This window comes from Rhodococcus sp. MEB032, from assembly GCF_030208925.1.
Lineage (GTDB): Bacteria > Actinomycetota > Actinomycetes > Mycobacteriales > Mycobacteriaceae > Rhodococcus_F > Rhodococcus_F qingshengii.
This window is the reverse complement of record NZ_JARVSY010000023.1, coordinates 1-113297: the sequence shown is the minus strand read 5'-3', so window position 1 is coordinate 113297 and position 113297 is coordinate 1. Positions and strand designations below refer to the sequence as shown.

The following is a 113297-nucleotide window of genomic DNA, read 5'->3' as shown; positions in this document are numbered from 1 at the left end:
AGTGCTCGGGCCAGCGCGTCACTCTGCTGATCCAGTTCGGCGTAACTGAGTTGACCGTCGAAGTACTTCACAGCCGTGGCGTCCGGATCAGAGCGGACCGCCGCTGCCAACATTTCGAGCATCGTGGGGTGTTCGACGTCGATGTCGGGGGGAACGTCGTTGCGGTACAACGCCAACCAAGGGCGATCTTCGTATGTCATTTGATGGCAACCGGATTCACGGGAGAGCCGCTGGCCTTGGCAACCTTGAGTGGTGCGGCGACGTACAGGAACGTGTACTGGCCGTCGGACGCGCAGTCCGCGGCCAGCTTCTCCAGATCGCAGATCTCGGTGAACACCACACCGAGGTTGCGCATCAATGCGTTGTGGAGAACCAGTGCCACACCGTTTTCGGGGTCGGTGGTGACCTCGTTAGCAATGGTGTCGGTGACGAGGTTCGGAATCTCCATGTCCTGGAACCACTGGACGAGTTCGGGGCTGTAGATCAAGCCGGGCTCGCAGAAGCCCTCGTAGAAGGCTTCGCCCTGGTCGAAGAACAGCTTGAGGAAGTTGGTGCGGATGACGAGAATGTCACGCTTCTCGATGGTGACGCCCTGCGCTTCGGCACAGGCCAAAAGATCATGGTGCGTGAAGGTTTCGGCCTTGTCGAGGTTCTCCTTGCCGCGGAACTTCGCCATGTCGAGAAGTACTGCGCGTCCGACGACGCCACGGTCGGCAATCGGTTCGACGCTGGCCTTCTCCAGGCCGCCGACAGTGGTATCAGCGGAGTATCCGTTCCACAGGGCGCCGTCGTACCAGACGTGGCCGAGTGCGTCGTACTGCGTCGAGCCCTGCAGGAACGCGTCGATCTTGTCGTCCGCGTAATGCAGGCCGCCGGGGAAGTTGGGGGCGTCGTCGCCGTCCCAGCTGCTCTCGTCGAAGATCTGTGTGCGCTCGGCAGGGCTGCGTCCCGGCCACACCGGATCACCCTTGGGGTCGCCGATGAGCCGTTGAAGCGTGAACACGGAACCCTGCTTGATGGTTCCGACGCCACGAAGCACCTGTCCGGCGTCGAGGTAGTTCAGTGAACCGACCTCGTCGGACTCTCCCCACTTGCCCCAGTTGCTGGGCGCGTCGCGCAGGAGTTCTCCAAGATATGGCGCCTCGGTCATGGTGATTCGATCCTCTCGCTACCGACACCGAACGATCGCTCGGGCGGACCTGGGTCTTTGTGATCCACATCATGTTCAGGCCGATAACTAGTAGTCAACACGTTCATAGATTTCCGTGGTCATCGCATTGTTGGAAATCCAATGTTCGGTAATACTGAACACTGTGACCGAATTTGAGAATGCTGTCCTGATCGGGGCGTCGATCCGGCAAGCGCGGCGTCACAGCGGGCTCTCGCTGCGTGAATTGGCCAGGCGTCTCGATGTCAGCCCGGCTACCCTCAGCGCTGTCGAGACCGGAAAGACCAGAGTCAGCGTCGACCGGTTGGCGGCAATCGGCGGGATTCTCGGAGTGCGTTTCGACGCTCTGCTCCCGGCTGCGATAGTGCGTCCGCCGGAACAGCCGCGATGGGGAGGCGACGACGCCGACCCGGACGCACATTTTCGCCCGAACGAGTGGCGAAGGTTCGGTCCGAGTTCGTTCGATCCGGTGTTGGCTGCAGCGCTCGCGGAGATGGTGAAGACCGGATATCACGGCGCTGCGATGCGTGAGATCGCCAAACGTGCGCAGATGAGTGTTCCGGGTCTGTATCACCACTATTCCAGCAAGCAACAGATGTTGGCCGAAATTCTCGACCTCACCATGGCTGAACTGAACACGAGATCGTTGGCGGCTATCGACGAGGGCGAAAGTCCCTCCGAAAGGCTGGCTTTCCTCGTCGAATGTGTGACCTTGTTCCATATCTATCGGCGTGATCAAGGATTCCTCGGCGCCAGCGAAATGCGCAGTCTCACAGCCGAGAACAGGTTGCGCATCACGGAATCACGCAACTACCAGCAATGGTTGATGACGAAGCAGGTGGACGACGGAATCGCCGCCGGTGTGTTCGAGACGGATCGGCCGAGACAGGCCGCGCGTGCGATTGTCGTGATGTGTGTCTCTGTCGCGCAATGGTATCGGCCGAGCGGACCACAAACGCCCGAGGAAATTGCACGCGACTACGCGCGTTTTGCACTGGATCTGGTGCGCCTTCAGCGACCGTGACGGACGTCATCCGGTTCGGGTGATGCGCCAGCGGGCAAAGGGGTCCATGCTTGGAAGGTATCCGTACCGCGACTCGAGTAAGGAACGAAACCCAATGTCTTCCAAGCTGTCTCACAAGGCCTACATGATCGGTGCCGGCATCGGAAACCTCTCGGTTGCCGTCTATTTGATTCGAGACGGTGAGTGGAGCGGTGAGGACATCACCATCATGGGGCTGGACATGCATGGAGCGAACGACGGCGAATCTGCCGCTACCTTCCAGCACCAGTACGGTCATCGCGAGCTGGGCAACGACGCGGGCTTCATCAATCGTGGCGGTCGCATGCTCAACGAGGAGACCTATGAGAACCTCTGGGACGTGCTGAGTGTGGTTCCGTCGCTGGACAACCCGGGAAAATCGGTGACGGATGACATTCTCGATTTCGACCACGCGCATCCAACGCACGACGTCGCACGATTGATCGATCGCGACGGTATTCGCAACAAGGGTGAAAACGACTACAAGCACATGCAATTCGACAACAAGGATCGGTACTTGTTGACGAAGCTGATGACGATGCCGGAGTCGGACGAGGCAAAACTCGACGACATCAGTATCGAGCAGTGGTTCGAGGACACTCCGCACTTCTTCACCACCAACTTCTGGTACATGTGGGAGACCACATTTGCTTTCAAGCGGGTGAGTTCGGCGATGGAGCTTCGCCGGTACATGAACCGAATGATTCTCGAGTTCAGTCGCATTCAAACTCTTGCCGGTGTCACCAGATCCCCGTACAACCAGTACGAGAGCATCATCTTGCCGATGCGGGCCTTCCTCGAAGGCAAGGGCGTGAAGTTCGTCAACGAACTGAAGATCACGGAGTTCGTGTTCAAGGACACCCCGCTACGAGACGAGATCATCGTGACGGGACTCGATTACGAAAACGTCCGCACCGGTGAGAAGGGCAGAATCGACGTGGCGGAGGGCGATTTCGTCTTCGACACCAACGGCAGCATCACCGACAGTTCTTCGATCGGCGATCTCGACACGCCGATCGTCGAAGACATGAGATACGCACCGAGTGCGCTGCTGTGGAAGCAGGCCACCGAGCATTTCTACGATCTCGGGAATCCCGACAAGTTCTTCGGGGACCGGGCGCAGAGTGAGTGGACCAGCTTCACCGTCACCACTTCGTCACACGAGCTCATCAACGAGATTTCCCGAATCACCAAGCAGCTCCCCGGAAATGCGCTCAACACATTCGTGGACTCGAACGTGCTTCTCTCGATCGTGGTCCACCATCAGCCGCACTACCACGCGCAGAAGGAGAACGAAGGAGTCTTCTGGGGTTACTGTCTGTTCCCGCGCAAGGACGGCGACTACGTGAAGAAGCCGTTCATCGAGATGACCGGGCGGGAAATGCTGGAAGAGACGCTCGGACACCTCGAGGCGCTCGACGAGAGCGGTGCGCTCGCCGCGCGTCGACAAGAGATTATGGACAGCGTCGTGAATTCGATTCCCAGCCATATGCCTTACGCCAGTGCGCTGTTCAATCGGCGCGCCGTCGGCGACCGGCCGCTGGTGGTGCCGAAGCACTCCAAGAACCTGGCGTTCATCAGTCAGTTCGCGGAGATGCCGTTCGACATGGTGTTCACCGAGCAGTACTCGGTGCGCTGCGCTCAGGTAGCCGTCTACAAGTTCCTGGGGATTCCAGAAGACAAGCTCACCAAGATGCATCACTACGAGAAGGATCCGAAGGTCCTCGCCAAGGCCGCAGTGACGATGTTCCGCTGAGGGGTGCTCAGCGACCGTGCCGCTTCTCGTAGTCCTCGCGAGTGCGATCGGCACGGCGCTGGGCCTTCTCGTCGAGCAGTTCGGGATCGAGTCCGTGGCTCAGCAGGCGGTGACGGCGGTAGATGGTCCCGAGCGCCACGACGAAGTACGCGAGCGGGATGAGCAACAAGGCCATCATGGCCAAGGGAATCCAGATCGGTCCCGGGATCAAGAGGAACAGCAGAAGGATCAGCGTCGCCGGCACGGTGAAGCGGATGATGTAGCGGGCCTGGGCGCCCGGGCCGACGAGATCGTTCCGTACCCAGTCCTGATACCGGTCGGGGAGCGTCTTCCCCAGGAGGTATCCGCAGTACTGAGGAAAGTTCGGGCGAGTCTGTTCGGCCATGGCATCCAGGATAGTGCCTGGTACTGCCGCTTACACCGGTGCCTTGAACGTGCGTCGGTAGGCGCTCGGTGAAACGCCGAGGGCCTCGTTCATGTGTTGACGCATGGATGTCGCAGTCCCGAAGCCGGTTCGAGCAGCAATCGCATCGATCGACAGATCGGATTCCTCCAGTAGTTCCCGCGCCCGATCGACGCGTCTGCTGGTCAACCAGCGGTTCGGTGTGGTTCCGACTTCGTCGCGGAATCGACGGCTGAACGTGCGGACGCTCATGTTGGCGCGCGTCGCCAGGTCCGCCAGGGTGATCGGGTCGTCGAGATGTTCGAGGGCCCAGTGCCGAGCGTCGGCAGTCGATTCCGAAGGCTTGTCGGCCAGGGGGCGTCGGATGTACTGAGCTTGGCCACCGTCGCGCCACGGCGGTACGACGCAACGCCTCGCGACGGTGTTCGCCACTTCCATGCCGTGGTCACGCCTGACGATATGCAGGCAGAGGTCGACTCCCGACGCCACCCCGGCCGAGGTCAGGATGTGGCCTTCGTCGACGAACAGCACGTCCGGATCCACGTTCACCTTGGGATAGACACGCTGGAAATGGTCGGTGTTGCGCCAGTGCGTCGTGGCGCGGAGTCCGTCGAGCAAACCCGCCGCGGCGAGGATGTACGACCCGGTGCAGATCGAGACCAGCCGAGTGCCCGGCCGGATGTGTTGGAAAGCTGCGGCCAACTCGGGGGAGAGGTAGCCGTCTTCGTAGGCCGGACCCAACTCGTACGACGCGGGGATGACGACGGTGTCGGCGGTGGCGAGCAACTCGCTCCCGTGGTCGACCGAGATGCTGAAGTCTGCGTCGGTCTGCACGGGATTGCCGTCGACGGTGCACGTCAGGATCTCGTACAGCGGCCGATCCTCGACGTCGAGGGCACGTCCGAAGATGCGCGCCGGGATGCCGAGTTCGAAGGGGATGACTCCATTCAGAGCCAGTACGACGACGCGATGCGGACCAGACATGGCTTGATTCTTTCATATATTGGCAATCTGGCCACTGTTCTCCATCGAATCCGAACTGCAGAATTCTCTCTGTGACTTCTGAGACCGCTCTCCCCGAATCAGGCCAACAGCAGGTGAGCCCGCCGCGCTTTCACCGCGCCTGGTCCGTCGCGATCGTGGCATTCCTGGCGTTGGTCGGTGCGGCGAGCTTCCGCGCTGCCCCATCGGTGCTGATCGATCCGCTGCACGAGGATTTCGGGTGGTCGCGCGCCAGCATCTCGGCGGCCGTCTCGGTCAACCTGATTCTGTACGGGTTGACCTCGCCGTTCGCTGCTGCCTTGATGGAAAGGTTCGGCATCCGGGCGGTTGTCACTTCGGCGTTGGCGCTCATCTCGCTCGGCAGTGGTCTCACCATCTTCATGACCTCGAGTTGGCAGCTCATTCTGCTGTGGGGTGTCTTCGTCGGTCTCGGTACCGGTTCGATGGCGCTGGCGTTTGTCGCCACCGTCGTCGATCGCTGGTTCGTCGAGAAGCGTGGTCTCGTGACCGGCATCCTGACGGCCGGTGGTGCTGCCGGTCAGCTGGTGTTCCTTCCGGTCCTGGCGAAGATCGCCGAAACGTACGACTGGAAGAGCGTCGCCTTCACAGTTTCGTTTGCCGCACTGGCCGTTGTGCCGTTCGTTCTGCTGTTCCTGCGTAACTATCCGTCAGACGTGGGTACGACGCCTTACGGCGCGCCCGCCGATTACGCCCCACCAGCCAAGCCTGTCTACCAGCGCGGCGGTGCCGGAGGCCGGGCGATCTCGGTGCTGGTGATGGCGTCGAAGACCAAGGTGTTCTGGCTTCTCGCCGGTACCTTCGCGATCTGCGGCGCGAGCACCAACGGCCTGATCGGCACGCACTTCGTCCCGGCGTCGCACGACCACGGAATGCCGATCACGACGGCCGCGTCCCTCTTGGCGTTGATCGGAATCCTCGACATGGTCGGCACCATTGCTTCGGGTTGGTTCACCGACCGGATGGACTCGCGAAAACTTCTCGGCATCTATTACCTGTTCCGCGGAATCTCGCTGCTCTTCCTGCCGCTGCTGCTCGCGAACACTGTGAATCCACCGATGATCGCGTTTGTCATCTTCTACGGGCTCGACTGGGTGGCGACGGTTCCGCCGACCGTCGCGCTGTGCCGTCAACACTTCGGCGCCGACGCCCCCATCGTGTTCGGTTGGGTGCTGGCATCGCACCAGATCGGTGCGGGTCTGGTGGCCTTCTTGGCCGGTCTCGTTCGTGATCAGATCGGCTCATACGACGCTGCCTTCTTGGTGGCCGGCGCGCTCTGCGCGATCGCCGCAGTCATGTCGTTGTTGATCGCAAAACGTCCGAAAGAGGCAGTATTGGTTGACTCTGTCTGATTCGGCACTGTGATCGGTACCACCGACGGGGTAAGTTGTGTGTAACTCCAAGAACTACTCACCAGTAGGGGTACTGAAATGCCTGCTCCGTCCGCTGCGACCTTCTCGCGGCTCGCCGAACTGATCGCCATCGACAATGTTGCCGATCGCCCGACGAAGTCCATCACCGAGGTGTTCACCGGCAAGGAGCTGGCGACCATCCCCGTCGGCACCGCCGACGACGCACTTGCGGCCATCGCCCGTGCCCGCGTCGCCCAGAAGGAATGGGCCAAGCGCTCCGTCCTCGATCGCGCCGCCGTCTTCCACCGCTACCGCGATCTCATCCTCGAGAACCGCGACGCCCTCATGGACATGGCTCAGGCCGAGACCGGAAAGTCGCGTACCGCAGCTCAGGAAGAAGTCCTCGACATCTCGATGACGTCGCGTCACTACGCACGTGTGGCGCCGAAGCTGCTGCGCCCGCGTCGCGTCTCCGGCATGCTCCCGGGTCTGACGAAGACCGTCGTCCGCTACCAGCCCAAGGGCGTAGTCGGCGTCATCTCGCCGTGGAACTACCCGATGACGCTGGCCGTGTCCGACGCCATCGCCGCGCTGCTCGCCGGTAACGCCGTTGTCCTCAAGCCGGACAGCCAGACGCCGTACTGCGCGCTCGCCTGCGTCGAACTGCTCTACAAGGCGGGTCTGCCTCGCGACCTCTTCGCCGTGGTTCCCGGGCCGGGCTCCGTCGTCGGCACCGCCCTGGTTGAGAACACCGACTACCTCATGTTCACCGGTTCCACCGCGACCGGTCAGCTCCTCGCCGAGCAGGCCGGCCGTCGACTGATCGGCTTCTCCGCCGAACTCGGTGGCAAGAACCCGATGATCGTCGCGGCCGGCGCAGACCTGCGCGAGGTCACCGACGCCGCTGTGCGTGCGTGCTTCTCCAACTCCGGTCAGCTGTGCATCTCCATCGAGCGCATCTACGTCGAAGAGTCCATCGCACCCGAGTTCATCCGCATGTTCGGTGACCGCGTCAAGAAGATGAACCTCGCCGCCGGATACGAATTCGGAATCGAGATGGGCAGCCTCGTCTCCGAGGCGCAGGTCAAGGCAATCTCCGCTCATGTCGACGACGCAGTGGTCAAGGGCGCCACCGTCATTGCCGGTGGAAAGGCCCGGCCGGACATCGGACCGCTGTTCTACGAGCCCACCCTGCTCACCGGGGTTCCCGAAGACGCCGAGTGCTACCGCGACGAGACCTTCGGGCCGCTCGTCTCGATTTACCCCGTCAAGGACGTCGAAGAGGCCATCGCTGCGGCCAACGACACCGAGTACGGCCTCAACGCCAGTGTGTGGGCTGGAAGCAAGGCTGCCGGCGAAGCCATCGCAGCGCGCATCCACGCCGGCACCGTCAACGTCGACGAGGGTTACGCACCCACCTGGGGCAGCACCGCAGCACCGATGGGCGGTATGGGTGTCTCGGGCGTCGGTCGTCGTCACGGCGCCGAGGGGCTGATCAAGTACACCGAACCGCAGACCGTTGCCACCACTCGCGTCATGAATCTCGGTGGACCGCGCGGACTTCCGGCCAAGGTGTGGGCAAAGCTCATGCCTCACGCCATCAAGATCATGTCCTGGGTTCCGGGCCGGTAACGGGTGGAAACCGCCAGCGCGTACATCGAGGCAACGCCGGTATCGGTGTGGAAGGTTGTCAGCGACATCGAAGGTATGGGTCGCTTCAGTCCTGAAAATACCGGTGGAACATGGACTTCCGGAACTCCGGGCACTGTGGGTGCAAAGTTCAAGGGCACCAACAAGCATGGTCTGATTCGGTGGAGCACGCACTGCACGGTGGTCGACGTGGTCGACTGCCGGAGGTTCTCCTTCGAATCGGACGAGCCGAAGGCCCGGTGGACATATGTGCTCGAGCCTTCGGGAACGGGCACCGTGCTTACCGAGACTCGTGAGATCTATGCGACGCCTGCGCTTTACGTGCGCATGATGTCGGGTAGCGGCCTACTCGGTCGGGGTCGAGATCAGCTGATGCAGACCGGAATGGAAACTACTCTGGCGCGCATCAAGGCGTTTCTGGAGAGCTAGAAACTTACACAAGTGGGGCTGCACTCGATTCGAGTGCGGCCCCACTTCTGTTGTTGGAGATCTAGTTTGCAGTGCTGATGAGCGCAGCGTCGATGAGCGCGGTGTAGACACGCTCCGGTTCTTCGGCGATGCGATTGAGTACGTACAGCCACCACTGTGTTCCGAAGATGACGTATTCGCGTGTGGTGAAGCCTGCTCCTCGGAGTGCGTCCAGTTGCTCGGTGCCTAGGCCGAGCAGCATCTCGAACTCGACGTGCTCGCCTCTGAGCTTCGAATCATGTTCGGCGCGTAGTGCTTCGAGGATGTCGCGGTCATGCGTCGCGATGGAGACCTGGTGACCCGATTCGACGATTCGGGCTGCGTAGTCGAGATACGCGCTGCGCAGTTCGGCACTACCGCGTGGGTAGGCGACGGACTCGGCTTCGAGGAAGGCGCCCTTCACGAGACGGATGCGACCGGGTCGGTCCAGCAGAGCGGCGAGATCCTTTGCCGTGCGGTGCAGTCGGGCCTGAACGGTGATCCCCACGTGAGTGAAGCGCTCGGCCAGCCGCGCGTGCATGTCGAGGACCAGGTCGGTGCGATCGGACGCTTCGGCGGAGATGATCAGCTCGGCACCTGCGCGTTCCGTGGCCTCGGCCAGGCGCACGACATTGCGAAAGCACTGCTCCGGATCGATCACCAAGCCGATGTGCGAGAGGTCGAACGACACGGTGCTCTCGACACCCGACGTGCCGATTCGTTCCGCGAGTTCCACGAAAACATCGGTTTCGGCGTTCGCGAGCTCGGGATCCCGGACGCTTTCCCCGGTGTATTCGATGCTCGCCTTGTGTCCTCGCGCGAAGATCGAGGGGAGGCGGTCGAAAGCGTCGTCGATGGTTTCGCCGCCGATGTAGCGAGCGGCGACTTTCCGTGCGAGTGCTGCAGTCGCAGCGTCCGCCATGGTGCGTTCTTTCAGGGATTCGTCGAGTGCGAGGCGGCGTAGGACGTCTGCGGCCTGGGCTTGTAGATCCGTGTTCACGGCTTCAGCGTATCCGGACGAGGGTGCGGGAATTATTCTCCAGACCCTTGCGTTCGATCTATTGTCGATATATCGTCGATACGTCAAACAAACACAGACAGTCCAGGAGGACAACATGTACGCCCCACACAACAACCCAGAAATGCAAGAACGTCGCGAGCATGGCCGCCGAGGCCCGCATCGTGGACACGGTTTCCGTCGAGGATTCGAGGGCGAGCGACCCGAGGGTCGCTTCGAAGACCGAGCAGAAGGACGCCCCGAAGGCCGGCGCGGTCGGCCCGACCAGCGCGGACACGGTCGGCCGGGTTTCGGTGAAGCCGGCGCAGCGCTCCGTCCCGCGATGGGCCTACTCCGAGGTGCCGCTGTCGCGGTAGCCGCAGGTGGGACCGCTGAGCAGGTAGCCAAGGCCGAGGCAATTCTCGCCGAGGCACGCCGAGCACTGTTCGAGATGCTGGCGGAAAAGCCGGCTGACGCGCAGCAGGCTCACACAGAATCTACCGACACGCTGCCGGCAGAGTGATCACGGCGCTCAGGCGCCGACGGTGACTTCCTCGCTGTTCATGCCGGAAACGTGGCCGTCGGCGCCCTCTCGCCAGTACCCGACAACATTGTGCTTGTCGCGAGCTATTCCTCGAACTTCCCTCAGATGCTTACGAATACGACGGCTGGTTGCGCTTTCGCACGCCACCCACGCGTAGACGTCGGCCGATTCGGATTCGGGAAACTCGACCTTCTCCACAGCCTCGAACAGTGCGCTCGGCGCCTTTCCGAGGCCACTCCCCACGAGCCACGTGTACGTGACGTCGCCGCGAGTGACAAATTCCTGTCGATCCTCTTCGGTTTCGACCTCGATGATCGCCTGTGCGACATCGCCTTCACGAAGTTCTTCGACAATCCTGCCCAGTCCGGGGAGACCCGTGGCGTCTGCGACCAGCAGCTGCCAGCGAGGACCCGCCGGTGCTTGGTAGTGGGACCGCGAACTGTCCGACCAGAAGACGCCTAGTAGGTGACCTGGTTCGGCCCGCAGGGCCCAATCCGCTGCAATACCGCCAGGGTGCACGACGAAGTCGATGTCCAGACGTCGGCCGCCGTCGTGCACCTTGCGCACGGTGTAGTGCCGCCACGGTGGCTCGGTTCCGAGATCGGCCTTGCCGTAGTCGGGATTGTTGAAGTAGTCGTATTCTGCTTCTGTTTCACCGGGTTTCGGGAACGCGATGTCGATGCGCTCGTCGCCTTGTCCGCCGGTCGGCCAGTGCCAGTCGCCTTCTGCCTCGATGCTGATTCGCCGCATGTGCGGGGTCAGGGACGTGACGGTGACAACGCGGGCGGGTTCGCAGAAAGACATGCCTCGACCCTATTGGTCCTGCGTGTCGAAGTGGAGACAGATGCTGTCGCAAGACGGACATCGAGCGCAGCTGAAAACGCCAGCGTATGCCCCGGGGCATGATTCTTCCCCGGTGCACACGCTGGCCTTTTCAGTTATGTCGGTTCACGCCGCTGTCGGTGGGCTGTTCCCGCCGATCGGCTGTTGATACGGATCAACCGACATCGGTGGATAGAACACCGATTTCCGATCCGGGCCGATCTCCACCCGCCACTCCGTGTGGTGCAGCGTCCGATGGTGATGACCGCACAACAAGATCAGATTGTCGAGATCTGTTGGGCCACCATCGTTCCAATGAACAATATGGTGGGCATCGCACCACCCCGACGGTGTCCCGCACCCCGGAAACGCACACCCGCCATCACGAACCGCCAACGCCCGCCGCTGCGGAACCGTCGCCGTTCGCACTTCCTTACCGCAGTCGAGCGGAACACCATTCTCATCCAACAAAATTCGCGTGACCGTGCAGTCGCAGGCCAACATCCGGGCGGTGTCGATGCTGATCGGGCCCACCCAATCCGCCCACGCAAATCCGAGTTCCTCCGTCGACGGCAGGAGGTCTTTCAACGCTTGCAGGTCCGTCATGTCTTTCGCGGACGCGGTGACCGTGATGTGTGGTTTCACCCCGCCTTCGATCGGACCCAACCCCGCCCGCTCGTACCGCCGCAGTAGTTCGCAGAACCCGTCCGCGCGCCGCAGCGCCGGCGTACGGATGTCCTTGACGCCGTCCTTCTCCGGTGTCGGCGCAGACAGGCTCGACAACAACGTGATCAGACGCGCCCCGTTCACCGCATCCAGATCACCCTTCACCGACACGCGCCCGTACAAACCTTTCGACGCGTAGAACTCGTTACGCTCCGAATCCTCACCCACCGGAACGCCGTCCTCACGCTTGCCGTACTGCTTCTCGATCCGCCGAATCGCCGCCCGCACCGCATCACAATCGGCAATGTTCTGCGACGCCAACCCCAACAGAATCCCGCGAGCCTTGTCCACATCCGCCGGCGTCATGTTCTTGGGTGGATGCTGACAAAACGACGCCACCTGCCGCGCCTTCAACGCATCCACGTCACCACGATGAAACGCATCCGCCACAACAGGCTCGAGCAGAAGCAACCGCGCCAACCCGACCAGCAGACTGCACTCACCGATCTCCAGATTCGTCGAACCATGCAACCACTGCGCGATCGCCCGAAAACCCTTCCCGCCGAGAACGTCCCGGGAAAACATCTCCACGATCAACAACACCATCCGCGACTGCAACTCGTGCCGGGCGCGCACCAGATCCAGAACCTCACTCTTGAGGTCCTCGCCACCCAGTTGCCACGCTTCTCGACTGTCCATGCTCAAAGTTTAATCGAACAAAGTTTCGAACACAAGAGAATCGCAGGCGAAAATTGCTGCTGTCCAGCTACTTTCGACAATTCGGGCAAATGTCAGATTGAACCCAACTCGCGCGCACGAGCTACCGCCGACGTCCGCGACTTCACTCCCAACTTGCCGAAGATGTGAACCAGGTGCGACTTGACCGTGGTCTCACTCAGGAACAGTTCTTTGCCGATCTCTCGGTTGGAGCGACCCGCCGCCACCAACTTCAGAACTTCGATTTCCCTTGGGCTGAGGCTGGTTTCGGGTTTGCGTACCCGAGTCATGAGCTTCGACGCGATGGCGGGGGAGAGAACGCTGTCCCCGCTCGCAGCGGCGCGGACGGCTGACAGCAACTCGATCGGTGGTGTGTCCTTGAGTAGGTACCCGCTGGCCCCGGCCTCGACAGCGCTCAAGATATCTGCATCCGTGTCGTAGTTGGTCACAACGAGTACGTGCGGCGGATTCGGAAGCGCGCACACCGCGCGGGTGGCGTCGACGCCCGTCTTCCCGGGGCCGAATCGCAGGTCCATGAGCACGAGGTCGACCGGTGTGGTGGCGCAGAAGGCTATGGCTTCCTCGGCGGTGCCCGCTTCGCCGACTACCTCGATGTCGGCTTCGCTTTCGAGCAGCGCTCGTAACCCGGCGCGCACGATCGCGTGATCGTCGGCGAGCAGCAGGCGGATCACGGTTCGCCGACTTCGAGAGGAAACGTCACTGCGACGGCCGTGTGTCCCGGCTCGGACTCGATGGAGAAAGTCCCGCCCTGCAGTTCGACGCGCCGGCGAATTGCATTGAGGCCGAAAGATTCCGCCGGGCCACGTTCGAGAACTGCCACGTCGAAACCGCGACCGTTGTCGACCACGTCGAGGCTGACGGTGTCATCGGAATAGGTCAGTGTCACAGCCATTCTGGTTGCATCGGCATGGCGGAGAACATTGGACACCGCGCCCTGAGCGATGCGTACCAATGTTGCTTCGAGGGGCATCGGCAGCCGCACTGCCTCGCCTTCGACCACGGAGCGCGCTTCCAGTTCAGGACTGCTCGCGCGTTCGCAGATTCGACGAAGCGCGTCGGCGAGCGACTGACCGTCCAAGGCCGCGGGCGTCAATTCGGCTATGAGTTGGCGGGTTTCGGCAAGACTGTCCGCGGCAGTTTCCCGTGCGAGGCTGATCTGACGGATGGCCGGGCTGTCCGGATCGGCGCGTTCGGCAGCGTGAAGGAGCATCTGGATGCTCGAAAGTCCCTGGGCCACGGTGTCGTGAATTTCGGCGGCGAGTCTTTCACGTTCCGCGAATTTTCCGGCATCGCGGGACGTCGACGCCAATTCTTCACGAGTATTCATCAACTCGTCGATGAGACGACCGCGCTCGGCTGCCTCGCGGTACAGCGCTTGATATCCGAGGCCGATTGCAACCGCTACGGCAGCGCCGATGATCGGGCCGACGGCGCCGGCAATCGTCCATCCACGATGCAGGCCGGTGCCGACCACGGCGACAGCCGTTGCCGCGGTGACGGCGAGAAGACTCCAGGGGCGTCGCAGAATATGGAGATAGAGGAAGAAGAGTCCGAACGCGAGGTAGGCGGCGTCGGCGGATACCGCCATCGTCGCGATCCAGACGAGGGTCAGCACGGCCAGCCACCAGCGGGCAGCGTTGCCGCGCAGCCTTTTGGCGACCCCGAAAAGATAGACGGCAATAAAGATCACGGCCAACGCGATGATTGTTGCGGTCAGGTCGGATTCGTCGATCAGCGCTCGAAGAAACACCACACCGGCCAGCGCCATGACAAGGACATGCAGGCCCAGTTGTAGGCCGGCGAAGACAGGCGTGAGCGGAGATCGGTGCATCTCGCCCAGCTTAGCGAGGTTCGGGCCTGGTTCATCCATCAAAAGTTGTAAACCGGGATGGTTCTTTCGAGCGCTGGAATGTCGATCCGAGGTGCGATGGAAAGAGTCTGCATCCGCGAGAGCGTAGAGGCAAGCACAGGAAAGGAATTCACAGTGTTTGTCGCAATGAGGGACTTACGGGCAGCGCGAGGTCGTTTCGCGCTGATCTCCGTCGTGGTTCTGTTGGTTGCACTTCTGGTCAGTTTTCTCAGCGGGTTGACTGCAGGACTTCGCCATCAGAACGTGTCAGCCATCGAGGCCATGAATGCCGACACGGTGGTGTTCGCCGACACCGGAGCCGGGGCGTCGTTCGACGAGTCGGCGCTCACGCAGGACCAGGTCAACGCTTGGACCTCCACGTCGAAGGACGTCGATCCCATCGGAATCGGTCGCGGGAAAGCGGGATTGGCCGACGGAAATCAGAAGTCGGTGGCCCTGTTCGGCGCTGATGGCGGTTTCGGTGACGTGACGCCGTCGGCGTCAGGCACGGTGGTGTTGAGCGAAGGTGCCGCCCGCGATCTGGGGGCGGGCGCCGGCGATCAGGTGAGTGTCGGTACGAAGCAGTTCACCGTCAGCGCCGTTCGCGGTGACGACTGGTACAGCCATTCGCCCGTCGTCTGGATGACGCTCGACGACTGGCAGGCGGCCAATCCACGCGGCGGAGTTGCGACAGTACTGGCTGTCACCGGAGCCTCTGACGCTTCCGCAACGGACAAGGCGGCTGCGACGACGTCGACGACGGTCAGCGGTTCGCTCGACGCGATCGGTTCGTACAAGTCGGAGAACGGGTCGTTGACGTTGATGACGCTCATGTTGTTCGCGATCTCAGCTCTGGTGATCGGTGCGTTCTTCACGGTGTGGACGATCCAGCGAACTCCGGACATCGCGACGCTGAAAGCGCTCGGTGCGACTACCGGTTCGCTGGTGCGCGACGCACTGGGTCAGGCGCTCATCGTTCTGATTGCCGGTGTCACCGTCGGAATCGGGCTGACGGCCGTGGCCGGATCGCTGATAGGTGACGCCATGCCGTTTGTCCTGGACGCATCCACCACCGTCGTACCTGCCGTGGCATTGATCGGGCTCGGTCTGCTCGGCGCGGCCTTTGCACTTCGATTCCTCTCGACCACCGATCCACTCACAGCATTGGGGAGCGCACGATGACCATGACAACCGGCACCACAGTTCTCGACATCCAGAACGTCGATCTGACGTTTCCCGATGGGCAATCGCGGGTGACGGCGCTGGACGACGTGTCTCTGCGACTGCACCGCGGCGAGATCGCCGCGATCACCGGGCCTTCGGGTTCGGGTAAGTCCAGCCTGTTGGCGGTGGCGTCGACGCTGATCCGTCCGGATTCCGGGCACGTCTATCTCCGGACGCCGGAAGGCAGCACCGACATCGCTGCGCTGAGTCGGCGGGCGGCGTCGGAGCTGCGACGCTCGTCGATCGGCATCGTCTTCCAACAGTCGAACCTCGTGTCTTCGCTGACTGCACTGGAGCAGCTCGAGGTGATGGCGCATCTGGGGCAGTCCGTGTTCACGTCACGGGCCCGTCGCAAGGCCGTGAAATCAAAAGCGATGGATTTGCTGGACGCTGTCGGGCTCGCGGATCAGAGCGGAAAACGGCCGTCCCAGCTGTCGGGAGGGCAGCGACAGCGCGTCAATCTCGCGCGAGCATTGATGAACGATCCGCAGCTTCTCGTGGTCGACGAGCCCACGAGTGCGCTCGATCAGGAGCGCGGTGCCGCTGTCATGGATCTGATCATCGGGGTGGTGCGGGAACGCGAGGCGGCAACCCTTCTCGTGACACACGACCGAAGTCACCTGTCTCGGATGGATACTGTCTATCGTGTTGTTGACGGTTCCTTGGCGGAGGATCAGGAGGCGCTCGCGGCGTGACTCAGGCGGGCACGATTCGGGCATTCGTCACTGCATCCGGGCGGGAAGTCAACCCGCGATTTGCTGGGCAGTTAGACTGTTGTCGACTCGGGCAACTTGAGAGGACGTGTTATGGAACGCCGCCGCAACGTTGCGCAGCCGCCACAATCGCCGATTGCGGATCTGGAGCAGATGCCTGCCCTGATTCTCCTCGACAGGCTTCCGGTGCCGGTCATGGCCGTTCACCGCGATGGCAGCATCGTTTTTGCCAACCCGTCTTTCGCTGACATGCTGGGATATCCCAAGAAGGCCGTCTCGGCGTTGCGTTTGCAGGACATCCTCTACGACAAGGATGCCGACGACGTCAGTGCAGAGCAGGCCCATCGTGAACTGAGTTCCGAGCCGGGCTCGGTCAAGGAGTTCGTGCACTCCGACTCCACGTTGGTGCGCGCGACGGTCAGCCAGTCTCTGCTCCGACGGGACGACGACACGATCACCCTTGCCGTCCTCCACGATCTGACGGAGCGCCTGTGGAACAACCCACGGCACATCGACGACAAGCCCACCAAGTAATCCCAGCTACTTCCGGGATTTGACGGTTCGGTCCAGGCCGAGGGTGGCGGCAAGGGTGTTGACCACCCATTCTTCGTACTGTTGGCCGGTCCAACCCGCGCCGACCACGAGGTCTGTGTAGGTCTCGGGACTGAGCAGCGTGAGTGCGACGTTCACGGCTGTTTCGAGGTCGACGGTTGGCGCTTTTTCGACGATGCCGACCATCAGATGTTCCTGCACCGTGCGTCTCTGAGTGCGGTTGATTTGCCACAGACGGGCGGCGTCCTCGTCGGCGGAAGCGGCGGCCCGCAGTGCCAGCAGGATGTCTGCGGTGCGTTCCAGAATGAGCCGTCCGTGGTGAACCTGAATCCGGAGTTGCCCGAGTGGATGTGGGGCGCCGAGTGCTGCCGCCACCCACGGACGGTCGAGAGTTGCCGTCTTTTCCTCGTCGCCCGCAACGGCCACGTCGAGCAGTGCTGACAGCACGCTCGGCTTGTTGCCGAACACGAAATAGACACTCTGCACCGACACGCCCGCCGCCGCGGCAAGCTGCTTGATCGTGGCGGCCGCGTAGCCGGGATCGACAAAAACCTCACGCGCTGCCTCGATGATCTTGCGCCGCGCCGACGTGTCTTCCCGAAGAACCTCAGTCATGATTAGAGTCTAACTCTAGAGTCGAACTCTAGCGACTCGGGAGGCGAAGTAATGACGAAGGTTCTTGTACTCGGTGGCTACGGTGCCGTCGGGATTCCCCTGATGAAACAACTCGCGAAGGTCCCCGAAATCTCCGCGTACTCCGCCGGCCGTGACCCTGCCCGCGCGGACGTCGTCGTTGATCTTAAAGAACCAGGCGCGTATTCGACTGTGGTTCGAGACTTCGATGTCGTGGTGAATGCGTCGGGTTTCGAGGATGTTCGCCTGGCCGACGAAGCGGTACGCGGTGGGGCGGCATTCGTCGACATCACGGCGACCTCGAGCTACTGCGAAGAATTGGAAGCGGTCGACGGACCCGTTCTCATGGGCGTCGGGTTGGCGCCGGGATTGACCAGTGTCCTTGCAACCGAGGCGCATCGACTCGGCGACGGACCCGTGGACATCCTGATCGGCCTCGGCGGTGGAGAACTACACGGGCCGGCCGCAACGGCGTGGACGTACGGGATGTTGGGCACGAGGTTTCCTGATCCCGACGGACGATCGGTCCGCAACTACACCGGGATGAAGACGTTTCGAATACCGGCCGATGCGACCGGCTACCGCACCGGTCCTGCTGTGCGGGCCGACTTTTCGGACCAGCATGCGTTGACGCGAGACCTCGGTGTTCCGGTCAGGACGTACCTGCGATTGGACACGTCCACCGCGACGCTCGGACTTGCGGCCATGACGTGGGCACCCGCTCTACAGAAGGTCGTGCCGAAGAAGCTGTGGGGCTCGGATCGTTGGGTAGCGATGGCCCGAGCGGATACCGGCCCGGCGCTGTGGGTTTCGGGGCGTAGCCAGTCGGTCGCGACGGCAGCTATCGCCGCGCGCGCCGTGCAGGTGATTCGGGATGCCGCGATCTCGAAGCCGACGTGGTTCCACGCGGTGGAAACCACCGAGTCGTTGCAAGCGGCGGTTCCCGAACTGTCAGTGCGGCAATGGGATGGTGCGAGCCGATCGTCCGGCAAGACTGTCCACTAGTCGGGGCGAGCCGAGAAACGGCAATCCGGCGGCCGCATTGGTGAGACAACCGGGTACGACGACGCGGACGACGTGCAGGCCGGCGTGGAGAACATCAGTTGTGGTGAGATCGACCCATGCCGGCCGGAAACCGGCTGCCGTCAGAGCGCTTTCGGTGCCGGCGGCTGATGTCAGAGAGTCGAGTCCCACCTCGCCGACGACGGCACCGACCAGCTCACTCTCGAATCGTGCTTGGATCTCCGGGTCCAGGTGAAGTTGCAAGTGGCATCCGTAGTCCATCACGTCGGCAAAATCCGATCGGTAGGCGCCTGCATAGCTTCGGTCAGCTCGCCAAGGCGCAAGCGGACTGGTCGGGGAGGCCGCGGCTCGACCGATGCCGCTCTGCGGGTTGTCGTAGTCGGCGGAAAGCAGCTGCAGCTGAAGCGCTTCGCCGAGTGACTTGAACGCAGCGGTCTGGGCGTCTTCGTGGCAAGCGGTACCCATGGTCGAGTATCCGGTCAGTCGGTCGCAAACCAGGGCGCCCAGGACGGGGATCTCAAAATCACTCTCGAATGAAATCCACCTGGTCGAGAGGCTGTCGTGATTGCCCAGTCGAAGAAGCGCCTCGGGCATGCCGGTGACGACCCGAACACCACGCCGCCCGGTCCAGGACAGCGTCATCGCGTCTCGTTCGACTATCTCGCGCAAGGCATTGTCGATTGCGAACTTCACCGAGGGTCCGGCGGCGAGACCCGCCTGAGCTACCGGAGAGATCGCCGGACCCGTCCGGGCGACGAAATGAGGATACGAACCCCAGACGAGTTCGGCCGGTACCCAGATATCCGAACCCGTGATCAGGTCGGCTCCGCGAGTCCAGTCCATCTCCAGATCGTCGGTTGGTTCGACGAACGGGAACTGTGGCCGCGCGTACTGGGCGGCGTCGAAACGCGCGAGTTGTGACAGGTCGATGCTTGCTCCGATCAAGGCATCGGCCGACCCGCGGACGATCGGTTTGGCGACGATGTTGCCGCAATATCGTTCCACCGCTTCGCCTATCGCAGCTGCGGTAGGCCGTGCACGGTTGCCCAGATCGAAGCAATATCCGGCGCCGGCCGAGTCACTGGACCAGGGTGAAAAGCGTGCTGAATCACTGACATACGAGTGAATCAGCTTGAACTCGGGCGGAAAGTGCTGGGGAACAACGGCGTCGACCAGCTCTCGAATGATCCCAGTTCGGCGGTCGACGAGCGAAGATGTCATGCGAGGGGGACCGGCAGATGCAGATGGGTGGTCGATGCGCTGGTCAATCTGCTACCTCCAAGAAGGGGAAAGGCTGCCGGGGCGTTGTTGTACAGGCCCGGAGTCAGGACGCGGACGACGTGCAACCCGGCAATCGAGATGTCGCCGGTGGTGAGATCGACGGAAATCGGCTGGTGTCCCCGTGACGTCAGAAACGCTACGAGAGAAGCCAGATCCAACGGCGCTTCGTCGGGAATCTTTGATACCGAAAGTGTTTCGGTGTAGTCGAAGAGATGTTCCTCTGCGGCCAGAGCCATCGTGGGATCAAGATAAAGTTGGGCGACGGTCGGCAGATCGACGACGTCTTTCCATTGCGGATCGAACTCGTCCCGGTAACGACGGTCGGCCCGAAAGGGTTTGTACAGGTGCGCCGGCAGCGTTCCGTCCGCCACGCTGCGCCAGGTCGGCCCGTCGGGGTCGGCGAGGTCGATCGTGATGGCAAGTACCGCGTACGCCTCGACCAGTGCCTTCGAGACTGCCGCCTCCACCGTCGGTCGACAAGCTGTGCCCAGCGCGACCAGTCCACGTCGGTCATCGCGGATCCACGCTGCGGCGACGGGAATGCCGAAGGGGGAGGGAAGCAGCAGCACTCGAACGCTCCGGGTCTGGCTCTCCAGATCCCCGAGTTGGCGGTGCGCAGGCAACCGCTCCCAGTCGGAAAGCTCGATCGCCGGCTGTGACCGGTCCCCGCACCACCACAGCGCGGTGGCATCGCGTTCGAGAAGTTCCAGCAGAGCTGACATCTCGGCCTCGTCGCGTGAGCGTCCCGCTGCGATTCCGGCGTACTGCAACGACGCGATCGGTGGCTCGCAGCGACGGGTGCCTGTGTAGTACCCGAGATAAGTCAGGGCCGCAGGCACGTAGGTGGGCGCTTTCTCGTCCATGGTGTGACCCAATGCCCAGCGAATGTTCAGATCAGAGGCGAAGGGAACAAAGGGGAATCCGGGAAGGCGGTACTGATCCTCGCTGTACAACGCAAATTTCGCCGGATCGACGACCCGTGAGCCGGCCAGTTCCAGCGCTGATGCACTGCTGCGGACCAGATCTTCGGGGACCACGTTGCCGCAATATCTTTCGACGGCCTCACCGGTTGCCGCCCCGCGGGCCGCTGCATCGTTGCGTATCGAAGCCCCGAATCCGTAAGGGTCCGCGCGAAACAGTGAACCGCTGCCGCCGAAGTTTCTGGTGTCGGCCACCCTCGCGGCCCAACCGACCCAGCCCGTCGGCATGTCCGAGCGAATGTGTGGTTCCAGTGAGGTCAGCACGCCGCTCCGGGCGTCGACCAGCAAGTCATCCACCGTCAGTTCCTCCGCGTATCGGCAGGGTCAACGACCCGGAAAATGATTGGTGCAGTGCGGTACTGCGTGTTCCTCGATAGCGATCACCGTCTCCGAGATTGCGTGCGAGTCGTGGGAAGTCCGAGCCGGCGATCCGCAGCGTCAAGACATCACCCGCGCGCACTGTGTGCAACACGGGATCCAGATCGATAGTCACCATCGTCGGCTGCACGTTGACGCCCGCGCCCCGTGCGATCGATCTGGTAACTCCAGCGGCATCGACGACGCTCAGCTCGACGATCCAATCGGCTTCGCCCTCGGGTGAATGCACTTTCAGCTCCACCGATGGTGTTCCGGAGAGTACGGAGTCGTGCTTGATATCGAAAGTCAAGACAACACAGTTGTTTCGGTCCCGTGAGGCGTCATACAGGAAGCTGTAGGCCGCATCCTTGCGATCTGGTTCGAGATGAACGCGATTCGCACCCGTGACAAACGGTTCGGTCGACCATTCGCCGACACCCCGGTCGAATACCCGATTGATGGTCAGGGGCCGCGCAGCGAATACCGATTCCATCCACTCGACCTGAAGGCGGCCGAAACTTGTCTCGCCGACCATTCCAGGGCGGAGGTCATGTGCCCAGGGACCCACGATCAAACTTTGTGGCCCGTGCCCCACGGATGCAAAGTGCCGAAGCGTCTCCCGGATCATCGCATCGTCCCAACCGCCGACGTGCAGTCCGGCGACATCGAGCTCGGACAGTTCGTCCGCGGAGACGAGATCGTCGCTGCCGTACGGTTCGCGTTCACGAGCCCGGCTGATCGGCGTCCTCCAACCTGGTGAATCGGAGGTCAGACCGACTTTCTCGATCATCGACTGCACCGGGAGATGTTCCAGCAAAGACGAATCCGAACGCATCAGTTCAGGGATGAAACCCTCACGAGAGGAAGACGAATCTCCGTGCTCGCCCCACCACGCCAGATGCTCGGCGAGGAGAAGTATCCCCGAGGGATCACGTTTGACGCGGTCGCTTCCGATGGTCGGCACCTTGGAGACGACGCCGTCTACACGAAATGACCGATCGGCGCTGTTGGTCTCGGCAGCAAATGCCCAGGCGGTTCCGGCCGCATACGAAGCCCCGCTTGCGATGACGCACTCCGGTGTCCACGGCTGATCCTGCAGCCACTCGGCAAGGGCGGCGCTGTCCTCGCGCTCGTGGACGTACGGTACCCAAGATCCGGTGGAATCGTGCCGTCCACGTACGTCCTGACAGATGAAGGCAATTCCTCGTGATCGCCATTCGAGCCCCTCCGCCAGATGCCATCCACGCCCGTACGGGGTGCGGATCACGATCAGTCCCCGCGGTGAAGAATCCGGTGGGAGAAGCACATCCGTAGCCAACGAAGAACCGTCTGCTGCCGGGATCTTCACGCCGAGTGAGATCACCGGAGCGTCGGCGCGGGTTCGAGAACGCCGCCGGGCAGTGGTAGCACGGGATGGCGAGTCATCATGAGGGTTCGCGGATTCATCCGGATCTGGTGGTGAAGGTGTGATGGCGGTGCGCCATGTACACCAGCCACGACGTCCGAACATGCAAGCGCACTGGCCATTGCGGCTGCGGTGGGTTCAAGTTCGAGCGGGCGAGGTTCGCTGCCGGCGAGGTGATTCCACAGTGCCTGCAGATGATCCGGGACGCGCGACGCGGCAAGCCGTCGACCGCAGACGTCCCGGTAGCTTGCGCTGCCGATACCGTCGAAGAAGGGTCCGATGCAGATCTCACCCAGCTCCGCGTGGACGCGTTGCCACGGTGTTTGGTTTCGGCGGCACCAGGTATCGAGTTCCGACCACTCGTCGTGAGGAGGAGCACCGGCAACCGACAGTACGAGGTCCGACGACGCAACGTCGTCTTCGATTGGCGCAGTGGTGGATACGACCTCGAGATGCGGAAGAGCCTTGGAGAGCAGGGCGATGCAAGCATCGGCAACGGGCCCGATCCCGTCCATCAGCACACGCTGTGGGCGCGGAATCTCTGGCACTTGACCTGGAACAGCCAGCACGCCGCGAGAGACGAGGGCGTCGGCGATCTCGATAGCTCCCGGGCCGAGCACCGAACCAGAGCGCCTGAGAAAGTTGTCGAGTTCCGCGAGGTCTTCGGCCGGCGCGCCGATCGTGACCGCGTTCTCGTCCGGTGTCAGGTAATGCCAAACACCGTCCGTGGTCGGATACAGCTGGTGTCCGTCGGCGAGGGCGTACACGGATCTCCTTGTCGGTGCCCGCACCCGACGAGTCGGATGCGGGCGGGGTCATCGGCAGATCAGACTGTCGAAACAGTCTGGATCAGGGGAGGTTTCAGCTCTGGAAGCTGAACGGGTTGTCGACGAGGGCGTTGGTGCCCACACCCTGCAGGGCGTGTGCGGACGTTGCCTCGGCAACCGGCTCGAAGGTGAACGGGTTGTCGACGAGAGCGTTGGTGCCGACGCCCTGGAGTGCATTGGCCGGAGCCGAGTTGGAGATGCTGTCGAACGAAATGTTGCTCATTGTCATCCCTTCCGTAATGGAAACCATTTCCATTACGATGCCACCGTACGAAAGATCGCCACGGAGAGCAACAGGTACAAGAGAGTGCATACATGAGCGAGACCCCGACGACGGGATCCGTCGAAGCGCAACCACATGTCTTTCGGGACAGATCGTTTCGATTATTCTTCACGGCTCGTACGATTGCCGTAGCCGGTGCGGCGGTCACCGGAGTGGCCATGCCGATCCTGGTGTTCGACATCAGCCGGTCTCCGTTTCTCACCTCGCTCGCGGCTGCGGGGACGGTTCTGCCGTATCTCGTGTTCGGCTTGTTCGCCGGCGCCGTGGCAGACCGAGTCAACCGGCGGACGGTCATCCTGTGTGCGCAGGCCGTAGCTGCACTTGCCTTGGCGAGTATTCCGGCAGCGCAGGCACTCGGCGTATTGACGGCGTGGCATGCCGTCGGCGTATCGATGTGCATCGGAACGTGTTTCGTGTGGTTCGACGCCGCTGCTTTCGGAGCGCTGCCTGCTCTGGTCGGTCGGCAGAGGATACCGGCGGCCAACAGCGCGCTGTGGACGTCCAGCACGCTGATCGATGTTGTCTTTCCGGCGATAGCCGGCGTGCTTGTGGCCTCGATCGGCCCGGCCTACGCATTGGGTGCTGATGCACTGGCTTACGTACTGGCCGGGCTGGCCATGGCCTCGATCGGAGCCTCGTTTTCGATGACTCCTGCGGCGCCGAAGAAGTCGGGAACCGGAATTGCGCGTGACATACGCGAAGGCCTCAACTTCCTCTGGCAGTCGCCGCTTCTGCGGGCCTTGACCGGCGTCGGCTTCGTCAATTCGCTGACGCAGGGTGCGGTTACGGCGCTCCTGGTGGTGTACGCATCCGAGAGGCTTGGGATTTCGACGTCGAGTCCGATGATCGGCGCCGTGTGGACGGCCGTCTCCGTGGGTGGAGTGGTCGGGGCGCTCGTGCTTCCACGCCTACCGGCGCAGTGGCCGGTCGGGGCGATCACTGTCGGGGCGCTGACCATCGCCCCGGTGGTGCTGTTCGTCGTTGCGACAACCGGCAACACCGGCGCCGCGATCACGGCGCTCGTCGTCTACTCCGGCTGTGCGACCGTCACCATCCTCAATGGCATCGGTGCACGTCAGCGCCTGACTCCGGATCGTCTGCAGGGGCGCGTGAACACCACGGCGAGGATGGTCGCCTGGGGTGGTTCGCCGGTCGGCGCCTTGATTGCCGGGGCAATCGCAGGACGCTGGGGCATCGGCACCGCCTACCTCGTTGCGTGCATCTTTGCGCTGGTCGGGGCGCTCTTCGCGTGGGCGAGCGCGCTGCGGACCGACCCTTATCCGCACAGATGAGCATGTGACTATTAATGAAAACGACTGTCGTTATGGTTAGATCCACCTGTTCATGACTGCAAACCCCACCGACTCAGGAGTGCGATGACGCTGACCAGCGAGGCAGCACCACGAGTGCCGTCGCGTCCACATCCCGTCGGCGAGCGCGGGTACGTCCCATTTCTGTTGGCCACGGCGGTTGTGCTTGTCGCGGTCTCCACCGTCGCGGTGTGGTCGGGTGCCGCGTCGGTGTCCTTTGCCGACGTGTTCGCGGTGTTGTACGCACACGTCGGCGGTCCGCCGGTCGACCCGCTGCTCGATCGGATCGTGTGGGGATTGCGGGTACCGCGCATTCTGATAGCGGCATTGGCGGGCGCCGGATTGTCGTTGGCCGGCGCCGTGCTGCAAGCGTTGGTGCGCAACCCGATTGCCGATCCGTACATTTTGGGCGTGGGTTCCGGAGCATCCTTCGGTGCAGTACTGATCATGACGACCGGCATCGGCACCGGCCTGTCGATCGGTGTCCCGGTGGCAGCCTTCCTGGGGGCCATGATCTCCCTGATCGCGGTTCTCGTACTGGGTCGGCGAGAGGGAATGCTCGTCCCGCTGCGCATGGTCCTGGCCGGAGTTGCCATCGGCTATCTGCTCTCGGCTGCAACAAGTTTTGTGCAGTTGCGCGCCGATCCGAGTCAGCTTTCGGGAGTGCTCTTCTGGTTGCTGGGCTCGGTGAGCGGGGCCAGTTGGTCGGATCTCGGTGTGCCCGCCGCGGTGATCACCGTCTGTGCGGCAATTCTGTTGACACAATCGCGCCAACTCAACGCGTTGGCCATGGGAGACGAGAGCGCGCAATCGGTCGGCGTGGACGTGCGCCGTACCAGGTTGCTACTACTGGTGATCGCGTCGTTGCTGACCGCGGTTGTTGTATCCGTCGCCGGGGGAATCGGTTTCGTGGGGCTGCTCGTGCCGCACGCCGTACGACTTCTGGTCGGTTCCGATCACGGCAAGCTGCTCCCCGCGACCGCGTTGGTTGGTGCCACCTTCCTGGTGATCGTCGATCTTGCGGCTCGGATGTTGGATGCGCCCAACGAATTACCACTCGGGATCATCACCGCCGGATTGGGTGCACCGTTCTTCCTCTGGTTGCTTCGACGGGACGGCGGTGCGCAGTCATGAGATTGTCGGCCAGCGGAATTCACGTCGTTCGGGGCGGACGCCTCGTGGTTTCGGGTGTAGACCTCGAAGCGCCCGAGGGAAGCGTGGTCGGACTCGTCGGACCGAACGGCAGTGGAAAGTCCTCCCTCCTTCGCGCGTTGTATCGCTCGATGAAGCCGCGAAGCGGAATCGTGAAGGTGGACGAGGTGAATGTTTGGGACGATCTCTCGCCCCGATCGGCAGCACGCATCATCGGTGTTGTGGGGCAGGAGCATTCATCCGATTTCTCGTTCAGCGTCCGCGAGGTGGTTGCAACGGGTCGGACGCCGCATCACAGCGCGTTCTCTCGACTCGGCGAGATCGACCGAGACATCGTCAGCGCAGCACTGGTGCGAACCGGCATGCAGGGCTTTGGATCACGTCTCTTCGCCGAACTGTCCGGCGGAGAAAAGCAGCGTGTGATGTTGGCCCGGGCGATCGCTCAACAACCGTCGGTGCTGGTCCTGGACGAGCCCACCAACCACCTCGACATCCGTGCTCAACTCGAATTGATGGAATTGGTCGCCGAACTCGGTACCACGACGATTGTCGCGATCCATGAACTCGCCTTGGCCGCAGCGTATTGCGACTACGTCTGTCTGCTCTCCGGCGGGGTAGTTGTCGCGACAGGACCAACGGCCGAGGTCCTCACCGAGGACCTGCTGTCCGAAGTATTCGGGGTTCAGGTGCATCTCGGCACTCATCCGTTGACCGGGCGCCCCCTGCTCTCGTTCGCCCCTCCGCTCCTACACACGAAAGAAGCAGTGTCTTGAAATCCTCGATACGTACTGCCGCGCTGTTGTGCTCGGCCGTTACCGCCACCGCAGTACTGGCCGCATGCGGAAACTCCACGGCGGATTCGGCGGCGTCGTCGTCCGAGAAGATCACCGTCACCAATTGTGATCGCGAGGTCACGGTGCCCAAGACGGCGGAGCGGATTGTCTCGCTGTATCCGTCGATGACGGAACTTCTCATTCAGCTCGGCGCCGCCGACCGCATTGTCGGACAATCGAATACCGACCTCTCTCCTCCCAGCCCCGAACTCGCTGATCAGTTCGCGGCCGTGCCGGTACTGAGCGCCGGAGTTCCCGCGAAAGAAGCATTGCTCGACGCCCGTCCGGATCTGATCGTCTCCGACGGGGAATACTGGTTCGACGGTGACCGATTGCAGACCATGGACGAATTGCGTGACCTCGGCATCCCGATCTTCGTGAACAGCGGCTACTGCCACAAGGCCGTCACCGAGGGGCGGATCGACGACGTCTGGTCCGACCTCGACGGTCTCGGCGCCTTGACCGGAACAAGTGACGCGGCAGCAACCCTCCTGGCCGACGGCAAGAAGTCCCTCGCAGCAACCGAGGCATCTGTCGCCGGGCAGGAGCCGGTTCCCACTGTGATGGTTCAGGTTTCGGAGGGACAGTCCTATGCTCTGGCCAGGGGCCTCTACAGCAGTGTGCTCGAGGCCGCCGGGGGAAGCAATCTTTTCGAGAACGACCTTCCCGACGGAAAGTACTTCGGCCAGGTAGCCACGGAATCGGTGCTCGCGAAGTCGCCGAAGGCTGTCCTCGTCGTCTACTCCACCGAGTCGGCTCGGGAATCCACCCTGGATGCTGCGCGGACGGCATTTGCCGGAACCCCCGCCGCGGCGTCGAATGCGATCTTTGCCGTTCCGGAGGCGTGGTTCGCCGGCGAGTTGGTCTCGATCGACGGGGCCGGCGAGGTGTCTCGCCTGCTGCACCCGGGTTCGTGACCGCACTCGAGCGAATCGAGGCCGTCGTATCGCTGCATGCAGTGTTGGACCGGACGGTGAGTCCGTCGGAGCTACCGTTCGACGAGCACGCACTGCCGCCGGTGACGTGTGAATCCGTGGAACTGCCGGCCGCGACGCCACTGCCGGCCTGCGGGTTCGCGGACGTCTTGCAGGCACGACGGAGCCGCTACGACCCCGCACAGACGGTACTCCGAGCAGGCGAGCTGTCAAACGTGTTGCACCACAGCCTTGTCAGCAGCCCGACGGCGGGCGGGATGCGCGAACTGACGCTGTCGTTTGTTCTCAGCCGACCCGGAGACGAGCTCGGAGTCGGGGTATACCGATATGCCCGAGGCCGTGCCGAAGCTGTCCGGCCAGGCGACGTGCGTGAGCACCTTCGAGCGAGCCTTCTCCAACCCGAGTTCGTCGACGTGTTCCCGGTTCTTTTGTTTGTGGTCGCCGACGTGGAAGCGCCGCTCGAGAAGTACGCGATGCGGCACTACCGCACGATGCACGTGGATGCCGGTGTGCTGGTTCAGAATCTGTACCTCGTGACCGAGGCGATGGGACTTGCGGGCTGCGCCATCGCAGGATTCACGGATGCGCGAGTGGCATCTCTGTTGAATCTCGCGACGACGCAGCTTCCCGTCATGGCTTTTGCCCTCGGGCGGCGCAGCTAGGTCAGGCGAGAATACGTGCCTTCTGGGTCTCGAACTCGGCCTTGGTCAATACTCCCGCATTCTTGAGTTCGCCCAGCTTGGTGAGCTGTTCGAGCTTCAAGTCCATCGATGCTGCCGGAGCTGCCGGAGCTGCCGATGCTGCCGGAGCTGCCTGCGGTGGCAGGGGTGGTAGATCGGGAATCGGTGGCACCGGCTGGGCCTGCGCTGCGCGAGCCTGATCTTCGGCGGCCCAACGGGTCCGCTGACGGCGCTGAACATTGCCGTGAATGGAGCTTGCGACGGCTACCCGGCCGGCTCGCCTCAAGAAACTCATGCGTCCTTCTCCGTATTGCCTGGTGCGGTGTTGTCCAGTGCAGCAGCCAGTTCGTCCAAGCTCAGGTGACCTTCGGTGACAATCTTTGCGCCGCTGCGGGTCCACGCGTCGATCACCGGCAGTATTGCCAGTTCCTCGTAGACGAGTACGGTGGCAACACTTCCGGCGGCCAACTCGTCACCAACGGCAGCGAGGTCGCCGGCGTCGAGCAGTCCGGAGGCTGCGCCGTCGAACTGCGCCAGATCGAAATCTGCGAGTTCGAAGGTGGACGCGGGTACGACGGATACCGTTCCGTCGGCGGCTTTGGTGACGAACTCGAGGTCGAGGATGCGGATCACGCCGGAGTCGACGAGAGTGAGCAGCTGCTCGAATCCTGCGGAGGTCGGTGCACCGCCGGGAAACTCGACGGCTACGTATTCGATCGGACCGAATTGGTCTTGGTTGGACATCGGTTACTTCTTGCCCTTCGTGGGTTGCGGTTCTTCCAGAGCAGGTACTTCGTCGGGCATGCGGCCGGCCGGAATGATGGCGAGCAGGGAGAGTCCGGCGAGGACGAGTAGCGAGGTTCGCAGGGCGCGCAAGCGCGCTTCGGTGTTGATCCGGATGGCTTCGTCGATCTGTGCTTGTGTCGCCGAGGTGTTTTCGAGCGTCACGACGAGTTGATCGTTGGGGACGAAGTTGACCTGGTCGAGATTGATCCCGGACTCGACCTTGAGTGATGCCGGGATGGTGGGGTTGTCGATCAGCTGCGAGCTGACGAGGGTACCGAGGATTCCGACGGCGAAGACGCTGGCCACCGCGATGCCGACGCTGCCGGACATGTTGTGTACCAGTCCCCGCCAGGCACCGACGTCGCCGGCCAGTTCCTTGGGGGCTGCGGTGAGGAGGGTGTTGAACACCAGCGCAACGATGGCGCCCTGCCCGAGGCCGAGGGTGATCAGTCCGATGACGACAAAGATCTGATGCCAGTCGCCACGAATGGTGAAGGCCAACAAGATGAGTCCAGCGGCAACGACGACGAACCCGGCTCGTGCGATCAGACGCGGGGAGTACGTCTTGTACAGACGCGCGACGACGGTGCTCGCGATGAAGATCGAAAGTGTGTACGGGATGATCGAGAACGACGTCTGCAAGCTGCTGCGGCCCTGGATGATCTGCATGTACAGCGGAATGAGGAAGTTGGCCGCGGTTCCCACGAACATCATCGTCGCCATGCAAATCGTGGTGGCGCGCTCGGCGCCGGTCTTGAGGACGTCGAGGTTGAAGAGCTGAGGCTTGTTCTGCGCCTTGCGGCTTCGCGTCCACTGGAAGAATCCCTGCGCGCAGATGGTGCCGAGGACGATCAGGATGGCCGCGGGTGAAACACCGATGACCGAGAACGGCGCAGCGTCGGTGGCCAGGATGACGCCCCACGAGTTCAGGCCGCTGAAACCGAAGCTGAGCAGGATGACGGCAACGGCAGCAATGGCGGCGCCGGCCCAGTCGATGGTGATGTCCTTCTGCGGGGGAACAGGTTTGACCCGGAAGCTCAGGATCAGGTTGACCACCGCGAGAGCCACGACGAGGGCGAACGAGTATCGCCACCCGATCGTCGTCGCGAAGGAACCGGCGATGAGCAGCGCCAGCACACCGGCCGCCGGGATTGCTGCTGCCAGGTAACCGATGGCCTTTGCCTGCTGATCGCCACTGAAGTTCGTGGCGATGAAGACCGTCAACGCAGGAGCGATGAGGGCGATCACGGCGCCGGATGCAGCTTGGGCCACGAACAGCATTGCCGGGCTCTGACTCAGGGCGACCGCGGCCATTGCGAGGCCGTGAATCGCGACGGCAATCTGGAAGACCAGACGCGTTCCGTAACGGGCGCCGATCTTGGCCCCCAACAGAATGAAGGCAGCCATGGCGAAGGTGCCCGCGGTGATCGCGGTGCCGACACTTGTTGCGGGCGTGTCGAGATCGGTGGTGATGCCGGCCATCGAGACGGTCAGGGCGTTGACGGCGAACGACGCCTGAATCTGGGTGAGGACCACCACGATGAGTGGTAGCCAGGAGGCGGTGCTCACGGCGGCCGTTGTGGCGGCCGCGCCAGGCTTTACGGACATGATGGGTCACGCCTTCCTCGACACTGCGTGTACTCGCGACGTGCCCGGATCAGCCACGCACGGCTACATTAGCCGGAATTGTGCTGAATGGTCGCCTGCAAGTGGTTGGTTTCTTCGCGGTAGACCACCATCTCCCGGTGCAAGGCGCGCCGGAAGCGCGGTTGCTCGGCCAGCAGTACCGCCAGCACGGTCAGCAACAGCCACGTCGCGGCCGCGCTCGCGAGGAGCAGCAGGACCGGAATCCACGGACCGCCCATCTGCTCGAGCAGCGTCGTCTTTGCCCAGACGCGCCAGTAGAGCATCAGATTGACGATCAGTCCGACACCGTACGAGATGACGAAGGACAGCAGGAACTGCTTCCACGTGCCGTCGTGGCGCCGCGCCGTCATCGGTTCTGCCCGCAGCGGCAAGCTCACCGACATCACGTTCGCGACCCCCAACCAGAGCAGGATCATGGTCAGCACCTGGCCGCACGCCTTCACCAGGTCGGCACTGCTTCCGGAGCGCCACGCGAGGACGGCGCTGAGCAGGAACCCGGCGCTGCCGACGAGGAGCAGCATCACCGCGTTTTTCGCGACGAGCACGTGCCAGAGCCTCGTTCCACCGGACAACGCAGCGCGCACGCGGCCGGCGTCGAAGCTGAGCGCATTGGTGCACACGACGCTTCCGACCACACCCGAGAGTGCGTACAGCGCAAGATAAGGCAGTCGATCTTCCTTGGCGTCCCACTGGAAGAGGCGAATGAATGCCAGGTACGCCAAGCCCATTCCGAGGCTCAGCCCCAGCCGAAATGCGATCGACCGAGGCTTACCACTCACCACGTGCCGTGCTTCCTCACGGATCCGGGAGCCGAGATCCTGCACGTGCCGGACGACGGGGTTGCCCGAGTTCAGCGGGACGTAACCGCGGATCGCGGCGGCGACGGTATCGGTGTCACCGGCATCGAGCGCGGCGACGCGTGCTTCGAGAACCGCAAGGTGGGCGGCGCGCAAGGCTATCCGTGCGGTGGTCACCGCGGCGACGGCGTCGGCCTCGGCCTGCGCGGCGGTGCCGATGCCGGCGTCGGCGGGCAGTGGCGGCTGCAACGTCGTGATCAGTTCGAGTTGACGCGCCATGTGCGGCGACGGTGACAACCCGCTGTACGACGGTCGGCTCAGCGCTGATCGTTCGTCGTCGAGCGAATCACGGACGGCCGCGGCAGCCTTGCGGACGGCTGCCGGGTTGTGCCAGCGCACCGACCGGGCGTCACGCTCGGCGGCGACGGCCCGGGAGGCAACCTCGGTCAGATCCTCGACCGCTGTCAATGTCTGCTCCACTCGGTTTAGGTTGGTTTCATGACCACCAACTCGGAAAAGGAAGATCTCCAGCGGTACCTGCAGGCAGCACGTGATGCGCTCGTCTGGAAGCTCGACGGGCTGTCGGAGTATGACATTCGGCGCCCGATGACCCGGACAGGGACCAACTTGTTGGGTCTGGTCAAACACATGATCGGCGTCGAGCTCGGGTATTTCGGTCCTACGTTCGGCCGTCGGGTTCCCGATCTCCCCGCGTGGTTGCGTTCGGAGGAACTCAACGTCGACATGTGGGCCCGCGCCGACGAGTCCACTGCCGACATCGTCGAAACCTATCGCCGCACCTGGGCTTTCGCCGACGCCACGATCGAGGAGCACGATCTGGACGCCCCCGGCTTCGTGAAGCACTGGCCGGAGGATCGTCGCGACGTCACACTGCACCGGATACTCGTTCACGTTGTCACCGAGATCCATCGGCACGCCGGCCACGCGGACATCGTGCGGGAGCTGATCGACGGCGCCGCTGGGATGAAGGCGGGCGACAACAATCTGGCTCCCGGCGATGAGGCGTGGTGGGCCGAGTACACCGACCGTCTGGAGACGGCGGCACGCGAGGCCCACCACGCCTGAACTACTCGAATACCGCTGCTGCGCCGATCACCACGACAACGATCACGAAGTTGATCAGTAGCAGTGGCCAGACGAAGCGCAGGAACTTGTCGTAGCCGACCTTCGCCATGGCCAACCCGCCGACAACGACGACGTTGGTCGGGGCAACCATCAGCATCAGGCCGTGGCCCATCTGGAAGGCGGTGATGACGAGTGCTCGGCTGACTCCGGCAAAGTCGCCCAGCGGTGCGAGCAGCGGCATCGCCAGGGTGGCGTGACCGGAACTGGACGGGATCAGGAACGCCAGCGGGATGTTGACGAGCATCACCAGGATCGCGAAGACCCCCGCCGAAGCGCCGCTGACCAATTGCTCCATCGCGTTGAGGATGGTGTCGAGGGTTTCGGTGTTGGTCATGATCACCGAGACGCCGCGAGCGAGCAGGATGACGATCGCCGGTCCGACCATGTCGCCGGCTCCACGCGTGATCAGGGAGACGATCTTCTTCTCACCCATCTTGGCGACTATGCCGACGAGAACGGCGGCGAGGATGAACAGCATCGCCAATTGCGGGAACCACCAGTTCAACTCGAACCAGTAGGGCTCGGTTGCCGTGACGTGGTACGCGTCGTACTCGGCCGGACCGGTGGTGGCGCCGAAGATGCTCGACCACGGGATGACGGAGAAGATCATCAGTCCGAAGGTGAGTCCGGTGATGAGCAGTACCAGCTTCTGAGTTCCGGTGAGCTTGCCGTCGATGTCGGCCGGCTCGGCCGGCTCTTCGTCTTCGTCGTCCGCGATGTCGAAGCCGACAAGCGACTTGGACGGATCCTTCTTCACCTTTGCGGCGTAGCGGAGAACGAATACCACTGCCACAGCGGTCAATACGATCCACAGGATCACGCGCAGCACGATGCCGTCACCGATGGAGACGCCTGCCTCACCGGAGGCGACGCCGATCGAGAACGGATTGACGGTCGACGCCATGTTTCCGACCAGAGCGCCGAGGATGATCATGGTGGCCGCGACCATGCGGTCGTAGCCCAGTGCCGTCATCAGCGGTATGAGCAGGGCGTAGAAGCCGAACGTCTCGACCGAGAAGCCCATTGTCGAACCGAGCAGCGAGAACAGCACCATGATGACGGTGATGAGCAACCAGCCCTTGTCGCTGAGCTTGGTAGCGAGTTGGGAGACAGCGGTTTCCAGGCTGCGGGTGGCAAAGCTGACCGAGATGAACGCACCGAGCGCCATGATGAAGAGGACTACGCCGACGGAACCGAAGAGCCGTCCGATGTTGTCGGTGTCGACGAACCCGGTGATCGAATCCTGGACGCCGTAGAGGCCGTTCACGGGGGAGAGGATCAGTTGCTGGATTCGTTCCCAGAACGAGAGCGGAGACGTGACGGTCTCGAAGCTGCCGGGAACGGGTGAGCCGTCCACGTCGACGCCGAAGCGTCCGGCCGGAATGAACAGTGCCGCAACCCAGACCAGAATGGTGACGATCGCGAGCATCGTGACCGCGCCGGGGAACTCGAACTTCTTCTTGGCCGGAGTAGGTGCGGACCCCGTGTCGGTTTCGGTGCTCATTTCTTCCCCTCGAAGGTGTCGGCGTACTCCTGGAAGAACAGTGCTTTGGCGACGACGGCCTTCTCGAGCTCGTCGAGCAGGACGCGTTCGTTGGGGCCGTGGATGTTCGCGTAACCGTCAGTGGCGCCGAACAACAGCTTCTCGGCGGTGGGCACTGCTGTATCCAAGGCCATCACGAGGGGGATCGAGCCGCCGCCTGCCATCAGCCCGGCCGGCTCACCCCACGACTGCGATAGTGCAGACAATGCCGCGTCGAAGGCCGGTCCACCTTCGGCTGCCGCAAACCCGTCGCCGGTTTCTCCCGCGGTGACGGTCAGTTGCAAACCGAAGGGGCGCAGGGCTTCCAGGTGCCGGACCAGAGCAGCCTGCGCCTCGGTGGCAGGTTGGCGCGGGTGTACGCGCAGATTGATCACGGCGCGGGCAGTGCTTGCGACGGCGTTGACCGCACCGTCCACAGGGGGAGCGTCGATGCCCGTCACGGTGATGGCCGGGCCCGACCAGATGCGTTCGCCGATGCCGCCGGTTCCGAGTAGCGGAAGCCCGTCTTGGATCTCGGCGAGGGTGCGGAACTCGTCCTCGGTGTATGAACTGCCGGTCCACGGTTCGCGCAGGAGGCCGTCGATCGCCACGTCACCGTTGTCGTCGTGCAGCGACGCCAGTGCGCGGATGAGCGCGAGGCGGGCGTCCGGTGCGGCGCCGCCGTAGAGGCCGTTGTGCTTGTCGGCTCCGAGAGTGGTGAGTTCGACGATCACCTGGGCCGATCCGCGCAGTGCGACGGTCAGGGTCGGTGATCCGGGTCGAACGCTCCCGACGTCGGCGATGACCATTGCGTCGGCCGCAAACAATTCGGGGGCTTCCGGCGGATAGTTGTCGAAGGGGCTGCCGAATTCTTCCTGGCCTTCGATGACGAGCTTGACCGTCACTGGCGGCTTTCCGTCGAAGACGCGAAGCGCGCCGATCATGCCGATGACGTTTGCCTTCGAATCTGCCGTACCGCGGCCGTAAATCGCGCCGTCACGCTTGCTCGGTTCGAAAGGCGGTGAATCCCAGAGTTCGACGTCGTCGGCGGGAACGACGTCGTAATGCGAATACATCAATACGGTCGGGGCTCCCTCTGGACCGGGAACTGTTGCAATGATGACCGGCGCAGTTTTACCTGTTATTTCGAGTTTCTCTATCTTCGTGACTCCGGACTTCTCCAATAGAGAAACGATCAGGTCGTGAGCCTCGAACAGGGGCTCGCTGGGGAAACCTTCTGTTGCTATCGACGGAATACGAACAAGTTCGACGAGTTCCGACTCCAGTGCCGGCATCAAAGCTGCAACTGTTTCCTTGATTGTGGAATAGGAGGGCGAGGCGGATTCTTCCGGCACGGAATTGACTCCTTCTGGGAAAGGCGAAAAACATTAGAGGCAGAGTCTTACACCCGATATGCGGGGTGTGAAAGGGTGACCCGAACAAAAAGCCGAAGTGGGGCGTCGGGCCCGCGATTCTTGACATTGACGTCAACGTCAACACACACTGTGACGGTGACCACCAGCGAAACGCAGGAGCGAGCGCGGACAGCCCGCAAACTCGGCGACGGTCCACGCCGTGCCGGACTGCTCGACACCGCTGCCCTCTGCTTCGGCGAACTCGGATACGACGCCGTGACGGTCGAGACGATCACGACCAGGGCTGATGTGTCCCGGGCGACCTTCTACGCGTACTTCTCGTCGAAGGACGAGGTCTTCCGCGCCGTCGCCGAAATGATGTGCCGACGCTTCCTCGACGCTCAGCACATGGAGGGCCCGGCGGCCGAGGATCTACGCGAAGTTCTCCGAACGACCACGTCGGCGTTCATCACGGCCGTGTACACCTACGGTGACCTGCTCGCGGTGATCGAGCATCGGGCGCGGGTGGATTCCGAGGTCGAGCGCAGTTGGTCGGCGGTTCGCGAAAAGCTCGTGAGCCGCTACATCCGCTTTGTCGAACGGATTCGACAGGTTCACGACGTAGATCCCTGTGTTTCGCCCCCGGTGCTCGTTCAGATGATCTCGGACGCACAGATGGCCGGTGGAGCACGACTGAGTAAGGCGAGTGTCGAAGAGCAGAACCAGTTCATTGCAGATATGACGACGATGTCCGAGCGGTTGATCGGGTTCGAAGAGTCGAAATAGATTTCTTTTACGAATGGAGCGATCGGTGGCAGAACAAGACGTGCTCGAAGCGGCTCTGGCGGAGATCTCTGCGCTGCAACAAGCGCATTGGCCCGCCGGCATTCCCCGCGCCGTCGAGTATCCGCTCGAAGGTGGGGGACTTGTCGATTACTTGCGGCATTGGGCGATCGAGCGGCCGGATACTCCTGCCATCGTCTTCTACGGCCGGGTCATCACGTATTCCGAATACGACGAGCTTTCGGATCGTTTTGCCGGATGGCTGCTGTCACTCGGAGTCGAACGCGGCGATCGCGTCGGCGTTCACCTGGTCAATTGCCCTCAGTTCCATATCGCGATGCTCGGCATTCTCAAGGTCGGTGCGGTTCACGTGCCGATCAATCCACTCTTCCGTGAACATGAATTGATTCACGAACTCAACGATGCCGGCGTCAAGGTCCTACTGACGCAGAACACCTTCTCGAAGTTGGTGAAGAAGGTTCGCTCACAGACTCCACTCGAACACGTCGCGAAGACTGCAGTGTCGGACATGCTGACGGCGATCCCGACCGTCGAACTGCCCTTCGAGGTCGACGATCCGCGCCTGAGCGACTGGCAGTCGATCATCACCAGTGAGCGGGCGACTCCTGTCGCCACCGAACTCGATTCCCTCGCCGCCCTGAACTACACGGGCGGAACGACGGGAATGCCCAAGGGCTGTGAGCACACTCAGCGCCACATGGTTTACACCGCGGCCACCGCGACGCTTGCGGGCGGTGACCAGGTGGGTGCCAATCCGCCGGTGTCCCTGGTGTTTCTGCCGATCTTCTGGATCGCAGGTGAGGACTTCGGCATCCTGGTTCCGCTCGTCAACGGCGGAACCGTGGTCCTGCTGAATCGTTGGGATGCGGAGACCACGCTCGACGCTGTCGAGGCTTACGGCGTGACCTCGCTGGTCGGAACTGTCGACAATTACGTCGAACTGATGGACACGCCAGGATTCGCGGAGCGAAATCTCTCGACACTCCAGAACGTCATGGCAGTTTCGTTCGTTCTCAAACTCGATCCGGCCACGCGCCAGCGGTGGCGCGAGGCTACAGGCGGCGTTCTGCGCGAAGCGAGCTACGGCATGACCGAAACCCACACCGCGGACACGATCACCCTCGGCTTCCAGGACGGCGACTACGACCTGAAAAGCGAGCCGGTGTTCTGCGGAATTCCGGTGCCCGGCACCGACGTTCTGATCGTCGATCACGACGGCAGGCCGGTGCCCGTCGGCGAGCACGGGCAGATCATCGTGCGCAGCCCATCCATCCTTTCCGCGTACTACCGCAACGAGGCGGCCACCGCCGACGCCATCCGTGACGGCTGGCTGCAGACCGGTGACGTCGGAAAGTTCAGTGAGCGTGGCGGTTTGCACTATTTGGCGCGGAACAAGGAAATGATCAAGACCAACGGCATGAGTGTCTTTCCCTCCGAGGTGGAAGCGCTGCTAATGCTGCACCCGGCGATCGAAAAGGCTGCGGTGGTGCCGAAACCGGACCCGGACAAGGGGCAGGTGGCTTTTGCGTTTGTCCAACTGGTCGAGGGTTCCGACACTGCGGCCGACGAGATCGTCTCGTGGGCGAAGGAGAACATGGCCACGTACAAGGTGCCCGAAGTGGAAGTGCTCGAGGCGCTTCCGATGACAGCGACAGGAAAGGTGCGCAAGGGCGATCTGTTCGAGCGCACTCAGGGGGACAAGTGAGACTGCTGATTGCGAACCGCGGCGAAATTGCGCTGCGGATCATTCGAACTGCCCGTGAACTCGGGATCGAGACGGTGTCGGTGTACGCCGAGGACGACGCGTCCAGTCCGCACGTCGCGGCGGCCACGGAGTCGGTGCCGCTCGGAGCGTCGGGCGCATCCGCGTACCTGGATCAGAGCGCACTGCTGAAGATCGCGGCCGAAACGGGCGCCACGCACGTGCACCCGGGTTACGGATTCCTCAGTGAGAATGCCGAATTCGCGCAGGCGTGCACAGAGGCGGGCATCGTCTTCGTCGGCCCGGACGCCCAGGTTCTCCGGACTTTCGGCGACAAGGCCAGTGCCCGCACCGCGGCGGTCGACTCAGGAGTGCCGGTCCTGCCGTCGACATCGGCGAACGCCGACCTCGACGAGGTGCGTGAATTCTTCGAGCGCAACTCCCGCGGCATCATGATCAAGGCGCTCAGCGGCGGCGGTGGCCGCGGCATGCGCGCGGTGCGCGACCCGAAAGCGCTCGACGACGCGTACCGTGTGTGTGCGGCCGAAGCCCAGTCGGGATTCGGCAGTTCGGCACTGTTCGCCGAGGTACTCAGTGAGCACGCTCGGCACATCGAAGTGCAGATCGTGGCGGCACCGGGGCAAGGTGGAACCCACGCGCTCGCTCTGGGTGACCGCGATTGCAGCGTCCAACGTCGCCATCAGAAGTTGATCGAGGTTGCGCCCGCGCAGGGGCTGTCGGGGGCCCTGCGCGAGCGTCTTCACGCTGCGGCGGCGAGGCTGTGCGCCGAGGTCGGCTATCGAGGCATCGCGACGGTCGAGTTCCTGGTCGAGGAACGCGGGTTCGTCTTCCTCGAAGTCAATCCCCGAATTCAGGTGGAGCACACGGTGACCGAAGAGGTCACCGGAATCGATCTCGTCGCCGTGCAGCTCGCGATCGCGGACGGAGTTCCGTTCGAGAACCTGGACCTGCCAACAGGGATCACCGCTGTCGAGAAGGCCTCGGAGACAGTCGGATCCGTGGCAAACGCTTCGGGGATTGCGATACAGGCCCGCGTCAATATGGAAACCATGACGCCGGACGGCAATGCGCTGCCGTCCTCCGGCACGCTCGACAACTTCACTCCTCCGGGCGGACCCGGCGTGCGAGTGGACACCTTCGGTACGGTCGGACTCTCGCCGAGTGCGCGTTACGATTCGCTCTTGGCAAAGGTGATCACCCACACGCGTCGATCGGATTTCCCTGCCGCGGTGCGCAAGTCGATTGCCGCTTTGAGTGAGTTCGCCATCGACGGCGTAGCGACCAACATCGAGTTCCTGCAGGCAATACTGTCGGACAAGGACTTCCGCGACGGCCTGGTCGACGTCGACTGGTTGGGTTCTCGATTGGCGGACCTCGTCCCCGACGTTGGCCCACAAACGCCCTCCTCGTCTGTGGACGTGGCACCGGACGAGGATGTGGTCCGTGCACAGATGGCGGGCATCGTCGTCGAACTCGCGGCAGTCGGTGACGGCGTCCATGCGGGTGGCCAGGTTGCCGTCCTCGAGGCGATGAAGATGCAGCATGTTCTCTCGGCGCCCGGTGATCTCGAAGTGGTCCGGGTCCTGTCGTCACCGGGGAGGTCGGTGGGTGCGGGCGAACCGTTGCTCGTCGTCCGTAGTGCAAGCGCGGGATCGAAGCTCGCCGAGGTCGACGAGGTGGACCTCGACGACGTGCGTCCCGATCTCGCGGAGATCATCGCTCGCCACGAGGTGACCCTGGACCCGGCCCGGCCCGCAGCCGTGGCGAAGCGTCACAAGCTGGGACGCCGGACTGCTCGCGAGAACGTCTACGACCTGGTCGACGACGACAGCCTGGTCGAGTACGGCGCTCTCGCGCTGGCGGCGCAGCGGAGTCGGCGAAGCGAGGAAGACCTGATCGCCAACACTCCTGCCGACGGGTTGATCGGCGGAGTGGCGACCATCAGCGGCGGCGAGAGCGTCGTGATCTCGTACGACTACTCGGTGCTCGCCGGTACCCAGGGCATGCGCAATCACGCCAAGACCGACCGCCTGCTCGAGATCGCCGATCGCAAGCGAGTTCCGGTGGTGCTGTTCGCGGAAGGTGGCGGCGGTCGCCCCGGTGACACCGACGCCGGCGCCGGGGCGGGCCTCGAGCTGGGAACCTTCCGCGCCATGGCGGCGCTGAGCGGGCGGGTGCCCATGGTCGCCGTCGTGTCCGGGCGCTGTTTCGCGGGCAACGCGGCCCTGGCCGGCGCGTGCGACGTCCTGATCGCGACACCGGACGCCAACATCGGGATGGGTGGTCCTGCCATGGTCGAGGGCGGCGGGCTCGGAAACTTTCGCCCCGAGGACATCGGCCCCATCGACGTGCAGCGCCGCAACGGCGTCGTACACCTGGTCGCTGACGACGACGCTCATGCGGTGGCGCTGGCCAAGCAGTACCTCGGCTACTTCCAGGGTGCGAGCGGAGAGTGGACCGCTCCGGATCCGCGGCTCTCGCGGCATGTGGTGCCGGAGAATCGCCTGCGCTCGTACGACGTTCGTGGAGCGATCGACGCAATCGCGGACGTCGACAGCGTCCTGGAACTGCGTCGAGACTACGGACGCGGTGTAGTAACCGCACTCGTTCGTGTCGAAGGAGTTCCGTACGGTGTGCTGGCGAACAGCAGCGAGCATCTCGGCGGCGCGATCGACGCGGAAGCCTCGGACAAGGCTTCGGATTTCCTGGAACTGCTCGAAGCGCACCGCATCCCTCTGGTGACGCTGTGCGACACACCGGGATTCATGGTGGGCCCGGATTCGGAGGAGGAGGCGACGGTTCGAAGGTTCGGCAGCTTCTTCGTTGCCGGTGCTCGCCTCACCGTGCCGTTCGGAACGATCATCCTGCGCAAGGGTTACGGGTTGGGCGCCATGGCAATGGCCGGTGGTTCCTTCCACGCCCCCGAGTTCACGGTCGCGTGGCCGACGGGCGAGATCGGGCCGATGGGTCTGGAAGGTGCTGTGCGTCTCGGTTTCCGCAAGGAACTCGAGTCCGTCGAAGATCCGGTGGCTCGGGAAACGCTGTTCGGTCAGTTCGTGGAACTGGCCTACGCACAGGGCAAGGCGCTGATGGCGGCGACCACGTTCGAACTGGACGACGTCATCGATCCGGCCGATACCCGCGGATGGATCAGACAACTCTGCAGAAACAGTTGAGATCCTGCTGATTCGAGCTGTTGCCGCACGTGGGCGGGGCAACTAGCCTTGCCCACGTGTCGGCTGCGCGAGATAACGTCCTGATCATTCATTGGCACGACCTGGGGCGGCACCTCGCGAGTTACGGTGTCGCCGGGGTCAACAGCCCCCATCTCGACCGGCTGGCGGCAGAAGGCATCCGGTTCACCGACGCACACGCGACGGCGCCGCTGTGCTCGCCTTCGCGCGGATCGCTCTTCTCGGGCAGGTATCCGCACAACAACGGTCTGATCGGGTTGGCGCACCACGGCTGGGAGTACCACGCTGAGGTGCAGACGCTCCCGCAGATCCTCTCCGACAACGGTTGGTACACCTCGCTCTTCGGCATGCAGCACGAGACTGCGTATCCGAAGCGACTGGGCTACCACGAGTACGACGTCACCAACTCGTTCTGCGACTACGTGGTTCCGCGTGCCCAGAACTGGCTACGACGCTTCCCGCCCGAGCCGTTCCTGCTCACCACGGGATTCTTCGAAACGCATCGCCCGTACCCCGCCGATCGCTATACCCCGGCGGACACCGCAGCCCTGGAGGTCCCCGGATACCTTCCGGACGTGCCACAGGTGCGCGAGGATCTGGCCGAATTCCACGGCAGCGTAGAGGTGGCCGACGCCGCGGTGGGGGAACTGCTCGCGACCCTCGAGGAAGAGGGGCTCGACGAGAACACCTGGGTCTTCTTCCTCACTGATCACGGCGCGGCGTTCCCGCGTGCCAAGTCGACGCTCTACGCCCCGGGTACCGGTATTGCCTTGATCGCTCGGCCTCCCGCGCGGTATCGCAGTGGCGGAAAGGAATACGAGACACTGTTCAGTGGTGTGGATCTTGTTCCGACCATTCTCGATCTGCTCGGAATCGACGTCCCCACCGAGGTGGAAGGGCGCTCGCACGCCGATGCCCTCGTCGACCGCGGAACTGAACCGTCCGAACCCGTTCGTACTTCCCTGTTCACGGAGAAGACCTTTCACGACAGCTTCGATCCCATTCGTGCGGTGCGAACCAAGGACTACAGCTACATCGAGAACTACGCCGTCCGCCCGGCTCTGGATCTACCGCTCGACATCGAGGACAGTCTTTCCGGAAAAGCGCTCGGCACCGAGCATCTTGCGGTACGCGCACCCCGGGAGCTGTACGACCTCCGTGCCGACCCGGACGAGAAGATCAATCTGATCGATCGACCGGAAGTCTCGGCAATACAGGCGGAATTGTCCTCGCAGCTTCACACGTGGCGCGCCGAAACGGATGATCGTCTCCCGGACGAGGCATTGGGAAGCGCGATGGCGGTGCACCGCATGGCGGCGTACCTCGAGAAGATCGGTGTCCGACCCAACGTGCGGTCCGCCTACAGTGCGGACCGCGGTTACCTCGAGTCGGACACCGAAAACCCCTAGGGCCTTGCGGCTTCGCGCTCTTCCAACAATGCGATGACCCGCTCGACCAGCTCGTTGATGTCAGCGCCGGTTGTGTCGAATGCCAGGTCCGGCTCCTCCGGCGTCTCGTAAGGCGCGTCGATTCCGGTGAGCCCCTTCAGTTCACCCGCCCGCGCACGAGCGTACAGGCCCTTGGGATCTCGACGTTCGCATTCTTCGACGGGAGTGGTGACGGCAATTTCGAGGAAGGTGAGCCCGGCAGCTTCGTTGAGCGCGCGCGCAATTGCTCGATCCGAACGCAGTGGCGAGACCATCGACGCGATCGCCACCACGCCGGCGTCGGCGAACAGTCGAGTGAGATGCCCGACGCGTCGGATGTTCTCGGCTCGGTCTCCCGGCGAGAACCCGAGATCGTCGGAGATACCGTGGCGGACGTTGTCACCGTCCAGCAGATACGCGGTGCGTCCCGCGTCGACGAGCGCACGTTCGACAGCGACTGCGACGGTGGATTTTCCGGATGCAGGTAGGCCGGTCAACCAGATCGTCGCGCCCCTCTGGGTGGTAGACGCCCATCGCCGTTGACGTTCGAGTGAGGACGGATGCCACTTGATGTCGTTGCGGGTCTGCTCGCCGGGAACGACGACGCGAGGTTCGAGAATGGTGCCGGCGCCGACGGTGTCGTTGCTCTGCTCGTCGATCAGGATGAAGGCGCCAGAGTCCCGATTGTGGTCGTAGGTGTCGGCGACCACCACGGAACTGGTTCGGAGCGTGACCGTTCCGATGTCGTTGAGTCCCAGTTCGACTGGGCTGTCCTGCTCGTCGAGCGTTTCAGGATCGAGACGGGTGTGCAGTTCTTGGACGGTCGCTCGCACGGTCCGGGACGTGTGTTTGAGCGCTATCCGATCGCCCGCGCGCAACGGTGTGTTGGACAACCAGCAGATGGTGGCTTCGAGTTCTCGGGCCAGAACCGGCAAATGAGCCTGCGCACCGCCACTGACCAGAACGTCGCCACGTCCGACGTCGATGTCGTCGGCCAGTTCCACCGAAACCGACAGTGGTGCAACGGCAGTACTGCGGTTGTCGTCGAGAGTGTCCAGACTGATCACGGTGCTCTTCGATCCGGACGGCAGGACCACTACCTCGTCTCCGACGCTCAGTGTGCCTGCCGAGATCCGGCCGGTGTACCGGCGACGATTCTGCGGATCGGGGCGCGAAACCCATTGCACGGGAAGCCGAAGCTCCTCGATGTGCGTCGCGGGCGCATGGAGTTCGACGCCTTCGAGGTACTCGAGGAGCGTCGGCCCCTCGTACCACGCGGTGTTCTCGGACCGCGTCACGACATTGTCGCCGGCTTTCGCGGAGACCGGTATGGCGAGTACGTCCTCGCGTCCGACTTGCCGTGCCAAGGCCCGCAATTCTTCCTGCACCTGAGCGAATCTCGCTTCGTCGAAGTCCACCAGATCGATCTTGTTCACCACGGCTACAAGGTTCGGAACACCGAGCAGTGCGGCGATTCTGGCGTGCCGGCGCGTCTGACGCAGCACGCCGGTCCTCGCGTCGACCAGCAGGACCGCTACGTGAGCGTTGGATGCTCCGGTGAACATGTTGCGCGTGTAGCGTTCGTGCCCCGGGGTGTCGGCGAGTACGTAACTTCTGGTCGGGGTGGAGAAGAATCGGTACGCGACGTCGATCGTGATGCCCTGTTCACGCTCGGCACGTAGTCCGTCGGAGAGTGCAGCCAGGTCGGCGACACCGTGCTCGTCGGTGACGGAATCGAGGTGATCGGTTGGCAGACTGTCGGTGTCATGCAACAGTCGGCCGATCAGCGTGCTCTTGCCGTCGTCGACGCTACCCGCCGTGGCCAGTCGCAGGAGTTGGCGAGTGATGGTGGTCGTCATCAGAAGTAGCCCTCACGCTTTCGGTCTTCCATCGCGGCGACCGACGTTCGGTCGTCTGCGCGAGTCTCGCCTCGTTCGGAAACCGTCGCGGCCGAGATTTCGGTGACGACGTCGTCGATGGTGGTGGCGTGCGATCGAACGGCGCCGGTGATGGTCAGATCGCCGACGGTTCGATATCGCACCCACTCGGTCGTTGCCGCGGCGTTCTCGGCGTCGGTGCTGAATTCGGAAGCAGCGAGGAGCATTCCGTCGCGCTCGAATACCCTCCGCTGGTGCGCGAAATAGATGGACGGCAGTTCCAGTTCCTCCTGGGCTATGTAGCGCCAGATGTCGAGCTCGGTCCAGTTGCTCAGCGGGAAGACACGAACGGACTCGCCGCGTCTGATCCGACCGTTGTAGAGCGACCACGGTTCGGCCCGTTGCGCTCGCGGGTCCCACTGGCCGAACTCGTCACGGAAGCTGAGGACTCTTTCCTTGGCGCGCGCACGTTCCTCGTCCCGGCGGGCGCCGCCGAACGCGGCGTCGAACCTTCCAGCTTCGAGAGCGTCGAGCAGGGTTCTGGTCTGCAGGCGGTTTCGCGATCCGCTGGTCTCGGTCGACTCCTGCACTCTGCCCTGGTCGATCGAATCCTGAACGGAAGCAACCAGAAGTGTGTGCCCGCCCTCCTTGATTCGGCGGTCGCGAAATTCGATGACCTCCTCGAAATTGTGACCGGTGTCGACGTGCAGGACCGCGAAAGGGAGTGGGGAGGGCCGAAACGCCTTCTCGGCCAGACGAAGCAGGACTATCGAGTCCTTGCCGGCCGAGAAGAGCAGTACCGGTCTCTCGAGTTCTGCCACCACCTCTCGAATGATGTGAACCGCTTCGGATTCGAGAACTCGGAGTTCGTCGACGACATCGGTGACGGTGCTCATGTGACGGGATATCCGTTCTGTTCGGCGTCGATGCGATAACGCTGCACCCATTCGCGGGATCGTCCGTCGCTCTGACGACGCAGCGGCGGTGGCGGGGCCAGTTGTCCGTCGAGGCCGAGGGAGATGAGGGTTTTTGCGACCACGGACTGCGGGTCTTCGGTGAGATCGCGGAACCCGACTTCGATGGGAGAGATGTCCTCTTCCTCGAACCAGCGCTTCCATTGGCGTTCCTGCTCGCCGAGAATCGTCACCAGGTGCGCGATTCCGACTGCGTTGTACTGCGCACCGTCCGAGAGATTCGGTGGAGTCGCGTCGTCGCGCCAAACCTGTGTCTGCACGGCGCGCCACATCGACACAGCTTGAGCGACGACATCTTCTCGATAGACGTGGATGAACTGCAGGTCGTGATCGAGGGTGTCGTGGAGTGCGGAACGTAGGTCCGTCCCACTGCGCCAGGGCAATCCGGCCGCGCGATCGAGTAGGAGCGGCGTCTGGTTCCACATCAGCTTGCCACCCCAGACTCCGTTGGGGGTTCGGCCGAGTTCGAGAAGTTGTGTGCGCCACTGTTCGGAGGTGCGAGTGTCCGGCGTGCCCGGGTGGAACGGGGCGAGCAGACCCAGGACGGACTCGTCCGTGACGTCTTCGAACCACTGCCTCGGTTGCGGCGATCGCGAGGTCTCGGGGAGGTACTGGAAGAACTCTTCCGGCTCACCCGCGACCCCGGTTGCTCGCAGGGATTCGACCAGCAAAGTACTGCCGCTGCGCTGCGAAGCGCAGACGAGAAACGAGCGTTGGGCCTCCGTCATGCGAGCAACGCTAAGGGGGGCCGGAAACCGCCGCAAGCTGGGAAAATAAACTCACGCAGAGGTTAAATCTCGACGTGAAACGTTAAATGTGCGGGTCACGAAATGTCGCGCTGAGGCACGTCTTACGCAGTTGTCGCAAGGGCCGCGGCAAGCCCGAATGCGATGGCCATGAAGACAACTTCACCGATGGCGCGACGCAGGGATCCGTCCGAACTCATGCGGTGTGCAGCGCTCGCGACCACCCATGTCCGGCGCCACCACCATCCCAGGGCGACGAGCAGTCCGATCGCCACGATCTTGGCGAGGATCACCCGACCGTATGCGGTGTCGTAGAAGGCGGAGAGTGAGTCGAGTCGCACGACGGCGTTGACGATACCGGTGACGACCAGCGCGAGGACGCATCGCCAGGCGAGAGCGGAGTACTTGGGCAACCAGATCGCCCAGGCACCGCGCGACGGTACGGCAAGCGCGAGTGCGGCGAGCACGCCGAACCACAAGGCCGCAGCGAGGACGTGAACGGCGTCGAGGATCGATCCGAAGCTCTGCTGCGCCATGTGCCCGGTGATCGGGCGGGCAGCGAGCGCCAACGCGGAGACGACCAATGCCGGTGCGACGGGCACCGTCTCGGGATTGGTGAATCCGTAGATGCCGTAACAGACGACGGCAAACGCGCACGCGATGATCGCGACGCCGACGCGGCCGACGTTGACCTCGGAGACGAATGCGCCGAAGTGCCCGATGGTCAGCGAGGTGACCGGGGCGCCGTCGGCCGCTGCGGCATTGAGCACGAGGAGCGTGATCTCGGCGACGAGCCACACTGCTGCCACCGCGGTGAGCTGAGTCCACATGACGGCGGGGGTTGTCGCCGGGCGGCGTTCACTGCGGCCCATCCAGGCGAGCGTCGCGATGCCGAGGGTCAACGAACCACATCCGATCGCGAGAACGCGGACCGTGCTCGACGATTCGGGTCCCGACGGGCTGGCGAGGCCCCAGGCGATCAGGACTCCCAGCAGAGCTGTGGGTACGGCAAACAGCAACCACCACCTGTTTGCCGTACCCGTCACGCGATCAGCTCGACTTCGGCTTACGGAGCACGAAGAACAGCGCACCGCCGAACACGACGACGCCGGCGACGATGAAGATCCACACCGGCATGCTGCCGGACTCCGACTCACCCGTACTCGACGCGGCGGCAGCGCCGGGAGTGCCCGACCCCGCCTCGGTGAGGGTGAACGTCAGGGTTCCGTTGACGGGGTGACCGTCAGCGGAGGTGACGCGGTACGCGATGGTGTAGACGCCGGTCGGCCCGAGATCGCCGAGGTCTGCACTGACAGTGGGTCCTTCGACGGACGGATCGCTTTTGGTCCAGAGGTTGCCGTCCGGGCCGGTGACCGTCAGCGCCGCGAACTGTGCCTGCAGAGCCTCGTTGAACGTGACCGAAACCGTGTCAGGCGCAACCTGAATGGACGCACCGTTTTCCGGGTTGGAGCCGACGACCGCGGAGTGTGCACTGGCCGTGCCCATTCCGAGCATCGTGGCCAGCATCGCGAGCATGCCGACGGCGATGACCTTGATCCGGGTACTCATCAGCGCTTGCTCCTGACCAGTGCGCCGAGGCCGAGTGCAGCGCCCAACGCGCCGAGCACCAGGCCGACGCCGCCGAGCCAGCGGGCGGTGTTGTCCGACGAAGAGTCAGCGGCTTCGGATGCGGCGGACGTCTCGGCAGTGTTATCGGCAGAGGGGGCTCCGTGGGCATCGCCGGTGGACGCGGCGAGAGTCAGCGTCGGGGCGGGCTTGTCCGGCTCGCTGCCGTCGGCAAGCTCTTCCTGATCCCAGTTGACGACGTTGCCGTCGCTGTACGTCTGGACAGCCTTGAACTCGACCTCGTCCTGCTCCGGCAGCGGGCCGGCAGAAAGGACGAACTGCTGGAACTGGCCGGGGGCGATTCCGACGCCGGGGTCGGCGGTCCACGTCACGGACTTGGCGACCAACGAGGTGGGGTCCTTCTCCACGACTGCGGTCCAGCCGGGCATCGGTTCGGTGCGTGCCGACTTGAGGTCGGGGAGTGCGACCGTCAGCTTGGTGGTCGAAGCGGTGTCGGATTCGGTGGGCACGCGGAACGTGAGAACGGAGTATCCGCCCTGCGCAGCTCCTGGTGCGACGACGCTGACGTGCGCTGAAGCAATTCCGGCGGCCAGCAGCACGGCGCTGCCGGTAGCGACGGTCGTGACAACCGCGCGCGAAATCAGGGTGTTCTTCATGTCGGGAAGTGTCCTCTTGGTCTGGTGAAGGGGTGGGGCGTTCTACGAATCTTCAGACCAGGGCAGGAGGACCGCGCCGCGAGATGCTGGCGCGAAGTAGAGCGTCGACAGGTCCGTGATGGATTCCGGTCGAGACGGTGTGGCCGCGGGAAGTGACAGCGGCGGGAGCCAGAGACGCCAGGACGATGTGGAGAGCGTGGGTGACAACTCGGTAGAGGCGCTCGGCGGCCAGGACCGCCACCGCACAAGCGACGGTGGCACTGGCGTGAGCACCGAGCATCACCAATCCCGGAGCGGGCGAATGAGCGTGCTCGGAGAGCGTCATGGTGGTGTGCGCGGCCAACTGACCCAGACCCAGAGCAACGATCAAGGCAGCGGGCCCCCGTGAGAGGGCGGGAAGGGTGGCCGTCACGGCGCCGACGGTTGCGCAGACGGCGAGCAACAGGGTCAGCGACGACGACTGTGGCAGCTCGCCTCCGCCGATCCCGTGCGCGGCGACAGCGAGAGCAGCCGAAGCGGAACCGACAGCTGTCCCCCGGAGGGTCGCGGTCTGCTCGGCTGCTCTCACTGGAGTTCTCAGGTCTAGCGCACGCCGAGACGTGCGAGCAGATCTGCTTCGACGCCGTCGAGTTCGGAAGAAATCGCCTGGTGAGCTGCTTTACGGCGAGCCTGCGGCATCTGCTCGGCAGCGCGAACTGCCGTGCTGAGGTCGCCGAGGCGCTCACGGATGGCGGCGGCGAAACGCTGCGTCTCCGCGTCGTCGGGCTTGCGGCTGAGGATCTCGGTGACCGAGCTCTCGGCGCCGGCGATACGAGCGCTCAACTTCGCGCCGTGACCGGTGTAGTCACCGAGCTGGTCGACGGCGATGCCCATCTTCTGTGCACGCGTGGTGTCGAGCTGGGCGCGCACCGCCGTGGCTGCGCGGTAACCGATCGGCAGGAGAACGGGGGCAAGCAGACGTGCCACTCCCAGGTACTTACGCACCTTGGCGACGGTCAGGCCCTGATTCGCAGCGGCCTTCTCCTGCGCCTTCAGGGTCGCGATCTGCGCCTTTTCGATCTTGTGCTGTGACTCGATCTCGGCTTTCTCCAGCTTCTTGAGCGACTTGGTCTCGACCTTGTCGCGCTTACGCTGGCTCTTGGCGTTGAGCTTCGCCTCGACCTCAGCCTTGTGCTTGAGAGCCTTTGCCTCCGCCTTGCGGGTGGCACGAGACTTTCGCTTCTTGAACAACCCCATCGAAAAGGACCCCGTTTCCAGGTGTTTGTGTGTTGCCAGGTACCTGCGCTTCGGCTTCAGCCTAGGGGAGCACATAATCTTCGTCATCGTGTGTTCCGTTAACAACCCCGCGCCCCAGCTCCCGATCATCGATTCGGGGGCGTTGACCCGATGCCGTCATCGGGTGCGTCTGGACGGGTTGTTTCCCGGGAAATCGGCTTCGGAACCCGTCGACACCGGCATCAAGCAGCGCCAGGATGCCGCGATCGCGAAGCGCGCGGAGATCGCCGAACTCGTGATCGGTGCTGCTCCCGAGCGTTGGGTGAAGATCAACCCCGACCAATCGGCGTCGGCTCAGGCTCGCGACACCTTGGCTGCCTGTGAGGCCGGCGCAGACCGGATCTGGGGCGCGGTCTTGCCGGTCGAGCGCGACACCGGACGCAAGGGCCGCTGCGAAATGCTCATCCGTGACGACGAGGGCGGCGGGTACATCCCCGTCATTGTCGTCAATCACAAGGTGACCGATCCCGGCCAGGGCGCGATCACCTCGGGGCTCTTCGAATGGGAGCCCGCGGCCGATCCCAAACGCAAGGTCCGCAGTCAGGTCCGCGATCAGATGCGCGTCGCGCAGGTCTATCGGATGCTCGAGCGTCGTGGGCTGGCGAGCCCGTCGCTGACGGCAGGCGCGATCGGATACAACGGAGACTGCATCCTCGTCCACGACCTCAGCGCGATTCTCGACGATTACGACAAGCGTTTCGCCGACCGTATCGCTGTGGCCCGCGGTGAGGTGCTGACGTCTCCGTCACAGGTGAGCGAGTGCAAGTCGTGCCCGTGGTGGACCGAATGCAAGCAGGAGTTGGTCCGCAACCGCGACGTCAGCCTGGTGGCTGTCGGATCGCGGGCCGAGCTTCTGCGCGACGTGGGCTGCAACACGATCGATCAGCTGGCCGCCTGGGACGGTGAGCCGCTCGAGGATTGGCCGCACGGAAATTTCGACGACGCAGTAGTGATCGCCAAGGCGTGGTTGGTGGATGCTCCGTTGGTGCGGCGGTTCGAGAAAATCTCGGTGACTCGGGCGGACATCGAGATCGACGTCGACATGGAGAGCTATCAGGAGCACGGCGCCTACCTGTGGGGGACGTTGCTCAATGTCGGTGGCTTCTCGATGTATCGAGGATTTGCGACGTGGGACCCGTTGCCGACACGTGACGAGGCGCGGTCGTTCGCAGAGTTCTGGGGCTGGCTGATGGCGGAGCGTGCCGCAGCCGCCGCTTCGGGTAAAACCTTTGCCGCGTACTGCTATTCGCGTTCGGCCGAGGACAAATGGTTGTTGGACTCGGCGCGCAGGTTTGCCGGTGAACCCGGGATTCCGAGTAAGGACGAGATCCGCGAGTTCATCGACAGTCCGCAGTGGGTCGACATCTATCAAGCGGTGAGTGATCAGTTCATCTGCCCGAACGGCAAGGGACTCAAGAAGATTGCCCCCGTTGCCGGATTCAACTGGCGTGACGCCGAGGCCGGGGGTGAAGCGTCGATGGCGTGGTACCGCGAGGCGGTCGGCTACGACGGTGAGCCGGACGAGACGCAGCGGACACGCATCCTGCAGTACAACGAGGACGACGTCATTGCCACCAAGGTCCTCCGTGAGTGGATGACGGACCGCGCGGAGAAGGAAATTCCGCTGGCTTCCGAGTTGTAGCGCTGATCCGTTCTGTCGCGATTGTCTGAAACATCCTATTTAACAGTATGTTTCAACTCGTAGTTTCTCGTCATCGTGTGTCCGGAACCCGCATCCGCGCTACCTTCATCTGGTCGGCTCCACGATGGAGGGTGTTGCATGCTGAGCAGGCTGACTTCGAGTGCGAGCGACGCCGAACTGTCTGACGTCGAGCGGCGCGACCTCTTCGCACGCCAGATACTGCAGGTGACGACGGTCGCGCCACTGGCCAACATGGTCAATGTACTCAGCGTGTGCGCTTTGCTTGTGTATGTCGTACCCCCCGGTCACAACGAGTTTCGGGTGATCTGGGGTTCTGCGGCCTTCTTGGTCGTCCTCAATTCGGTGCGCGTCTGGATACCGCGAGTCGTCCTGAAGGGCCGGTACACGCCCAAACATACGACGAGGTACGACTACTGGGCGCTCATGCTCGAGGTGATCCTGCTCGGGCTTCTGCTTGTCGTTCTCGCCGCCGCGATGCTTCCCGTGACGGACAACTCGCGAAAGCTTGTGCTTCTAGCGACATTCGCCGGAGTCATGGGCGCCGGCGCCGTAGCGTTGTCGACGGTTCGGTCGATAGCGGTAGCGTGGATTCTGGTGCACAGCATCGGATTGCTCGTCGTTATCCTGCCCAAGAGAACCACGGAATACGCTGTCCTCTCGTTCCAGTTGGTCGTTTACTCGGTGACACTGATTATCGGCGTCGTGTACCTCTGGGCGTCGTTCCGAAGTCGTTGTCTTGCCGAGTTCGAGGCTGCTGCCGAGCGCCAGACGGTCAGTTTGCTTCTCGACGATTTCGAGGGTGGGTCACGCGACTGGCTGTGGGAAGTCGACACCACCGGGACGTTGTCGCACACCTCCGCTCGGCTGTCGCAGATCTCGGGAGTTCCCGTCTCCGACTTGCGAACCCTGTCGCTGCGCGGATTGTTGGATCGGCTCGACGTGGGTTCGACGAAGAGTGGCCGAGCCGCGGTCCAGGTCATCGGAGACCACCTCGACCGCCTCATGCCGTTTCGAGAGGTCGTCATTCCCGTTCGTGTCGACGGCGTCGACCGATGGTGGTCTCTGTCGGGTCACCCCAGGCTATCCGAGGCCACGGAGTTCGTGGGTTGGCGAGGCGTGGGCTCGGACATCACCGAGAAGTACAACTACGAGCGGCGAATTCTGTGGCTTGCTGCAACCGACGGACTGACCGGGCTCCCGAATCGCCGGACGTTCGGCTCGGAGCTGTCCGACGCGCTCGGCACCGTCCGAACCGGCGAGGAAGTCCTTGTCGGAATCCTCGACCTGGACAATTTCAAGTCGGTGAACGACACGTTAGGGCACCCTGTCGGTGACAAATTGTTGATTTCCGTTGCTGCACGGCTCAATCGGGTGGTCGACGGCGCCATGTGTGCGCGAATCGGTGGTGACGAATTCGGCGTCGTCTTGCGGGGAACAGGGGACGGCGGAGAGGTGTTCGCTCGCTATCTGGATGCATTGCGTGAGCCGTTTTACGTGCGGGGGAATCGCATCGAGGTTCGTGCATCGATCGGCTATGCCGGCGCACCCGCAGATTCCGAAGATGCGGACACGCTTGTCATGTCCGCCGACCTGGCGCTGTATGCGGCAAAATCCGCCGGCAAGAACCGGGTAGGAAGATACTCACCGGTGCTGCGGGCGCGGGCCAGGGAGCGAGCATCGGCCCTGCAAGAACTTGGGCTTGCGATCGAGTCTCGGCAGTTCGAGCTGTACTACCAACCGCAGGTTCGTGCGGACACCGGCCGCGTCGAGGGTTTCGAGGCACTGCTTCGCTGGAATCACCCGGTGCGGGGCGTGCTTGCACCGCACATTTTCATCGATGTCGCGGAGGAGACCGGCCTGATAGTCCCTCTGGGGCTTCAGGTACTGAACATGGCGTGCGCCGAAGCCGCGACGTGGCCCGACGACACTTACGTGACGGTGAACGTCTCTCCGGTGCAACTGATGTCGTCCGGGTTCGGATCGGCCGTGAACGATGCGCTGGAGGCAAGCGGTCTTTCCGGCAAACGGCTTCAGCTGGAAATCACAGAGACGGGAGCAGTGGAGGAGCTTGCCGTCGCCGAGTTGGATCGCCTGCGTGCCACCGGAATTGCGATTGCCCTGGACGACTTCGGAACCGGCTATTCGTCTTTCGAGAGTTTGAAGAAACTGCCGTTGGACATTCTGAAAATCGACCGGTCGTTCATCACCGAACTGAGCGAGGGTGATTCGGCAGTTGTCACTTCGGTGGTCGAGGTGGCGAAGGCGCTCGGTATGCAGTCATTGGCGGAAGGCGTGGAGACGGCCGACCAGCTGAGGCTCTTGCTTACCGCCGGTTGTGAATTGGTTCAGGGTTACTACATCAGCCGACCGATGCCGGCGAAGGAAGTAGCCGAGTACCTCAGCGCAACTGCCCACTCCAACGGTGGGTATTTTCATTCGTTCTGACAACTGTGCGCCTTTATTAACCGTGGGCGGTTAATAAAGGCGCACAGCAGGGAGGTTAGCGCGGCGCCATGCGCAGTGCGCCGTCCATGCGGATGGTCTCGCCGTTGAGGTAGTCGTGCTCGACGATCATCTGCGCGAGCTGCGCGTACTCGGACGGCTGGCCCAGGCGCGACGGGAACGGAACGCCGGCCTCGAGGCCCTTGCGGTACTCGTCGGTGACGCCTGCGAGCATCGGGGTGTCGATGATGCCGGGAGCGATCGTGTTGACGCGGATGCCGAACTGCGCAAGGTCACGGGCAGCCGGAACCGTCATGCCGTGCACGCCGCCCTTGGAGGCGGAGTACGCGATCTGGCCGATTTGGCCTTCGAAGGCAGCAACGGAAGCGGTGTTGATGACGACGCCGCGCTGGCCCGACTCGTCGACGGCCTCGGTCTTGGCGATGGCGTCGGCGGCCAGGCGCATGACGTTGAAGGTGCCGAGCAGGTTGACGGTGATGACCGTGCGGAACAGCTCGAGGTCGTGCGGACCCTTCTTGGACAGGATGCGTCCGGCCCAGCCGACACCGGCACAGTTGACGACGATGCGCAGCGGGGAGCCCGACTCGACGATCTGGTTGATCGCTGCTTCGACCTCTTCGCCGCTGGTCACGTCGGTGGGGATGAGGGTGACGCCGGCGGGGACGTTGTCGCCTGCGCGCTCGATCGACGCGGGCAGATCCAGGCCGAAGACGGTAGCGCCGGCGTCGGCGAGGCGCTTGGCTGTTGCGGCGCCGAGGCCTGATGCCGCTCCGGTGACCAGTGCTGCGGTTCCCTTGATTTCCACTTCGTGTGCTCCTCGAGTTAGCGATCGGTAAGGCGGTGGTACGTGTCGAGAACCATAACGCGAGGGTGTATGTGAGGGCGAACGCGCGAGACCCGCGTAGGGCTGGGTACCTTGGACGCGAGGTCTGAGAGCAAAGCACCGGACGAGAGGGGACCTGCGTGAGCAAGGCGCCTGTGCGTCCCGCCGCTTCTGTCGAGAATTTCGAGCGGTTGCAGCGCGACCCTCTCTTCGAAGATCTTGCCGAGCTGATTGCCGAGGTTCTCTCCTACGCGTTCGACGCTCCGGCCGCCGTCGAGATCGAACAGTGGACGATCAGTTGCCTGCCGTCGACCAACCGATCCGCGGAGCGCCATCGCTTGTTCACGCTCAATATCGGTCCGATGGAGATTCTGAGCGTCGAGTGCCATCTGGTCGGCGGTAAGGCGATCGAGCACGTCATGTCCGTCTACGTATCCAGTTCGGCACTGGAATCGCGAACCGGCTGCAGCATCGAAGAACTCGATGCCAAGCACGATCTGGTCGCCATCAGACGCACCGAGTTGGCGTCCGCCGACGGCGACGGGACCGTGATCGACTGCAGTCTCGAGGACTCGGATGCGTTGGAACAGTTCGCCCAGCTGCCCGTCGACGTGACGACGGTTCGTCCGCTCGCGGAGCATCTTGTTGCCAAGGGCAAGGGCCCATTTCGGCAGTATCACAACGCCGGGTTCGCCAAATATGTACTGGAAAGGTCGCTCGACCATGGTTGATCAGTTGCCCATCCGACTCCCGCGTGTGCTGCGAGACGGGGACGATGACGGCGCGGTCGACGTGCTGCAGGAATATTTCACGAGGCCGCTCCGAAAGACCGGTTATCTCCGAACCGGTGCGTTGTGGGATTCCTGGGATCCCAGTGGCAATCGCGATCGTGATGCGAACATCTTCACCGCGGAAGATCTTGTTGCGGTGACTCTTCTGTCGGTTCAGATTCCGGCGCAAGGAGCCTTCTTCCTGCTCGGGGAGAACAATGCCGAACTGAACCGACTCCTGGCGGACGTGGGCCCGGATCGCGATCTGTCGAACGAACCCGATCCCTTCACTCCGGAATCCCCGGTGTGGCGGTTGGAGACGGCGCTTCGAGAGATTCACGGCGTCGGGCGAACCATGGCGTCCAAACTGATCGCGCGCAAGCGTCCGCGACTCTTCCCGATCTACGACGACGTCGTCGGGCGGGAGTTGGGAACGAAGTCGGCCCACCTGGAACCCGTTCGCGTAGCCATGCGGGAAGACGAGTTGCAGAGTCGACTCCTCGATCTACGTGCACGAGCAGGTCTCGACGAATCCGTTCCGGTCATCAGGGTGTTGGACGTGCTGGCGTGGATGCAGGGTAAGGGATACAAACCGGCACTCTAGCTTTCTTGTCGGTGGGCAGGTCTATTGTCGAATGTATGTTCGATAAGGGATTGACGAGCGGTGTGGGGACATCCGTCGATGACGGCCGTCCTGTTGTCGACCCACTCGTGTTGCCGGACATGCTCTTTGCGACGGCGCAGAGCGAGAACATGCTTGCCGCGCAAAAGGTGCTCGGTGCATCCATGTTGTCGGAGTCGAGATTCAACGCCGAACTCGACGTGTCCGGTGATGTCGACAAGGCGTGGCGGATCGCATGCAACGAGATCGCGGTCATGCTCACGTGCTCGCGTCGTACTGCCGAAGTCCACATCGAGATCGGTGATGCCCTGCGGGAGTTCCTTCCGTTCACAAAGGCCGCCTTCGCTGCCGGCGAGCTGGACTATGCGCGCGTGCGCAAGATTGTCGACGGACTCACCGGGGCCGACCCGGAGGCGATCGCAGCACTCGAGCGCCGGGTACTTGCCTCGGCGCACCGTCTTCCGCCCGGGCAACTGGAGCGCGACATCGAGCGCCAGCTCTTTGCCTACGATCCGGATGCTGCCGCCGAACGTCGCCGGAAGATGCTGGAACACCGCGATGTTCGCACGCGTGCAGACCGTCACGGACTCGCCCAGTTGCAGGCAACACTCAGCGCGACCGAGGCCGTCGAAGCGCTTGGCCTGATCAACGAGGCCGCCGGAAGCGTCTGCAACCACGATCCACGAAATGTCTCGACCCGTAGGGCCGACGCACTGGTCGCTCTGCTGCACGGCGAACAGGGGCTGACGTGCCAGTGTGGCAGCGAAACGTGCGAGGCAGTATCCCCAGCAGCTCGATCGACTGCGCCCTCACGTCGGAAGCCGGTGTTGCACATCGTGTGTGATCTGGCGACGCTCCTCGGATTGACGTCAGATCCCGCGAGCATCGACGGATACGGGCCGATCGATCCTGATTTTGCTCGCGAGCTCGCCGCTGATTCCACCTGGCAGGCCTTGTTCGTCGATTTCCGCGCCCAGGCCGCGGGGAACCGACCGCGTCGGCAGCATGCTCCGACTGTCCTGCCGCTTGTCACCCGACGTGATCGCCCAAGTCGCGAACCGAACGGCTGCGGGGATCGGATTCGGGCGATGCAACGGTTGGTCGCGCGATCCCCGGACATCGTTCGAAGATCGGATGGGCATGGCACCCAACCCGATCCGCCTCCCGGCGCGCTGACCTATGCTCCGGGAGCGGCTCTGGCCGCATTGGTGCGGGCCGTCGACGGTCACTGCCGGTTCCCTGGTTGTTCGGTGCCCGCGAACAGGTGCCAAATCGACCACATCACCGAGTTCGATCCTTCCGATCCGAGACGCGGTGGGTGGACCATTGCGAGCAACCTCCAATGCCTGTGTCGTCGTCACCATCAGGTGAAGACATACAGGTTGTGGACGCCGGTGATGCTGGAGGACCGTGCCATTCACTGGACCGATAAAACCAGCGGGTTGACGGCTGTCACGGTTCCGGAGAGGCACTGACTTCGAAGATGGTCTCCAGACCGTCTTCTTCGTCCCACTGCTCACCGACTTCGTTGAAACCGTACTGGCTGATCAGATTTCGTGATGCGATGTTGTCCGGACTGATGGTCGCTCGAACGGTGTGTACTTCGGATTCGCGACTTGCGACGTCGAGAAGTATCTCGAGGGCGGTTCGTGCGTAGCCCTGACGCCGGAACGCCGGGTCGATGCGATATCCGACCTCCACCATCCCGCGCGCATCGGGGCGACCGTGGAATCCGGCCAACCCCACCGGCGTCGAGGTGCGGGCATCGACTGCGATGCGGGTGATCCACGCGCTGTCGAGGGGATTCTCTGCTATCTGCTTGCTCCGGTAGCGCCACAAGCCCTGGCATTCTTCGCCGAGGAGATACGGGGTCAGGAGGTTGGGTGCGAGTTCCATTGCAAGAGTGGCGTTGTCTTCACCCAGTGCGTGCAGGGCGAGTGATGGAACCTGGATCAGTTGAAGTCCCCGTCCGTCGAGTGTCCAGGGTAGTTCGGTGACTGTCACAGGTCGGCGATGGGGGTCGACAGCGTTATGTCGACACCGATGCTCCGGAGATTGCCGTCGAGGACTTGCCAGATGGAGCGTTCGAGGAACTCGGCCAATTCTGCGCTGGTCACATCGGAACCCGGCTGGCTGAGCCAACGGTTGACGCTGACGTCGACCAATCCGATGACGCCGAAAGCCAAGGGCTCAGCCATCTTCGACGGTTTGCCACGGCTGGTGAGGATCGTGCCCAACAAATTTCCCAATTGGACGGCGATTGCCGTCTTGGTTCCGGTCACCACTTTCGAACCGGTGGCCCGCGTACTCGGCGAGCCCTTGCCTAAAAAGTGGTGCAGTCGTGGATATTTCACAATCCACTGGAGGTAGGTCTCGACGGCCCGTGAGATGGCCTCGCCGACGGTGCCTTGTGGAGTGAGGGTGGGGGTCAGGTCGGTCATCATCATCTCGAGGATGCGGACTCGCAGCTGCTCGTCGAGGTCGGCTCGATCCTTGAAGATCCGGTAGACAACGGAACGGGGGACGTCGGCGCGCTCGGCGATCTGCTGGACGCCGACGTCGGCGCCACCTTCGTTGACTGCATCGAGTGCTGCGTCGAGGATCCGCGCTTTGCGCTGCTCCTTGTGATCGTTCCAGCGAGTGCTGCGCCCGTCGGGCTGCGCCGACTCGGCTGTTTTTGTCATAAATCGAACGATACTCACCCCGCCATTGACTGGACAAGATGTCTCACATACTTTGGTGGGACAGCGTGTCACACACAGATACCGTTCTCTTCAGGAGTGGCAATGAGTAACAGGGTTTTTGTCGTCGGCGTCGGCATGACGAAGTTCGAGAAGCCGGGAGCCCGCGAGTGGGACTACCCCGACATGGCACGCGAGTCGGGTACCAAGGCGCTCGAAGACGCGGGTATCGACTACACCGAGGTCGAGCAGGCATACGTCGGCTACGTCTACGGCGAGTCCACCGCAGGTCAGCGCGCTGTCTACGAGCTCGGTCTGACAGGTATCCCCATCGTCAACGTGAACAACAACTGTTCGACGGGATCGACCGCGCTCTACCTCGCCACGCAGGCGGTCAAGAGTGGTCAGGCCGACTGCGCACTCGCGCTGGGCTTCGAGAAGATGCAATCCGGGTCGCTCGGATCCACCTACGACGACCGCGAACAGCCCCTCATGCGGCACCTCCTCGCTCTCGCCGAGCTGCAGGAGTTCGCGATGCCGCCCGCTCCGTACATGTTCGGCGCGGCCGGCGTCGAGCACATGGAACGCTTCGGAACCACTGCCGAGCAGTTCGCGAAGATCGCCGTCAAGAACCACAAGCACTCGCTGAACAACCCGTATGCCCAGTTCCAGGACGAGTACACCCTCGAGCAGATCCTCGAAGCACGCCAGATCCACGGGCCGCTCACCAAGCTCCAGTGCTCGCCCACCTCGGACGGATCCGGTGCGGCGATCATCGCCAGCGAAGCATTCGTCGAGAAGCACGGCCTCGCTGCTCAGGCGATCGAGATCGTCGGGCAGGCCATGGTCACCGATATGAACAGCACTTTCGAGGACAAGAGCGCCATCAGCCTCGTCGGCGCAGACATGACCCGCAAGGCCGCCGAGAAGGTGTACGCCCAGGCCGGGATCACCGCCGACGACGTCGACGTCATCGAACTCCACGACTGCTTCTCCACTAACGAGTTGCTGACCTACGAGGCACTTGGACTGTGCGCCGAAGGTGACGGCGGCAAGCTCGTCGACGCCGACGACACCACCTATGGCGGACGCTGGGTGGTCAACCCGTCCGGCGGCCTCATCTCGAAGGGCCACCCCCTCGGAGCAACAGGCCTCGCGCAGTGCGCCGAACTCACCTGGCAGCTCCGCGGAACCGCGGACAAGCGTCAGGTCGACGGCGCGAAGGTCGCCCTCCAGCACAACATCGGACTCGGCGGTGCAGTTGTCGTGACCGCATACAAGCCCTACGCACGCTGAATCACACCCTCAACCCGCTAGCTATCCACTAGGAGTTTCATCATGGCTTCCGTTTCCGTCTCCGCTGTACTGCCCGCATCCCCCGAGAAGACCTGGGATGCGCTCTCCGATCTGTCTCGCTGGGAAGAGTGGCTCACCATTCATCAGGGCTGGAAGAGTGAACTCCCCACCGAGGTCGCGTTGGGCGCCAAGTTCACCGAGGTCGTCTCCGTGATGGGTATGGCCAACAAGATCGAGTGGACCGTCGAAGAGGTCGAGGTTCCGAAGATGGTCAAGATTGCCGGTACCGGAATGGCCGGCGTCACCGTCGAATTCATCCTCTCGGTCGAGGCCGACGGTGCGGGCTCGAAGGCAACCGTCGACGCCAGCTTCAAGGGCACCATGATCGTCGGGCCGATCGGCAAGGCAGTTGCCAAGAACGCCAAGGCTGATCTCGAGGCCTCGCTGGCCAAGTTCGCCGAGCTGGTCGGGTAACGGCTCGATGACGACACCGAAGACCAACGCGGTCGAATTCGATACGTCCGGGCTGGACGTATGGACCGATCCGGAGCACTTCGAGGTGACAGCCGAGCGCATCGCCGAATATGCCGCTGCCACAAACGACCCCATCGAGCGACACCTGAAAGGCGAGATCGCTCCGCCGGTCTTCGCGGTGGTACCCGTCTTCATGTCGATGGCACCCGCCGCGCTGTCGGTGGCGCCGGTGGAACTGCTGATGAAGCTCGTTCACGGTGAGCAAGATTTCCTGTTTCACCGTCCGATCTACCCCGGTGACCATCTGGTCGCTCGCGCCAAGCCCATCGGATTCGAGGGTCGCGACAACGGTTCCACCGTCGTCATCTACGTCGAAACCAAAACCGACAAGGGGGAATTGGTCAACGAGCAGTGGATGACGGCGTTCTTCCGCAAGGTCGACGCAGGCCCCGGCTTGGGTGAGAAGGCTCCCGAACACCGATTCGACGACGCTCTTCGTACTGGTAGTCCGGCAGCGGTGGTGAATCAGCACATCGACGAGGACCAGACGTTCCGGTACTCGCCGGCGTCCGGCGATCCGATGCCGATCCACCTCGACGAAGAGATCGCTCGCATGTCCGGTCTCCCCGGAATCATCAACCACGGACTGTGCACCATGGCCTTCACGTCGTGGGGAGCCCTGACCGAACTGGCCGGCGGCGAGACCGAGCGGTTGCGCCGTCTCGCAGTGCGATTCGCGAAGCCCGTGCTCCCGACCCAGGACATCGAGACGGTGTTCTACAAGTCGGGTTCGGCAGACGGAGCCACGTCGTACTCGTACGAAACCAGCGCGGTCGGTGACCTCGTCATCAAAGACGGCCTCGCTGTCATCGCCGACAACTGAGTCTTCATATCCGACAACTGAACTGATGGGAATCTGAACTGATGGGAAGTCTCGACGGTCGCGTAGCGATCATCACCGGAGCAGGACGCGGCATCGGCCGTGAGCATGCGCTGCTCTTCGCTCGCGAGGGTGCGAGCGTCGTGGTCAACGATCTCGGCGGTGCAAACGACGGATCGGGTGCAGATGCCGGCCCCGCGCAGCAGGTAGTCGACGAGATCGTCGCCGCAGGCGGCAAGGCTGTCGCCAACACCGACAACATCGCCACCTGGGACGGCGCCGAGGGCCTCGTCAAGCAGGCCGTCGGTGAGTTCGGCCGACTCGACGTACTGGTCAACAACGCCGGCATCCTTCGCGACGCCTTCATTGCCGGCATGGACGAGAGCCAGTGGGACGCAGTCATTGCCGTGCATCTCAAGGGGCACGCCGCGACGCTGCACCACGCTGCCGCCTACTGGAAGGACCAGAGCAAGGCAGGAGAAACCGTCAATGCTTCGGTCATCAACACTGCTTCGGCTTCGGGTACCTTCATGCCGAATGCGGGCCAGGCGAACTACGGCGCAGCCAAGGCAGGCATTGCAGCCCTGACCCTGGTGGCGGCGGACGAACTCGATCGATACGGCGTGCGCGTCAACGCCATTGCGCCGATCGCGCGTACTCGGCTGACGCTGGCGACCCCCGGTATGGGGGCGTTGTTCGCGGCCGAGGTTCCTGAGGGTGAGTTCGACGCGTTTGCGCCGTCCAACATCTCACCGCTCGTGGCGTATCTCGCGGAAGCCGAGTGCAAGCTCACCGGCAAGGTGTATGCCGTTCAGGGTGGGGCCATAACGGAACTCGCCGGCTGGCACGGCGTGAATACCATCGAGAGCGAGGGTCCCTGGACCGCCGCCGACCTCGCAGAACGTCTGTAAGCGCATGGCACGCAACGCATACGAACTCGGCCTCGGGCTGAGCGAGGAGCACACCGCGCTTGCAGGTTCCGTGCGAGCTTTTGCCGAGCGCACCATCACCACCGAGCAGGTGCGCGCGGCGGTGGAGTCGAGGACCGAGGACAAGTTCCCGCAGTTCTGGACGGCACTGGTCGGGCAAGACCTTCTCGGGCTCGCGGTTCCGGAAGAGCAAGGTGGTCACGGCGCCGGTCTGCTGACTCTGGCTGTTGCGCTGGAAGCATTGGGCCGCACAGTCTCTCCCGGCCCGTTTGTTCCAACGGTATTGGCAAGTGCCGTTCTCGGCGCCGCCGATTCCAAGGCGGGACTCGAGTTCCTGCCCGGTCTGATCGACGGAAGTCGCACGGCAGCAGTCGCCTTGGGTGCACCGTTGGCGGCCGAGGCGTCGGACGGCGGGTACACGGTCACGGGCGCACTCGACGGTGTGCTCGGCGGTGAACATGCCGACGTGCTGCTGGTTCCGATCCAGTTGCCCGAGGGCGTTCGCTACGCGGTGCTCGAGAGCAGCGCTGTCTCGATCACCGTTCAGGACAGCATCGACGTACTGCGCGGCAGTGCGCGAATCGAAGCCGACAATGTTCAGATCAGCGCCGAACGGGTACTCGACGGTCTCACCGAGGCGCGGGTACGGTCCATTGCCGCAGTGGTTCTCGGCGCCGAAGACGTCGGCGTCATGTCCTGGTGCGTCTCCACCGCGTCGGAGTACGCCAAGACGCGTGTGCAGTTCGGGCGACCCATCGGCCAGTTCCAGGGCGTCAAGCACAAGTGCGCGCAGATGGGCATCGCACTCGAGCAGGCCCGCGCCGTTATGTGGGATGCGGCAAGCGCATTGGACAAGGGCGACGACACGGCAGATTTTGCCGCCGACATCGCCGCCGTCATCGTGCCCGACGCCGCAGTACAGGTAGCGCAGGACTGCGTGCAGGTTCACGGCGGCATCGGATTCACGTGGGAGCACGACGCACACCTGTACTACCGCCGCGCGCTCTCGATCCGCGGCATTCTCGGCACCCGCGAGGATCGTGCCAATCGTGTTGCGCAGCAGGCACTCGACGGTGTCAGCCGGGCTTCGGTTCTCGAACTACCGCCAGAGGCAGAGGAGATCCGCGGCGGCATCGCGGCTGAGCTTGCCACGTTGGTCGATCTCGACGAGGACGACCAACTGATCGCGCTCGGCGACGGAGGCTGGGTTCAGCCGCACCTGCCGAAGCCGTACGGGCGCAGCGCCGCTCCGCTCGAGCAGATCGTCATCTCCCAGGAGATCAGGGCTGCCGGTATCTCGATGCCGCAGCTCCTCATGGGTGGCTGGGCGGTGCAGGCGGTTGTCGCTCACGGCACGGACAAGCAGAAGCAAGAACTGGCAGTGCCGACGCTGCAGGGGGAGCTGGTGTGGTGCCAGCTCTTCAGTGAGCCCGGTGCTGGTTCCGACCTCGCGTCACTGTCGACGAAGGCCGAAAAGATCGACGGTGGTTGGAAGATCACCGGTCAGAAGATCTGGACCACGGTTGCTCAGTTCTCCGACTGGGCAATGCTGATCGCCCGCACGGACGCCACCAAGCCGAAGCATCAGGGCATCACCTACTTCGTCCTGGACATGTCGACACCAGGCATCACCGTCCGGCCGCTGCGTGAGATGACGGGTTCAGCGCTGTTCAACGAAGTGTTCCTCGACGACGTTTTCATCCCCGACGAGAACGTGGTCGGCGAGGTCAACGACGGGTGGAACGTCGCCCGGACGACGCTGGCCGGCGAGCGCGTCGCGCTCAGCCAGAAGATGGAGGCGTACGCCTCGGACTCCGATCTGCTGAAGTTCGCGAAGTCGGCAGACCTGAGCCCGATCGGACGCTACCGTGTCGGCGAGCTGGTTGCGGAGAGTCAGGCGATCGATCTCATCGGTTCCCGCGTTGTGCTCAAGCAACTTTCGGGAATCGACGTGAGTACGACGTCGAGCGTCGGCAAGCTGTTGGCGATGAAGATCAGCCAGTCGATCGCCGAGTTCGTCGTCGCCGAACTGGGTGCTGCCGGAGCGGTCAGCATCCCAGGTCAGCCAAGCGACAAGGCGATGGAGCAACTCATTTCGGGCCGTGCCACCACCATCTACGGTGGCACAACCGAGGTGCAACTCAACGTGATCGGTGAGCGCATGCTCGGATTGCCGCGAGACTGAGGGTATTTACCGGCGAGGCTCAGTCCTGGATTCTTCTCCAGGGCTGAGCCTCTTCCAGTTCGAAGGCCAATTCGAGGAGCGTGCGCTCGTCGCCGAGATCGGCGGAGAAATGCGCAGCCAACGGCAAACCATTGCTGGTCTGATGCATCGGTAGCGAAATCGCGGGACCTCCGGAGATGTTGTTCAGTGGCGTGAACGATGTGTACGCGATCAGCTTGTCGAAGAGTTCCTCGAAAGGCTGAGCGGGAGAGAGGTATCCCAGCTCGGGGGTGGTGTGCCCCAGGGCCGGCGAGAGCACGACGTCGTACTTCAAGAACATGGCGCTGTATTGCTGCTGGAGCCGTCGCAGACGATAGAGCACGCGCGGCGTCTTCACCAGGTTCTTCCGGTACAGCGTGTAGAGGCCCTTGGTGAGATTGTCGGTGCCGGACTTGTCGAAGTCGGGTCCGAGCATTTGTTTGCCACCGGTGGAGATGGCAAACGACAGAAAGCCCCAGTAAATGCTGAAGTCGTCGATGAATTCGGGGCCGACGGGCAGTGCTGCGTCCTCGACATGATGGCCAAGGCTTGCAAGGAGTTCGGCCGTAGCTTCGACGGACTTGCGCGTCTCGTCGTCCGTCTTGGTGACGGTTACGGAATCGGCGATCACGCCGACGCGCAGGCGGGTTGAGCTGGGTCCTTCGACCAAGCGAACCGGTGCGAGTCGCGGATTGCGGTAGTAGTTCTCAGCCGCAGACATCCATCGTGCAGTGTCGCGAACAGTGCGAGTAACGGCGCCCTGAGCGATCAACCGGATCGGCATCGACTTGTCGGCCGGATCGGCGATGGTGCGTCCGCGAGTGGGTTTGAGTCCGACCAGTCCGCAGGCAGCGGCGGGAATGCGAATCGATCCACCGCCATCGTTGGCGTGCGCGATCGGGAGTACGCCCGCAGCAACAAGCGCGGCTGCGCCTCCCGAGGAAGCGCCCGACGAGTACGCCGGATTCCACGGGTTGTGGACGGGTTCTTCCGTCATGTATTCGGTGGACGCACTGAATCCGAACTCGGGCAGTCGGGTCTTGCCGATCGAAATGGCCCCGGTGGAGAGGAACTGCTTCGCGAAATCGCTGTCGGCTTTGGCGGGGATCGCGGTGAAGGCGGTACTGCCCTGCTGGGTGGGAAGGCCGGCGCTGTCGGTGTTGTCCTTGATCGCGGTGGGGACACCTGCAAAGACGCCCTCGGCGGGCCGGTTGCTCCTGGCGAGGGCACGATCGAAATCAGTGCAGGCCAGACCGTTCAATTGCCCCTGCACTGCCTCGGCGCGGGCGATTGATGCCTCCATGACTTCCCGTGCGGTCACCTCGCCTGATTCGATCCGGGCGGCGACGCCGGTGGCGTCGAGGTCGCCCAGGGCGTCGTCGGTGAAAGCGTGGATGGGGGTGTTCGCGGTCATGGGGATCCTTGTCAGGCGGAGGCACTCAGGTCGTCCGTCCAGCATATTGGACGGACGACCCCTGAGTGGCGCTATCTGTGGATTGCGGTATCAGCTACCGAAGATCGTCACTGCCTGCTCTGCTGCCTGCGGCGCCTGCTGGAACACTCCCTGTGGGATGAACTGCTGCGGAATGAACTGCTGGGGGCCCAACTGCTGGAAGTTCGTGACCATCGGGTGGATGACGTTGTTGAATACATCGTTGAACATGTGTTGTGTCCTTCGGTTACAGCGTTTTTCGAACTTCTGACTCCATCGACACTAAGCACTGTTCTGACGAGTTTCAACGAAAATTGCTGATACACAGGCAAGTTCAAGTTCATTGCCAGCTGGGGGCCAGGAATCGGTCTTCCTTCACAGCTTGGACGCTGCGCCGTGCAGGTTCTTGGCTGTCGGGGAGGTCTCGACGGATTTGGGATCGGGGTACGTGCCCAGTACTCGATCGGCAGTTCCCGCGGTGGTGACGGTGAACCAGTAGTGCTCGTTCTTGAAGTGGTGGTTGCGGTGGTTGCGCCAAACTGACCGGTAGAGAGCAGTTTTCGGCTTGTAGTCACTGTGGATGAGGAAATGTGTCCACTCGTAACCGAGGCCGAGCACGGAAATGCAGGTCAGGAACGTCAGACCGAGTTCGACGCGGGGAAATGCCAGGAGGGCGACGGCTGTCAGAACGGGAATCACGATCAGGAGCGTCTGCCACGGGATGAAGATGAGTGAGACGGTTCGCGGCGCAAAGTGGTGTTCCCGATGGCTGCGCGCCAGCCGTGAATCGAGTGTGACGCCGGCAATGGTTCGTGGCTTCCAATGAAGAACGAAGACGTGAATGATCCACTCCACGAAGGGGAATGCGGCAAGCATCACGAGCGGAACGAGGGCGTCGGTGATCTGCCAGTTGCCCACTGCGATGCGCGCCGCCGCGGCGGCCAGCAGCATGGTGCCGATCATCCACGGCGTCGGTGACTTGCGGAACGTCCGTGCCGCATCGGCGAGAGTAAGAGGCTTGCTCATGGTTTCAGTCCTTCCAGTAAGGTGAGAGCGTCGCCGATTGCCGTCGTGCCGGTGTGAAGGAGCTGTGCGGCTGACGCCTCGGCAGTTGGCTCGTCGTGTGAAGTGATGGCGGAGGCCAGTTTTCGATACAGGTCGGTCTGGCCGACTTCGGCGACCATGACGGATGCAAGTGCAGTCATAGCCGGCTCGTATGCAGCCCGAAGGCTGTTGAAGATCAAACGGAAGGCAATGGAATCTGCGCTGTCGACGACGACGTCCCAGAACGCCAGAGCGCGGTCTTGCAACTCCACTGGATCTTCGGTGGCGCCTAGTTGATCAACGGCCGTGTCGAGTTCTCGGGCGGATTCCGCGGAGATGCGACGGGCGGCCAGCACAGCGATCTGCGGTCCCATCAACTCGCGAGTTTCCAGGACGCTGCGCACCACGCTCAGGTCGGGGACGCCGTCGCGCACCAGCAGCTGGGGGAGAAGTTCGGGTCCGGCCTGGCGTCGAAAATCGCGCACCGACGTGGACTCGCCCTGGCGGACCTCGACGAGTCCGGCCTGGGCGAGCTTCTGAATTGCCTCGCGGACTGCGGGCCGCGAGACGCCGAATGCCTCGGCGAGCTTGCGCTCGCTGGGTAGTGCCTCACCCGCAGCCAGCTCTCCGGCCAGCACTTTCACCGATATCTGATCGAAGACTGCGCCGGAGGCCGAGGTACGTGCAACGGGTTGAAACATGTACCGACCGTAACCCGCTTCTCGGTAAGAGGTCAAGTGGTAATACCAGTTCAACGATTGGAGGCTTGGCGCGAAAGAGATATGTCTTGGCCAAGAGGCTTCACCGTAACGGCGCAGGTGAGAGTAATTTTAGGCGACCCTAATTCGGAATACCGTCAGGAAGCCCATGACACCTCTCCTGTTACCGACGCTAGACACCGACGCAGAGTTCGCTCGCATCACCGCGGCCTTGACCCGACGCGGCTTTCTGGGCGGAAGTGCCGCCGCACTGTCCATGCTCGCCCTTGCCGGATGCAGCAGTGAGGACGGCGGTGGCGGTGCGGAAGGCGAAACTCGGACGGTGCAGACGCATTACGGACCCGTGGATGTTCCCGTTGATCCGCAGCGCATCGTCGCCGTCTCCTACAACACCCCGTGGCAGTTGCAAGCCGTCGGCGCCCGACCCGTCGCGACGCTCGACTACAGCGCGTACATCGACCAGTTCACCCCAACACAGCAGAAGTTCATCGACGGCTTGTCCACGGTGGGGGTTTTCCTCGAGGTCAACCGCGAAGCCGTCGTGGCTACCGCGCCTGATCTCATCGTCGGCGACGCGTACGAGATCGACGAGGACATGTTCCGCGAGCTCTCGAAAATTGCTCCGACAGCGGTGTATTCGGGCACGAACCGATCGGATTGGCGCGCTGTCGCCGAGGGTGTCGCAGACGCGGTCAACAAGGGTTCGGCATTGACGTCGAATCGTGAGAAGTATCAGGCGATGCAAGAGCGAATCCGCACCGAATACGCCGCGCAGCTTGGCGAGAATCGGTGGGCCCAGGTTGCTATCGGTGGTTCGGAAGGGCACTTCTCCATCTTGTATCCAACCGGAGTGACCGGCGCGATGCTCGCTGACCTGAACGTGACCCGCGGCGAATTCATCCCGGATCTGCGCCCAGCCACCGGCTTCGAAGCCTTCCCGCTCGAACAACTCGAAATGCTGCGGGACGTCACCGTCGTCATCTACCCGAAGCAGCCGAACGGAACTGATTCTGCAGGAATGAAATCCGTCTTCGCCAGCCCGCTGTGGAGCCGCATTCCGGCAGCAGCTTCGGGCCGGGTATTCGGAATCAGCACTCAGGTCACCGACTACGGCACTGCAATCAACTGGCTCAACGAACTCGAAACCGGCGCCTTGGAGGCACTTTCATGACATCACTTCTATTGCCCACCGCTGACACCGATGCCGAATTCGCTCGCATCACCGCAGCACTTACCCGACGCGGTTTCCTCGGAGCCGGTGCCTTGGCGGGGATCGGATTGCTCACGGCCTGCGGAACCAGCTCCGGTGAATCGGCCGAGGGTTCGATGCGCACCATCAACACGGCTCTGGGGCAGGTGGAAGTGCCCACCAACCCGCAACGGGTGGTCAGCGCCGATTACTACACAGGCCCCGCGATGTTCGACGCCGGGTTCACACCGGTCGGATTGCCGGTCGACTACGAGAACGCCGACGGCGTCCCGGAACCCTATGCGTCCGCTCTGCGGTCTCTCCCGAAGGTGGGACGCTGGTACGAGCCCAACGCCGAGGCGATAGCGGCTTTGTCTCCCGACCTGATCGTGATGACCAACCTGCTGTCGGAGAACAACCCGGATCTTTACGAGCAGATCCGGTCGATCGCACCGACCGCGGTTTTTGCCGAAGACGGGCAGTACGCATGGAAGGAGCGCGCCTTCGGAGTCGCGGACGCGCTGAACCAGAGCGCGAAGGTTCAAGAGTTGGCAGATCGGTACGAGGCGCGGATCGCCAAGTTCCGCAGCGACAACGCTGATGTGCTGAGCAAGGTTAAGGTCGTCTACACCACGTACTTCGAGGAGAGTGGTTTCTCGCTGTACTCGCCGACCAAGTATCAGACGACGGTCATCAGCGAGGCCGGGTTCCAGTTCAACGACCGTTCGCTCGCAATTCCCGCCGGCAGCAACGAGTGGTTCCCGAGGGAGCAGTTGGAGCTACTCGACGAGGCCGACGTCATCATCACCAACAGTGGCAAGGGCCCCATCAACGAGAAGTTGGCGAACGACACCATCTTCCAGCGTCTGCGCGCCGTCAAGAATGATCAGGTGTACTCGTTCGACTACGAGGGCGTCGCGTCTTTCGGTTGGGCCCTGACGTTCCTCGAGCAGTTCCAGCCGATCGCTGAGGAGATCAGAGCCAAGCTCTGATCTCCTCAGCAATCAAGAGGACGCCGGCGTCACCACATTCAGCTTCGGTTGATGCTGGTCGGTGTATGCCCACGGGCGGATCTTCTCCAGTGCTTTGCCGATCCGGAACACGGTCGGTTCGTCGTACGTATGGCCGACGATCTGGACGCCCGTGGGAACACCGTTGTGTGCGTGTCCACTCGGCACCGCCAATACGGGGCACCGATTGGCGACGTTGAACGGCAATGTGAGAAGTGCTTCGGCGGTGGTGTTCACGTGCTGACCCGCCACGGTGAGGCCGTCGAGCAAAGACTCGCCTGCCGGGAAGGCGATGGTGCCCGAAGTCGGGCAGATCAGCGCATCGAAGGGAGCCATCGCCTCGGCGAGCTCTCGTTGCATTTGGGTTTCCTTGCGAAGGCCGTCCAGAAATGACATTTCCGCAGCGCCCTTCGACGTGATCGCGACGTTGTCGAGCGTGTAGTCGGCAAGAAGATCACCGTGGACGCGAGCAACTTCCGCGACGGATGCACCCATGATCGTTCCGAAATGGACTTTCACCGCTGCTGCCATCGAATCACGAGTCCACGGCAACTCGATCTCCTCGACGATCGCGCCGGCATCGACCAACGACTGTGCGAGAGCCCGGGTGTTCGCCTCGATGTCAGGCTCGATGGGGAAGTCACCGAGCCGCAGGCACAGGGCAATTCGCATTCCCTCGACCGACGGGTACTCGTGTGGCAGCGTGATCGCCGGCCTCAGGGAAGAATGGTCACGCGGGTCCGGCCCGATCAGAACGTTGGCCAAAAGAATTGCGTCGTCGACAGTTCGGGCCATCGGACCGTCGCCACGGTAGGAATCCATGGACAGCGGGGCGACCCCGGCGATACGCCCGTACGAGGCCTTGAGACCGACGGTGCCGGTAAAGCCTGCCGGGCCTCGCGTCGACCCGCCGATGTCGGATGCTGTTGCCAGAGTAGTAGTTCCGGCGGCCAGTGCGGCGCCGGCTCCTCCGGATGAACCTCCGGGGCTGTAATCGAGGTTCCAGGGATTGCGGGTCACGCCCCACAAAGGAGAGTGTGTGAATGCCGCGACGCAGAATTCCGGTGTCGTCGTGCGTGCGTGAATCAGACCGCCTGCTGCCAGAACTCGGTCGATCACCGGTGCGTTCTCGCGGGCGATGTTGCCGCGCCCCGCCAGAGAGCCTTCGGTCAGCGACTTTCCGGCAATGGCATGTTTTTCCTTGGCAGCTACCGGAATTCCCTCCAGTGGCCGCGGGTCGGGTCCTTGGCCGCGATACCGGCTCTCGGCATCCCGGGCGCCTGCGAGTGCCTCGTCGAACATCTCTTCGGTGAAGGCATTGATGTGAGGTTCGAACTTCTGAGTTCGGTCGATGATTGCCTGTAGCAGTTCGACCGGAGACAATTCCCGCGCGCGAAAGTGAGCAATGGCTTCGGTGGCGCTGAGGTAGTGCAGTTCGTCTGACATGACGTTATCTCCCTGGGACAGTATGCGTGGGAATCACGCGCTCCGCGCAAGGGCTCCCAGCGCGGCCGCGGTCATGGCTGTAACACCTTCGGGTAGGGCAGCGGCGGGATCGGGGGCGAAGCGCGGTGAATGATTGGACGGCGTGCCGGGTGGTATCCGTCCCTCGGCGAGCGCGGCAAGGGCGGTTCCGTCGAAACTCTGCAGTGCCGTTCCGCCGAAATGCCAGAACACGGAGGGGCATTGGGCGGCGGTGCCGAAGATTCCGAAGTCCTCGCTACCTGAAAGTGGTTGTGACAGAGTGTGCATTCCCAAGCCGGCCTGTCGCAGGTCGGACATCACTGTGGACGTGGCGTCCGGAGTGTTGACCGTGGCCGGAAAGCCGTTGTACGCATGAACGTCCGGCGTCTCGACGGCGCCGGCTCCGTCCGCTTCTGCGCGGGCTATCCGGCGCACCGATTCGAGCATGTTTTCTCGTGACGTTGCGCTGAAAGTCCTCAGGCTGAGCAGTAGTTCGGCTTCATCGGCGATGATGTTCGCAGCCGTGCCGGCGTGCAAGGCTCCCACCGTGAGCACAGGTGCTGTCGGGGTTGCCGCTTCATGAGCGACCAGACTTTGAATGCGCAGCGCGAAAGACGCTGCCATCAACAAAGGGTCGATGCATGCGTACGGTGAGGACGCGTGTCCACCACGGCCGTGAAAGACCACTCGTATCGTGTCGGATGCTGCCATCAAGATGTCGGGTTTGCTGACCAACATCCCCGCAGGAGTCGGGCCCACGTGCTGTCCCAGGCAGAGGTCCGGTCGTGGGAAGCGGTCGAAGATTCCGTCGTCGACCATCGCACGAGCGCCGGAGCCGGTCTCCTCGGCAGGCTGGAAGACCGCGACAACAGTCCCGGTGATCGATGTCGGATCCGCGGAAAGTGCTGCGCACGTGGCAAGTAGCGCGGTTACGTGGACATCGTGGCCACACGCATGCATGACTCCATCAGTTCTGGAGGCGTAGGACAGCCCGGTGTCTTCTGCCACCGGCAACGCGTCCATGTCGGCGCGTAGCAGGATCACCGGACCGCTGCTCCCTTCGAGAACACCGACGACACCCGTACCGCCGACCCCGACCGTGACGTCCCAGCCACCGATTCGCCGAAGTTCCTCGGCAACAATTGCGGCGGTGCGAGTTTCGTCGCCGGACAACTCGGGGTGTGCGTGTAGGTCCCGGTAGAGCTCGAACCAGTGCGGCTCGACGGTTCGCAACCGCGACGGGTCTCCGAACTCGAGATTCGAAAGCAGTTGATTCATGGTTGATCTTCTTTCAGTTGGCGGTTTTCAGTTGCACCAGGTTCAGCATCTTTTCCCGGGTTTGTGGTGCTGCCATGACCGCGACGATCGCCACGACAGGCCCGAGCGCGAGAGATACGAACGCCGCTGACCAGGAGAGATGGTCCACGATGAATCCGAATACAAGCGGTGCGACTATTCCGGCGACCATGCCGCCGAAAATGATCATCGACGAGGCTGCTCCGACCACCGACGAAGGCAGGCTACGAAGCGGAAGTGCAAAACACGGCATGAAAGCGAAAGAGGCAGCGGCAGATCCGAGGGTGACGAGAACGACGAACAAGGCCGTGTTGGAGACGAAAGGAATCGAAACGAGCATCACGATGCACGCGAGCATGGACGGCACCACGACGACACGACTGTTGCCTGCCAGTCGATCGGAGATTCGCCCGCCGATGACGGTGGTCACGGCGGCCACCACGGTAGCCGGAATCAGAAGGAGGCTTGCGCTCGAGAGGGCGATTCCACGTTCGTCATGGAGGTACGACGGAACCCACGACGACATCCCCCAGATCACGAAGTCGTATCCGAAGAACATCAAGGCGAAGAGCCACATCGCGCGGGAGCGAAGTACGGTGCGCATGTTGTCCCAGGAGGAATCCGGACCGTGGTCGTTCTCCGCCGGAAGTGCCGGCGGGAGCCACAACTTGATGCTGACGAGCGAGAGTACGCCGAGCGCCGCGACGGCCAGAAACATTCCACGCCAGCCGATCAACGGGAGAAGTGCTGCCGCAACAACGATGGCAAGAAGCGTACCGACGGCGTTGGAACTGTTCATCCATCCTGTGGCAGTGGCACGTTGCTCCGGGATGCTCCGCTCGGCAACGAGCTTTACTGCAGCTGCCGGAAACACGCCCTGCGCGAGACCGAAGAGAAAGCGAACAACCAGAAGCGTCCCGAACGACCAGGCAAGGGCAGTCAGGCCGGTGAAGACACTCCACGCCACCAATCCGATCAGAGCCATCCGGACTGCGCCGTATCGATCGGCGAGCAGTCCACCAGGCAGTTGGGCCAGCGTGTATGCAATGAAGAACGTGGAGATGATCAATCCGCGCTGGGAGTAGTCGAGATCGAACTCCTCACCGAGCAAGGGGAGAGCGAGGTTGATCGCCAGCCGATCTATGTAGTCGATCGCGTACGCGACGAACAGCAACGCGACCGTGACTTTGGTGGAGCGAAGCACTGGGCCTCCAAGTGGTGAACCTGTGAAGTGATTCACATATCTTTGGCAAACAGGCAGGGATCACCGACCAGAATGCAGTAATCCGGCAATATTGGGCCGATGAAGCCGGAATCCGACGCATTTGTCATCGCGGAATCTGATCTGGAGATCATCAATGCACTTCAGCTCAACCCCCGCGCGTCGTGGACGCAGTTGTCGTCAGTGCTCGACAGGGATTCGACGACGATCGCCCGCCGGTGGCGTCGTCTCGTCTCGAACGGTCATTCGTGGGTCAACGCGGTCGCAATCGGTCGAACCCACATATTCGGCTATCTCCTGATCAGGACCACACAGGATTCCGTTGCCGACGTGGGGGAGCGGTTACGTCAACTCTCCTGTGCCTATCTGTTGGCCAGGACGGAAGGCGAGTACGAGTATTTCGTCGGAGTCGTGGCCGCCGACCACAAGAGTCTGGACGCCTTGGTGTGTGAGCACCTTGCCGCCGATCCTGGAATTCTGTCGATCAGAAGCCGGGTCGGGGTGAAGGTGTACCGGGACGGGTTCAGCTGGGAGCCGGGCGCTCTGGGGCAAGCGGGTCGGGCTCAGCTGGCAACGGCATCGACAAAGGGCGCTGCGGTGCCGGCAGATCCGACAGAGTTCCGCGAGTCCGACGGTGCCCTGTTGGAGGCGCTCGGCCGTGACGGACGTGCCAGCTATGCGCGTCTCGCCGCGATTTGTGGAACGAACGAGACTGCGATTCGACGGCGCTTGGCCCAGCTGACTGCATCGCGACAGTTGATTTTCCGCTGCGATGTCTCGCAACAGGCTGTCGGTTCACCGTTCGAAGTGATCTTCGATGTCGCTGTGGACGGTTCCACTGACGAACTCGGCAATCTTGTGTCGAGTTGGCCGGAGATCAGATTGTTGGTGGCGACTACCGGAACAGCGAACATGTTGATCAGCGTGTGGCTGAGCAGCCTAGCGCAGAGTCTTGTCGTCGAGGATCGACTCCGCCGAATCGGTAGTGTGCGGATCCTCGATCGACGTGTCTCGCTGTACCCGATGAAGCGATTCGGACAGCTGCTCGGACCGAGCGGAGTGGCAGAAGGTCATGTGCCGGTCGCGATTTGGGGTGCCGGCGACCTTCTTCGCTGAGCGTCAGTCGATCGGCGTCCGATTGTCGTCGACGAGGTGCGTAGCGGAGTCGGTCGCACGGGAGCGCTTCCAGATCATCCGAGCCAGTGCGCCCAGCACGGACACGGCCAGGACAACGCCACCGCCGATGATGCCGGCCGACGAGTCGGGGAAGATGCCCTCGAGCAGCAGCCAGACACCGAAGACGAAGAACAGCACCGCGGCGCCGACCTTGATGAATCCGTCCGGAAGGTGCTTGCCCAGCACCGAGCCGACGATGATGGCGAGAGCGTCGGCCGCCACCATGCCTACCGTCGACCCGATCCAGACGCCGATCCAGTCGTTGTCGGTCGCAAGGGTGATGGTGGCGAGCATGGTCTTGTCGCCGAGTTCTGCCAGGAAGAAGGCCGAGGCGACGGCGATGAAGGCGGATCGCGTGACGCGACCGGCCTTGTTCTGCTCGTCGTCGGTGAGATCGTCACCGCGCAAGGTCCAGAGGCCGAAGATCAGGAAAGCGATACCGCCGACGATGGAAATCGCCGCGGTGGGGAGGGCGACGCCCAGGTAGTGGCCGACGGCGACCGAGACGAGGTGAACAAGGGTGGTGGCGATGGTGATTCCGCCGAGGACGACCCACCAGCGATAGCGCAAGGCAAACGTCATTGCCATCAGTTGCGACTTGTCACCGAGTTCTGCGACAAAAATGACGCCGAAACTCAAAAGTATTGCGGCAAGCAAGATTTACTCCTCCGGTCGGTGTAGGTCGGAGGAAAAATGCGAGCCTCCGGCCTGGGCAGGCGCAGTGGGTGCGCTTGTCCGGCCGAAGGTCTCGCCCACCGAGGCCACAGGACCTTCGGTTCGCCAGGCCGGGTGCATCGCGATCCGCACCAGGCGGAGCGCGTCGAACCAGTATGTCGACACGGGCGATTGGGGGCTACTCCCCTTCGTTGCTGCCCACGTTAGCGCGCCTGAAACGAATTGGCAAAGCGCACAGCAAGTTTGGTAGTCCGAACTTATCGCTTACCGGGGCCGTCACGAGGCGAGGAGCATGGCCAAAACAGCGGTGTCGGGATCGCTGATCGGATCGATGCCGACACGACTGATCATGGAGACGACTGTGCCGTCCGGCTCAGCCTCGACCCACGCCGCACGATGCTCCAAACCCAGATAGGGAAGGCCTGGCAGCAGTACACACCCCGACGCGCTGCCCTCGCATTCCGGCAGGCTGGGCGTGGTTTCCGACGGTGGGTGCAGCATGATCAGCGCCGGGGGCTGATGGTCGGAGAAACGGCCGGGTGTCAAGGCGAAATCGCCGAGTACCGGACCTTCGGCAACCACCAGACCGACGGTGCCCGGCTGCGGATCTTCGGGAACGTCTTCACGGACCCCGAAGACCGTCGTGGTCGGCAACAAACCTGGCATCGAGGCCACGCGGACAGCCAATGCGAGAAGCTGCGCCCACTCCTGGGTGGTGTCCGGCCAACGACCGGAAATGACGAACCCCTGCAAAGACCCAGCGGCTTGGAACGGAGAAATGCCTATTGCTTCGTTTCTGTTCATTTCTGTTCCTCCCTCGGTGCTGGGGCAAATCTCGGGCAGACGCGCATGCGTCGGTCCGGCACACCTCGTTGGGTAATCGAAATATGCACCCATTCGGTACTGGCACACAAGAGAGGGAGAGTGCCAGCCAGGTTTGCGCTGGTGAGGGCGGTGGTATGCGCAGGCATGACTCTGTCGAAGAACCGTTCTCGGCTGGAAGACCTGGCAACGCAGGCGTGGATCTTCGGATATCCCCTGTTGATTGCTGCGGTATCGCGGGATGTCATGACGGCGGTGCCTTCGCCGGTGGCGATGAAAGCCCCGCTCAACCAGTTCGCATACGCGCGTACGACGCCGGATGCGACCTTCACCGATGTCGTCTCACCCAACGCGGACACTCTCTACTCGTCGGGGTGGCTGGACGTCTCGACGGAACCGCAGGTGCTCTCACTGCCGGACTTCGGCACGCGGTACTGGCTGGTCCCCATCCTCGACGCGTGGAGCGACGTGTTCACGGTTCCGGGATCTCGGACAGTCGGGCGGACCGGGGGACCGTACCTGGTGGCCGGGCCGAATTGGAAAGGCAACGTGCCCAAGGGTTTGACGCTGCTGCGGTCTCCGACGGCGATGAACTGGATAGTCGCCCGCTACGCGACGTCGGGGGGAACAGACCTGGCAGAAGTGCACAGCCTGCAGGACCGGACGCGACTCACTCCTCTGTCGGAGTGGACGGGTGACCCGCAGGACTACACGCCTGGTGAAATGCTGGTGAACCCTGCCGTCGACACGCGGACGCCGCCGGTGGACCAGGTGGCCGCCATGGACGGCGAGGCATTCTTCACCAGACTCGACGCACTTCTCGACGACAATCCTCCGCGTCCGGAGGACACCGAGATGATGAAACAACTGTCCGACATAGGAATCGGCTCCTCCTTGCCCTGGAGGTCGCGTCCGCAGGAGGTACGTGATGCCCTCGATAGAGCTGCGCGAACCGGTATGGACGTGCTGAGCGAGATCGCCGAAGAGGCCGAGGGCAGTCCGAAGAACGGCTGGACGATGCACCGCGGCTTGGGGCACTACGGAACCCATTACGCTCAGCGGGCTCTGATCGTCTGGCTCGGTTTCGGGGCCAATCTCGACGCTGATGCCGTGTACCCGCATGCCACGACGGACGTCGACGGGAAGCCGCTGACCGGGGCGAAGAAGTACGTCCTGCACTTCGAGAAGGACGAGCTGCCACCGGTCGAGGGCTTCTGGTCGCTCACGATGATGAACGAGCGGCAGTTCTTCGTGGACAACCCGATCGACCGATACGCGATTGGCGATCGAAGCGATCTGGTGTTTGCCGACGACGGTTCCCTCGACATCTATCTTCAGCACGAACCCCCTGGTGGTGAGAAGGAGCGGAACTGGCTGCCGGCTCCGTCCGGCGACTTCAACGTCTTTCTGCGCCTGTACTGGCCGAAGGCTGCAGTGCTGTCGGGATCGTGGACTGCGCCCGGTATTCGAGAAGCAAGTATTCGAGAAGCAGGCTGAAAGTCCCCTCGCTTCGTACCCGAAGAGCACAACTCGGTATCAGCCGCGCGTTTCGATGGGCGGAAAGGTCACAAGAGTCATACGATCTGTCGGTACTGCCCTGTTTGAAGAGCTGTTGAATCGGTCAGAGACACCCGCTTGTTTCGGAGGCTACTGATGGTCACGCAGAATCCGTTCGTGCAGTACGGCAAAGAGATCTGGTGGATGATCCTGATCCGCGGAATCTTCGGCGTGATCTTCGGAATCATCGCGCTCGTGTGGCCGGGAATTACCGTGGTGGCCTTGGTTTTCCTGTTCGGTATCTACTCCATCGCCGACGGTTTGATCACGATAGTTCGCGCCATCCGGGACCGCGAGCATCTGAGCTCGTGGGGTTGGTGGGTGTTCACGGGCGTCGTCTCGGTCGGAGCCGGCATCGTCGCGCTGGTCTGGCCGGGCATCACTGCGCTGGTGCTGCTGTACATAATTGCCTTCTACGCCATCATGTTCGGAATCTTCGGAATTGTCGGCGCCTTCAAGATGAAGGCGCTGCCCGGATCCAGTTGGGGATGGTTGCTCGCCGCATCGGTGCTTGCTGTCATCTTCGGCATCATTCTTCTCATCGCGCCCGGCGAAGGCATCATCAGCCTCATCTGGTTGTTGGGTTGGTACGCAATCCTGTTCGGCCTCTTCATGATCGTGGGAGCATTCCAGATCAGGAGCCGGGCAAAGGAAGCCGGTGTTCTCTAAGCCGGTGTTCTCTAAGAAGGGAAAGCCGGCCGTCGAGGCTCCCACTCCGATCCCCACGCTGTCCGGTAGCGAGAACTGGTCGATCCCGCGCGGTTTGATCGTCCTGCTCGGTATTGCCGCCACCGTGGTCGCCGTCGGCGGAATGAAGGTGTTCGGCGGCATCCTCGGACCGGTATTCCTGGCCCTGGTGCTGACGATTGCCGTTCAGCCCATTCAGGATTGGTCACAGCGCCGAGGGTGGCCCAAGTGGGTCGGGATGCTCGGCTCACTGGTCACCGTGTACTTGATCCTGCTCGGGTTGGCGGCGTCGTTGATCGTGTCGACGGCTCAGTTGGCGACGATCCTGCCGCAGTACTCCGAGGAGATGACCAACCTCCTCAACGAGGGCCGCGACAAGTTGGCCGACTTCGGAGTGAGCACCGAACAGATCCAAAGCACGCTCAGCAGTGTCGATCTCACGAAGGTTGTGGGCGTACTCGAAAGCGGGCTGGAGGGCCTGCTCGGCATCCTGTCGGATCTGGTGTTCATTCTCGCGTTGTTGTTGTTCATGGCCTTCGACGGCATGAGCATCCGCTCGCGGTTGCATGTGTTGTCCGAGCAACGTCCCGAAATCTCCTACGCGCTCTCCACCTTTGCCGCCGGAACTCGCAAATACCTGGTGGTCTCGACGGTCTTCGGTCTCATCGTGGCGGTACTCGACGGTGGCGCGCTGTGGCTCATGGGCATTCAGCTGCCCGTCCTGTGGGCGTTGCTGTCCTTCATCACCAACTACATCCCCAACATCGGGTTCGTCATCGGCGTGATTCCACCGGCGCTCCTGGGACTGTTGCAGGGCGGGCCGTGGCTGATGCTGTGGGTGATCGTCGTCTACTCCGTCATCAACTTCGTGATCCAGTCCATCATCCAACCCAAGTTCGTCGGCGACGCCGTCGGACTGTCGGTGACGATGACGTTCCTCTCACTTGTCTTCTGGTCGTGGGTTCTCGGGGCGCTCGGAGCGCTGCTGGCGATCCCGCTCTCGTTGTTGGTGAAGGCCGTCCTGCTCGACATCGACCCAGCCACGCGCTGGGCCGACATCCTGATCAGTGGACCTCGGGACATGTCGAAGGAGGAACCAGAGGAGTCTGAGAAGCCGGCCACGCCCGCAGGCTAGGGCTCTCAGTGTTTCTACAAGTTGTTGCTTTATCGTCTCGCCCATGAGCGCCGAGAACACCACAGAAAACTCCCATCGCCGGCCGTCACGACTCGGTCGACGGCTGGCAGTCGGTGGTGTGGCCGCGATCGTCGCGGCTGCGGTGGCGGGGATCGGGTTCGTGATCTTCGCGGGCGGTGCCGACACCTCGAACACCGTCGCGATCGTGAACGCCGACGCGGGAACCACGCTCGACGGTAAGGAACTTCGGGCCGGCGACACGCTGGTGGACACGTTGGGCAAGAACGAAGACTTCGACTTCCAGGTGGTCGACAACCCCGGCGGGAGCTACTTCGCGACGCTGACCGTGCCGGAGGACTTCAGCGAAACCGTCGCGTCGATGTTCGGCATGGATCCACGGCAGGCGAGCGTCGACCTCGAGGTGAAGGGCTCGGATTCGGAGAAGTCGGCCGAGTTGACTCGGGCCGTGTCGGCGCAGGTCGGCGCGGACGGCATCAAGGGGCTGCTGGCTCAGACGTCGGCCGCCAGACGCTCGATCGATCAAAACCTCACCACCGCACAGATTCTGGTCGCCGGAACCAACGAGGCCGGAAAGTCCATCGATCAGGTGAAAGCAGGCGCAGGCACTCTGCTGCCGTACCTCGAGACCGCACGGTCCGGGGCGTTGGAGCTGATGAGCGTCGCGGATCAGGTGTCCGGTGTTGTCGATCAGGCGTCGGGGTCGGCGGAAGAGCTGGCCACGCGCGCGGACTCACTGGGCCTGACGCTTGGGGAGGCGTCGTCCTCGACCGCGGAACTGAAGACACGAATCGACACGCTGCAGACTGCGCTGAACGGCCTTCCTATCCCGCCTGACGTGACAGCGCAACTGGCCGGTGTGAGTTCAGATCTCGGTGCGCTGAATGCGCAATTGGGCACCGTTCCGGCGCTGTTGGGTGGCTCGGTCGGGCCCGATACGGAGCTCGGTGATCTAGTCCGCACCGCTGTCGGGCAGCTGCAAGGCGCGAGCGATCAACTGAGCAGTGCTGCCGGACAATTGAACGACGGCCTCATTCCCATCGCTGATCAGGCGCCGCAGATGCTCGGTGACGTGACCGATCAGATCACCCAGGGATTCACGACGCTGCAAGGAATCGCCAAGTCACTGGTCACGGGCCTCGACGGCGCAAAATCCGGTATTCCCGCGATGACCACCCCGCAGCAGGTTCAGCTGACCTCGGTGCTGTCGGATCCGGTGGCCGTGAATCAGACCACCGCGAGCAGCGGTGACTCCGGAACTCGCACACTGGCATTGGTCTTCGGAGCCACGACGGTCCTGCTCGGTGGTGCTCTGCTGACACGAACGGCGGCGCCCCTGGTGAGGCGCCGCCGTTCGCAAGAAGAGCGTGACTAGACGATCAGACCTGCGGTCTGGGTACGTGCACGGTCGAAGCGAGCCGAAACGTCGTTCCAGTTGACGATGTTCCAGAATGCCTTGACGTAGTCGCCCTTGACGTTCTGGTAGTCGAGGTAGAAAGCGTGCTCCCACATGTCGAGGAGCAGCAGCGGCGTGAGGCCGATGGAGATGTTGCCCTGCTGATCGTAGAGCTGGACGATGATCAGACGCTGTCCGATCGAGTCCCACGCGAGGATGGACCAGCCGGAGCCCTGGATGGCGTTGGCGTTCGCGGAGAAGTGAGCGCGGAAGAGATCGAACGAACCGAAGTTGTCGTCGATCGCTGCGGCGAGTTCACCTTCGGGCTTGTCGCCACCGTCAGCGCTGAGGTTGTTCCAGAAAACGGTGTGGTTGGTGTGGCCACCGAGGTGGAACGCCAGGTTCTTCTCGAGCAGGTTGGCCTGCGCTGCGATGGTGTCGTTCTCACGAGCCTCGGCCAGCTTCTCGAGTGCAGCGTTGGCACCGGCAACGTAAGCCGCGTGGTGCTTGTCGTGATGCAGCTCCATGATCTTGCCCGAGATGTGCGGCTCGAGGGCTGCGTAGTCGTAGGGGAGTTCCGGCAGCGTGTAAACAGACACGAGGGTCCCTTCTTTGCGGGCTGGTGAGCCCTGGTGCTTTAGAGTGCGTCGATCACCGGTCACGGCGTGACGTCACTCGCGTATGTGCAAATCATTCTTCGGGTTTCCACCCAATAACATTCGTACACCGTCCGCAACAGTCCGGCTCAGGTAGTAATCACCAAAGAATAAAGTTTGGGACACCGAACTTGCCCCGATCTAAGGGTAAGCTAATATGCGCAAATTCGTCGTAAAGGTGAACGGAACCTTAAACTTGCGCGATGCCCGCACCAGTTTTCCTCCCGGAATCACCAGAGGCGGCCGCGCCTCGGGTGAATCTTCCGGGCGCTGACCTGCTGCGAGCCCTGGCGGTTGCCGCCGTGATCTACTCCCACATCTCTTTCTACGTCATCGACGATCTCGGCTCGGGTTGGTGGGTGATCGACGTCGTCTACGGCGTTTTGATCGAGCCTGCCGAACTCAACCAGCACCTCTCTTTTGTCGGCGTCGCAGTATTCATGATGCTTACCGGTGCTCTGGTGACGCGATCCGCGATTCGCGACGGCCCCGGAAAGTTCTTGACCAACCGATTCAGTCGACTGCTGCCCGCATTCTGGGTGGCGACCGCGATTGCCATTCTTCTGGTCCGCCTCGGAATCAACGGAATGTTCAGCGGTCAGGAAGGTATTTCCGATACCGAAGCGTTGATGAGCTTTTTTCTCGGCGGATTCTTTCTCAAGCCCGAGGTAGCAGTTCTGGGAGTGACCTGGACACTCACCGTTCAATTCCTCTTTTATCTCGCATGTGTAGCGGCTCGCCCGATACTGCGGCTGCGACCGATCGTCATGCCGCTCGCCGGTGGTGCGCTGTGCTCGCTGGTGCTGCTCTACAACGTCTACGCGCCGCTGCCGTACACCGTGCCGATGCTGTCCAAGATCGCCGCGACGCTGCCGGCCGTCTTCCTCGGCCAGATCATGTACCTCGCGTGGGCGAAGCTCGCTCCCGGCCGCTGGCTGATCGCGGCCGTCCTCGTCCAGATGCACGTCATCATCGTGGCGACCCAGTTCCGCGTCTACTGGGCCGGTGAGCACTATCTGTGGACCATTTCGGTAGTCGCCGCAGCGGTAGTTCTCATCGGCCGCTACGACGGCGTCCCGACGCGCTGGCCGGTCGTGAAGTGGCTCTCGACGCGTAGTTACGTCATCTATCTCGTGCACACCCTGATCCTGTACCGCGTCGTCGAGAACACTGTTTTGTACGTCGGACCGACCCTGGCGTTTGCGCTCTTCCTTCTGGCCACGGCCGCGGTAGCAGAAATCGGCTACCGGTGGGTGGAGCTGCCCGGCGCCCGCGCGATCACGGCGTGGCGAAACAGTCGCTCGCGCGTAGCATCGAAGCATGAGCTGGTACGACGACATTCTGGGACGAGCGTCCGCAAAATCCACGCTGATCGCGCCTGAGGACGCACTCCCGGGCCGAGAGCAGAAAATGCCGGTTCCGACCGCGCACTACGTCAACGGGCATCCGTTGACGCCGCCGTTTCCGGCCGAACTGCAGACCGTCGTCGTAGGGATGGGTTGTTTCTGGGGCGCCGAGAAGGAGTTCTGGCAGCTTCCCGGCGTGTACACGACCGCTGCGGGTTATGCGGGCGGCTTCACGCCCAACCCGACGTACGAAGAGACGTGCTCCGGACGTACGGGTCACACCGAAGTCGTGCTGGTGGTCTTCGATCCCGCAGTGATCTCCTACGAGCAGATCCTGGCGCACTTCTGGGAGAACCACGATCCGACGCAGGGGATGCGTCAGGGTAACGACCAGGGCTCGCAGTACCGTTCGGCGATCTTCACGACGTCCGCGGAGCAGGAAGAAATCGCTCATGCGTCGGCCGTCGCTTTCGGTGAACGGCTTGCCGAAGCCGGATATGGAGCGATCACCACCGAAATCGGCCCGCTGCGCGACTTCTTCTACGCGGAGGATTACCACCAGCAGTATCTGGCGAAGAATCCCGGCGGTTACTGCCCGGTGCATGCCACGGGCGTCAGTTGCCCGGTCGGATTGCTCCGTCAGGATCAGGTTCCGGCGCAGACGGACATCCTTCCGCCGAGCGAATAACTGGACAGGTGTTGGAGGACACATGTGATTCAGCTCGTTAACACTTGCAACTAGATCGAAACAAAGGGAATCTCGATGTAAGAGTGTGTCGTCGAGAGAACTGAGCTCACAATGTCAGGTAGTACGCGAGGAACTGCGTCGCTGCTCCGACGCACCATTCATGTAGGCCACGATCCGATGGTTCGCCGCAGTGATCGGATCGAAGGGTTCATGTCCTTCGGTCTGATCATTTTCGCGATTCTTCTGCTGCCTCTCGCGGTATGGGCAGGGGCTGCGACTGCTTCGAGCCAGAACGCACTGATCGCCAAACAATCCGCCGAATTACACAGCATTTCGGCGACGACGACTGCAGATTCGACGCAGACCACCGCCTCGACAGCCGATTACATTGCGCCGACCACCGAAATGGCCAGCGCGCAGTGGAACTGGAACGGCCAGGTTCATACGGGTGATGTCACTGTCGACTCGGTGACGCCCGCCGGCACCGAGGTCCCCATCTACGTCAATGATCAGGGCGACAAGACCGTAGCTCCGATCACTCAGAGCGCTGCCGACGTCGCAGCCGTGGTGACCGGGGTTTTCACCTGGTTCAGCGTGATGTCGCTGCTGGTCATCGCTTTCATGCTGGTGCGCGTCTTTCTCGACCGTTCCCGCTCGGCCCAGTGGGACCGAGACCTACGCGCGTTCCTCGACGCGAACGCGCTGTAGATCCCGGCCCATTCTTTACTGCAGTTGGGGCATGACCTCGCTTGCGACGAGTTCGAGATGATCCAGATCGGCGAGATCGAGAGTCTGCAGATACACGCGCTGTGAACCGGCCTCGGCGAAAGTGCCGATCTTGTCGACCAGCTCCGAAGGTGTTCCGGCCAGACCGTTCTCACGTAGCTCGTCGACGTCGCGTCCGATAGCCTCGGCGCGCTTCTTGATCTCCGCCTCGTCGCGGCCGCAGCACAGGACGAGAGCGTTGGAGTACACCAATTCGTTCGGATCGCGCTCGTGCTCGACGCAAGCCTGACGAACCCGCGCAAAGATGTCCTTCGTTTCCTCGAGGGACTTGAACGGGATGTTGAACTCGTTTGCGAACCGAGCGGCGAGCGCTGGAGTCTTCTTCTTGCCCGTGCCACCGATCAGGATCGGCGGACCGTCGACCTGGTGCGGTTTGGGAAGCGCGGGAGAGTTCTTGATCTGCACGTGCTTACCGTCGTAGTCGAACGTGTCGCCGACCGTCGTACGCCACAGACCGGTCACGACGTCGAGAGTTTCCTCGAGCAATTCGAAGCGATCCTTGAGCGCCGGAAACGGGATGCCGTACGCCTGGTGCTCTTCCTCGTACCAGCCGGCGCCGATGCCGAGGTCTACGCGGCCACCACTCATCTGATCGACCTGTGCGACCGAAATGGCCAGCGGTCCGGCGTGACGGAACGTAGCCGACGTCACCAGAGTGCCGAGGCGGATGGTGGATGTTTCGCGGGCGATTCCGGCGAGCGTGATCCACGCGTCGGTGGGTCCGGGAAGACCGTCGGAATTCATGGCGAGATAGTGGTCCGAGCGGAAAAATGCGCCGTAGCCGAGTTTTTCGGCGGTCTGGGCAACAGTCAGTAGTTGTTCGTAGGTAGCGCCCTGCTGGGGTTCGGTGAATATACGCAGCTCCATGAGTTCTACTCTGCCACTATTTCACTTGGTCGGGACGACGGCACCGACTTGTCCGGCGCCGAAACACAGGGTCGGTCCCGGTGTTGTCGGCGTGATCTTCACACTGTTTCCGTGGCCGACCAGGCGCACGAACACCGAGTGCAAACCTTGGGTGACGGGTACGGATACTGCGTCGCCGGACTCCAACGCAACATCGATCGTTCCGTCGGCGCTGGCGAGGTAATTGAGCTGAACCGTCCATTCCCAGCCGGCCAGGGGGCCGTCGAGGGGGAGCTCGGTCGGGCCTTCGGCACGGGTGCCGCAGTTCGGCGCCGTTCCTTCGGGAATCCTTCTCGTCCAGGTCACTTCGGCATCGACGATCTGACCGCTGTCGTCGATGGTGCGCAGAATCGGAGTGCTGGAAGAGAATTCGGGGCGATCAGGCAGCGGCGCGAGAACGTTGCTTGCCAAATTGTTCGGAAAGGCGACGGGAAGGAGCACTTCGATCGCGACGGGTTGCTCGAGCAGTGGAGCATCCTGATTCTGTGACAACGACATTCGCGCGTTCGCGAGGTAGTCGCGGGTCGGGTTCTCGCGCCAGATGTCGACGAACGTGACGGTCGAGACGAGCGAACTGATCACGAAGAGCACTGACAGGCCGGCGGCGACTGCGACGGGTATACGGGCCGGACGTCGCCGAGGCGCAGCGAGAATAAGAGCGGCGGCGAGGGCGAACACCGTCGCCGAATCCGTGAAGTAACGCAAGGTCTGCGCCAACTCGTAAGTGGTGTCGGTGTCGGATCGGGTAGCGGTCATCGCCACCACGGAGGCCAGGAAGTACAGCGCCGCGGCAGCCCAGATCCAGGCAGCGCCGCGTCGGGCACGCACTGTCATCACGGCCGTCGTCAGCAGCGCGGCCCAGGATGCGACCACCAAGAGCGTCGGCGGATCGGCCCAGGCGGGGCTGGGGATCCACCGCTCCCAGCGCCAGGGGCCGCCGAGAAGAGTGGGAAGCATCCCCAAAGACGTTCCGTGATGCAGCAGTTCGGTGGACATCGAACGGCCGTATCCGGTGATCGGAGATTCGACAGTTGTCAGATACACCGGAATCCAGATCGCGAGCACGGCGGCGCAGGCCGTCCACAGGCGTCGGCACTTCGTGACCGCACTTCGTATCGGCGTTCCTTCACCTTGTGTGCGCAAGTACAGCACCAGAAAAGCGAGTGCCACGAACGGAACGAGCACTGCTTTCTCGAAGAACAGCAAGGAGACGACAAAAACCGCGGTGCCCGAGAACACGTAGCGCACCTGCCCGGTGCGGTACAGCTTGATCGCGTCGCCGCATGCCCAGGCCAGCGCGATCTGGAGCGGCAAAGCATTGAGCGCGGCTGCCCACCACGAGAACGCAGGAAGTGTCAGCGGGACGAACAGATACAGGATCAACGGAATCAACAGTGCCGGTCGCCGGCCGAGGACCAACCGAAGAGTGCGCAGAAGCGCCAACGACGCGGCGGCCTGACCGATGACGAGCAGCGTTGCCGACAGCGCCCAGTTGTACGGCGCGATACGGGCGATCAACCCGGTGAAGAAGAAGGCCGCGGGCATGAAGTGACCGTCGTGGTCGTAGAGCAGGAGTTCGCTCGAGAAGAGTGGGAAGCGTCCTCCGCGGCCCATCAGGATGAGGTCGTCCCAGTAGAAGTAATTGCTCGCGGCAACCCAGACGCGAATGACGAGCTGACATCCGATCAACACGAACGCGAGCTGCGTGACCCGTCTCGGGGTGAACGTCAGAGTTGGCTCGGGCTGTGGAGAAGTCATCGACGGTCATGCTTCCAGGTGTGTCAAAAACCGACTTCTCATAAAAAGGGGATACCGGTCTTTTCTGTCTTTTCGGGAGCAATTTCTGAATGGATTGTGAACTTTGCCGGGATAAATGACGTCGACGCCCGAAAGTTCACTGACCTGCGGTGTCAAATTCATCCTCGAGCCTGTGCATCGTTCGCTAACACCTGTCAGCAAATTCTCAGGGTCTTGCCCGTGACCTGTGGATAAAGCCCGATTCATTCATCCAGAACTGTGGATGAACCTGTGGAAACTGTGGATAACTCGAGTTTTTAAGTGTCGGAGGTCACATTATTCGAACAATGCAGGTGAACGCGGTGGAGGTTCGATCACAAATCGGGAGTGAATCCATTTGCTGCCGTTACCGATACGGCGTGACAGAATCGAAGTTGTGAGTGTCGTTCAGGTCTGCGCCCGGTGCGCCGCACGCTGGCCTGTCGTCGGCGGCCCGACGCAGTGGTGCCCGCGCTGCAGCGGCGTCCTGCTGATCCCCACCCGCACCGAGATCTACCAACCGCCCAACCGCCGTGGCTTCCGCTGGATCGCGCGCTCCCCGTCCGACCCCCGCGGCGTGGGGGACGCACCAGTGCGTCGTAGCTTCTCCACTCCGCGCTACGACGCTGTCCCGCGGTGGGGACTCCAGGACGTCGTCGACACCTCACCGGTGCCGCCCTCGCGAGCGGACCGGATGGCCGACCGAGTCGGGCCGTTGCTGACGCTCGCAACGATCCTCTACGGACTGGCGGTGTTCGCCGAACTGGGCAGATACGCGATCCTGGTCCGCAACCGCACCAGGCTGATCCCGCAGCCGCTGCTCACGGTCTCCGACGCCGCCGTGTACTTCACTCAGTTGGGTGGACTGCTGATCTCGGTCTTCGCGGCAATCGCCGCTGTGTGCTGGCTGCTTCGTCGGCGTCGTGAACACTTCGCAGGCGTCCGGGAATCCGATCCACGCACAGCGTCGGAAGTTGTCGTCGGCTGCGCTGTGCCGATCCTCAACCTGGTGATGCCGGCCGTTTATCTCTTCGAGTTGGTCCGCCGCGATCCGCGCGGAACCCTGCTGGTCAAGATCTGGTGGGGCTTCTGGGGATTCAGCGCTCTGCTGCTGGTGGTCAACGCGTACTGGCGATCACGCCCGGGGATTCAGGCAATGGCCGACGGGGTTCTGCTGAACGCTTTCATCGCACTGATCGCTGCCGTCACCGCGGCGTTGACACTCGTCGTGATCCGCCGGATCGAGCGCAAGAGCTGGCGCGGTGAACCGGAATCGGAAACCCGGTGGGTGCCAGTGCCGCGCTCGGTGCTGGAAGAAAAGACGGTGCTGGAAGAAAAGACGGTGCTGGAAGAGAAGACGGTGCTGGACGAGAAGGAGACCGCTGCCCTGTGAGCCCAGATCGTCGAGGTCCACTCGTCGTTGCGCACCGAGGTGCGTCGGCTGCGCGGCCGGAGCACACCCTCGCCGCCTACGAACTGGCCCTCGAGGAGGGTGCCGACGGGCTCGAATGCGACGTCCGGCTCACCCGCGACGGACACCTGGTCTGCGTTCACGACCGCAAGGTCGACCGCACCTCCAGCGGGACGGGGATCGTCAGCGAGATGACGCTCGATTCGCTGAACGCTCTGGACTACGGGTCGACGAGCGAACCGGCCGAACTGCTGACTCTCTCCGACCTCATCACCCTCGCTCTGGATTTTGCGCGCCCGGTGAAGCTGTTCATCGAGACCAAGCACCCCGTGAGGTTCGGCGGATTGGTCGAAGCCAAACTCCTGGCGGAACTGCACCGCTTCGGGATCGCGTCGCCGCCGTCGGCCGATCACTCGCGGGCAGTGGTCATGTCTTTCTCGGCTAGTGCGGTCTGGCGAGTGCGTCGTTCGGCACCGCTGCTGCCGACGGTCCTGCTCGGTGACGCGTCGCGGTACCTCGGCGGCGGTGCGTCGACGGCTGTGGGCGCTACGGCGATCGGGCCGTCGATCAAGGCTCTGCGCGAACATCCCGATCTGGTCGATCGGGCCGCTGCTGCGGGTCGCGCGACGTACTGCTGGACCGTCGACGACAAGGCGGATGTGGACCTGTGTCGTGAGCTCGGGGTCAGTTGGGTTGCCACCAACCATCCCGGGCGCACGAAGCAATGGCTGGGCAGCGTGTAGATTTTGCCCTCGTGGCCAAGAAGAGCAAAAGAAACAGTGGACCGAAGCAGGGCAGCGCACGCGCAGAGAAGCTGGCGGCACGCCAAGCAGAGCGTGAAGCCGCTGCCGGCGTAGTCAGCCGCCCGTTCGAGGGCCTTGCCGCCGAGTGCGATCTGGTTGCGCTGCGCGAATTCGTTCCGTCCGCCACGGCTCCGTTGCCGGTCATCGGCTCCGACCGTCCCGTCACGTTGGCAACGGTCCTCCCCGGCGCTGTTGCCGCACTCGTCCGCGACGAGGGCGAGACGGCCACAGGATTTGTCGGTGTCCAGGTTCAGGCGCACTCGGCCGACCTCGGCGCAGACCTCGCCGCTTCGGTGAACTGGATCAAGGACGCGGCCCCCGGCGACGCGCTTTCTGCCGCGAACCCCGATTCCGAGACCCCCGCTGTCACCACTGTCGTCGATCCCTCGGCACTGCTCGACATCACCGTGCACCAGAACTTCAACTGGTGGATCCCCGAGGGCGTCGAAACCGATCCCGAGGTTGCCGCCACCGTGCAGCACGCCAACTCGGCGATCATGCCCTCTGCACGCCTCGAAGGCGACGGCCTCGTTGCCGCGTGGTGGGTCGACGCCGGCGAGAAGGCGCACCTGCGTTGGGTTCGTCCCGAGAGCGAAGACGACCTGATGCTCGCGCTGGCGCGCGTGCACGCGACCGGTGGACTGCATCTGGGTGAGGGCTCGCGCTACGCAGGCTCGTTCCGCACCCACGGCTTGTTGGTTCCCGTCTTCGACCTCGACCGCGAAAAGCATGCAAACGAGTGGGTAGCGGCAACCGTCGAGCTCGGTGAGCGTCTTGCCGAGGCTCTGGCCGTAGATGCTCCGCTGACCTCGGCCGAGCTTCGCTCGCGCGACGGACTTCGTGGTCGTCAGGTCACGCTGCGCTGATTTTTTCGCCCGAACTATAGGCGTTACGCAAAGTTACGGTTAATGTTGGCGACATGACCTTGTCGCATGACATCTCCGGTAGTGGTCCCACGCTTGTGCTCGTCCATGGCATCGTCCATCGACGGCAGGCGTGGGATTCGCTTTTGGACCAGCTGACGCCGTACCGCCGCGTCGTCACCGTCGACCTGCCGGGTCACGGAGAGTCGCTGCTGCCCGAACTCGGTCCGGACGTCATGGGACAGCTGATCGACGATGTCAGTGAGTTCGTCAAGGAAGTGACGCCGGCGGGGGAGCGTGCCCACGTCGCGGGAAACTCCCTCGGCGGCTGGATTGCCCTCTCGCTGGCAGCGCGCGGAGATGTCGCGTCGGCGACAGCTCTTTCGCCGGCCGGGTTCTTTGTCAATCACCTCGATCAGGTGCGAGCGATCAACACGTTCCGTGCACTGCGCGGCACGGCCAAGCTCATGGGTGACGGATTGCCACGCGCATTGCGGTACAAGCTGATTCGCTATCCGGCGCTCGCCGCGTTCTTCGCTCACCCGAGTCATGTCGGTTATGCGGCGGCGCTGGCCGACTGCCGTTCGCTCGTGTCGAACGAACTCGTCGATCTCGGTCTCGAGATGGACTTCGTGCTGCCGCCCATCGTGGATCCCACTGTGCCGGTGACGGTTGCGTGGGGTCGGCGCGATCTCATCCTGCCCGTGTATCAGGCGCAGCGCGTGAAAAAGCCGTTCCCGCAGGCAAAGTTGATGGTTCTACCCGGTCTGGGGCACGTACCGATGACAGATGCCCCCGAGCTGATCAGTTCGATCCTGCTGGCAGGAAGCGAACCGTTCGGCTCGAGGGCAAAATCCGTGAGTGCTGCAGGCTAGATCGTTCCGCCGGCTGCGCTCGGTGCACCGGTGGTGTCACCGACGGTGCTCATCTCGCGGGACACGAAGTCTTCGAGGTCGAACAGGTTGGCGCCTGCGCGGTCCGCGATGGTGAGAAGTGTTGTCATGCTTGCAACTTCCTCGACCTGCTCCTTGAGGAACCACTGCATGAACTGCTCGCCGAGGTAGTCGCCTTCTTCGCGGGCAGTGCTCGCGAGCTGGACGATCTGCTCGGTGACCGTCTTCTCCTGCGTCAGCGCGAGAGCGATGGGCTCGCGGGCATCCTTGAAGTCGGCCTTCGCGGCGTCGACGCCGGTGAGTTCGACATTGATGTCGCGATCGAGGAAATACTGAACGATCATCATGGCGTGGTTACGCTCTTCCACAGCCTGCTTGTAGAAGTGCTTTGCCAGCTGTGGCAGATCCGCATTGTCGAAGTAAACCGCTGTCGCGATGTACTGATGCGAAGCGTTGAACTCGTTGCGAATCTGGTCTCGGAGTAGTGCGTGGAATTTGGTCATGTGAGTCTCCCCAGAAGTCATGAATTCCAAGATAGTGCAGGTCAGAGGCCCTGTCATCCCAGTATGACCTTATTGTGGTAAGCGTTCCCAAACTAAAGAAGACCTAATTTTTCTTCGAATTCGGTGAGGTTATCGAGCCCGGTGAATTCGAATGTTTCATTTAGGAATGTCCATTTCACCAGGCGAGTTCCGCGCATTTACCGTCGCTTCCCTGTAGTTCCACCTGTACGGTGGCGTGCCCCAGTTCGAATACCTCGGCAAGCAAGGTTCGGGTTGCTGCGAGCACCGTTGTGGGATCGGCGTCACTGACCGCGGTGACGTGAACGGAAGCAACTTCCATCCCCGAGGTGAGTGTCCAGACGTGCAGATCGTGCGCGTCGACGACTCCCGGCAGAGCGTTGATCTTCTCGATGATCGAGGTGACGTCGATGCGGTCGGGAGCCTGCTGGAGGAGGATGCGAACGGCGTGGCGGCCCAGGTTGAAGGCACGTGGCAAGACGAAGAGGCCGATCGCGACGCCGATGACGGGGTCGGCGTAGCGCCAACCGAACGCGAGCGTGACCAAGCCGCTGACCAGGACGCCGATGGACCCGACCATGTCCGCCATGACTTCGAGGTAGGCGCCGCGGATGTTGATGCTTTCCTTCGCGCCGCTGCGCAGCATGAGGAAGGCGATGACGTTCATCGCCAGACCGACGACGGCGACTGTCGCGACGGGAAGGCCGGGAACCTCGGGCGGATCCGTGAAGCGGCTGGCGGCCTCGTAAAGCACCCACCCGGCGACTGCGAAGAGCAGGATCGCATTGGCCAGTGCCGCAAACACTTCCGTGCGGTACATGCCGAAAGTACGGTCGGGGCGCCGGGCGGCACGCTGTGCGACGAGGATCGCGGCGAGCGCCATGAAGATGCCGAAGATGTCTGTGAACACGTGCGCCGAGTCCGAGAGCAGGGCCAGTGACGAGGTGAAGAGGCCGACCGTCACCTGCAGCACGAAGGTCACCAACCCGAGGCCGGCGGCGATCCACAGTTTGTTGACATGCTTGCCGCTGTTGCTGGTCGCAGCCTCGGCGGGGGAGATTCCGTGCCCGTGTCCGTGTGACATCGAAGGTCCTTTCGTCGACGCCAGCCTAGACACATATGCATATATGCGCAATAGTGCATGTCTTAAAAACTATTCAACATAGTTGTAAGGTGGCGGCGTAGACCTTCATTTGTCATCGACGCGAGGACCGAGAAGTGGGAAGACATCGAAAATCCGAGCCGATCAGACCCGGTGGGCGCATGGCCGCGGTTTCCGTGGCGACGGGTGCAATCCTCGCGTCCGGCACTTCCATCGGGCACGCGTCGCCGCCGTCGGTTGTAGTCGAGGATGCATCTGCGGTGTCGGCGCCGGAGATCCTCGACCTTGTCCGGTCGACGGATCTTGCCGGAATAGCCGAACAACTCGGCAAGACGCGACAGCTCGAATCCGAGCGAGCGGCGCTGGCGTACGAGGCCGAAAAGCCACAGGTGATGGCCCCCGTCAGCGGGACGATGACGTCCAACTTCGGTCCACGGTGGGGAACCACCCACTACGGTCTCGACATCGCGAACGCGATCGGAACGCCCATCGTGTCGGCGACCGACGGTGTTGTGCTCGAATCCGGTCCCGCCGCGGGATTCGGGCTCTGGGTCCGCATCCAGCAGGACGACGGGACCGTCGGCGTCTACGGACACATCAACGAGGCGCTCGTGGTTGCGGGTCAGAAGGTGCGGGCGGGTGAGCTGATCGCGACCGTGGGCAATCGTGGACAATCGACAGGACCACACCTGCACTACGAGGTGTGGCAACCTGACGGACAGAAGACCGATCCGCTCGCGTACCTGAATTCCCGGGGCGTGTCGTTCGGGGAGATGACCACGGGCGACTGAAGTTCTGTCACGACGCGATGGAGGAGCAATGCAGGGGCTTGGCGGACTCGAAGCCGAGGTCATGGATGTGCTCTGGCAGTCCGACGACGCGCTCTCGGTCAAGGATCTGGTCGAGACCCTGGGTGAGCGTCGACAACTTGCGTACACCACCATCCTGACCGTCGTGACGCATCTCTTCGACAAGGGCTGGGTGAGTCGTGAGAAGAAGAGTCGCGCCTACTTCTATCGGCCGAGTCGCAGCCGTGAAGAGGCCACATCCAGAGCACTGCGCGAATTGTTGGACAGCAGTTCCGATTCCGCTGCCGTGCTGTTGCACTTCGCCAAGACCATGACAGATGCCGAGAACGAGGCCCTGCGCCGGGGTCTTTCCGGGGAAGGTGTGCAATGACATTGGCGTTGCCGATGTTTCTCGGTGCGATGCTCGTGGGATTCCTGGTTCCGAGAGTGTTGCGAGCCGTTTCCTCGGCGTTGTCACCGGCGGTGCTGCTCGCGGCGTGGCTCGGCAGCATGGCGTCGGCTCTGTATCTCGCTCTCTCCGCGGTCTTGGTTCTGGTGTGGCCGAGCCACGCGCCGGTCGAGGGGCTGGTCGACGGTATCGCTCGGTGTTTCAGCGCCTTCGCGCACGGCACGAGTTCATGGGTGGGTGAACTGATCACCGGCACAGCCGTTGCTGTGGTGGGTGTGATCGCCGTTCGGATCGTGCTGGCCGGCCGCAAGCAGGCACGTGAGCACACGAGGGTCCGAGATTTCCATCGTGATGTTCTCTCGATCGTCGCGCGCCGCGACAACTCGGAGTCCGACGTGTTGTGGTTGGATCATCCGCTGCCTATGGCGTACAGCGTCGCCGGAAAGCCTGGATTTGTTGTTGCGACGCAAGGCTTGTCATCCGCTCTCAGTGGAGGCGAGCGTGATGCTGTCCTCGCGCACGAGCGTGCACACCTGAGCGGCGGTCATCACCGAATTGTCGGTGCGTGCGAAGTCTTGGCCGCTGTTCTTCCGCGAGTGCCGTTGTTCGCGGCGGCACCCGCTGCCGTCGGCGCGATCGTCGAACTGTCGGCGGACAGACACGCCGCTCGCGTCACCAGCCCGGCTGCGGTGCGTTCCGCCCTTGCCGTGGTGTCGAAATCGCCGCTTCCTCAGCCGGACTGGAGCTTGAGCGATCGCGGCAGCGCGACCGCGGTGCGATTGAGTTCCCTGGTCGACGGCGACGTGGCGTCGCCTCGGCGACTGACCTGCGCGGTGGCGGCCTGTGCGCCGGCCGCTGTCACGACGGCCGTTGCCGCAGCCGTGACGGTGGCCGTCTCCGCGGGGATCTGCGCTGTTCTGACCTGATCATTCTCCCAAGGCCGAATCGATCTGGGCTTTCAACTGCTCGTAGCTCGGCATCTGGTCCAGCTTCACGTCGTTGAGGAACAGCGTCGGAGTACCTTGGACGCCGAGGCGTCGGCCTTCTTCGAAGTCGCGCTCGACCCGCTCGCGGACGCCGCGGCTGCCGAGGTCGGATTCGAATCGGGCCATGTCAAGTCCGAGATCTTGTGCGTAGGAACGGAACAGTGCCTCCTGTGATTCGGCGGATTCACCCCATTGCGACTGCGTCTCGTACATTTGCTTGTACATCTCGACGAATTTGCCCTGGCGAGATGCGGATTCGACGACCTGCGCCGCGAGAGTGCTGTTGGTGTGACTCGGAATCGGAAAGTATCTGATGCCGAACGTGATTCGACCCTCGCACTCCGCTCTGATCCGCTCCATCGTCGGGTACAGCGCGAGGCAGGCTTCGCATTCGAAGTCGAGGAACTCGACCAGGTTCACCTTGCCGTCGGCGGCCGAGGTCAATCGGTACGCGTCGTCGGTGAGGACGGCGGTGGATTGTGCTGCCCGATCGGCGTTCTCGTTGTCTGCCCGAATCGGATCGACGGTGATGAACGTGATCAGTGCTACCGCGAACACCGCGATCAGGGCGGCGGATATCTTCATGCTTCTGGACACTGCTGTGCACCTGTACCTTCCGTCGAATTCCTAAATACTATCCAACATAGTAGTTAGGTGTAGAGTCGACGGTACCCGCATGGAGACGAAGGAGGACCCGCCGGTGAAGCGTTCGTGAATGACACGCCGCCGCCGTCGATCGGGCAGATGCTGGAGTGGGATACCTCATCCCTCCCGCTTCTTCCTGCCCTGGGAGTTGTTCTTGCACTCTGGTATTGGACTGGCGCTCAGCGAGTTCGCGCGAGTGGGCGACCGTGGCCGTGGCATCGGACAGCGTGTTTCCTCGGTGGGTGCCTGCTGCTGATCGCGGTGACCGGACTGAAGGTCGAGAGCTACGGCTACGAACTCTTCAGCGTCTGGATGTTCCAACACCTGACGCTCTCGATGGCGATCCCGCCGCTCTGGGTACTGGGCTCGCCGGGACTGCTGCTACTACGTTCGACGCCGCACCGAGGAATAGGAAAAGGCATTCTCGCGCTTGCCCTCTCGGCATTGCGCAGCCCGCCGGCGCGGTGGATGCTGCACCCCGGGTTCACGATCCCGGTATTTCTGTTCAGCTACTACGGGATCTACCTGTCGCCGATCTTCGACACCGTCTCGGCGTTACCGGCTGGACACGTCTTTCTCGAGATCTTCTTTCTCGCCAGCGGTCTGCTATTCATCATGCCGGTGCTCGCCACCGGCCCACTGCCGGTGCGACAGAGCTACCTCGGCCGGTGTTTCGACCTGTTCGTGGAGATGCCGCTGCACGTGTTCATCGGCGTCGTACTCATGATGGCGACAAAGCCGCTGCTGACCACGTTCGTGGATCCGCCTCCCGAGTGGGGCGTGGACGTGATGCAGGATCAGCAGCTGGCGGGCGCCCTCGCGTGGTCGTACGGAGAGCCCGTCGCGCTGGTGGTGGTCGTGATCTTCGCGATGCGCTGGAACCGCGACGACAAACGGATGAATGCCGACCTGGACCGCCGCGCCGAGATCGACGGCGACAGTGATCTTGAGGCGTACAACAATTTCCTCAGATCACTGAACGCCGCCGAGCGGCCTGAGACTCGGTAGGCCGGTGGCCCTCAGACGCCGCCGCCGGCGGGCGTCGGCGCCATTGCGTCGGCAGCGGCCGGGGTGTTCATCTCGCGTGCGACAAACGTTTCGAGGTGGAACAGGTTGTCGCCGGCGCGGTCGACGATGGTGAGAAGTGTTGTCATGCTTGCCACTTCCTCGACCTGTTCCTTGAGGAACCACTGCATGAACTGCTCGCCCAGGTAGTCGCCGGTATCGCGCGCGGTGCGTGCCAGCTGCGTGATCTGCTCCGTGACCGTCTTCTCCTGCTCGAGTGCCAACTCGACCGGAGCCCGGACACTGTCGAACTTCGTCACGACGTCGTCGATGCCCGGAACGTCCACGTCGAGGTCGTTGTCGAGCAGGTACTGGATCATCATCATCGCGTGACCGCGTTCCTCGGTGGCCTGGCTGTAGAAACGCGCGGCCATCTGCGGAAGATCGTGTGCATCGAAGTACACCGCTACCGCGATGTACTGCTGCGATGCAGTGAACTCGTTACGGATCTGCTGACGCAGCAGAGTGGTGAATTCGCTCGAGTTCTTCGCCTGTGTCATCCCAACAGGTTACTGGGTCGTCGCCGCTGAGAGGGAGCTACTTCTTGTCGAGCTGATCGATGACGAAGCCCACAGTTTCCGGTCGGTACCCGTAGACGAACGAGTCCTTTTCGCCGACGTACCAATCGCCGCACTGAAAAGAACTGCCCTTCTCGACCCCCGTCGGCCACCACTGTGCGGACAACGATGCGGGACGAGTTTCGACGGTGGGCCGTGCGATGCAGCTGTTGTGATCTATCTCCGCGATGTTCGCAGTCATTCGCAGGATGCGTTCGTTGCCGGTGGTGCGGATGACCTCGTCGATACCCGTTGCGCCGGCGGGAACCCAACTCGGCAGTGTGTCGATTCCGTTGGATGCTTGTGCAAAAGAGAAGGTTTCGGTTTTCTTGTACGCCTTGGAGTCGTCGAACTTCTCGAAGGTTCCGGAGCAGGACGTCACGAGTGCAGCAGCTCCGACGGCGGCGGCAACGACGGCGAGAGTGCGGAATCGGCGGTGTGTTGTGTTCATACCTTCACGGTATTTTTCGGCTGCCGATTCCGCGTCCTGCCGGAAAGCGATTTGTTCGCCGGGCTTGTCCTCCCGCGGTACTACCGGAACTCAGGGCGATTACCCCGTGGTGATCAGATCCTGTGGAATCTGCTGATCGTTGGCCAGGGCGTCGAAGAACTGCGAAGCGCGCGCCTTGTCCCACAACAACACGTTGCCCGAACCGTCCACGTCCTCGAAACCGGCGACCGGAACCGTCGTGGTGGTCATCCCGCCGCGAAGCGCCCAGGCGAGTGAGGCCAGATTCCAGATGTGATCGCCTTCGTCGACCTGTAGAGATTTGGCGGTATCGGAGACGAGTGGCCACAACCGGAACGGATTGAGGAACGTGGTCGGACTCGTCGCCTTCGACAGCAACGCCGACATGAACTGGCGCTGGTTGTTCATGCGGTCGAGGTCGGCGAGCGCCGTCGCGCGAGTTCGCACGAACCCGAGTGCGTCCGAACCCTTCAAGTCCTGGCATCCGGCGGGGAGGTTGATCCCGGCCAGCGGATCGTCGATCGGCTGTGCCAGGCACACGTTGACGCCACCGACGGCGTCGACGATGCCGGCGAACCCGCTGAATCCGATCTCGGCGTAGTGGTCGATGCGAAGCCCCGTTGCCTCTTCGACGGTCTGCACCAGCAATGGAGCGCCACCGAAGGCGAAGGCGGCGTTGATCTTGTCCGACCCGTAGCCGGGAATCGGAACGTACGAATCGCGAGGGATGCTGACCATGGTCGTCTTCCCACTTTTGGGGACGTGGACCAAGATGACCGTGTCAGTGCGCTTGGGGCCGGTGTCACCGCCCGTCGCAAGGGCTTGCTCCTGCTCGGGGGTGAGCCCCTCACGACTGTCGGAGCCGACGATCAGCCAGTTCGTGCCCGGAGTATCGGCGACGCGTCCCGCGTAGTCGGGCAGCGCGTCGATTCGATTGAGCGAACTGTCGACGTAGTAGATCGCGCCGGCCAGCGCGAGCAGCAAGACCAACAACGTGATGCCGATACGTTTACCCCAGCTACGACGCTTGCGGGGGCGTCGCTGCTTCGGAGGTTCTGGAGGGCGCGGCGGGGCGTTCGGCGGGGTTCGGCGCGGCGGTGCGGGCGCGTACTTCGCCTGGCGCTGCGGATCCTGACGCGGCGGCCCCTGCCTGCGCGGGTCGTCCTGAAACGGTTGCGGGCGCTGGGTCGGCGCCCAGTCCTCACGCCTGGGCTGCTGCGGCGCTTGTGGTGGGACCTGTGACCAGGCCTGATTGGCCGGATTCTGCTGCTGCGGGCGTCCGTCGCGGCGAATGACCGTCGGCCCTTCCGGCGGCATCGGTGGACGCCGCTGCGGGGGTGGGCCCTGACGGGGTGGATTCTGGCGTGGAGGGTTCTGCCTCGGAGGCATCGGTCCACGCGGAGGTGGCCCTGGCGGCTGGCGCCGCGGAGGGCGCTGAGGATATTCGGAGTCGCCGGTCACCAGTTCACGGTACCGGTCACGGCAGCCAGGAGACGTGATCGCGCAGGAGGGCGTAACCGATGAACGCCACCATGTCGATGAGAGCGTGGGCGATGACCAGCGGCCAGAGTTTCCCGGTGCGCTGCCAGTACCGGCCGAACACGAGCCCCATGATCACGTTTCCGACGCCGCCACCGAATCCCTGATAGAGGTGGTAACTGCCGCGCAGGAGTGACGACGCGAGCAGTGATTTGTTCTCGCTCCAACCCAGCGTTCGGAGGCGAGTGATCAGGTAGGCGACGACCAGCACCTCTTCGGCACCGGAGTTCGCGATCGCGGACAGTACGAGGATCGGCACCCGCCACCAGTGATCGTCGAGCGCACTGGCCTGGACGGTGAGGTTGATGCTCAGTGCCTGAGCCACGAGATAGAACAGCAGACCGGGGAGACCGATCACAGCGGCGAGGCCGAATCCCGGTGCTATGTCGCGCCCGAATCGAGGCTTGGGGGTCAGTCCCGCAGCACGTGGACCGATCCCCGAACGCCACAGTAGATAGAGTCCCAGCGCTGCCCACGCGAGAAGCTTTGCGACGCCCAGCAATTGGCGCGCCAGGTCGATCCAGTCGATGGCGGCCCGCGACGGGTTGAGTGCAACCGTCTGATCCGAGAGCGCAACCGGCGTCGCCAAGGATTCGGCGAGCGAGAGGATCCCGGACAATCCGCTGAGTCCGAAGGTGACCAGCAGGACGATCGTGATCTCGATCCAGACTCCGCGTCTGGCGGCCGGATCGAGGGCCGGGCCGGCCGGGACGGGAGTCGGCGGCCGTAACCAGGTGCGGACGGTTTCGCGGGCATTCACCCGCGCAACGCTAGCCGTTTGATGCGCCGCCCGATCGGAGGCCGTTGAGGAAAGGGCACCCGACCAGCATGCGGATGGCGCGGCTCAGCGCGGGAGCGTCGTCGACGGGGTTGGCGAACGGCATCCACACGTCGCGGTCACCGGTGTGATCCTCGACCCGCAGGCGAAGTCCGTAGCGGTCGATGCCGAGTGGGCGAACGCGTCCGGTGCGCATGTACGGGGGAAGCTTGCGCACGAGCAGGTCCACGAGGTCGCGGTGGTCTTCGTCGAGATGCTGCAGCCATGCGGTCTCCATTTCCCAGAAGGGATCGGGGCTGGCGTTCAGCAGTTCGTCCACGGCGACGGGTTCTGCCCCCGTTGAATCAGCGACTACAGCCGAGGCCAGGCTCAAGCGAAGGAGGACCGAGGTGTGGCCGATGTCGAGGAGCCCCGGGTGTGGATGTTCGGATGCGACGTCGTCGGCGAGAACGCGTGCCTCGTAGTCGGGCACGGCGTGCAACGAGCCGCGAAGCCACACGAGGGAGCGCACGGGCTCACGCAGCCGCAGTGGTGCGTGATCGGTGATCTCGAGGACGGCAGGCAGGCCGCCGCCGCCGGAGTTCCAGGCCAGAGCCGCAGCAGCGGAGGCATGTGGGACTGCAACGACGACGTCACCGTTCGAACGCAGGTGATGCACCGACGTGACGGTGGGATCGCTGCCTTCGATGGCGAGAACTGCGTCTTGTGCGCGCACACAGGCGCTGCGGACGCGTTCGGCGGTGGACGGGCCGGTGCTGGTCTTCGTTGCCATGCTGCCCCCTTGGCGGGTGTTCTCTCGAACTCCATCGGATGATGAGGTAACCCTAACCTAAGGCGCTTCGGTGTGAATCGCAAGACTTTTGCGCAACTCGCGTGGAATCCGCCGCCTGCGCCGGGGTTACGGTTTGTCTGTGGCCATTCCTCTCTCACTCGGGCTGCCCGCCCCGAGAAACTCGCGCGGACTCCTCGAAGCACTCTTTCTCCCGGTTGTTCCGGCGTCGGTTCTGATCGGTGGCGAAGCAGCAGGCCGGGTTGTCGTCCGTCTCGATATCGATCCGGAAGAACTGCGTGCGGACACGGAAGCGTCGTACGAGGCCGTCCGTTTCGACGTCGACGTCACCACCGACCAGATCGACGACGCGATCGCGCTGCGCCTGCCCGCTCCGCTCGCTGTGTATGTCGACGGCGGCGAAGAGGATCTGACACCCGCCGAAGCGGCGCTGCGTCTGTGCGAAGGTGGCCGGATCCCCGGACTCGCCGCCGGTCTTACGCCCACCGAAGTGGCTGATTTCCTGGCGGTACTCGCGCACGAGTCCGTCGGTTTCGTAGCCCGCGCGGCCGACGGCGACGAGGTGATCGCCCTGCTGTGTGGCACCGTCGCTGCACTGCGCGGCGACGACGTGCGCGCCGCGATGGTCGATCCGAAGCCGGAAAAACTTGCCGCGCTGATCCCCGAAGCCGCGTCGGCCATGCGTGAGGTGCTGCTCACGATCGAGGTCGCGGATCTGCCTGCAGTGGAAACGGCTTTGCGTGCCGCGGGTTTGCAGTGACCGGCGTGGGTCGGTGCGTAATCTTTTAGGCGTGCCAAGAATCGCGTATTTCGGTCCGTCGGGAACCTTCACGGAGATAGCTCTCGCCCAGTTGGAGGCTGAGGGCGCGTTCGGCGAAACCGTCGAGCGAGTACCGGCCGGCAGTCCACCGGCGACTCTCGACATGGTTCGCGACGGTTCCGTGGACGGAGCCGTGGTTCCCTTCGAGAACTCGGTGGAAGGCGGCGTAGCTCCGACGCTCGATTCACTCGCTCTCGGTTCTCCGCTGCAGATCGTCGCCGAAACCGATCTGGACGTGAGTTTCTCCATCCTGGTTCGGGCCGGGACCACCGCCGATCAGGTCCGAACGATCGGCGCGTACCCGCATGCGGGCGCGCAGGTCCGCGGATGGATCGCCGAGAACCTGCCCCAGGCCGAGGTGGTGTTGGCGTCGTCCAACGCCGGTGCGGCCCTGGATGTGCAGGCCGGAACCGTCGACGCCGGTGTGTCCACGGCTTTGGCAGGTCAGATGCTCGGACTCGACAGCCTGGCGGACAACGTCGCCGATGTAGGCGGCGCCCGCACACGTTTCGTGTTGGTCACCAAGCCGGCCCCGGTTCCGGCGCGGACCGGTGCCGATCGCACCGCGCTGGTGCTTCATCTCGACAACGCTCCCGGCTCCCTGGTGCGTGCACTCTCCGAATTCGCCGCTCGCGGTATCGACCTGACTCGGATCGAATCACGGCCGATGCGAACGGAATTGGGCACGTACCGGTTCTTCGTGGACTGCGTCGGACACGTCGAGGACTCGCTGGTGGCCGAGGCGATGCGTGCGCTGCATCGTAAATCCGGAGTCCGCTTCCTGGGGTCGTGGGCGACAGCGAATTCGACCGGGCCACAACCTCCTTCGGACGAAGAAGCGATTCGGTGGATCGGCGAACTCAAGCATGGAGGGGGAGAACGATGACCGGAAGGCTCATCCTCGTTCGGCACGGTCAGACGGAGGCGAATGTCGCCAAACGTCTCGACACCGCACTACCCGGAGCAAAGCTCACGCCGGAAGGGTTGGCGCAGGCCGAGACGTTGGGCATCGGCCTGGCTTCGGCGCCTCCGCTGGCACTCGTATCGTCGTTGGCTTTGCGTGCCCGGCAGACCGCAGGTTTCGTGGAGCAGGCCGCCGGTGTCACTCTGGATGTGCGGGACGGATTGCACGAGGTGCAGGCCGGTGACCTCGAAGATCGTACCGACGAGGCCGCGCACCGACTGTTCATGGAGACGTTCCATCACTGGCACACCGGCAACCTCGGCGCTCGCATCCCCGGTGGTGAAACGGGATACGACGTCCTGGAGCGGTACGTCCCCGTCGTCAATTCGTTGCGCGAAGAATTTCTCGAAGGCTCACGAGACGGCGGCGACATCGTCGTGGTCAGTCATGGTGCGGCGATCCGTCTTGTCGCAGCCCAGCTTGCCGGTGTCCCCGGTCTGTTCGCAGCCAACAACCACTTGGCCAACACCGAGACCGTCGAACTGTTGCCTTCGGTCGACGGCGGTTGGGAGTGCCTGCGCTGGGGAACCGTCAACCCGCCGTTCGAGCATCGACTCATCCCCGGTGCCGACGACGTGATGGGCTGACGGTCGGCTTCACCACCAACCGGTCTGGACGCTGAGTTGGCGCCCGAGTTCAGCGGACAGCGTGCTCACGTAGCTGGCTGTCAGGTGGTGGGAATCGTGATACACCAACACATTTCCCTCCACGACGCGGCACAACTCCGGTCCGCAGACGCCGTCGCTGAGGTCGAGTAGACGGACGTTGGTCAGATCGCCGATCGCCGACGGCGCCGGATTGACGTCGCTGAGCATTTCGGACCGTGGCATCGCGCAGTGATCGGGTGACGTGGTTGTCGCCAGACAGTCGATCGCGCGGTAGGCGACGCCGTCGTGGTGCAGCCACGGGGTATCGCGGATGGCGAGTACGTCGATACCGTCGCGCCCCAGTTCCTCCCACACGTGTACGTAAGACTCGGGCGTCACGTCGCCAGGGCCGTCGGAACTCGGCCTGGTTGCCGTCGTGAACACGAAATCGGGTGAGGCGTCGGCCAACTCGGTCAGCACTCCACGCGACCAGTCGACGCAATCCGGATAGTCGTTGTCCGACAACGTCTGCATGGAGTCGATGGTGAGCGGGCAGCCCATCTTCAGATACGTGTCGACGCGGAACCCGTGACTCTTGCCGAGTTCGTCGAGCGCAGTGAGCCAGTGCTCGGAGTGCGAACCACCTGCGAGGGCGATGGTTCTGTCGGCGTCGGCGTCGCCGTAGGTGCAGTGGACGACGTCCCGCTCGAGAAAATCGGCGATACAGCCGTCGAGCGTACTGGCCGGAAGGTCCAGTGGCGCATCGAAGATCGAGGGAACCATCGACGCCTTGGGTACTTCGGCACCGTCGGTGAGCGCGAGTGCGCCGGGATGGGTCAAGAGGTCGAGGGTGTCGACTGCCCGCTGGCCCGTCGTCTGGCTGCTCGCGTACGACTGCCAGGCGACCGAAGCGGCGAGGACCACGGCAGCGGTGACGACGCATGCCAGGACGGTGTACCGGCGCGAGCGGCCTCCACGTTCCACCGGAACCTCGATCAGGCGCCGGAGTGCAAGCGCCCCCGCGACGGAGAGGGCGATGATCAGTGCCCCACCGAGCAGGCCGGCTTCGGGGCGTCCGGTGATCACGAGTGCAAACACCAGAATCGGCCAGTGAATCAGGTACAGCGCGAATGCGAACGAGCCGAGCCACGTCAGTGCCGGATGGGCGAGCGTCTTCGACGTCCAAGGCGTGTCGTCGCCGACTCCGGACAGGATCAGCGCAAGAGTGGCCAGCACCGGCACCAGCGCCCACGGGCCGGGGAACTGCTGGGCGCCGTCGAGCACTATGCCGCACAACAGGATCGACGAAAGCCCCGCCCAGCCGATCGTTGCTCTGACCGAGAACGGCAGGGATGCGATCTGCCGACTGCGTGTGCTGGTCATCAGAACGGCCAGCAGACCACCGAGGGCCAATTCCCACAACCTGGCGCCGGAGTCGTAGTACGCCCAGGCTTGGTGACGCGAAGATTTGGCGAGTGCGTAGAGAAAAGATCCTGCGGTCAGAACCAGAAGGGTGACCGCGAGTGACGGGCGGAAATAGTTGGGATTCACGCGTGAAGCGACATAAGCGATCACGGAGACCAGTGCGATGGCCAGGAGATAGAACTGACCTTGTACGGCCATCGACCACAGGTGCTGCAGGGGAGTGACCGAGCCGTCGGCGGCCAGGTAGTCGCTTGCGGTGCTGGCGAGCTGCCAGTTCTGGAAGAACCCGAGCACCGCGATCAGTTGATCGCCCAGATCGGCCCAGCGTGTGCGTGGCAGCAGCAACGCGGTCCCCAGTGCGGTCAAAATGCTGACCACCGCGATCAGGGGGAACAGCCGCAGAAACACCCGCCGCAGTGCCGGGACCGGGTTGAGTGAACCCCCGGCTTCGGCGCGTCGAACCAGTGAGCCGACGAAGAAGTATCCGGACAGAACCAGGAAGACGTCCACCCCGCCCGATACCCGTCCGAACCAGACGTGGAATACGACCACCAAACCGATGGCGAGGCCACGCAGTCCGTTCAGGTCTTGTCGGTGCGGTGTTGTTGCCCGTTCTTCGTTCGGCCGGTCGATCGTGGCGACCGAGCCTTGTTCGCCCGGTGACGACGGTTGACGCGAGAACTGCATGCTGAAGTAAGGCTCCGGGCGTTGAAGGGACGCCCCGAGGTTACCCGGAAGTCTCCGGCGCCGATTCCTCGAGTTCCGTTAAAAGAGCGTTCACGGCTTGTCGGAGGCGATGGGATGTTCCGGAACTGATGGACGTCCATTCGGTGCCGTCGGCGGCCCGAGTGGTCGAACCGACCAGCCGACCCGACAAGGTGTCGTACACAGTCACTGCGCCGGTCATGAGCGTCGTCGATCCCAAACTGTGTGGTATTCCGACCAATTCGGCGAAGGCGGTGCATGTGACGATTGCGCTACCCAGTTGGCGCGCGTCGTCTTCGGGTGTTCCGGCGTTGATCAAGGCCGAGGTTACGCTGCCTGCATCCGGGCCGGCGCCGAATGCCAGGCTGAGCATCTCGGTCGGTGCGTTGATCACGGCAATCGGCATTGCTTCGGCGCTGCCGAGCGCGGTGACAACGGGTGCAGTCGGTTCGGCGGTGACGCTGCGCAATGCGAACGAAGAATCAGTTGAAGTCGCTTCGACACAAAGGAATTCGCCCTGCGCGACGCAGAGGCGTGAAATGCTTCCGCCGACATGCCGACGCAGCGCCAACTCCCACTTGGGGTGGGTCAGGACGCGCAGGCGGGCACTGAGGTCGTGATGGATCTCCCCGCCGGGGAGGAGATCGCGCTCGGAGAGTGAATCTGCCGCGGACTGCATCGCCGTACGGTGAGCGCTCGCACTGCCGTGAACCGTCGCGCCACCGAGAACCACGGGAAGCGCATCGAGTCCGAGTCGCTCACGTACATAGTCGATTTCGTCCTGTGACAGGGCGACGACAGGTAAATTCCACCCCTCAGGTGAGGTGCCGAGGTCCACCATCAATGCTCTGCAGTTTCGAGTGCGCCACCGATCACGGACGGGATGACTGTTCGGCCGTCGGCGAAGTGCTCGAAGTGCTTCAGGTAATCGGGTGTGTCGTGCTCGGTCTCGTCTTCAGATTGGGCCGCATGACGGCCGCCGGCGATCGGCGCAGATCCGCCTGCGGTTCGGGCCGGATCCACCTTGACGGTATCCGCGGTGCCCTGAACCGGCGAGGTCACGGGGTTCTGGCGTGTGACGCTCTGGCCGGTGGAGGGATCAGGAAGAGCGTGCCGGCCGGTGCTGCTGCTCGACGACGAGCCCGCGATTGCTCCGGTTCCGGTAGTCGCGGATGCTGCGCTGACCTGTGCCGGTGCCCGGCTTGCCGACGGGGTGCCGAACAGTGATGGTGTGGAAGCGCCGAGTCTTGCGCCGCCGAGTCCCGCGCCGCCCAGTCCGGTGAGTCCTGCTCCTGCCGTCGCGAGAGCTGATGCGGCAGTGGTGGCGCCTGTGACTGCGGTGGTGGTGGCGCTGGCTGCGGTGGCAACTCCACCGGAGATGGCACCGGCCTGTGAGGCAACGGCGGCAAATACCGGGTTGGAAACTACGGATGCGACAGCAGCGGTGGCGGCGCGCACGGGATCCGCGATTGCGTCAGCGAGCGTGGATGCCGCTTGCACGACGGACTGTCGTGCGGCGCTGCCTGGGCTTTCGGCCGAAGCGGATGCCCCAGCTGTGGGTTCCGCGATGGACGGTGGTGAGTCGAAGTTCTGCTGCACGGCCAGATGGGCCGTTGCGGCGTCGTACGTTTCCATTGTCACCGCCGCTCGAATTTTGAGAGCTTCTTCGGCAGCCTCGGCGGCGGCGGCACCGCCGACCAGGGCACCGCCGATGGAGTACGCGGCGACCTTTGCCGCTTGAACTGCCGCGATCTCCGCCAGCGACGGCATGGCCAGGGTGGCGAAGGTGTAGGAACCGGACTGTACTTGGGCTTTACCTGCGGTTTCTCCCGCGAGCAACGCGGCAGCAGCAGCCCATTCCTGGAACGGTGCGAATTTGCTCAATGCGGCATCCGCTGCTTCTCCGGACCACCCGGTGCGAAGGTCCGCCATCACGCGAGAGATTGATGCAGCGGTGTCGGTCAGTCCGGACGACACGGTGGACCAGGCCCCGGCCGCCACGCCGAGAGGGACCGGCCCGGCTCCGGCGACCAGTGCTGCGGAGTTGGGTGCTGCGCCCCGTGGATACCAGATGACGCCGGTGATGCCGACCATTGTTCTTCCCCCCAGGAAGTGTGACTGTGTTGCCGAGTTACCGAGTTCGATTTCTGTCGATCAGATCGGTGCGGCTGCCAGGCTGGACTTGGTGAGCTGGTCTTCGAGCTCGTAGGCAGCTGCATTCTTGCGCAGAGCTGCCGCAGCCGCGGTGAGCTCCTCGATTGCCCGATCGGTGGACGAGGCAAGGCTGCCCGAGATGGTGTTGAAGTAATTTGCCGCGCTACCGGACACTTCCTCGGATCCGGCTGGGAGAACGCGTAGCGTCGGCTGCGCAGTAGAGACGATTCCGCGCAATCGCGTCGCCGCAGACTCGAGTTCCATTGCGGCGGCAACTAGGGCTTGAGGGTCGACGTGCATAGTGCCGAACTCCTTCCTGACCAGGGCGGATAAGTGGTCGGGAGGCCGTGCGCACAGCCGTCGATATCCCCCCGCACATACTTTGATGCCTACCGCCCGCTTTTGGTTCCCCCCGAAATCGGACGACTTTGCACTCAGCCCCAGCCGAGTTCGTGCAATCTGTCTTCTTCGATGCCGAAGTAGTGCGCGATCTCGTGGATGACGGTCACGGCAACCTCGTGAACAACCTCGTCCTCGGATGCGCAGATGTCGAGTATCGAATCGCGGAAAATAGTGACCGTGTCCGGCAGGTACCCACCGTAATGAGAATCCCGCTCGGTCAGAGCGACGCCCTGATACAAACCGAGCAGCCCCGGCTCTTCCTCGTCACGTGCTTCGACAAGCACCACGACATTGTCGATTGCCTTGGCAAGTTCGGGCGGAATCAGATCGAGCGCCTCGCCGACCAGTTCCTCGAACCGGTCGGGCGTCATAGTTACCGTCATGGCTTACGACGGCGGAGCTGCGCCGGGCAACGGCGTCGGCAACGACCGACCTTCCGGTGCAGCGGGTGGCGGGACCGGAGCGGCGCCGTTGATCAGGATGTCGCCCTTGGCGCTTCCGGTGATCGCGGCAAACCCGCCGGTTTCGACCTCTTTGCCGATCGAACAATTGACTCGGCGGCTGCCGGCCAACCAGCTTTCCAGTGAAATGTTGTCCCAGAACAGTGTCAGCGTCTTGTCGCGAAGCGCGTCTGCGGAACCAAGGTACTCGTTGGACGCCTGAGTGCAGACGCCCTCGAGATAGCGGTCCTGATCTTCGACCGACGGCATTGCGCCCGGGAATTGAGTGCCGAGGTCTATCACCGAAATAACCTCGTATGCATGCGGTTTCGCGCAATCGACCGGATCGGTCGGGAGGTTCTGGTTGATGCCGATGCACGTGCCGACGTCCCACACGTTCGACTGGTCCTGGTCCGCCACGCGGCCAACGAACGGTTGTAGCTCGCCGGTCGTGGTCGAGAACTGCAACCCGCAACGCAGTGCGCGCTCGCCCGAAGCCCAACCCGATTCGCTCGGGAACATCAAGCCGACGCTGAACTTGCCCTTGGGATCGAATTTCGAATCGAGGTAGGACATGACGATGGGTGTGCAGTGCTCGTCGCGTAGTTCGGCGAATCGAAGGGCGCCCGGGTACCGGGAACCGGGGCCGAACTCGGCGCCCGGGAACACCGAGAGGTCGAGTGGTCCGGCTACCTCGAAGCGGTGTTCAGTTCCGCACTGAACCTTCGACATGTCCGTGCGGTCTCCGCCCGACTCGGTCGCAGGCGTCCAGTTGAGGCAGTCGCCGGCCGCAGCCGCGGTGAAGGCGTCGTCGCGAGTCGATCCCGTCGCTGCGGGACCGCCGCCACTGACACTGACCGAGGACGAGTCGTCCTTGTTCAATCCACCGGAAATCGCGATCGTTGCGATCGCGGCGACCACCGCACCTACCGCCACAGCAGCCAGGACCCGACGGGTGCGACTCGCGGAGACAGTTTTCTTCGCCGGCGTCCCCTGGGGATCGACCGGATCTGGCGACTTCTCGATCTTGTCTTCGGACATCGATTCCATCATGCCTGTTGCCGTGGCGATATCGAACCTTCACTACAAAACTCACAATCGCGTCTGTGAGTATTTTGTAGTCATGAGCGAAAACACCCCATTCGATCCCGAGGCTGTCGAGCTGGCGGGCCGGCTCTTCGACATGGCGCGAACCGGTGACGCAGCCGGGCTGGCGTCGTACGTCGATGCCGGAGTTCCCGTCAATCTGACCAACGAGAGTGGCGACACGCTCGTCATGTTGGCGGCGTACCACGGTCACGCTGACGCCGTCGTTGCCCTGATCGAGCGCGGTGCCGACGTCAACCGACCCAACGACAAGAACCAGACGCCCCTTGCCGGGGCGGTCTTCAAGGGCGAGGATGCGGTGGTGAAAGCGCTGGTGAGCGGGGGAGCCGACCCGAAAGGTGGACACCCGACGGCGGTCGACGCGGCTCGGATGTTCGGACGCGAGGACTACCTGAGTCTGCTCGAATCGTGATCTCTCCCTCTCCGACGTGGACGTGACCGTCGGAGAGCTGCAGTGAGTGGGTAAAGTTCGAAGTCGTGATTGACCTCAAGTTTCTCCGTGAGAACCCCGAAATCGTCCGCGAGTCGCAGCGCACCCGTGGAGAAGATCCAGGACTGGTCGACGCTCTGCTCGAAGCCGACGCGTCCCGACGCGCTGCCGTTCTGACCGGAGACAACCTCCGTGCAGAGCAGAAGGCCTTCGGCAAGAAGGTCGGACAGGCATCTCCGGAGGAGCGTCCCGCACTGCTCGAAGGTTCCAAGGAACTGGCGGCAAAGGTCAAGGAAGCCGAGGCCGCGCAGCACGAGGCGCAGGCCGCGCTCGACGCCGCACACCGCGCGATTTCCAACGTCGTACAAGAAGGTGCGCCGGCGGGCGGCGAGGACGACTACATCGTTCTCGAACACGTCGGTGAGATTCCGAAGTTCGACTTCGAGCCGAAGGATCACCTCGAGCTGGGCGAGTCGCTCGGCCTGATCGACATGGAACGCGGCGCCAAGGTTTCGGGTTCGCGCTTCTACTTCATGACCGGCTACGGGGCCATGCTCCAGCTCGGACTGCTGCAGTTGGCTGCGCAGAAGGCGATCGCCAACGGATTCACGATGATGATTCCGCCGGTGCTCGTACGTCCGGAAATCATGGCGGGTACCGGCTTCCTCGGTGCTCACTCGGACGAGATCTACCACTTGCAAGATGACGACCTGTACCTCGTCGGAACTTCCGAGGTACCCATGGCCGGCTACCACTCGGGCGAGATCCTCGAACTGAACGAAGGCCCGAAGCGCTACGCCGGTTGGTCCTCGTGCTTCCGCCGCGAGGCCGGAAGCTACGGCAAGGACACCCGCGGCATCATCCGTGTCCATCAGTTCGACAAGGTCGAGATGTTCACGTACTGCCGTCCCGAGGACGCCGACGCCGAACACCAGCGTCTCCTAGGGTGGGAGCGAGACATGTTGGCAGCCATCGACGTTCCGTACCGCGTGATCGACGTCGCCGGCGGAGACCTCGGTTCTTCGGCTGCGCGTAAGTTCGACTGCGAGGCATGGGTCCCGACGCAGGGCACTTACCGCGAGCTGACATCGACGTCCAACTGCACGACGTTCCAGGCCCGCCGCCTCGGAGTTCGGTACCGCGACGAGAACGGCAAGCCGCAGACGGCCGCCACTCTCAACGGCACCTTGGCTACGACGCGCTGGATCGTGTCGATTCTCGAGAACCATCAGCAGGCCGACGGCTCGGTGCGAGTGCCCGAGGCATTGGTGCCGTTTGTCGGCACGGATGTGCTTCGCTGACACGCTGAACCAACACAATCAGGGCCGCGACGGACTCCGTCGCGGCCCTTTTCGTACTTTCGTACTGGTAGGTTTGGAACTTTTTCTGAACTGACGAAATATCAACTTTTTCCCGCCGATTGGCGCGGTGACCACCAAAAGCGTTGTTGATGGGCCGCTTTGGCGATAGTTTTGCGTTCAATCGAGTTTCCATACCCTGCTTTTCCATCCCGCGTCTGGTGATACGAGGGTGAGTCCGGGGTGAATTGGACAAGTGTCTTGCCAAAAGTAGTACACGTACTAGTTTTTTCGTTATGTTGTGACGGCGCGCACACGTTTTGTCCGAATCCACTGCTCATGTTTGCCCTTCCGAAGGAAGTGCCCATGCCCCAAATCTCTCAGTTGCGGCGATTCGCCGTGCCCATAACCGGAACCGCCATGGTCGCCGGAATGCTGCTGGTCGGCACGCCCGCGTCCGCGGCGCCTGTTACGACGACCTTTCAGACTGCGTGTCAGGCGAAGTCCGTGCTCACCGTCGACAAGATGACGACCAGTTCCGTTACAGTTGATGCTCCCGAAACAGTCTCTCCCGGAGAAACATTCACCTTCCGGATGCAGACAAATGCATCCTCTTACCCAAACTCTGATTCAGGTGCGACGACGACCAACCTGTCGCGCTTGAAGAACGACTTCACGCTGCCGAGCAACGCGTCCTTCGTCAGCGCGACAATCGTTGCGGGGACTTCGTTCAACCTCGATGGTGTTGCGCCCTCTGTTATTCGAATCAGTGATGCGGGTGTCGAGGACGCAAACGGTCCTTACCTGCGAATTTCAGGTAGTAATCAGGTGGTTGGGAATGGTGCTTCCAACAGCACCAACAGCGAGGGTGGCATCCGAGCTCCCAAAACCAAGAAGAACTTGGACGGCAGCACAAACAGCAACGGCGACAGTTGGTTCAGGTTGCCAGCGATAGACGTGACTATGGTCGCAGGCGCATCTGGCGTAATTCAACCGACAATTCGAACGGCTGGTACTGCCGCCAACTACGGCGACGACAAGAATTTCAATACTCAGCTGGCTCGCGCCAGTTTCCTTGGTGGCACGCAATGGGCGCCGACCAGGTGCAGCCCGCGCGATGCAAAGGGAAATGCGAACCTGAACGCGGGCGCGGGCCCGCTCGCCACAATCAGCATTGCTTCGGCTCCGGTCGATGTCGAGACCACGACGTCACTCTCGGTTCCGGCTACTGCCATCACAGGTACGGCGGTTGATCTGACGGCGACGGTTGCTCCAAACAATGCTGTCGGCACGGTGCAGTTCAAGTCGAACGGCACGGCGATCGGTTCACCGGTGACGGTGACTGGTGGTGTTGCGACTCTGTCGCACGCGTTCGATGCTGCTG

The 113297-nt window shown here is 62.9% G+C and carries 112 protein-coding genes (1 of these 112 running past the window's edge); 54 read left to right on the top strand and 58 right to left on the bottom strand.

Annotated elements, in window-relative coordinates; genetic code table 11:
* A protein-coding gene (locus QRN54_RS21825; protein ID WP_285183066.1) for a class I adenylate-forming enzyme family protein crosses the window boundary here: on the bottom strand, positions 1–200 show its 5' end (the start). It extends 1450 nt beyond the left edge of the window; 200 of the gene's 1650 nt are visible here — the first part of the coding sequence; the start codon lies at positions 198–200; its stop codon lies off the left edge, out of view.
* Complete coding sequence (locus QRN54_RS21820) at positions 197–1150, bottom strand: cyclase family protein (protein ID WP_003943547.1); 954 nt, start codon at positions 1148–1150, stop codon at positions 197–199. Before QRN54_RS21820 ends, QRN54_RS21825 begins: the two co-directional genes overlap by 4 nt.
* A gap of 115 nt (positions 1151–1265) precedes the next feature.
* Between QRN54_RS21820 and QRN54_RS21815 the strand changes: the two genes are divergently transcribed.
* Both QRN54_RS21815 and QRN54_RS21810 read left to right on the top strand, forming a co-directional pair.
* On the top strand, positions 1266–2192 hold the full coding sequence (locus QRN54_RS21815) for a TetR-type transcription factor C-terminal domain-containing protein (protein ID WP_285183065.1): 927 nt from the start codon (positions 1266–1268) through the stop codon (positions 2190–2192).
* Between the two features lie 22 nt (positions 2193–2214).
* Entirely contained in the window at positions 2215–3966 is a 1752-nt protein-coding gene (locus tag QRN54_RS21810) for an oleate hydratase (RefSeq protein WP_350318887.1), read from the top strand.
* 7 nt (positions 3967–3973) lie between these two features.
* Here the strand turns inward: QRN54_RS21810 and QRN54_RS21805 are convergent, their stop codons facing one another.
* Positions 3974–4351, bottom strand: a complete 378-nt coding sequence (locus QRN54_RS21805) for a DUF5313 family protein (RefSeq protein WP_003943558.1) — start codon at positions 4349–4351, stop codon at positions 3974–3976.
* Positions 4352–4381: 30 nt separating this feature from the next.
* Positions 4382–5353: a GlxA family transcriptional regulator gene (locus QRN54_RS21800; RefSeq protein ID WP_007735863.1), complete on the bottom strand. Its 972-nt coding sequence runs from the start codon at positions 5351–5353 to the stop codon at positions 4382–4384.
* Between the two features lie 71 nt (positions 5354–5424).
* Between QRN54_RS21800 and QRN54_RS21795 the strand changes: the two genes are divergently transcribed.
* The 3 genes from QRN54_RS21795 to QRN54_RS21785 all read left to right on the top strand — a co-directional run bounded on the left by QRN54_RS21795 (position 5425) and on the right by QRN54_RS21785 (position 8820).
* Positions 5425–6741, top strand: a complete 1317-nt coding sequence (locus QRN54_RS21795) for an MFS transporter (RefSeq protein ID WP_030536659.1) — start codon at positions 5425–5427, stop codon at positions 6739–6741.
* 78 nt (positions 6742–6819) lie between these two features.
* Positions 6820–8373 carry a succinic semialdehyde dehydrogenase gene (locus QRN54_RS21790; protein WP_063315301.1) on the top strand — a complete coding sequence of 518 codons (1554 nt, stop codon included), beginning with the start codon at positions 6820–6822 and terminating at the stop codon, positions 8371–8373.
* Positions 8374–8376: 3 nt separating this feature from the next.
* Positions 8377–8820, top strand: coding sequence for an SRPBCC family protein (locus tag QRN54_RS21785; RefSeq protein ID WP_030536658.1), 444 nt, complete (start codon positions 8377–8379; stop codon positions 8818–8820).
* A gap of 61 nt (positions 8821–8881) precedes the next feature.
* On the opposite strand, the gene QRN54_RS21780 is transcribed toward QRN54_RS21785, so the two are convergent.
* Positions 8882–9838, bottom strand: a complete 957-nt coding sequence (locus QRN54_RS21780) for a proline dehydrogenase family protein (protein WP_218681105.1) — start codon at positions 9836–9838, stop codon at positions 8882–8884.
* Between the two features lie 115 nt (positions 9839–9953).
* Here QRN54_RS21780 and QRN54_RS21775 point away from each other — a divergent pair, with 115 nt between their 5' ends.
* Positions 9954–10358, top strand: a complete 405-nt coding sequence (locus tag QRN54_RS21775) for a hypothetical protein (RefSeq protein ID WP_260646381.1) — start codon at positions 9954–9956, stop codon at positions 10356–10358.
* Positions 10359–10367: 9 nt separating this feature from the next.
* Here QRN54_RS21775 and QRN54_RS21770 read toward each other — a convergent pair whose 3' ends face one another.
* From QRN54_RS21770 to QRN54_RS21755, 4 genes are all read right to left on the bottom strand, one after another.
* Complete coding sequence (locus QRN54_RS21770; RefSeq protein WP_205907230.1) at positions 10368–11183, bottom strand: siderophore-interacting protein; 816 nt, start codon at positions 11181–11183, stop codon at positions 10368–10370.
* A 144-nt stretch (positions 11184–11327) separates the two neighbouring features.
* Positions 11328–12566 (bottom strand): HNH endonuclease signature motif containing protein, encoded by a 1239-nt coding sequence (locus tag QRN54_RS21765; protein ID WP_285183060.1) that lies wholly within the window; start codon positions 12564–12566, stop codon positions 11328–11330.
* Between the two features lie 92 nt (positions 12567–12658).
* Positions 12659–13276: a LuxR C-terminal-related transcriptional regulator gene (locus QRN54_RS21760; protein ID WP_081557169.1), complete on the bottom strand. Its 618-nt coding sequence runs from the start codon at positions 13274–13276 to the stop codon at positions 12659–12661.
* The gene (locus tag QRN54_RS21755; RefSeq protein ID WP_081557170.1) at positions 13273–14475 is read right to left on the bottom strand and encodes a sensor histidine kinase; all 1203 of its coding nucleotides are present in this window, start codon (positions 14473–14475) and stop codon (positions 13273–13275) included. Before QRN54_RS21755 ends, QRN54_RS21760 begins: the two co-directional genes overlap by 4 nt.
* Positions 14476–14589: 114 nt before the next feature.
* On the opposite strand from QRN54_RS21755, the gene QRN54_RS21750 reads away from it, so the two are divergent.
* From QRN54_RS21750 to QRN54_RS21740, 3 genes are all read left to right on the top strand, one after another.
* The gene (locus tag QRN54_RS21750; RefSeq protein WP_030535886.1) at positions 14590–15636 is read left to right on the top strand and encodes an ABC transporter permease; all 1047 of its coding nucleotides are present in this window, start codon (positions 14590–14592) and stop codon (positions 15634–15636) included.
* A complete protein-coding gene (locus QRN54_RS21745) occupies positions 15633–16373 on the top strand; it encodes an ABC transporter ATP-binding protein (protein WP_003943539.1) in 741 nt (246 codons plus the stop codon). The genes QRN54_RS21750 and QRN54_RS21745 overlap by 4 nt, the downstream gene beginning before the upstream one ends.
* Positions 16374–16484: 111 nt before the next feature.
* Positions 16485–16925: a PAS domain S-box protein gene (locus tag QRN54_RS21740; protein WP_003943598.1), complete on the top strand. Its 441-nt coding sequence runs from the start codon at positions 16485–16487 to the stop codon at positions 16923–16925.
* Positions 16926–16931: 6 nt separating this feature from the next.
* On the opposite strand, the gene QRN54_RS21735 is transcribed toward QRN54_RS21740, so the two are convergent.
* Complete coding sequence (locus tag QRN54_RS21735; protein ID WP_003943606.1) at positions 16932–17558, bottom strand: TetR/AcrR family transcriptional regulator; 627 nt, start codon at positions 17556–17558, stop codon at positions 16932–16934.
* Positions 17559–17609: 51 nt separating this feature from the next.
* On the opposite strand from QRN54_RS21735, the gene QRN54_RS21730 reads away from it, so the two are divergent.
* The gene (locus QRN54_RS21730) at positions 17610–18581 is read left to right on the top strand and encodes a saccharopine dehydrogenase family protein (protein ID WP_037130941.1); all 972 of its coding nucleotides are present in this window, start codon (positions 17610–17612) and stop codon (positions 18579–18581) included.
* Here the strand turns inward: QRN54_RS21730 and QRN54_RS21725 are convergent.
* From QRN54_RS21725 to QRN54_RS21705, 5 genes are all read right to left on the bottom strand, one after another.
* Entirely contained in the window at positions 18528–19820 is a 1293-nt protein-coding gene (locus tag QRN54_RS21725; RefSeq protein WP_030535883.1) for a YcaO-like family protein, read from the bottom strand. The genes QRN54_RS21730 and QRN54_RS21725 overlap by 54 nt on opposite strands.
* Positions 19817–21157, bottom strand: a complete 1341-nt coding sequence (locus QRN54_RS21720) for a YcaO-like family protein (protein ID WP_064688025.1) — start codon at positions 21155–21157, stop codon at positions 19817–19819. Before QRN54_RS21720 ends, QRN54_RS21725 begins: the two co-directional genes overlap by 4 nt.
* Positions 21150–22580 carry a CocE/NonD family hydrolase gene (locus QRN54_RS21715; protein ID WP_285183057.1) on the bottom strand — a complete coding sequence of 477 codons (1431 nt, stop codon included), beginning with the start codon at positions 22578–22580 and terminating at the stop codon, positions 21150–21152. Before QRN54_RS21715 ends, QRN54_RS21720 begins: the two co-directional genes overlap by 8 nt.
* Positions 22577–23389 carry a hypothetical protein gene (locus tag QRN54_RS21710; RefSeq protein ID WP_047272718.1) on the bottom strand — a complete coding sequence of 271 codons (813 nt, stop codon included), beginning with the start codon at positions 23387–23389 and terminating at the stop codon, positions 22577–22579. Before QRN54_RS21710 ends, QRN54_RS21715 begins: the two co-directional genes overlap by 4 nt.
* Positions 23390–23483: 94 nt before the next feature.
* Complete coding sequence (locus QRN54_RS21705) at positions 23484–23672, bottom strand: streptamidine-related RiPP repeat protein (protein WP_047272767.1); 189 nt, start codon at positions 23670–23672, stop codon at positions 23484–23486.
* A 92-nt stretch (positions 23673–23764) separates the two neighbouring features.
* On the opposite strand from QRN54_RS21705, the gene QRN54_RS21700 reads away from it, so the two are divergent.
* The 5 genes from QRN54_RS21700 to QRN54_RS21680 all read left to right on the top strand — a co-directional run bounded on the left by QRN54_RS21700 (position 23765) and on the right by QRN54_RS21680 (position 28624).
* Positions 23765–25024 (top strand): MFS transporter, encoded by a 1260-nt coding sequence (locus tag QRN54_RS21700; RefSeq protein ID WP_234551148.1) that lies wholly within the window; start codon positions 23765–23767, stop codon positions 25022–25024.
* Between the two features lie 84 nt (positions 25025–25108).
* Complete coding sequence (locus QRN54_RS21695) at positions 25109–26176, top strand: FecCD family ABC transporter permease (protein WP_042453275.1); 1068 nt, start codon at positions 25109–25111, stop codon at positions 26174–26176.
* Positions 26173–26967, top strand: coding sequence for an ABC transporter ATP-binding protein (locus QRN54_RS21690; protein WP_042453274.1), 795 nt, complete (start codon positions 26173–26175; stop codon positions 26965–26967). The genes QRN54_RS21695 and QRN54_RS21690 overlap by 4 nt, the downstream gene beginning before the upstream one ends.
* Positions 26964–27944, top strand: coding sequence for an ABC transporter substrate-binding protein (locus tag QRN54_RS21685; RefSeq protein WP_054780987.1), 981 nt, complete (start codon positions 26964–26966; stop codon positions 27942–27944). Before QRN54_RS21690 ends, QRN54_RS21685 begins: the two co-directional genes overlap by 4 nt.
* Positions 27941–28624 (top strand): SagB family peptide dehydrogenase, encoded by a 684-nt coding sequence (locus QRN54_RS21680; RefSeq protein ID WP_234551147.1) that lies wholly within the window; start codon positions 27941–27943, stop codon positions 28622–28624. The genes QRN54_RS21685 and QRN54_RS21680 overlap by 4 nt, the downstream gene beginning before the upstream one ends.
* Position 28625: 1 nt before the next feature.
* Here the strand turns inward: QRN54_RS21680 and QRN54_RS21675 are convergent, their stop codons facing one another.
* The 4 genes from QRN54_RS21675 to QRN54_RS21660 all read right to left on the bottom strand — a co-directional run bounded on the left by QRN54_RS21675 (position 28626) and on the right by QRN54_RS21660 (position 32352).
* Positions 28626–28937, bottom strand: a complete 312-nt coding sequence (locus tag QRN54_RS21675) for an SHOCT domain-containing protein (protein ID WP_285183056.1) — start codon at positions 28935–28937, stop codon at positions 28626–28628.
* On the bottom strand, positions 28934–29386 hold the full coding sequence (locus QRN54_RS21670; RefSeq protein ID WP_285183055.1) for a DUF6325 family protein: 453 nt from the start codon (positions 29384–29386) through the stop codon (positions 28934–28936). The genes QRN54_RS21675 and QRN54_RS21670 overlap by 4 nt, the downstream gene beginning before the upstream one ends.
* 3 nt (positions 29387–29389) lie before the next feature.
* Positions 29390–31036, bottom strand: coding sequence for an MFS transporter (locus QRN54_RS21665; RefSeq protein ID WP_054188693.1), 1647 nt, complete (start codon positions 31034–31036; stop codon positions 29390–29392).
* A 68-nt stretch (positions 31037–31104) separates the two neighbouring features.
* Complete coding sequence (locus tag QRN54_RS21660; protein WP_042453265.1) at positions 31105–32352, bottom strand: hypothetical protein; 1248 nt, start codon at positions 32350–32352, stop codon at positions 31105–31107.
* Positions 32353–32370: 18 nt separating this feature from the next.
* Here QRN54_RS21660 and QRN54_RS21655 point away from each other — a divergent pair, with 18 nt between their 5' ends.
* A complete protein-coding gene (locus QRN54_RS21655; protein WP_003944177.1) occupies positions 32371–32958 on the top strand; it encodes a DinB family protein in 588 nt (195 codons plus the stop codon).
* A 1-nt stretch (position 32959) separates the two neighbouring features.
* On the opposite strand, the gene QRN54_RS21650 is transcribed toward QRN54_RS21655, so the two are convergent.
* Together QRN54_RS21650 and QRN54_RS21645 are read right to left on the bottom strand one after the other, a co-directional pair.
* A complete protein-coding gene (locus QRN54_RS21650; RefSeq protein ID WP_275231980.1) occupies positions 32960–34522 on the bottom strand; it encodes a YfcC family protein in 1563 nt (520 codons plus the stop codon).
* Positions 34519–35895 carry a M20/M25/M40 family metallo-hydrolase gene (locus tag QRN54_RS21645; RefSeq protein WP_076948835.1) on the bottom strand — a complete coding sequence of 459 codons (1377 nt, stop codon included), beginning with the start codon at positions 35893–35895 and terminating at the stop codon, positions 34519–34521. Before QRN54_RS21645 ends, QRN54_RS21650 begins: the two co-directional genes overlap by 4 nt.
* 150 nt (positions 35896–36045) lie before the next feature.
* Here QRN54_RS21645 and QRN54_RS21640 point away from each other — a divergent pair, with 150 nt between their 5' ends.
* Genes QRN54_RS21640 through QRN54_RS21625 form a run of 4 tightly spaced genes read left to right on the top strand, consistent with a single transcriptional unit; the run spans position 36046 to position 43025 of the window.
* Positions 36046–36681, top strand: coding sequence for a TetR/AcrR family transcriptional regulator (locus tag QRN54_RS21640; protein WP_285183052.1), 636 nt, complete (start codon positions 36046–36048; stop codon positions 36679–36681).
* Positions 36682–36694: 13 nt separating this feature from the next.
* On the top strand, positions 36695–38404 hold the full coding sequence (locus tag QRN54_RS21635; protein WP_502944070.1) for an AMP-binding protein: 1710 nt from the start codon (positions 36695–36697) through the stop codon (positions 38402–38404).
* Positions 38401–41598, top strand: coding sequence for a carboxyl transferase domain-containing protein (locus tag QRN54_RS21630; RefSeq protein WP_285183050.1), 3198 nt, complete (start codon positions 38401–38403; stop codon positions 41596–41598). The genes QRN54_RS21635 and QRN54_RS21630 overlap by 4 nt, the downstream gene beginning before the upstream one ends.
* Before the next feature lie 56 nt (positions 41599–41654).
* Positions 41655–43025, top strand: coding sequence for a sulfatase family protein (locus QRN54_RS21625; RefSeq protein WP_003944134.1), 1371 nt, complete (start codon positions 41655–41657; stop codon positions 43023–43025).
* On the opposite strand, the gene cysC is transcribed toward QRN54_RS21625, so the two are convergent.
* From cysC to QRN54_RS21585, 8 genes are all read right to left on the bottom strand, one after another.
* Positions 43022–44902, bottom strand: coding sequence for an adenylyl-sulfate kinase (gene cysC, locus QRN54_RS21620; RefSeq protein ID WP_047272727.1), 1881 nt, complete (start codon positions 44900–44902; stop codon positions 43022–43024). The genes QRN54_RS21625 and cysC overlap by 4 nt on opposite strands.
* Complete coding sequence (gene cysD, locus QRN54_RS21615; RefSeq protein ID WP_007735932.1) at positions 44902–45816, bottom strand: sulfate adenylyltransferase subunit CysD; 915 nt, start codon at positions 45814–45816, stop codon at positions 44902–44904. Before cysD ends, cysC begins: the two co-directional genes overlap by 1 nt.
* Entirely contained in the window at positions 45813–46622 is an 810-nt protein-coding gene (gene stf0, locus QRN54_RS21610) for a trehalose 2-sulfotransferase (protein ID WP_007735934.1), read from the bottom strand. Before stf0 ends, cysD begins: the two co-directional genes overlap by 4 nt.
* Positions 46623–46744: 122 nt before the next feature.
* Complete coding sequence (locus tag QRN54_RS21605; RefSeq protein ID WP_003944164.1) at positions 46745–47686, bottom strand: CopD family protein; 942 nt, start codon at positions 47684–47686, stop codon at positions 46745–46747.
* Between the two features lie 4 nt (positions 47687–47690).
* On the bottom strand, positions 47691–48209 hold the full coding sequence (locus QRN54_RS21600; RefSeq protein ID WP_003944137.1) for a copper resistance CopC family protein: 519 nt from the start codon (positions 48207–48209) through the stop codon (positions 47691–47693).
* Entirely contained in the window at positions 48209–48883 is a 675-nt protein-coding gene (locus QRN54_RS21595) for a YcnI family copper-binding membrane protein (protein ID WP_064688015.1), read from the bottom strand. The genes QRN54_RS21600 and QRN54_RS21595 overlap by 1 nt, the downstream gene beginning before the upstream one ends.
* A 52-nt stretch (positions 48884–48935) precedes the next feature.
* Positions 48936–49451, bottom strand: coding sequence for a hypothetical protein (locus QRN54_RS21590; RefSeq protein ID WP_058227362.1), 516 nt, complete (start codon positions 49449–49451; stop codon positions 48936–48938).
* 14 nt (positions 49452–49465) lie between these two features.
* On the bottom strand, positions 49466–50119 hold the full coding sequence (locus QRN54_RS21585) for a DUF6474 family protein (protein WP_218695345.1): 654 nt from the start codon (positions 50117–50119) through the stop codon (positions 49466–49468).
* A gap of 124 nt (positions 50120–50243) precedes the next feature.
* Here QRN54_RS21585 and QRN54_RS21580 point away from each other — a divergent pair, with 124 nt between their 5' ends.
* Positions 50244–51800, top strand: a complete 1557-nt coding sequence (locus QRN54_RS21580) for a TM0106 family RecB-like putative nuclease (protein WP_063315974.1) — start codon at positions 50244–50246, stop codon at positions 51798–51800.
* Between the two features lie 138 nt (positions 51801–51938).
* On the top strand, positions 51939–54266 hold the full coding sequence (locus tag QRN54_RS21575) for a putative bifunctional diguanylate cyclase/phosphodiesterase (protein WP_030535863.1): 2328 nt from the start codon (positions 51939–51941) through the stop codon (positions 54264–54266).
* A 55-nt stretch (positions 54267–54321) separates the two neighbouring features.
* On the opposite strand, the gene QRN54_RS21570 is transcribed toward QRN54_RS21575, so the two are convergent.
* Positions 54322–55089 (bottom strand): SDR family NAD(P)-dependent oxidoreductase, encoded by a 768-nt coding sequence (locus tag QRN54_RS21570; RefSeq protein WP_003944195.1) that lies wholly within the window; start codon positions 55087–55089, stop codon positions 54322–54324.
* Positions 55090–55247: 158 nt separating this feature from the next.
* Here QRN54_RS21570 and QRN54_RS21565 point away from each other — a divergent pair, with 158 nt between their 5' ends.
* The 3 genes from QRN54_RS21565 to QRN54_RS21555 are packed head-to-tail and all read left to right on the top strand — an operon-like array spanning position 55248 to position 57974.
* Positions 55248–55838 (top strand): hypothetical protein, encoded by a 591-nt coding sequence (locus QRN54_RS21565; RefSeq protein ID WP_058038083.1) that lies wholly within the window; start codon positions 55248–55250, stop codon positions 55836–55838.
* Positions 55831–56481, top strand: a complete 651-nt coding sequence (locus QRN54_RS21560) for a DUF6308 family protein (RefSeq protein WP_285183049.1) — start codon at positions 55831–55833, stop codon at positions 56479–56481. Before QRN54_RS21565 ends, QRN54_RS21560 begins: the two co-directional genes overlap by 8 nt.
* A 35-nt stretch (positions 56482–56516) precedes the next feature.
* Positions 56517–57974, top strand: a complete 1458-nt coding sequence (locus QRN54_RS21555; protein ID WP_285183048.1) for an HNH endonuclease signature motif containing protein — start codon at positions 56517–56519, stop codon at positions 57972–57974.
* Here QRN54_RS21555 and QRN54_RS21550 read toward each other — a convergent pair.
* Both QRN54_RS21550 and QRN54_RS21545 read right to left on the bottom strand, forming a co-directional pair.
* Positions 57952–58503 carry a GNAT family N-acetyltransferase gene (locus tag QRN54_RS21550; RefSeq protein ID WP_042453240.1) on the bottom strand — a complete coding sequence of 184 codons (552 nt, stop codon included), beginning with the start codon at positions 58501–58503 and terminating at the stop codon, positions 57952–57954. The two genes, QRN54_RS21555 and QRN54_RS21550, sit on opposite strands and share 23 nt — an antisense overlap.
* On the bottom strand, positions 58500–59183 hold the full coding sequence (locus QRN54_RS21545) for a TetR/AcrR family transcriptional regulator (RefSeq protein WP_007735953.1): 684 nt from the start codon (positions 59181–59183) through the stop codon (positions 58500–58502). The genes QRN54_RS21550 and QRN54_RS21545 overlap by 4 nt, the downstream gene beginning before the upstream one ends.
* Before the next feature lie 102 nt (positions 59184–59285).
* On the opposite strand from QRN54_RS21545, the gene QRN54_RS21540 reads away from it, so the two are divergent.
* The 5 genes from QRN54_RS21540 to QRN54_RS21520 are packed head-to-tail and all read left to right on the top strand — an operon-like array spanning position 59286 to position 64944.
* The gene (locus QRN54_RS21540) at positions 59286–60476 is read left to right on the top strand and encodes a lipid-transfer protein (protein ID WP_007735955.1); all 1191 of its coding nucleotides are present in this window, start codon (positions 59286–59288) and stop codon (positions 60474–60476) included.
* 42 nt (positions 60477–60518) lie between these two features.
* Complete coding sequence (locus tag QRN54_RS21535; RefSeq protein WP_030535858.1) at positions 60519–60950, top strand: type II toxin-antitoxin system Rv0910 family toxin; 432 nt, start codon at positions 60519–60521, stop codon at positions 60948–60950.
* Between the two features lie 7 nt (positions 60951–60957).
* A complete protein-coding gene (locus tag QRN54_RS21530) occupies positions 60958–61833 on the top strand; it encodes a MaoC/PaaZ C-terminal domain-containing protein (RefSeq protein ID WP_285183047.1) in 876 nt (291 codons plus the stop codon).
* Positions 61834–61874: 41 nt separating this feature from the next.
* Positions 61875–62741, top strand: coding sequence for an SDR family oxidoreductase (locus QRN54_RS21525; protein WP_285183046.1), 867 nt, complete (start codon positions 61875–61877; stop codon positions 62739–62741).
* A 4-nt stretch (positions 62742–62745) separates the two neighbouring features.
* Positions 62746–64944, top strand: coding sequence for an acyl-CoA dehydrogenase family protein (locus QRN54_RS21520; protein WP_285183045.1), 2199 nt, complete (start codon positions 62746–62748; stop codon positions 64942–64944).
* Between the two features lie 19 nt (positions 64945–64963).
* On the opposite strand, the gene QRN54_RS21515 is transcribed toward QRN54_RS21520, so the two are convergent.
* The 4 genes from QRN54_RS21515 to QRN54_RS21500 all read right to left on the bottom strand — a co-directional run bounded on the left by QRN54_RS21515 (position 64964) and on the right by QRN54_RS21500 (position 68139).
* Positions 64964–66376 (bottom strand): amidase, encoded by a 1413-nt coding sequence (locus QRN54_RS21515; protein WP_285183044.1) that lies wholly within the window; start codon positions 66374–66376, stop codon positions 64964–64966.
* Between the two features lie 90 nt (positions 66377–66466).
* Positions 66467–66625, bottom strand: a complete 159-nt coding sequence (locus QRN54_RS21510) for a hypothetical protein (protein WP_003944172.1) — start codon at positions 66623–66625, stop codon at positions 66467–66469.
* Positions 66626–66769: 144 nt separating this feature from the next.
* Positions 66770–67420 (bottom strand): sterol desaturase family protein, encoded by a 651-nt coding sequence (locus tag QRN54_RS21505; protein WP_020968076.1) that lies wholly within the window; start codon positions 67418–67420, stop codon positions 66770–66772.
* On the bottom strand, positions 67417–68139 hold the full coding sequence (locus QRN54_RS21500; RefSeq protein ID WP_285183043.1) for a FadR/GntR family transcriptional regulator: 723 nt from the start codon (positions 68137–68139) through the stop codon (positions 67417–67419). The genes QRN54_RS21505 and QRN54_RS21500 overlap by 4 nt, the downstream gene beginning before the upstream one ends.
* Before the next feature lie 166 nt (positions 68140–68305).
* Here QRN54_RS21500 and QRN54_RS21495 point away from each other — a divergent pair, with 166 nt between their 5' ends.
* Both QRN54_RS21495 and QRN54_RS21490 read left to right on the top strand, forming a co-directional pair.
* The gene (locus QRN54_RS21495) at positions 68306–69328 is read left to right on the top strand and encodes an ABC transporter substrate-binding protein (protein ID WP_064688009.1); all 1023 of its coding nucleotides are present in this window, start codon (positions 68306–68308) and stop codon (positions 69326–69328) included.
* Complete coding sequence (locus QRN54_RS21490; RefSeq protein WP_003944194.1) at positions 69325–70338, top strand: ABC transporter substrate-binding protein; 1014 nt, start codon at positions 69325–69327, stop codon at positions 70336–70338. Before QRN54_RS21495 ends, QRN54_RS21490 begins: the two co-directional genes overlap by 4 nt.
* Positions 70339–70350: 12 nt before the next feature.
* Here QRN54_RS21490 and QRN54_RS21485 read toward each other — a convergent pair whose 3' ends face one another.
* From QRN54_RS21485 to QRN54_RS21475, 3 genes are read right to left on the bottom strand one after another with little or no spacing between them, the layout of a single operon-like run.
* Positions 70351–71802 carry an amidase gene (locus QRN54_RS21485; protein ID WP_003944132.1) on the bottom strand — a complete coding sequence of 484 codons (1452 nt, stop codon included), beginning with the start codon at positions 71800–71802 and terminating at the stop codon, positions 70351–70353.
* A gap of 33 nt (positions 71803–71835) precedes the next feature.
* Complete coding sequence (locus QRN54_RS21480) at positions 71836–73098, bottom strand: amidohydrolase (protein WP_054188675.1); 1263 nt, start codon at positions 73096–73098, stop codon at positions 71836–71838.
* 13 nt (positions 73099–73111) lie between these two features.
* Positions 73112–74320 carry an MFS transporter gene (locus tag QRN54_RS21475; protein WP_030535848.1) on the bottom strand — a complete coding sequence of 403 codons (1209 nt, stop codon included), beginning with the start codon at positions 74318–74320 and terminating at the stop codon, positions 73112–73114.
* A 99-nt stretch (positions 74321–74419) separates the two neighbouring features.
* Between QRN54_RS21475 and QRN54_RS21470 the strand changes: the two genes are divergently transcribed.
* Entirely contained in the window at positions 74420–75454 is a 1035-nt protein-coding gene (locus QRN54_RS21470; RefSeq protein ID WP_285183041.1) for an Lrp/AsnC family transcriptional regulator, read from the top strand.
* 3 nt (positions 75455–75457) lie between these two features.
* On the opposite strand, the gene QRN54_RS21465 is transcribed toward QRN54_RS21470, so the two are convergent.
* Positions 75458–76171: a TMEM165/GDT1 family protein gene (locus QRN54_RS21465; protein WP_285183040.1), complete on the bottom strand. Its 714-nt coding sequence runs from the start codon at positions 76169–76171 to the stop codon at positions 75458–75460.
* Positions 76172–76465: 294 nt separating this feature from the next.
* Positions 76466–76993, bottom strand: a complete 528-nt coding sequence (locus tag QRN54_RS21460) for a hypothetical protein (RefSeq protein WP_003944138.1) — start codon at positions 76991–76993, stop codon at positions 76466–76468.
* Positions 76994–77158: 165 nt separating this feature from the next.
* Here QRN54_RS21460 and QRN54_RS21455 point away from each other — a divergent pair, with 165 nt between their 5' ends.
* The 4 genes from QRN54_RS21455 to QRN54_RS21440 all read left to right on the top strand — a co-directional run bounded on the left by QRN54_RS21455 (position 77159) and on the right by QRN54_RS21440 (position 81783).
* Positions 77159–78508, top strand: coding sequence for a DUF1254 domain-containing protein (locus tag QRN54_RS21455; RefSeq protein WP_285183039.1), 1350 nt, complete (start codon positions 77159–77161; stop codon positions 78506–78508).
* A 156-nt stretch (positions 78509–78664) separates the two neighbouring features.
* Positions 78665–79237: an HdeD family acid-resistance protein gene (locus tag QRN54_RS21450; RefSeq protein ID WP_003944155.1), complete on the top strand. Its 573-nt coding sequence runs from the start codon at positions 78665–78667 to the stop codon at positions 79235–79237.
* A 4-nt stretch (positions 79238–79241) separates the two neighbouring features.
* Positions 79242–80390: an AI-2E family transporter gene (locus QRN54_RS21445; RefSeq protein ID WP_054188673.1), complete on the top strand. Its 1149-nt coding sequence runs from the start codon at positions 79242–79244 to the stop codon at positions 80388–80390.
* A gap of 43 nt (positions 80391–80433) precedes the next feature.
* A complete protein-coding gene (locus tag QRN54_RS21440; RefSeq protein WP_054188672.1) occupies positions 80434–81783 on the top strand; it encodes a YhgE/Pip domain-containing protein in 1350 nt (449 codons plus the stop codon).
* On the opposite strand, the gene QRN54_RS21435 is transcribed toward QRN54_RS21440, so the two are convergent.
* Positions 81780–82403: a superoxide dismutase gene (locus QRN54_RS21435; RefSeq protein WP_003944189.1), complete on the bottom strand. Its 624-nt coding sequence runs from the start codon at positions 82401–82403 to the stop codon at positions 81780–81782. The two genes, QRN54_RS21440 and QRN54_RS21435, sit on opposite strands and share 4 nt — an antisense overlap.
* A 260-nt stretch (positions 82404–82663) precedes the next feature.
* On the opposite strand from QRN54_RS21435, the gene QRN54_RS21430 reads away from it, so the two are divergent.
* The 3 genes from QRN54_RS21430 (at position 82664) to QRN54_RS21420 (ending at position 85202) form a co-directional block, all read left to right on the top strand.
* Entirely contained in the window at positions 82664–83842 is a 1179-nt protein-coding gene (locus tag QRN54_RS21430) for an acyltransferase family protein (RefSeq protein ID WP_047272742.1), read from the top strand.
* A complete protein-coding gene (msrA, locus tag QRN54_RS21425; protein WP_020905733.1) occupies positions 83781–84494 on the top strand; it encodes a peptide-methionine (S)-S-oxide reductase MsrA in 714 nt (237 codons plus the stop codon). The genes QRN54_RS21430 and msrA overlap by 62 nt, the downstream gene beginning before the upstream one ends.
* Before the next feature lie 111 nt (positions 84495–84605).
* Positions 84606–85202, top strand: a complete 597-nt coding sequence (locus QRN54_RS21420; protein WP_285183037.1) for an Rv1733c family protein — start codon at positions 84606–84608, stop codon at positions 85200–85202.
* A 15-nt stretch (positions 85203–85217) separates the two neighbouring features.
* Here QRN54_RS21420 and QRN54_RS21415 read toward each other — a convergent pair whose 3' ends face one another.
* Positions 85218–86147, bottom strand: a complete 930-nt coding sequence (locus QRN54_RS21415) for an LLM class F420-dependent oxidoreductase (protein ID WP_058038067.1) — start codon at positions 86145–86147, stop codon at positions 85218–85220.
* Between the two features lie 21 nt (positions 86148–86168).
* Positions 86169–87944: a hypothetical protein gene (locus tag QRN54_RS21410; RefSeq protein ID WP_285183036.1), complete on the bottom strand. Its 1776-nt coding sequence runs from the start codon at positions 87942–87944 to the stop codon at positions 86169–86171.
* A gap of 415 nt (positions 87945–88359) precedes the next feature.
* On the opposite strand from QRN54_RS21410, the gene QRN54_RS21405 reads away from it, so the two are divergent.
* Genes QRN54_RS21405 through QRN54_RS21390 form a run of 4 tightly spaced genes read left to right on the top strand, consistent with a single transcriptional unit; the run spans position 88360 to position 91914 of the window.
* Entirely contained in the window at positions 88360–89355 is a 996-nt protein-coding gene (locus QRN54_RS21405) for a DUF4328 domain-containing protein (protein ID WP_285183035.1), read from the top strand.
* The gene (locus QRN54_RS21400) at positions 89352–90116 is read left to right on the top strand and encodes a glycerophosphodiester phosphodiesterase (protein ID WP_003944175.1); all 765 of its coding nucleotides are present in this window, start codon (positions 89352–89354) and stop codon (positions 90114–90116) included. The genes QRN54_RS21405 and QRN54_RS21400 overlap by 4 nt, the downstream gene beginning before the upstream one ends.
* A gap of 11 nt (positions 90117–90127) precedes the next feature.
* Positions 90128–91042 carry a DUF5926 family protein gene (locus QRN54_RS21395; protein ID WP_063315973.1) on the top strand — a complete coding sequence of 305 codons (915 nt, stop codon included), beginning with the start codon at positions 90128–90130 and terminating at the stop codon, positions 91040–91042.
* Between the two features lie 53 nt (positions 91043–91095).
* Positions 91096–91914 (top strand): alpha/beta fold hydrolase, encoded by an 819-nt coding sequence (locus tag QRN54_RS21390; RefSeq protein WP_003944129.1) that lies wholly within the window; start codon positions 91096–91098, stop codon positions 91912–91914.
* Here the strand turns inward: QRN54_RS21390 and QRN54_RS21385 are convergent.
* Positions 91911–92456, bottom strand: coding sequence for a ferritin (locus QRN54_RS21385; RefSeq protein WP_030535839.1), 546 nt, complete (start codon positions 92454–92456; stop codon positions 91911–91913). The genes QRN54_RS21390 and QRN54_RS21385 overlap by 4 nt on opposite strands.
* Positions 92457–92610: 154 nt before the next feature.
* Positions 92611–93537, bottom strand: coding sequence for a cation diffusion facilitator family transporter (locus QRN54_RS21380; protein ID WP_007735998.1), 927 nt, complete (start codon positions 93535–93537; stop codon positions 92611–92613).
* Positions 93538–93716: 179 nt separating this feature from the next.
* On the opposite strand from QRN54_RS21380, the gene QRN54_RS21375 reads away from it, so the two are divergent.
* Genes QRN54_RS21375 through QRN54_RS21365 form a run of 3 tightly spaced genes read left to right on the top strand, consistent with a single transcriptional unit; the run spans position 93717 to position 95678 of the window.
* Positions 93717–94346: a M23 family metallopeptidase gene (locus tag QRN54_RS21375; protein WP_285183034.1), complete on the top strand. Its 630-nt coding sequence runs from the start codon at positions 93717–93719 to the stop codon at positions 94344–94346.
* A gap of 28 nt (positions 94347–94374) precedes the next feature.
* Positions 94375–94734 carry a BlaI/MecI/CopY family transcriptional regulator gene (locus QRN54_RS21370; protein ID WP_030535838.1) on the top strand — a complete coding sequence of 120 codons (360 nt, stop codon included), beginning with the start codon at positions 94375–94377 and terminating at the stop codon, positions 94732–94734.
* Positions 94731–95678 carry a M56 family metallopeptidase gene (locus tag QRN54_RS21365; RefSeq protein WP_285183033.1) on the top strand — a complete coding sequence of 316 codons (948 nt, stop codon included), beginning with the start codon at positions 94731–94733 and terminating at the stop codon, positions 95676–95678. The genes QRN54_RS21370 and QRN54_RS21365 overlap by 4 nt, the downstream gene beginning before the upstream one ends.
* Here QRN54_RS21365 and QRN54_RS21360 read toward each other — a convergent pair whose 3' ends face one another.
* Entirely contained in the window at positions 95679–96323 is a 645-nt protein-coding gene (locus QRN54_RS21360) for a DsbA family protein (protein ID WP_285183032.1), read from the bottom strand.
* 126 nt (positions 96324–96449) lie between these two features.
* Here QRN54_RS21360 and QRN54_RS21355 point away from each other — a divergent pair, with 126 nt between their 5' ends.
* Positions 96450–97391 (top strand): cytochrome c oxidase assembly protein, encoded by a 942-nt coding sequence (locus QRN54_RS21355; RefSeq protein WP_042920585.1) that lies wholly within the window; start codon positions 96450–96452, stop codon positions 97389–97391.
* 11 nt (positions 97392–97402) lie between these two features.
* On the opposite strand, the gene QRN54_RS21350 is transcribed toward QRN54_RS21355, so the two are convergent.
* The 5 genes from QRN54_RS21350 to QRN54_RS21330 all read right to left on the bottom strand — a co-directional run bounded on the left by QRN54_RS21350 (position 97403) and on the right by QRN54_RS21330 (position 101563).
* On the bottom strand, positions 97403–97948 hold the full coding sequence (locus tag QRN54_RS21350; protein WP_003944176.1) for a ferritin: 546 nt from the start codon (positions 97946–97948) through the stop codon (positions 97403–97405).
* A gap of 37 nt (positions 97949–97985) precedes the next feature.
* A complete protein-coding gene (locus QRN54_RS21345) occupies positions 97986–98456 on the bottom strand; it encodes a hypothetical protein (RefSeq protein ID WP_042453189.1) in 471 nt (156 codons plus the stop codon).
* A 99-nt stretch (positions 98457–98555) separates the two neighbouring features.
* Positions 98556–99791, bottom strand: coding sequence for an LCP family protein (locus QRN54_RS21340; protein WP_007736010.1), 1236 nt, complete (start codon positions 99789–99791; stop codon positions 98556–98558).
* A 160-nt stretch (positions 99792–99951) separates the two neighbouring features.
* Positions 99952–100773, bottom strand: a complete 822-nt coding sequence (locus QRN54_RS21335; RefSeq protein ID WP_003945405.1) for a CPBP family intramembrane glutamic endopeptidase — start codon at positions 100771–100773, stop codon at positions 99952–99954.
* Positions 100774–100783: 10 nt separating this feature from the next.
* Positions 100784–101563 (bottom strand): DUF2470 domain-containing protein, encoded by a 780-nt coding sequence (locus QRN54_RS21330; RefSeq protein ID WP_003945406.1) that lies wholly within the window; start codon positions 101561–101563, stop codon positions 100784–100786.
* Between the two features lie 139 nt (positions 101564–101702).
* Here QRN54_RS21330 and QRN54_RS21325 point away from each other — a divergent pair, with 139 nt between their 5' ends.
* From QRN54_RS21325 to QRN54_RS21315, 3 genes are read left to right on the top strand one after another with little or no spacing between them, the layout of a single operon-like run.
* Positions 101703–102341 (top strand): hypothetical protein, encoded by a 639-nt coding sequence (locus QRN54_RS21325; protein ID WP_007736015.1) that lies wholly within the window; start codon positions 101703–101705, stop codon positions 102339–102341.
* 31 nt (positions 102342–102372) lie between these two features.
* On the top strand, positions 102373–103287 hold the full coding sequence (gene pheA / locus QRN54_RS21320) for a prephenate dehydratase (protein WP_285183031.1): 915 nt from the start codon (positions 102373–102375) through the stop codon (positions 103285–103287).
* A complete protein-coding gene (locus QRN54_RS21315; protein ID WP_058038060.1) occupies positions 103284–103952 on the top strand; it encodes a histidine phosphatase family protein in 669 nt (222 codons plus the stop codon). Before pheA ends, QRN54_RS21315 begins: the two co-directional genes overlap by 4 nt.
* A gap of 9 nt (positions 103953–103961) precedes the next feature.
* On the opposite strand, the gene QRN54_RS21310 is transcribed toward QRN54_RS21315, so the two are convergent.
* From QRN54_RS21310 to QRN54_RS21285, 6 genes are all read right to left on the bottom strand, one after another.
* Positions 103962–106064 carry an acyltransferase family protein gene (locus QRN54_RS21310; RefSeq protein WP_065351767.1) on the bottom strand — a complete coding sequence of 701 codons (2103 nt, stop codon included), beginning with the start codon at positions 106062–106064 and terminating at the stop codon, positions 103962–103964.
* 40 nt (positions 106065–106104) lie between these two features.
* Positions 106105–106923: an ESX secretion-associated protein EspG gene (locus tag QRN54_RS21305; protein WP_285183030.1), complete on the bottom strand. Its 819-nt coding sequence runs from the start codon at positions 106921–106923 to the stop codon at positions 106105–106107.
* Positions 106923–108176, bottom strand: coding sequence for a PPE domain-containing protein (locus tag QRN54_RS21300; protein ID WP_283551503.1), 1254 nt, complete (start codon positions 108174–108176; stop codon positions 106923–106925). The genes QRN54_RS21305 and QRN54_RS21300 overlap by 1 nt, the downstream gene beginning before the upstream one ends.
* Before the next feature lie 60 nt (positions 108177–108236).
* Complete coding sequence (locus QRN54_RS21295) at positions 108237–108536, bottom strand: PE family protein (RefSeq protein ID WP_003945399.1); 300 nt, start codon at positions 108534–108536, stop codon at positions 108237–108239.
* A gap of 134 nt (positions 108537–108670) precedes the next feature.
* Positions 108671–109021 carry a metallopeptidase family protein gene (locus QRN54_RS21290; RefSeq protein WP_007736028.1) on the bottom strand — a complete coding sequence of 117 codons (351 nt, stop codon included), beginning with the start codon at positions 109019–109021 and terminating at the stop codon, positions 108671–108673.
* 3 nt (positions 109022–109024) lie between these two features.
* The gene (locus QRN54_RS21285) at positions 109025–110131 is read right to left on the bottom strand and encodes a septum formation family protein (RefSeq protein WP_285183028.1); all 1107 of its coding nucleotides are present in this window, start codon (positions 110129–110131) and stop codon (positions 109025–109027) included.
* A gap of 70 nt (positions 110132–110201) precedes the next feature.
* Between QRN54_RS21285 and QRN54_RS21280 the strand changes: the two genes are divergently transcribed.
* From QRN54_RS21280 to QRN54_RS21270, 3 genes are all read left to right on the top strand, one after another.
* Entirely contained in the window at positions 110202–110597 is a 396-nt protein-coding gene (locus tag QRN54_RS21280) for an ankyrin repeat domain-containing protein (RefSeq protein ID WP_285183027.1), read from the top strand.
* A 65-nt stretch (positions 110598–110662) separates the two neighbouring features.
* Complete coding sequence (gene serS, locus QRN54_RS21275; RefSeq protein ID WP_007736032.1) at positions 110663–111916, top strand: serine--tRNA ligase; 1254 nt, start codon at positions 110663–110665, stop codon at positions 111914–111916.
* Between the two features lie 336 nt (positions 111917–112252).
* The coding region (locus QRN54_RS21270) for an Ig-like domain-containing protein (protein ID WP_285183025.1) at positions 112253–113297 on the top strand (1045 nt) is incomplete at its 3' end.

Excerpts from the sequence above, each read along its gene's own strand:
- QRN54_RS21820 (WP_003943547.1), bottom strand. The coding sequence starts at position 1,150 with ATGACCGAGGCGCCATATCTTGGAGAACTCCTGCGCGACGCGCCCAGC.
- QRN54_RS21810 (WP_350318887.1), top strand. The coding sequence starts at position 2,215 with ATGCGCCAGCGGGCAAAGGGGTCCATGCTTGGAAGGTATCCGTACCGC.
- QRN54_RS21805 (WP_003943558.1), bottom strand. The coding sequence starts at position 4,351 with ATGGCCGAACAGACTCGCCCGAACTTTCCTCAGTACTGCGGATACCTC.
- QRN54_RS21800 (WP_007735863.1), bottom strand. The coding sequence starts at position 5,353 with ATGTCTGGTCCGCATCGCGTCGTCGTACTGGCTCTGAATGGAGTCATC.
- QRN54_RS21790 (WP_063315301.1), top strand. The coding sequence starts at position 6,820 with ATGCCTGCTCCGTCCGCTGCGACCTTCTCGCGGCTCGCCGAACTGATC.
- QRN54_RS21775 (WP_260646381.1), top strand. The coding sequence starts at position 9,954 with ATGTACGCCCCACACAACAACCCAGAAATGCAAGAACGTCGCGAGCAT.
- QRN54_RS21770 (WP_205907230.1), bottom strand. The coding sequence starts at position 11,183 with ATGTCTTTCTGCGAACCCGCCCGCGTTGTCACCGTCACGTCCCTGACC.
- QRN54_RS21765 (WP_285183060.1), bottom strand. The coding sequence starts at position 12,566 with ATGGACAGTCGAGAAGCGTGGCAACTGGGTGGCGAGGACCTCAAGAGT.
- QRN54_RS21755 (WP_081557170.1), bottom strand. The coding sequence starts at position 14,475 with ATGGATGAACCAGGCCCGAACCTCGCTAAGCTGGGCGAGATGCACCGA.
- QRN54_RS21745 (WP_003943539.1), top strand. The coding sequence starts at position 15,633 with ATGACCATGACAACCGGCACCACAGTTCTCGACATCCAGAACGTCGAT.
- QRN54_RS21740 (WP_003943598.1), top strand. The coding sequence starts at position 16,485 with ATGGAACGCCGCCGCAACGTTGCGCAGCCGCCACAATCGCCGATTGCG.
- QRN54_RS21735 (WP_003943606.1), bottom strand. The coding sequence starts at position 17,558 with ATGACTGAGGTTCTTCGGGAAGACACGTCGGCGCGGCGCAAGATCATC.
- QRN54_RS21730 (WP_037130941.1), top strand. The coding sequence starts at position 17,610 with ATGACGAAGGTTCTTGTACTCGGTGGCTACGGTGCCGTCGGGATTCCC.
- QRN54_RS21725 (WP_030535883.1), bottom strand. The coding sequence starts at position 19,820 with ATGACATCTTCGCTCGTCGACCGCCGAACTGGGATCATTCGAGAGCTG.
- QRN54_RS21705 (WP_047272767.1), bottom strand. The coding sequence starts at position 23,672 with ATGAGCAACATTTCGTTCGACAGCATCTCCAACTCGGCTCCGGCCAAT.
- QRN54_RS21700 (WP_234551148.1), top strand. The coding sequence starts at position 23,765 with ATGAGCGAGACCCCGACGACGGGATCCGTCGAAGCGCAACCACATGTC.
- QRN54_RS21695 (WP_042453275.1), top strand. The coding sequence starts at position 25,109 with ATGACGCTGACCAGCGAGGCAGCACCACGAGTGCCGTCGCGTCCACAT.
- QRN54_RS21690 (WP_042453274.1), top strand. The coding sequence starts at position 26,173 with ATGAGATTGTCGGCCAGCGGAATTCACGTCGTTCGGGGCGGACGCCTC.
- QRN54_RS21675 (WP_285183056.1), bottom strand. The coding sequence starts at position 28,937 with ATGAGTTTCTTGAGGCGAGCCGGCCGGGTAGCCGTCGCAAGCTCCATT.
- QRN54_RS21670 (WP_285183055.1), bottom strand. The coding sequence starts at position 29,386 with ATGTCCAACCAAGACCAATTCGGTCCGATCGAATACGTAGCCGTCGAG.
- QRN54_RS21665 (WP_054188693.1), bottom strand. The coding sequence starts at position 31,036 with ATGTCCGTAAAGCCTGGCGCGGCCGCCACAACGGCCGCCGTGAGCACC.
- QRN54_RS21655 (WP_003944177.1), top strand. The coding sequence starts at position 32,371 with ATGACCACCAACTCGGAAAAGGAAGATCTCCAGCGGTACCTGCAGGCA.
- QRN54_RS21650 (WP_275231980.1), bottom strand. The coding sequence starts at position 34,522 with ATGAGCACCGAAACCGACACGGGGTCCGCACCTACTCCGGCCAAGAAG.
- QRN54_RS21635 (WP_502944070.1), top strand. The coding sequence starts at position 36,695 with ATGGAGCGATCGGTGGCAGAACAAGACGTGCTCGAAGCGGCTCTGGCG.
- cysC (WP_047272727.1), bottom strand. The coding sequence starts at position 44,902 with ATGACGACCACCATCACTCGCCAACTCCTGCGACTGGCCACGGCGGGT.
- cysD (WP_007735932.1), bottom strand. The coding sequence starts at position 45,816 with ATGAGCACCGTCACCGATGTCGTCGACGAACTCCGAGTTCTCGAATCC.
- stf0 (WP_007735934.1), bottom strand. The coding sequence starts at position 46,622 with ATGACGGAGGCCCAACGCTCGTTTCTCGTCTGCGCTTCGCAGCGCAGC.
- QRN54_RS21600 (WP_003944137.1), bottom strand. The coding sequence starts at position 48,209 with ATGAGTACCCGGATCAAGGTCATCGCCGTCGGCATGCTCGCGATGCTG.
- QRN54_RS21595 (WP_064688015.1), bottom strand. The coding sequence starts at position 48,883 with ATGAAGAACACCCTGATTTCGCGCGCGGTTGTCACGACCGTCGCTACC.
- QRN54_RS21585 (WP_218695345.1), bottom strand. The coding sequence starts at position 50,119 with ATGGGGTTGTTCAAGAAGCGAAAGTCTCGTGCCACCCGCAAGGCGGAG.
- QRN54_RS21575 (WP_030535863.1), top strand. The coding sequence starts at position 51,939 with ATGCTGAGCAGGCTGACTTCGAGTGCGAGCGACGCCGAACTGTCTGAC.
- QRN54_RS21560 (WP_285183049.1), top strand. The coding sequence starts at position 55,831 with ATGGTTGATCAGTTGCCCATCCGACTCCCGCGTGTGCTGCGAGACGGG.
- QRN54_RS21555 (WP_285183048.1), top strand. The coding sequence starts at position 56,517 with ATGTTCGATAAGGGATTGACGAGCGGTGTGGGGACATCCGTCGATGAC.
- QRN54_RS21545 (WP_007735953.1), bottom strand. The coding sequence starts at position 59,183 with ATGACAAAAACAGCCGAGTCGGCGCAGCCCGACGGGCGCAGCACTCGC.
- QRN54_RS21540 (WP_007735955.1), top strand. The coding sequence starts at position 59,286 with ATGAGTAACAGGGTTTTTGTCGTCGGCGTCGGCATGACGAAGTTCGAG.
- QRN54_RS21535 (WP_030535858.1), top strand. The coding sequence starts at position 60,519 with ATGGCTTCCGTTTCCGTCTCCGCTGTACTGCCCGCATCCCCCGAGAAG.
- QRN54_RS21530 (WP_285183047.1), top strand. The coding sequence starts at position 60,958 with ATGACGACACCGAAGACCAACGCGGTCGAATTCGATACGTCCGGGCTG.
- QRN54_RS21525 (WP_285183046.1), top strand. The coding sequence starts at position 61,875 with ATGGGAAGTCTCGACGGTCGCGTAGCGATCATCACCGGAGCAGGACGC.
- QRN54_RS21520 (WP_285183045.1), top strand. The coding sequence starts at position 62,746 with ATGGCACGCAACGCATACGAACTCGGCCTCGGGCTGAGCGAGGAGCAC.
- QRN54_RS21515 (WP_285183044.1), bottom strand. The coding sequence starts at position 66,376 with ATGACCGCGAACACCCCCATCCACGCTTTCACCGACGACGCCCTGGGC.
- QRN54_RS21510 (WP_003944172.1), bottom strand. The coding sequence starts at position 66,625 with ATGTTCAACGATGTATTCAACAACGTCATCCACCCGATGGTCACGAAC.
- QRN54_RS21505 (WP_020968076.1), bottom strand. The coding sequence starts at position 67,420 with ATGAGCAAGCCTCTTACTCTCGCCGATGCGGCACGGACGTTCCGCAAG.
- QRN54_RS21500 (WP_285183043.1), bottom strand. The coding sequence starts at position 68,139 with ATGTTTCAACCCGTTGCACGTACCTCGGCCTCCGGCGCAGTCTTCGAT.
- QRN54_RS21495 (WP_064688009.1), top strand. The coding sequence starts at position 68,306 with ATGACACCTCTCCTGTTACCGACGCTAGACACCGACGCAGAGTTCGCT.
- QRN54_RS21490 (WP_003944194.1), top strand. The coding sequence starts at position 69,325 with ATGACATCACTTCTATTGCCCACCGCTGACACCGATGCCGAATTCGCT.
- QRN54_RS21485 (WP_003944132.1), bottom strand. The coding sequence starts at position 71,802 with ATGTCAGACGAACTGCACTACCTCAGCGCCACCGAAGCCATTGCTCAC.
- QRN54_RS21480 (WP_054188675.1), bottom strand. The coding sequence starts at position 73,098 with ATGAATCAACTGCTTTCGAATCTCGAGTTCGGAGACCCGTCGCGGTTG.
- QRN54_RS21470 (WP_285183041.1), top strand. The coding sequence starts at position 74,420 with ATGAAGCCGGAATCCGACGCATTTGTCATCGCGGAATCTGATCTGGAG.
- QRN54_RS21460 (WP_003944138.1), bottom strand. The coding sequence starts at position 76,993 with ATGAACAGAAACGAAGCAATAGGCATTTCTCCGTTCCAAGCCGCTGGG.
- QRN54_RS21455 (WP_285183039.1), top strand. The coding sequence starts at position 77,159 with ATGACTCTGTCGAAGAACCGTTCTCGGCTGGAAGACCTGGCAACGCAG.
- QRN54_RS21450 (WP_003944155.1), top strand. The coding sequence starts at position 78,665 with ATGGTCACGCAGAATCCGTTCGTGCAGTACGGCAAAGAGATCTGGTGG.
- QRN54_RS21440 (WP_054188672.1), top strand. The coding sequence starts at position 80,434 with ATGAGCGCCGAGAACACCACAGAAAACTCCCATCGCCGGCCGTCACGA.
- QRN54_RS21430 (WP_047272742.1), top strand. The coding sequence starts at position 82,664 with ATGCCCGCACCAGTTTTCCTCCCGGAATCACCAGAGGCGGCCGCGCCT.
- msrA (WP_020905733.1), top strand. The coding sequence starts at position 83,781 with ATGAGCTGGTACGACGACATTCTGGGACGAGCGTCCGCAAAATCCACG.
- QRN54_RS21420 (WP_285183037.1), top strand. The coding sequence starts at position 84,606 with ATGTCAGGTAGTACGCGAGGAACTGCGTCGCTGCTCCGACGCACCATT.
- QRN54_RS21415 (WP_058038067.1), bottom strand. The coding sequence starts at position 86,147 with ATGGAGCTGCGTATATTCACCGAACCCCAGCAGGGCGCTACCTACGAA.
- QRN54_RS21410 (WP_285183036.1), bottom strand. The coding sequence starts at position 87,944 with ATGACTTCTCCACAGCCCGAGCCAACTCTGACGTTCACCCCGAGACGG.
- QRN54_RS21390 (WP_003944129.1), top strand. The coding sequence starts at position 91,096 with ATGACCTTGTCGCATGACATCTCCGGTAGTGGTCCCACGCTTGTGCTC.
- QRN54_RS21385 (WP_030535839.1), bottom strand. The coding sequence starts at position 92,456 with ATGACTTCTGGGGAGACTCACATGACCAAATTCCACGCACTACTCCGA.
- QRN54_RS21380 (WP_007735998.1), bottom strand. The coding sequence starts at position 93,537 with ATGTCACACGGACACGGGCACGGAATCTCCCCCGCCGAGGCTGCGACC.
- QRN54_RS21375 (WP_285183034.1), top strand. The coding sequence starts at position 93,717 with ATGGCCGCGGTTTCCGTGGCGACGGGTGCAATCCTCGCGTCCGGCACT.
- QRN54_RS21370 (WP_030535838.1), top strand. The coding sequence starts at position 94,375 with ATGCAGGGGCTTGGCGGACTCGAAGCCGAGGTCATGGATGTGCTCTGG.
- QRN54_RS21365 (WP_285183033.1), top strand. The coding sequence starts at position 94,731 with ATGACATTGGCGTTGCCGATGTTTCTCGGTGCGATGCTCGTGGGATTC.
- QRN54_RS21360 (WP_285183032.1), bottom strand. The coding sequence starts at position 96,323 with ATGAAGATATCCGCCGCCCTGATCGCGGTGTTCGCGGTAGCACTGATC.
- QRN54_RS21350 (WP_003944176.1), bottom strand. The coding sequence starts at position 97,948 with ATGACACAGGCGAAGAACTCGAGCGAATTCACCACTCTGCTGCGTCAG.
- QRN54_RS21345 (WP_042453189.1), bottom strand. The coding sequence starts at position 98,456 with ATGAACACAACACACCGCCGATTCCGCACTCTCGCCGTCGTTGCCGCC.
- QRN54_RS21340 (WP_007736010.1), bottom strand. The coding sequence starts at position 99,791 with ATGCCGCCGGAAGGGCCGACGGTCATTCGCCGCGACGGACGCCCGCAG.
- QRN54_RS21330 (WP_003945406.1), bottom strand. The coding sequence starts at position 101,563 with ATGGCAACGAAGACCAGCACCGGCCCGTCCACCGCCGAACGCGTCCGC.
- QRN54_RS21315 (WP_058038060.1), top strand. The coding sequence starts at position 103,284 with ATGACCGGAAGGCTCATCCTCGTTCGGCACGGTCAGACGGAGGCGAAT.
- QRN54_RS21310 (WP_065351767.1), bottom strand. The coding sequence starts at position 106,064 with ATGCAGTTCTCGCGTCAACCGTCGTCACCGGGCGAACAAGGCTCGGTC.
- QRN54_RS21305 (WP_285183030.1), bottom strand. The coding sequence starts at position 106,923 with ATGGTGGACCTCGGCACCTCACCTGAGGGGTGGAATTTACCTGTCGTC.
- QRN54_RS21300 (WP_283551503.1), bottom strand. The coding sequence starts at position 108,176 with ATGGTCGGCATCACCGGCGTCATCTGGTATCCACGGGGCGCAGCACCC.
- QRN54_RS21295 (WP_003945399.1), bottom strand. The coding sequence starts at position 108,536 with ATGCACGTCGACCCTCAAGCCCTAGTTGCCGCCGCAATGGAACTCGAG.
- QRN54_RS21290 (WP_007736028.1), bottom strand. The coding sequence starts at position 109,021 with ATGACGGTAACTATGACGCCCGACCGGTTCGAGGAACTGGTCGGCGAG.
- QRN54_RS21285 (WP_285183028.1), bottom strand. The coding sequence starts at position 110,131 with ATGATGGAATCGATGTCCGAAGACAAGATCGAGAAGTCGCCAGATCCG.
- QRN54_RS21280 (WP_285183027.1), top strand. The coding sequence starts at position 110,202 with ATGAGCGAAAACACCCCATTCGATCCCGAGGCTGTCGAGCTGGCGGGC.